The sequence below is a fragment of the Candidatus Nanosynbacter sp. TM7-053 genome (genome assembly GCF_022828375.1).
Classification (GTDB): domain Bacteria; phylum Patescibacteriota; class Saccharimonadia; order Saccharimonadales; family Saccharimonadaceae; genus Nanosynbacter.
The window spans coordinates 1-111,063 of the sequence record NZ_JAJQJX010000001.1 but is presented as its reverse complement, the minus strand read 5'-3'; the positions used below and the strand labels follow the sequence as shown (position 1 = coordinate 111,063).

Sequence of the window (111,063 nt, the reverse complement as noted above, 5' to 3'; positions counted from 1 at the left end):
ACACTAATCTGCTTCTCGCAAAGCCTGATCCGTCGCCGTGACTAATTCTCTTACGATTTCATCATAGCTTTCATATACACGGAATCCTGCCGCGTACGGATGACCACCGCCACCGAAATATCCAGCCACAGTATCGGCAATTGGTAAATTACCTCGTAGGCGTGCAGTTAATTTGCCGTCAGGGTAAGTTTTAATAACGCAACTAAGCGCCACGCCTTCAACCAGCCTCAACTCATCACCAATCAACGCTCCAGGGTTATAGGCGTCGCTGTAGGCTTGGATTTCTTCGAATGGCACGTGCACCAGCGCCAATTGTCCGTCTAATAAATATTCGATTCGCTCGATCAATTTTCCCTTGTACGCCAAAATTTCTGGCGATTTTTTCATAAATTCACGTCGTCGCTCTTCAATTTCCGCATTGGATGCGCCCAGCTCTGTAAGTTCTCCTGCCGTATGAAAAGTCTGAGCCGTAGTGTTTTGCGTAGTAAGCCCCAGGCTATCGCTCATAATAGCTATCAATAAATCTTCAGCCGCCTGAGGATTTATCTTCCAGTCGGAGTGCTTGAACAGTTTATATAGTAATTCCCCGGTCGCCACGACGGTTTCTGATAACATAGTATGATCAAAGCTAAGTGTCGATTCGGCTGTGTGATGATCGATAACCAGAGTCGGGTGCGTTTCCAGAAAATGTCGCGCTCCAGGAGTTTCCAATACCTTACTTAGCAGCACGTCCGCGCTTGTATCGACAATTATCGCGGCGTCGGCTTGAAATGGAAAGTCGTTCTGCACTCGATCCCAACCGCGAATATAATGAAGATATTTCGGTATATCTACTGGACAATATAAAGTGACAGTCTTCTCTAGGTCACTTAAGACTTCTTCCAGCGCCAAGCTTGAACCCAGGCTATCGCCGTCGGGATTTTCGGCTTGAATAATAACTATATTGTTTGCGGATTGAATAAATTGTTTAGCTGTGTCTAGCATATTATTTATTATAACAAATGATTTTTACTCTAATATAATATATATTGTTTTTAATTACATAAGTGGTATAATATGTGATGGACTATTAAAAATACTGCGCAATCGAAAAAAACATAAACATTTTTATAAATTATTATTGACAAAATATAAAGATTGTGCTAGTATGAGGACATAAAGCCTGAAGATAGGGCTGGAAAAGAGGAGTTTTTATGAACAAATTTAAGAAAATCGGCATTGCTATCTCTTTGGGATTTGCTATGCTCGGTGGAATCTGGTTGGCATCACCTTCACAGGCTGCCGGCTGTAACAGTTTTAACGTTGTATACTGTGGTACACATTCTATGTCAGAATTGCAAACAGCATACAGCCGTACAGAAATTAAAGAACTATACAAAGAGTGGTACGTTACCGAGACTATGGTTCAAGGTGGCTCCAACATGCGCGAAGGTGTAGTTGACGCAAATGGCAACATTACAGTTGATGGTCGTGTTGTAGCTACAAACGCTATAACCGTACAGTCTAAAGCTGGTACTCGTCAGCCTCAGCCACAACGTAGCTACAAGACCTCAAACGGATATACTTACTACCAATACACAACTGGTCAGAGCTTCGTTGACGGACCTAAGAGCTACAATATTTACGCATGGTTTGACAATAACGGCTCATTTATCACTGGTGTGATTAAAGACTGTGGTAACCCAGTTTGGGGTAACCCAACAACACCTCCAGCAAAGCCTGCTCTAACATGTGACGCTTTGCAAGTAACTGAAATTTCTCGTAACACCTTCAAGTTCAGCGTTAAGGCAACTGCCAAGGGTGGCGCATCTATCACCAGCTACACATACAACTTCGGTGATAACAACATCAAGACAACTAACTCATCAGAAATTCAATACACTTACGCAAAAGAAGGCAACTATACAGTTACTATTACTGTAAACGGTAAAGAAACTGGTGAAGTTAAGAGGCAAAACTCTAACTGTCAAAAAACTGTTACGGTTAAGCCGGAACCAAAGATGATCGTTTGTGTAATTGAAGAAGGTGGCAAGAAGTACACTAAGGAGATTAAGAAGGAAGAGTTTAACGAAAAGATTCACAAGACCAACTTGGACGAATGTAAGGAAACTCCTGCTAAGATCACAGTTTGTGTAATTGAAGAAGGTGGCAAGAAGTACACTAAGGAGATTAAGAAGGAAGAGTTTAACGAAAAGATTCACAAGACCAACTTGGACGAATGTAAGGAAACTCCTACACCAAACACTCCTTCAACATCAACACCTAGCCCAGAATTGCCAAAGACTGGTGCAAGTGACGCGATCATGTCAGCACTAGGCCTAGGTGGACTAACTACAGCTACTATCGCTTACATCGCTAGCCGCCGCCAAATGTAATAGGCTAAACTAGCAACGAAATACCCGCCGAGATGGCGGGTATTTTTTATTGGTGATGAAGCTGGTGAGTCTATAACTGTTTTCGACCCTCTAGTGCGTGAGTTAGTGTAATTTGGTCTGCATATTCAAGGTCAACACCGACTGGAATGCCCCTAGCCAAGCGTGTGATAGTCGTATTCAACCCAGCTTCTTGGATGTAGCGCTGCAAGAATAGCGCGGTCGACTCGCCCTCAACTGAAGCGTTCGTGGCGATAATAATCTCTTGAACGTCGTCTGTTTTTATACGTTCAATTAGTTCTGGGATATGCAATTGCTCCGGTCCAATATTGTCGATTGGTGAGATAACGCCGCCCAGCACGTGGTATGTACCCAGGAACTGCCCTGTTCTTTCTATGGCAACAATGTCTAGCGGCTCCTCGACTACACAAACTACTCTTTTATTCCTGTTCAAATCTGCGTATAAAGGCGACACGTCGTCATCTGAGTCGATCAACGCAAATGTCTTCGGGCAGGTTTTTACGCGGTCGTGCAATCGGTCTAATGAATGCGCTAATTGCTTTGCGGATTTGGGGTTGCGGCGTAAAACCGCGTAGGCATATCTTTCAGCCGTACGCGGTCCAACTCCGGGTAAATTACCAAAATCATCAATTAAAGCAGTCAGAGCTTTTGGTAAAATGTCGATTGACATGACTTTAGAATGGCAAGTTGCCCAAGCCGCCCATCAATGGCTTCATAGTTTCAGCAGCGACCTCCTGAGCCTTTGTCATACCGTCGCGAACTGCGATTTCAATCCAGTGTTCCAACTCTTCGATATTCTCTAGGTCAACCATTTCTGGGTCAATCTTTACAGACTTAATCTTTAATTCGCCAGTGATTTGTACGATCACAGCGCCATCGCCAGCCTCAACTTCGATGATTTCTTTACCTAATTGTTTCTGTGCTTTGCGTAATTGTTGCAGCATTTTCACCTGATCAAACGCCATATTCCTCCTTATTTAACACTTATAATTATACCCTATTTGCGGTCGGATGTGTAGACGTAGAAGCGATCGCCGTCTTTATGGTCATTGACAATTACTGACGACAGGTGCCCAGAGTAAGTCTGCGGAATTTGAGACTTTACGCTGTGGCTAACGTATAAAGTCTGTCCGACATTTGCTGGCGCTGTGTGGATAATTGATATTCGGTGATAATTGTGCTTTTTAAGCGCTTCGTAAATCGGTGATTCTTCTTTACTGACCAATAACGAGAATGAATCGGTCGGCGCGGTATTTTTACGTAGTAGAGATAAATCTTTATTAAAGCGTGAAGCTGCCTCTGGGAAATAACGATAACCGTCAATATAGCGGACGCTGCCACCCACCACCATAACGATGATTAGCATTGATATAAGAACCAGCCCTGTGCCGCGAGCGTATGGATTGCGCGGGAAAAGCCCGTACCACATGTTCATTAGAGATTCCAATCCGACCGCCAAGAGTATAAATAACGGGATAATAATTATCGGAGTGAGGCTTGGCTGGAAGATGAGTAGCGCCAATGCTAAGATTAGCCACGACCAAATCATAAACGAGCGGGCGCTGGAGATTTTTTGGAAGCTGCGGAATAGTCCTAGCCCGATTAACACCATTGCGTTGATGTCCATAATTGGCGTGATTTGGTTTCCTACGACTGATGGGAAAATGCGGATGTATGTGTAATATAAAGTCCTGAGGTTTGCGACGATGTCAAAACTTAGGCTGTTGATGCCGATGAGGTTGTAAAATAGCGCGTGGGATTTATAGCAAAGAAAATTAATCCCGCAAACCATTACGAATAAAATTGAAAATGGAACAATCCAAGATTTTCGGTGTTTTCGAGAGATGAGGAAATAGCGTGGATGCGGATGTAGAAAGGCGATGATCAGAAGTCCCAGATTGATATACCAAAAATACGGAGTGAAAAGGCTGAGCGCCGTGGTGATGGCTAAGCTGATTCGCCAAATGGAGGCGTTCTGGGCTTTCTGGAGAATCAATGTAGCAAAAAGTAAAGTTAGCGCGGTGTAAAAGATGTATAAAATGCCAACAGTTGCGCTTTGTCCGATGAATAAAAATTGACCGGTCGTTGCCATGATTAATAGCGATAGAATTGTTGTGGACGGCTTAAACCAGCGCTTTAAGAGGAAGAAGATAGCGACAGAGCTGGCGATTGAAAGGATTACGGCGGGCGCTTTAATTGTTAATAAACTGACGCCGAATAGCTTGAAGAGTAGCAATTGAAGAAGGTGAAATGGAAGATTTGTAACGGCGATTCCCTCGATGCTAAAATTCAAGTGATTTGTCGTATTGACCATGTCGATTTCTGCTTGCGACAAACCTCCCGGCACGTGCAACGCGGAAATTATAATAGCTCCTATGTATAGCAGCGCCAGCAACGTATAGCCGAAAACGTAGCGCCATCGGTAAAGGAATATATCGGTAACTTTTTGCTTTTTCATTGGTATGATTATAACACAATTCTATTCATGCTTGCGATCCAGACTCATAAAGCGTAGGCGCTCTGGGTGGAAATATAGCTGGACTTTACCAACTGGGCCATTACGGTGCTTAGCGATGATGAGGTCAGTAATATTCTGAACTTCCGGGTTGTCGGGTTCGTAATATCCAGGGCGATAAATAAAGCTCACGATATCGGCGTCCTGCTCAATGGAACCGGATTCGCGCAGGTCGGCTAGTTGTGGAATTGGCGGCGTACGCGATTCAACAGAACGGCTTAACTGGCTCAGGGCAATTAGCGGCACATTCAATTCGCGAGCAATAAGCTTCAGTCCGCGTGAAATTTCCGACACCTCCTGAACACGGTTCCCGTTGTGGTTTCCGTTGGCCTGCATAAGCTGCAAATAGTCGACGATGATTAATCCTAATGGATTCTCATGAGCAATTCGACGCGCTTTAGTACGCATTTCCAAAACTGATAATCCTGGCGTGTCATCGATATAAATTGGCGCCTCAGCCATTTCTCCCATAGCCTCAGACAACTTCGCAAAATCTTCATCACTCAGATTTCCGGTGCGAATATTCCAGCTATCAACTCCCGACGCGTCCGCTAACATACGGTCGACCAGCTGCTCCTTGCTCATCTCTAGGCTGAAAAATAGGACGGGATTTTTCTCAATCGTTGCCACGTTATAAGCCAGATTCGTCACCAGCGTCGTCTTACCCATGGCTGGACGAGCTGCCAGAATGATCAAATCTGATTTTTGTAAGCCAGCGGTCATGTTGTCCAGATCTCGATAGCCAGTGCGAACTCCTCTGAGAGAACCTTTATTCTTACTGAGCTCTTCAATTCGATCAAAACTATCCGTCAGAATACTTTCCAGGCTGACCAAATCTTGCTTGGTTGATTGGTCTGACACGCTGAAAAGTTCAGCTTCGGCCTTCTCTAATAACTCCTGCGTGGTCGTCGATTCGTCATAGCCAAGTTCCGAAATATCGCCACTCGCTTTTATTAGACGCCTGCGAACCGCTGCCTGCGCAATCATCTCCGCGTAAGCCGATGCGTGCGCCGCCGTTGGGACGTAATTTGTTAGCTCTGTCAGATATGCCGAGCCGCCAACCAATTCCAGCTCGTCCTTTCGCTTCAATTCGTCGGTTAAGGTCAGAAGGTCGACGGGCTTATGTTTTTCAAATAGCCGCATCATTCCAGCAAAAATCAATCCGTGATTCTTGTCGTAAAAATCGCTAGGGTGAGTAATTTCTGCGGCGTCCGCCAAAACTTCCTCGTCAATTAAAACCGCCCCAAGCAAACTCTTTTCCGCGTCCAAATTTTGTGGCGGAATCTTCCCTTTTATTTCTTCGCTTTTATCTGCCATTAAATATCCTCCAGCTTAACTTCTTCGCCGCCACCCATTAACTCTGCAATTTCCGCCAATTTTTCGTCCTCTGGCGGTTTCTTCTCTCCGATTATATCAATTTCCAAATCCATCGCGGTTTCTTCTGAGATAATTTCCGAGATCAATGGTTTGTTTTTCGCGTCGTCCAGCTTTTTCTTATAAAACGCGGAACCTGCGTAAATTGTCAATTTTTCACCGTCAAACGACCACTGGCTTTTCTGCAATAATGACGCCAGCCCGAGGGATTTTTCTTTCGCTCTTTCAATGACTTTTTCCCAATTTAGCTCTAGCGGCGCGTCGGTTTTCTTTGGTTTTGCGTCTGGTTTTTTTGCTGGCTCGGCGGGTTTTTCTTCTTTTTCAATCGGCTTTTCGGTCGGTTTGGTCGGTTCTGCTGACTTAATTGGCGTTGGTTTTTTGGCGGGTTTTTGGGTCGCGGCTTGAGCTATATTTTTCTTTGGCGCGACTGGCTTTTCTGTCGGCTGAGAATTGCTATTCATAAATATCGTCAATAATTTCAAGTCTGGGTGCGGGTGTCGATCAACCTCGATCAATTGCTGAACCAGCCCAATAAGGTTTGGATTTTTCCGCAATCTATTGCGAGCAATCGACAATAATTGATGCGATACAACAATTGAATTTGCGCCGCCATTTTCTAATTCCTGGAAGATATTTAAGACTTTCTCGTTGTCGTCGGATGGATATGAATCCAACAGATTACCGAGCATTGTCGCGTCACTCAGCCCCAAATATTCGGTAACCATATTCGCCGTCAGTGGCTGGTCTGATGTTGCTAAAATCGACAATTGGTCAAGCGTACTAATGCCGTCACGGAATCCGCCGCGGGAACGTTCAGCAATTAACCTGGCAGCGTCCTCTTCAATTGCAAATCCCTCTTTTTTCGCTATATTCATTAACTGGCGCGTCATAATTTCCGTCGGAATTGGGCGGAAGAAAAATTGCTGGACACGGCTAAGAATGGTGTCTGGAAGTTTGTCGGCGTCAGTTGTAGCTAAGATAAACACCACGTGCTCTGGCGGTTCTTCCAGGGTTTTTAATAGCGCGTTAAATGCCGATTTTGACAGCATATGAACTTCGTCAATGATATAAACTTTTTTCGGCGCAGAAACAGGTGCAACTTGGGCTTTTTCTCTTAAAGCACGAATGTCGTCAACGCCGTTATTGCTGGCTGCGTCAATTTCAATAATATCCAAGTTTGAAGAATCGTCATCATATGGCAAGTGGTTAATTTCGTGCGCCAAAATTCGCGCCACCGATGTTTTTCCTACGCCACGCGGTCCAGTCAACAAGTACGCATGAGCAATTTTTCCCTGCTCTAACGCTCGACGTAAAATACCAGTCACGTGATCTTGACCTAAAACTTCATCCAAACTACGACTGCGATATTTACGATATAGCGCCTGACTCATCCCCTCATGCTCCTCATGAGATAATTATAGCAGAAAACGGCATTTTTTATGGATAGCGCAGATCGATTTTGTGTTTTGTTTCGGCGACATAAAAACAGTAGTAGCTATTAGGGTCTGACACGGTTGGATCTTCAAGTATCTCGTCGTTTTCTTTTATCTCAATATATTCATCGTTACTATACGGTTTGATGAGCTTAGTAAACTCAAACGCATATTCACCAGAAATATTCTTTAACTCTTGACTTTGATCTATTGGGTCGGCATAGTCGGTCATAACTAGTATAAGAAAATATCCATCCTTACCGCCGAATAGATGAAAAGTCGTATCTGGACTAAGCGGTATCAGTGGTGCGAATTGTCGAACATAACCTAATTTTTTCAGAGTTGGAAATGCTTCAAAAACTACAGACGGAAATACAAAATTTGAGTAATTGTTCATATCTATAGGTGATAATTTATTCGCCAAATTTATTTTTACCGTATTCGATAAATTGATCGATCGGCTTAGCGTATTCAGCGGCCCAGCCGTCATCTTCTTTCTTCCTCTTTGCGTTGGCTAGGATTGTTCCTGTATATTCTTGTAACGACATACCGAGGCCGTCCGCACCCTCTTCTCCATTATCGCGCAGCCGTACGCACAACATACCAAAAATTGCCAATGCTATATCATTGGCACGTGTTAAAATCTTAACATTATCAAGATTTTCATCGGCAAGCTGCTTGACTGTTTTAATAAGTTCCCAATCAGATTGGGTGTACGACTCAAAATCTTTTTCTGTCCATTCTGACATAGTGAATCCTCTAGGTAAGTGAGTAGTTTTATATCATACTCAGGATAAGACATTTTTCAGGTCATGTCCAGGACGATGGGTCTAGTGGCCGGGGCCGGTGGTGTACTGGCCGCGGTGGGTGCCGTTGTTGTTGGATCCGTTGCCGGGTCCGTAGTGGTCGTGGTTGTCGCTCTCGAGGAACGAGTAGTGCGTCGCACCGTCGGCGAGACCACCACCGACGCCCATACCGCCGCTGCGGTCGCCATCTCCGATGAGGGTGTGTCCTTCCTTCGGACCGCTACCGAACGACATGGTGATGGGGTTGCCCTCAGAGTCGCAGCCGCCCATCGGCTCGCTCCACCAGTTCTTTCCCATGATAACTCCTTCTGGAGTCGGGCAGAGAAAATAAATCCTCCGCAAAACGGTGCGTCGATTTGACGCAAGCTAACACACGTTGTGAAAGCTAATATATATATCAATAATAGAGTAAAATTTCAAGCTATTTCATCAAAAATATATTGTAAAAATAAGATTCTAAAATAACGTTAATTGCTCTGTTGGTAAATCCAGCTCAATTTCTCCGTCAATTTTTTGCGCCCGATATCCAATAAGCTTTTTGATGTTGTAAGCCAGCAGCTGACCGTCGTAATCAGTGATGACAATTGAACCGATGGCGCTGCGTACGTGTCCGACCAATTGACTATAATCCTTCATTAAAACGACACGAGACAAATCGACGCCAGCGGTTTGAAAATAATCTTCACAAGGAATTATTTCGGATTTCGGAAACGACACGCCAATTTTCTGCTCAATTTCAAGTAATTTTTGTCGCAATTCTCTCTCGCCGGCTGCACGGTCAAAAGGTAGTTTTATCAATTCCATCTTTTTATGAACTGGCAGAGTTTCAGCTATTCCGTCCAGCTTAGAAATTTTCGCCTCGTATTGTCTGGCGATCAATGCCGAAGAAAATGTTTCTAATTTTATAGCTAATCGCGCTCCTTGCTCCAACAATCTTCGAATTCCACGCTCTTCTTGCGAGATTCCAACTTTTATGACGTTCGGCGCGAAGTATGCCAAGTAAACAAAGTGCGGATTTTGATTGATTTTTTCTTGTTGGACGGAAACCGAACTGGCGTTATAAAATGCTGGATTAAAGCCAGTTTTGTCGCGGCATTTTAGGCAATTTTCATACTTTTCATCAACCGTGGCGTGGTCTGGGCAGATTTGACTACAGCGATTCTCAAAATCCACCCAACCCGTGCAGTATTTGACAGAAAAATCAAACTCAAGAGACAAATTTTGCTCGAATAATTCATGACGCTCAATTTTACCGTCAACTTGACATTCGACGAATGGCTTATTGTCAGTATTAAAACTGGCGTAACTGAGCAGAAATTCGCTCGATAGCATAATATTTACAATGCAGCTTCGACAGCAGCCCAAGTTGCGTCAGGATTGTCTTCAGGGATGATGATTGTAACTTGGTCGCCGACGTTAATTCGGAAGTAAGTTACGCTAGCAAGCAAAATACGATATTCGCGACCAGAAGCCTCGACGTAGTAAATTCCGTCGTGCTGGACGAGCGTTCCGATAACTTGCTTTCGTGGTACAGGGCCGATTTGCTTATAAATAAAGCTGCCATCTTCAGCGATTGTCAATTTCATCAAGTCGCCCTCAACCAACTTCGACTTTGAAGCGTAGTTGGCTGGGATTGGGTAATTTTTGCCGTCTGGACTAAGCATCATCTGTCCGTCAAATACGCCTTCGATAATTTTTCCTGTCACATCATCTGACGAATTTTTTGGCGTGACAACTTGTCCATCGTCGCCAATAATACTAATCAATAATTCTTTTGCGGCAGCTAAATTGGTTTCCGCCTCTTGAATAAGTGTCCTCAGACGCTTAATTTGCTTTTCTGGTAATTCAGACATGGTTCTCGCAATTCCTTTGTCTATTTTTTATAATACTTAACTAATATATAGCATATCCTTACATTTATATCAAGTCGCCCTATCTATTTTTATCCAATTTTCCACAGCGCTATAAGATATGGACGAAAAAGTGTTGCAAATTTTACTCTTGAAATTGACGTGTAGTTCGTGATATTAAGATTGGCTACATAAAAATCACCGCCCATAGTGGACGGTGATTAAACGAAACAAATTGGCATTGTATAACAAATTATGAAAGCTCGACAGTAGCGCCAGCGTCTTCTAAAGTTTTCTTTGCAGCTTCAGCTTCGTCTTTAGAAACTTTTTCCTTGACTGGTGCTGGAGCGCCGTCAACGATAGCTTTTGCTTCACCTAGACCTAGGCCAGTGATTTCCTTAACAGCCTTGATGACTGCAACCTTCTGAGAACCAGCGTCTTTCAAAGTAACTGTGAACTCAGTTTTTTCGTCAGCAGCAGCGGCGTCACCACCAGTAGCTGGACCAGCAACAGCGACAGCTGCAGCAGCTGGCTCGATGCCGTATTCTTCTTTAAGATGATTTTTCAATTCGTTAACTTCTAGAACTGTCAATTTTACAAGTTCTTCAGCCAATTTCTTAATATCAGCCATTGATATTCTCCTTTATTATTATATTGTTGCGATGAATGCAACGTTACTAGTGTTGATTGCTAAACTTAAGCAGTAGCTTTGGCTTCGATGCCGTCCAAAAGTCCGTGCAAATTGCCGCCAAGCGCGTTGACCGTGTCGTGTACTGGTGATAGCAATTGTGATACCACTTGAGCAACGAGCTGGTCTTTGCTTGGTAGGCCTGCCAATGCTTTAACGTCAGCTTCGCTAATTGCCAAGCCTTCGCCTGAGAATCCACCTGCAAGTTGTAGTGCTGGATGTGTTTTTGCAAACGTATCCAATACCTTTGCTGGCATAACTTCATCTTCGCTACTTACGGCGTAAACCAATTGACCAACCAATAAGCTGGTGTCGGTTTCTTTGTAGGTATCGATTTCCTGAAGAGCTACGCGTACCAATCGGTTTTTAACGACCTTGATGGTAACGCCCGCTTCACGAGCTGCCTTGCGTAGTTCTTGTAGGTCGGCAACGGTAAGGGTTTGATATCGAGCAAAAGCTGTACCCTTAGCGTCTTTTAATAGCTCTGTCAGTTCAGCAACCAAAGTTTGTTTTTTATCGCGTGAAATTGCCATAAAAATCCTTTCTTTGATTGAGTTAATTTGTTATGTGCCAATTTGTTAACGTGCGGTAATGGAGAATCAAAAAACGTCTTTGATTCTCGCACTACCAAAGACGTCAAATAAAACTGTTAGTTTCATCCCTCGGTGGCATTTTTACACTTGTTTTACGTCAAGTCGCCACTGTCTTTGGTAATGTTCCAGACTATTGTAGCAGAAATGACAACGAAAAACAAGAGTTATGGCAATTATTTTCCAGCCGATTATTTTACAATAATAACGTAATAAAATCAATAGGCGTCTATATCTAATCAAAGAGAAAGCCCGCTCCGTGGTGGAGCGGGCGGGCGAACCTCCTCTCTGTATCTTTCTGTATCTGAGTTCTCTGTCGAGGGGTGCTAGTCGATTAAACTAACACCCCTCGACGAGAAGGACTAGTCCTTCGAGCGCGCTGCCTGGCGGCGACGCGCCCAAAGAGCGAGACCCCCGAGGGCCGCTAGCGCGACCGCGCCGGCGATCGCGCTCCCGGTAGCACCAGTGACCGCCAGCTTCTTGTGCTGGGGTGCTGGTGTGGGGATAGCCGAGGGCGTAGGCTCCTTATACCGTTCAATAACGGGAGTGGGGAGCGGTACAGGCCTACGAGTAGGCGTTGTGCTCGGACTCGGAGTCGGAGTCACCGACGGGGTCGTGCTCGGCGTGGGTGCCGACGGGGTCGGGCTCGGTGCCGGGCTTGGTGCCGACGGACTCGGTTCAGGAGTCGTCGATGGGCTCGGACTCGGAGTCGGTTCCGGTGTCACACTAGGTGTCGACGGTGTCGGCTCCGGGGTCGGAGTCGCGGTTGGAGTCGGACTCGGTGCCGGGGTCGGGGTCACAGAGGGAGTGGGTGTAGGCTGAGGAGCAGGCGTCGTGCCGTCTCCGTCGGTCCCTCCATCAGCCTTGATCTCGACCGTCTTCTCATAGCGGACGCCATTGACGGTAGCCACATTCGTGACCGCCTTTGCGCCATCAGGGTTCACCGGATCGGGGGTGTAGGTCACACAGACCTTCGATCCCTCGGGAGCCATCATCTTGATGGTCTCGTTGTTAACCTGAGTAGCCGTGACCTTGATAACGGTCTTCGGGTTCCACGTCTCATCCGTAGAGCACGAGACAACATTCGAGAGACGGGTGCTCTCGTCGTGAATTGTGTACTCAGTGCCAGGCGTGGTGACCCAGCTGATCATCCAAGAGACGGTGTTGTCAGGATTGACCCATCCCGCCTTGAAGTTGTCGATACTTGCGTAGGGGTAATGCACAGGACCGCAGTCCCTATCGCATGTACCATCGCCGTTGCTATCACCGAACGTGACTGTCGACGTCTTGCCCTCCAGGATAAACTCTGCGGTGGTCTTACCGACCGCACTTTCCTGAATTCGGGCTGCCGACCACCAATGTCCTGTGACATTTGTCTTGTTGACCATGGTGTCGGGCACCGTGTCAACGGTGCAGGTGAGGGCGGTATTATCAACCGTGCAGTCACCAATCCGTTCTCCTCCGTCGAGGACAAACGGGAAATTGGTGGCCCATTTGAGATCTACGTTAGCATGGACAGAGAAACTCTGTCCGATCTCAAGTTTTTCCGTCGCCCACGTACCGTCCACGCGGACGGAAGACGTGACGTGAGTGCCGGAAGAGGTTACCCGGGTGATTTCGGCGGTCATCTGGTGACCGGTAGTGGCGGTAGACGCCACTTCGATACCAGACGAGGACTGTGCCTCGTTGGTGGCGTACGATGCTCCTCCGAAGAGGAGCATTCCGATAATGCCGACAAGAATTGCCAGCATTGAGACTCTCAGTGGAGTCTTGGTGTGACGGCTCATCGCGCCATCCTTTCTCTCGTGAAAACTTTAGATAGCAGATGTTAAGGTTCTTATCCAGCGCTAGGCTGGAAATCAGAAGCTCTGAACATCAGCCATCTAGGTGGACTTTACTATTTTATCATAAAAAATGAAAAATGCAATAGTAACGCAAAAATCCCGCCAGAATCGACGGGATTTAATTGCCTGAAATATAAAGATTACAGAGAGTTCTCTACTTTAATGCCAGGGCCCATAGTTGTGGCAATTGCAACGCTCTTAACGTAAACGCCCTTTAAGCTGGATGGCTTCTGGGAGTTCAAACTGGTTAAGAATGCGCGTGCGTTTTCTGACAATTTTTCAGCGCCGAATGACACCTTACCGATTGACAAGTGAACAATGGCTTGCTTATCAACGCGGTATTCAACTTTTCCGGCTTTTGCTTCAGAAACGGCTTTAGCGACGTCGGTAGCAACGGTGCCAGACTTTGGATTTGGCATCAAACCGCGCGGGCCAAGCAAACGTGCGTATTTACCAAGCTTTGGCATGTACTGTGGAGTTGCGACCAAAATGTCGAAGTTCAATTCTTCCTTGTCTAATTGGCTTAGGAATTCTTCATCACCGATGATATCGGCGCCAGCTTTTTTAGCGGCAGCGTGTTCTGATTCTGGTGCGAAAACAGCAACGCGAACATCCTTACCTGTACCGTGTGGCAATGCTACGGTTGAGCGAATGTTTTGGTCGGCTTGGCGTGGGTCAACACCTAGGCGGATGTGGATTTCAACGCTAGCGTCGAACTTGACTGGGCTGGTTTCAGTAGCCAATTTCAAAGCCTCGTCTAAGCTGTACAATTTGTTCTTTTCAACGTTTTTTGCAGCGTCTTGATATTTTTTACCGCGGCGCTCCAAGCGTGGACGAGTAACTGGCTTTGGACCTTTCTTTACGTGAGCTTCGGCGTCGTCTGATTGTGGAGTAGTGTCGCCAGCTTCCTTGCGAGCTTCCTTCTCTGCTTTTTCAGCAGCTTCGTCAAGAGCTTTTTGGCTACGTTTGCCAGACTTAGCGACAGTAGCTTCGCGCTCAGCAACAACGTCTTTGTCTTTGTTGTCGTGAGATTTGCTTGCGTCTGTAGCTTCTGCAATTGCTGCTTCGATTTCAGCGATTGTGTTTTTCTCACTGACTTCTAATTTTAGTTCTGCTGCTTTTTCTAGCAACTCGGCTTTCTTTGCCATAAAAATCCTTTCTGTGGTACGAACGGCAATTTGTCATCTTAACAAATCAGCCTCCCAACATTGATTGATAATGTTGAAATTATACCATATTTTCAGAGATTGAGGCAAATGTTTGATAAAATAGTAATTATGGATATAACAATTACAAACATACAAGCAAGGCAAATTTTAGATTCGCGTGGAAATCCGACGGTTGAAGCGGACGTGACTTTGAGTGACGGTTCGTTCGGTCGTGCGGCTGTTCCCTCTGGCGCAAGCACTGGCTCTTTCGAGGCTGTTGAGCTTCGGGACGGCGAGCTGGCGTTTGGCGGTAAAGGCGTGCTTCGTGCTGTCGAAAATGTCAATGGTGAGATTGCGCAGACTTTGAAAGGTTCTAATCCGTTCGACCAGGCCGCAATTGATGAAAAAATGAAGAGTCTGGACGGTACGCCAAATAAGGCGCGTTTGGGTGCGAATGCTATTTTGGCGGTGTCGCTGGCTGTGGCGAAAGCTGCTGCTAAGTCGCGTGGCGTGGAGTTGTATCAATACGTCAATAGCTTGGCTGGAAATCCTGCAATGTGCCTGCCGATGCCGATGATCAACGTGATGAACGGCGGTCAGCATGCGTTGGGTGCGACTGATTTTCAGGAATATATGATTATCCCAACTAGTGCGGCAACTTTTGCGGACGCGGTTCGAATGAGCGCGGAAGTTTTTCACGCGTTGGCAAAAATCCTGAAAGACGAAGGATATCCTACGACGGTTGGCGATGAGGGTGGCTATGCACCTCATGTCAGGAATGGTAATATGGAGCCTATTTTGTTGCTATCTCGCGCCATCGAGCAGGCTGGCTATAAATTAGGCGTGGACTTTGGTTTTGCGCTGGATGTTGCGGCGAGCGAGCTTTATAAGGACGGCAAATATAACTTGGCGACTGAACACCGAATTCTATCAGCTGACGAAATGATTCGCACGTATAAAGCCCTGTTGGAACGCGTTCCTGTTCTCTCGATTGAGGATGGATTGAACGAAGAAGCTTGGGAAGATTGGGAGAAAATGACAGCTGATTTGGGCAATTTTGCGCAATTGGTTGGCGACGATCTTTTGGTGACGAATGTCGAGCGATTGAAGCGCGGAATCGAAGAAAAGGCTGGCAATGCGATCTTAATCAAGCCGAACCAAATTGGTACATTGACTGAGACGATTCAGGCTGTTTTGATGGCGAAGAACGCTGGCTGGAATACAGTGATGAGCCACCGATCTGGCGAGACAGAGGACGTAACGATTTCTCATTTGGCGGTTGGTCTGGGTGCTGGTCAAATTAAGACTGGCTCGATGTCGCGTTCAGAGCGAATTGCTAAGTATAACGAGCTACTAAGAATTGCGGAAAAGCGCCCAGATTTGGAAATTGCGCATCCGTTTGTGAAGTAACTCGCGCAAAAAGACTTCCCCGTAGTTCAGAGGAAGTCTTTTTTATTTGGCAATTTTTCGAGGGTTATCTTCTTAAAAACTCAATTTCCCCGCCCTCGTTGATTCGGACAATTTGCGATGGTTGAGCGTCGGCGGTTTCTCCAGAATCGACATAAATCGGCACTAATTCGTGGAAGTAATTTATTGCTTCAGTGACGTTTTTTGCTGGTTCTTCTCCTGACGGATTTGCACTAGGCGCGACCAAAAGACCGACGGTTCGAATTAACTCTGCCAACGGAGATTCTGGCACGACTCTGAATGCCAATGTTCCGCCGTTCCTTGGAAGATGTGGCAGAAAATTAGGACTCACTTTGGTGGTGATTGTTGTTGGTCTATTTTTGGAGATTTCTTGATATTTGTGTTTGATCGACGGCGTGAGATTAGGGATGTCGTCAATATTTGCAACCAAAATAATGACCGGATTATTCAAGGGGCGCCGCTTGACTTCGTATAATTTCTCGACGGCTTTTTCTGAATTGGCAGCGGCTAATATTCCATAAATCGTGTCAGTTTTAGCAATTATCAATTGCTCGTTCTGGAGCGCGGAGATTACACTGTCATCTAAAATATTCTTCACAATCATTTATTACATCTTCCCATAAAATAACCCCGAGAAGTCCGGGGCTATTTGTTAAAAGTTCTGTAGATTAGTCGACGACTTCAACACCCATTGAGCGTGCTGATCCGGCGATAACTTTCATTGCGCCTTCGATGTCGATTGCGTTCAATTGGTCTTTTTTTGCCTCAGCGATTTCTTGCAATTGTGCGCGAGTAATCTTACCGACCTTGTCTGAGTGTGGCTTGCCACTACCCTTTTGGATTCCAGCTTTCTCACGAATCATATCGTCAACTGGCTGACCAAGTGAGTTCCAAGTAAATGTTCGGTCTTCGTAAACTTGAATGTGAACAATTACGTCCTTACCCATCATGTCTTTTGTAGCGTCATTGAATGGATTAATGAAATCCATCATGTTTAGTCCCCACTGACCAAGCGTTGATCCCACTGGAGGACCTGCTGTTGCTCGACCGGCTGGAATACGTAATTTCAAATTACCAATAATTTTCTTTGCCATAGTTCTTCCTTATAGTTTGTAGTGCGTAACTCGAATATTATATCGAAAAATGCTTAAAATTGCAAGCTAAACTTTTTTAACCTGCAGGGCGTCCAGTTCGACTGGAGTGTCGCGACCAAACATACTGACCATAACCTTCAAAGTTCCCTTAGATGCGTCAATTTCGCTCACGGCGCCATCAAAGCCCTTGAACGGACCGTCGATAATTGAAACGACTTCGCCTTCTGAGAAGTCAATCTGATGCTTAGGCTCTTCAACGCCCATTCGCTTCTTAATCTTCGCAATTTCTTTTTCAGAAACTGGAGTTGGCGTAGTGTCGGCGCCCACAAATCCTGTAACGCCTGGCGTGTTGCGGATGATGTACCAAGTTTCGTCGGTCAATTTCATCTCAACCAAGACATAGCCTTGGAAGATCTTAGCTTCAACAATTTTACGCTTACCGTTGCGAATTTGGATCTGCTTTTCCTTTGGCACGATAACGTCAAAAATCTTATCAGCCATATCGACGCCGTTGATTCGTTGGCGGATTGATTCGGCAACTTTTTCTTCGTAGCCAGAATAGGTGTGAATTGCATACCATTGCTTACTGTCGTCATATCGTTTTGAACTCATAATCTCTCCTTTACTTCAAAATTTGGTTAAAGCCCCAGTTAAATGCGGCGTCAAGTAATAAAATCAGAACGACAAACACAAAGGTGAAGATAAGCACCGCCGCTGTCATTGCCCAAGTTGCTGAGCGGGTTGGCCAGCGAACTAGCTTCAGCTCTTCCCAGGCGCCCTTAAAATATCCAATCAATCCACCTTTTTCGCCAGATTTTTTAGACGCTTTTGTGGTGATTTTGGTTGGTTTATTGATTTTTTTCGCTACAGCTTTTTCTTTTTTTTGCGCGTCGTCAGTAGCCTTGATTCGACGAACCGTAGTTTTGCTGCTTGCCTTGCCTTTCTGTGCCATATTTTCTCCCAATTTAAAAAGTCTGTTTTTCACAGACTGTCAATAGTCATTGTAATTCATCCGAGTCAAAAAAACAAGTTGACCGAATATTATTTGTCATTATTTTTGAACTCTTTCAGCTTGAATCCGAACGTAGATCCGTGGTTTAATCGGCTTTCTACCTCAATTTTACAGCCCAATTTCTTCGCCAACTTAGCGGAAACATATAGACCTAATCCCGTGCCTTTCGTCTCGCGAGTTCTATAATCTTCTGCGCGGTAAAACTTGTCGAAAATTTTTGCTATGTCGGCTTTGCTAATGCCAATTCCCGTGTCAATAACCTTGAAGGTAATTTCGCCAGATTTATTTTTCTTGATGGATAAAGTTATGGAGCCTTTTTGTGTATATCGAATGGCGTTGGTAATGAAGTTTTGGAGAATTTCCTCCAGATATAGACGAGAAACCTTAACCACGCCAAGTCGCCCGCCGATATCCAAATTGAAAGCCAAACCTTTTTCGCTCGCCTGAGGTGAATATTCGGAATTTATCTGAGCCGCCAACTCTGTCACGTCAATTATTTCTGTTTCATCGGCTACTCCTCGCTCTGCGCGCGACAGTGTGCTGAGGTCGTTGATCATTCGCGCTAAGAATAAAATTTGCTTATGGGATTCGTCGATGGCTTCGGGAATTTTGCTAGTCATTTTACGCTCGACCAGCAATTTGGCGTTGCTCAACGAGCCTTCAGCAATAGCAATTGGCGTGCGTAATTCGTGACTAACTACGCTAATAAATTCATCGCGCTCCTCTTCGAGGCTCTTCGTCTTCGTGATGTCGCGCAAGATAAGCACATATCCGTCCGGCGTCATTTTATCGCCACCCTGAACTGGCGCAAGCGTAACTTCCAGGCGAATATAATCGCCATCTTCGATTTTCATCAGAATGTCGTCGCGTTGGCGAATTGCGGAAGACTTGGCGAGTTCCTTAAAAATGTCAATCGGCTTTTTATCTGTCGTTTCAAGGTTCAGTACTTGACTGATATGTTCGCCGTTAATTCCGCTGTTCGTGTCAATCAAATTAAGTGCCGCAGAATTGTATGTATTGATAATTCCATGCTCGTCCGTACTGAGGATTGCGTCGGTTATATTATTGATAAGTGTGATCATTCTTTGGTGTTCGCTGAGGCTTTTTTTATCATTTTTACAATCAGATTTATCGCTAATTTCCGATAATATTTTATGTAAAACAATAGCTATAACACCTAAAACAACGCTCAGAGTGATCAATAGAAAAATTAGCGCCCACATAGCTAAAGTATAACATAAGCATATGCGTTTCTATATGTATGGCGAATATTTTTTCAATTCATTTCGGTGCATTTTATAATGCGGGTCAAATTTGGCAACTTCGTCCCAGAATTTCGTCGAGTGATTCATGTGCCTGGTGTGGCACAATTCGTGAATAATTACGTAATCAATCAGCTCAAATGGCAAGTTCATCATCCCGATATTCAAGCTAATCGTCCCAGATGAAGAGCAGCTTCCCCAGCGACTTGACGAGTGTGTGATTTTACTCCGAGCAAAAGAAAAGCCGTGTTCTTTCGCTAAAAACGACAATCGTCTTGGTAAATATGACTTGGCTTCTTTTCTGAGCGCGACCAGAATTTTACTGCGGATAAGTTGTTGGTTCGCGGCCGATTCGACGGATTCCGCCTTGTTGATTTCTGCCAATATCTGCGTTCCGACGATTTTCACGCTTGAAGGTTTCGTGGTCGTTTGTATCAATAAATGATGACTTTTGCCAATTTGCTGATTTTTCGTGTAAGAAAGCTTTTCTCTGTACTGAGAAACTAATTCGCGGATTTGCTTTCGGGAGGTTTTAATCAATGCCTTTGCGGCTAACAGCGGCGCATATGGCGGCATTGTGATTTGTATTCGTCCATCTGGCGCAATTTTCAAACTTACAGTCTTCGCCAGGCTGCGTTTTTTAACGACAATTTCTCCGAATTCTTCGTCGGTAATAATTGCCATAACTAACCTATGTTAATGCGATTGCCGGCAATTGGGCGACGTGGAGCTTCTGGGCGACTGGCGCCGATTTGCTTAAGAACGGTGCGAGCTTGGCTACTTAAGGTGTGCCGACCACTGATCACGATGTAAGACTCGCTACTGTGTGGTGCTGAAAACTGCTTCAATCGTCGTTCGAAAGATTCGTCATTTCCGCCATAAGTCTTTATCCAGCGATGCTTGGCTGTGGCTGGATCGGTTTGCACCCAAACAAATAGGACTTTATATCCGTATTCTCGGGCAAGGCGATTGATACGCATACGATTCGTGCGCTGATCAGTCGATCCGTCCAAAATGACAGTTTGCTTAGTCTTCAAAAATTCTTCCAAAAGCGACAATGTTGCGTCAGAAATGGTTTTTGTATTGTCTGTAAAAACTTCAAATTGTCGAGAACTTACCACTGGAGAATTGAAAATCTTCGCAAATTCTACAGCGAATTGCGTCTTCCCTGAACCTGGCGCACCAACCATGGCGATAATATGCGGAAGTGAAGGTGATAAAGGTTTCATATTGAGAAATTATAGCAGATTTTTGACTAATAAAAAAGATTCTCTTTCAAGCGAGAATCTTGGCAGGAGTGGAGGGACTCGAACCCCCGACACCTGGTTTTGGAGACCAGTGCTCTAGCCACCTGAGCTACACTCCTATAGCAACCATTTTATCACGAATTAGCTTTGTCGCAAATGTTAAAATTGTGAAAAATAAAAAACTCGTGAAAAAGATACCAAAATCCCTTGAAAAAACATAAGCGTAGTTCTACAATTAACTCAGAGATGAAAATTTTAATGCTTGGGTGGGAACTTCCTCCGCACAATAGTGGCGGACTTGGCGTTGCTTGCTATCAGATGTCGAAGGCGCTTGCTTCGGAGGGCGTTGATATTGACTTTATTATCCCCTACACCGCCAAGCATCCCGGAATTGACTATATGAATATCTATTCAGCTACTCCTTTGCCGCCGAATTATCACGATTTGGGTGCGTATAATAACGGTTCAGAGGAAGATCGCGAAAACGCTAAGGATGAATATGGTCTTTCGCCGATGCGTGCTGTACAAAGGCGTTATGGCAAATATGTTCGGAAGTTTGTGAAAAATCATCAGCCCGACGCGATTCACGCGCATGATTGGTTGACGATGGAAGCTGGAATAATTGCTAAAGAAATGACGGGCGCGCCGCTAATTGTGCATGTTCACGCGACGGAATTTGACCGTTCTGGCGAGCAGTCCGGTAATCCTCTGGTTCACGAAATTGAGCAACAAGGCTTGTTGATGGCTGATCGGATAATCGCCGTTAGTGAAATCACGAAGGAGATAATTGTTAAGAATTATCACATTCCACCAGAGAAAATTGAGGTGGTTTATAACGCGATTGATTTGGCTGATTTGCCGCCGCATGAGTATGACGCCAGCACTTACAGATATTTGGAGGAGCTGAAAAAGGATGGCTATACGGTTGTTGGCGCGTTGACACGGCTCACGGTTCAGAAGGGTTTGACGTATTTTGTGCGAGCTGCAGCGAAGGCGCTTGAAAAATATGAGAAGATTGTTTTTGTTTTATCTGGAAATGGTGAGCAAAGAGATGAATTGATTGAACTAGCGGCAGATTTAGGGATTAGTGATAAGATGATTTTTACGGGATTTGTGCGCGGAAAACAGTGGCGAGACAGCTACTATTTGATTGATGTCTTTGTGATGAGCTCGGTTTCTGAGCCATTTGGCTTGACCGCCTTGGAGGCGGCACATCATGACACGGCGTTACTTATTAGTCGTCAATCTGGCGTTGGTGAGGTTTTGAATAATATTATGCGGTTTGACTATTGGGATGTGAACAAATTGGCGGATGAAATTGTTAATATCGCTGAATCGCCTGCCCTACAGAAATCTTTGAAGAAAAACGTTAAGAATGAATACGCGAAAATTTCTTGGCAGGACGCCGCTAGAAAATGTCTGAAACTGTACAAAGGAGCGCTGGTATGAATAAAAATAAAGGAATAGTTTTATATCTACACGTACACCAACCATGGCGAATACGCGAATATAGTATATTTGACGTGGCTTGGAAGCATAATTATTTCTCTGGCGGTCAAAATCCAGACCAGGACAATCAAAAAATATTCCAAAAAGTTGCAGAAAAGTCGTATTTGCCGATGAATGCTTTGCTTGAAAAAATATTGAAAAAATATCCTAATTTTAAGATTTCACTGAGTTTTAGTGGAACGTTTTTAGAGCAAGCCGAAAGGTTTAATCCTGAAGTTTTGGAGAGCTTTAAGCGCTTGGTAAAGACTGGTCAAGTAGAAATATTATCAAGTCCGTATCATCACAGTCTGGCGTTTTTCTATTCGCGTAAAGAGTTCGAGCGTCAAGTTGAGCTTCACCGCTGGAAGATTCGCGAGATTTTTGGCGCGGAAACGCGAGTTTTGGCAAATACAGAATTGGCGTATAGTGATGACTTGGCGAAATGGGCTGAACAGGACGGCTTTAAGGGCGTGCTAGCTGAAGGTTGGGATCCGATTCTAAATTGGCGCAGTCCGAATTATGTATATCGCCCGAGAGGCACGAAGAAAATTGGATTACTGCTTAAGAATTATCGATTGAGCGATGATTTGGCGTTTAGGTTTAGCGATCGAAAATGGAATGAATGGCCGCTGACTGCGGATAAGTTTAATACGTGGGTGGAAGATTCTGTCCGTTACGCGCCGCTGCTTAACTTGTTTATGGACTATGAGACTTTCGGCGAACATCAATGGGCGGAATCTGGGATTTTCGGCTTCTTTGAGAACTTTGTTGATAAATGGCTGAGTGTTGATGGCAATACTTTCTATACCGTTAGCGAAGCACTAGACGCGAATGCGCCTGCCGGTGAAATAAGTATGCCGTCGCCTGTAACGTGGGCGGACGCCGAGCGAGATTTGACTGCTTGGAGCGGAAACAGCCTGCAGAAAGAAGCTCTGCGATATGTCTATAAGCTTGAAGATGAGGTTTTGGATAGTAAAGACGAAGGTCTAATTAGCGATTGGCGAAAATTGCAAACCTCAGACCACTTCTATTACATGGGAACGAAGAATTTTACCGACGGTGATGTCCACGCCTATTTCAGCCCGTATGATTCGCCATACGACGCTTTTCTTTACTATATGAATACTATTCGTGATATGAAATCTCGATTGAGGAAATAGTCAGACATTCTTGCCAAATAAAAACTCCCTCTTAATGCGAGGGAGTTTCTGTATAATCCTGTTAAATTAGCTTTTACGAGCTTTAACTTCGTTACGACCAAGGTTCTTCTTAGTCTCGGTGTAAGTAGCGTGTTGCTTTGCAATTGGGTCGTACTTACGTAGTGTCAATTTACCCTGACCTTTTGTAGTGCGGTTCTGGGTGTTAACGGTAGTATAGTAAGTTCGGTGGTTGCTCAAGTTACTCACCAAACCAATCAGCTTTCGTTTCGTATTCTTCTTTGCCATCTCTTTACTCGTTAGATTTTATAAAACGTCTTGGTTAATTATAGCATGGGTGAAGTGAAAATGCTAGTACCATATCAGATTTTGCTAATTTTTATGCCTACTTCGCCAATCAATAAGGCGCGTCGGACTCTAATCTTTCTTTTCCAAGTATAAATATTTATTCAGCCATTCGTCTGTCGGCTCAAGGTGTCTGTCGTCAATCTTTTTGAGCGGCATATTTTTTGCCATATCATCTGAAAGCTCCAATATTACGTCCTTGAGTTCAATATTATCTTTGTAATAATCCGGTATATTTTTATAGCCAACCCTCGCTCCAACAATATTTCCAGTTATTGCTGCTGTCGAGTCCGAATCCCCGTCGTGATTTGCCGCCGCAATGATCGCCTCCTCAAAATCGTCGTGGTACTTGATCGAGCAATAAATAGCAATTGCAACCGACTCTTCAGCGACCCAACCCTCTCCGAGTTGATAAAGGGCTTCTTGATCTTCAACGTCAGATTTGGCTAAGCGAACGGCGTTATTAAACAGTTTGGTTAGCTCAGCTTTTTCGCTATCACAACCAATCTCAAAAGGATCTTGATCTCCGTAAACTTTCTCGGTAGTCCAGTCGTTCATTTTCTGGATTGCGATTTGCACGGCTTCTTCTATCGATTTTCCGTCCAGTGCGTAATAAATTATATATCCCAGCGCATACGCAGAAAGAATTGCCAGAGGATGTCCGTGAGTCAGCGCGCAAGATTTGGCGGAAATTTCACCAACAACGTCTTCTTCGCAATACAGGGCAATCGGCGCAATTCGCATAACTCCACCGCAGCCTTTACTGCCATTGAGACCGCCTTCTAACGTTCCCATCTCCCCTGAGGAAAGTGAACCAAGGCATGTCATTCCTGGACTTCGCACGGCGTTTAACTCTGGAATATTTTTTATCCAAGCTACTGGCGTGTGCTCGACCTGTCCAGCTTTTTGTTGCGTATCAAGCCAATCCAAATATGCCAAATATATCGCCTCCGACGGAAGCGGCGCTATGCCACGCGTTTGAAGTCGCGTAGCTCGCCATAAAAGTCCGCAAGCTGTAAATAGCGTCATCTGCGTATCGTCTGAAATCACACCAATCCCATCTGTAAATCGAGTCGTTGACCTCGGTACTATGTCACGCTCAAACTCTATTTGATAGCCGAGCGCATCGCCAATTGCCCCGCCCAGCATTGACCCGCGTACTTTATCAATTCTCTGCTCTATCGATTGTTTCATCATAACACCCTCCTAACTTTGTTAAGATTATATCATTAGCTCAGTTTTTAGCGGTCGTTTTATAGTATAATTACGGTAAGGATATTTATAACAAACCGTGGAGGAAATCTTATGAATGATAACGTCGAAAAGATCGACTTGAACCGCGTAGACTGGAAAAGCAGTCGCGAATTCTTTGAGTCGTTGAGTAAAGCGCTGGATAAGCTGGAAGATAAGGATGAGTCGTACGACTTCACTTGGGTTGGTAAACGAAAGTCCATTATTGAGGCTGGCGCGCCAATTAATAAAATTCTCCGCCCAGACTTGGAAGCTTCCAAAGATTTTGACAATACAAAGAACATGCTAATCGTTGGAGATAACCTTGACGCGCTGAAACTTCTCCAAGAATCCTACCTCGGTAAAATAAAAATGATTTACATCGATCCTCCGTATAACACTGGTCATGACTTTGTGTATCACGACAACTTTACGGTTAAAAAAGCTGACTTTGAGGACGATTCTACGGATTCTGATGGCAATGTAATTGTTTCCGAAGACAAGTACGCAGAAAATTCAAAGGCAAACGGCAGATTCCATTCAGACTGGCTGTCGATGATGTACCCGAGACTTAAGCTGGCGAGAAGTCTTTTGTGTGACGACGGAATAATCTTTATGTCTATTGACGATAATGAACTCAATAATTTATATAAGCTCGGAGAATTAGTGTTTGGTGAAGATAATTTTGGCGGAACCGCTCCTAGAAAAACACGTGGCTCAGCTACAACCAAAGGAGATAGTGAGATGCAGAAGATAAATGACTATCTGGTTATATTTTTCAAAAACAAGGGTTGTGGTAAATTTACGCAAAAGATTATTGGACAAAAGAAATATCCGCATTCTGACGAGAGGGGGCAATACTATATAGTTCCTTTGCAGGATAATGGACCTCACGGAACACGTGAAGCTCGACCTAACTTATGGTATCCAATTTATCTATTAAAAGATGGCGGCATTACTTATGATGAGCCGCTAGAATATACGGAGAAAATCTTGCCGGCGAAACACCAAAATAAGGAAGGCTGTTGGATGTGGAGTAAAAAGAAATTTGATACCGATAAAAAAGACATATTAATCAAGAATGGAAAAGCCTGGATCAAACACTATTACGTTGAAGAAGAAGATCAAAACAAATATCAAAAAGATAAACTATGGCTCGAAGACTACCAAAATTCGAAGGGTACAATTTTAGTAAACTCACTTTTTCCTGAAGCGAAGAATATCTTCAGTAATCCAAAGCCAATTGAGCTTGTAAAATTTTGCGCAAATAGATCGGCGAACGATAATTCAATCGTCTTAGACTTCTTCTCCGGCTCCGGAACTACTGGTCATGCTGTCATGGATTTAAATGCTGAAGACGGTGGAAAGCGTCAGTACATTTGTGTGCAGCTTGATGAAAAAACTGATGAAAAGTCAGAAGCCAGAAAAGCTGGATACGACACCATTGACCAGATTACTGCTGAGCGTCTGCGTCGTGCTGGGGAGAAAATTAAGTCTGAGCATCCAGAAGCGGACATTGACACTGGATTCCGTGTATTCCGCGTTGACGGCAGTAATAATAATGAAAACATTCGTAAGCCACTGGGTGAAATTGATCAGAGTGACATGTTTGACATGATTGATAATGTTAAAAAAGACCGCACGCCGCTGGACTTATTATTCGGCGTAATTTATACCTCTGCCCTGCCGTTTGACCTTAAACTTGAAACGCGTAAAATTGGTGAGAATACGGTTTATATGTATGGCTACTTGGATGAAAATACGGGTCTTATTGCCTGCTTTGATGATGAAGTTCCAGAAGAAACTGTTAAGGAAATTGCCAAATTAAATCCTCTGACGGCGGCGTTTAAGGATTCGTCATTTAAGGATTCTGCTGAAAAAATTAACCTGTCTGAGCACTTCCGTATTATTAGCCCTGACACGAGAGTTAAGGTAATCTAATGAAGCTAAGATTCAAGCACCAAAAATTCCAAGAAGATGCCGTTAAGGCGACCTGTGATATTTTTACCGGGCAAATAAAATCCGAGCATCGATTCCTGGCGGATCAGGGTGACAGCATAAGCTTTATTGACATGTATGGCTTTGGTAATGAGGACATTTCCCTACAAGACGCACAGCTGATTAAGAACCTACATGAAGTTCAGGGGCTGCAGAATATTCCCCGTAATGCAAAAATCGAGCGCCTTAATAACAGACCAGTATTTACCATTGAGATGGAAACTGGTACTGGTAAAACTTATACGTACATTAAAACGATGTATGAATTGAATAAACAATACGGCTGGAGCAAGTTTATTGTTGTGGTGCCGAGTATTGCGATTCGCGAGGGTGTTTATAAGACTTTTCAGACAACTGCGGATCATTTTGCTGAAGATTATGGTAAGAAGATTCGTTTCTTTGTTTACAATTCCTCCAAGCTGAGCGAGCTGGAGCAATTTTCTGGCGATCCAAATATTAACGTCATGATTATTAACACGCAGGCTTTTAATGCCCGTGGAGCCGACGCTAAGCGTATTACGATGAAGCTTGATAGTTTTCGGTCTCGTCGTCCGATTGACGTGATTGCCGCCACAAAACCAATTGTGATTATTGACGAGCCGCAAAGCGTTATTGGTACAAGTAAAAAAGCGAACATCACCCGCTCTTCCATCTCCAATTTTAATCCGTTGTTTTTCTTAAACTATTCCGCGACCCATCGTGAAGATTTTAATAAAGTTTACCGTCTGGACGCCGTCGATGCTTACCAAAAGCAGCTCGTGAAGAAAATTACAGTTAAGGGTATTACAGTTAAGGGCGGCACTGCGACTAACGGGTATATTTATATCCAAAAAATTAATACTTATCCGAATAAAAAACCAACCGTTACGGCTATATTTGAGTTTGATTCAAAAACGGGTACTGGAATACGCCGTAAAACGAAGACTCTTAGCTGGGGCGATGATATCTACAAGCATTCAGGCGAATTGGAGGCGTATCATGATGGATATTTAATTACGGAAATAAACGCCAGAGAGGGCGACAGGTATGTAGACTTTAAGAATGGGCTTCGTATTTATGAGGGTGAAGTCATTGGCGAAACTAATGCTGAGGATTTGCGTCGCATTCAAATACGTGAAACTATTATGTCTCATCTGGAGACCGAGCAAAAGCTCTTCAAGAGAGGAATTAAAGTCCTTTCTCTATTCTTCATCGATGAGGTTGCCAAGTATAAATATTATGATGAAAATGGCGAACATAAAGGTTCCTACGCGAAGATATTCGAAGAGGAATTCACAAAAGCTATAGATATTTACCTGAACCAGCAGCTTCAATTCGAAGAAAATGCAGATTTTCGTAAATACTTAGAAAAATTTACCCCGTCTGAAATACATTCCGGCTACTTCTCTATCGATAAGAAGGGACACGCCATCAACAGTAAAGAGGGGCGCGAGGGTAACGGCTCTGATGATGTTTCGGCGTACGATCTTATTATGAAGAACAAGGAGCAGCTGCTGGACTTGAAAGAGCCGGTGCGATTCATCTTTTCTCACTCTGCCCTGCGCGAAGGATGGGACAATCCAAACGTCTTCCAGATTTGTACACTTCGTGATTCTGATGCCGAAATTAAGAAACGTCAGGAAATTGGTCGTGGACTTCGATTGTGCGTGGACCAAAACGGTATTCGTCAAGATGCGGAGATTCTCGGTGAAAATCTCGTCCATGATACGAACGTACTTACTGTCATTGCGAATGAAAGTTATGAGAGTTTTGCGAATAGTCTTCAGTCTGAGTTTAATGAAATTATTGCAAGGCGTCCAAAGGATGCGTCTGCCTCACTATTTAATGGAAAGATAATACAGGATGCTAGTGGCGAAAAGACCATTACACTCGACGACTCTGCTGCTGCGGATATATACATGGGACTGGTTAATACTGGACTTGTTGACAAGGTTTCAAAGCAGTTGACGGATGCATATCATTCATTAAATGATGAACAGAAGGTTCAAAAAGTTCGCGAAGCCGTTGGCGAGCTGTACGCTCCGTTTGCAGAGAACATTAATAACATCCTATCTTCTGTTTACGATTCAAAGCGCGGGCGGCTTGTGACTAATAATCGCAATAGCGAGAAACTTGAACTTGATAAAGAAAAGTTCGCCTCTAAGAAATTTAAGGAGCTGTGGGACAGTATTAATGAAAAGACTTATTATACCGTGGAGTTTGACGATGATGAGCTTATAGAGAGGTGCGTGGATTCTCTTAATAGGAATATGCGCGTGACAAAGACAGAGGTTATTATTACCGAAGGTCTATTAAAGACTGCCGGTAAAGATAAATTAGAGATGTATAAAAATAAAATCGGTATGCCAATCGCTGTTTCTGAAATTGCGAATAGTACGGTTAAGTATGATATTGTCTCCGAGCTTTCTAAGTCTCATGACGACGGCGGTACGAGTCTCACGCGTAAGACCATAGCAAATATTTTATCTAGAATTGAACCCATTGTATTTAGTTTATTTAAAATAAATCCCGAGGAATTTATTCACAATGCGATTCAGCTTATAAACGACCAAAAAGCCTCGACAGTAGTTAAACATATTGAATATGACAAACTAAACGAGAAATGGGACAGTGGAGAAATTTTCATCAATGAAAGTATTACCGGTGAATATGGCTACAACCTCATAGATACTCCCGATCATCATCTATATGACAAATTGCGCTACGATTCTGAAGTTGAAAAGAACTTTGCGAGGGAACTTGAAAAGAGCGATGCAGTAGAAGTTTACGTGAAACTTCCAAAGAGATTCTACATAAATACTCCAATGGGCAATTACAATCCAGACTGGGCAATTGCGTTTAAGGACGAAGCTGGAGTAAAGCACATTTACTTTGTGGCGGAAACTAAGGGCGTGAGCGAAGGACAACTTGATGTCGGTGTGAAAGGTATTGAAAAAGCTAAGATTGAGTGCGCCAGAAAGCACTTCGAAAAGATTAGCAATGGCGACCGTATTTATGGAGTTTGTAACTCATACGAAAAGTTGCTGGAGTTAGTAAGCTACTAAGACTTTGTAATCCTTCCGTGGCTTGAGCTATATGATATAAAAAAGATCCGCATCTCTGCGAATCCGTATTTCATATGGAGCCACGATCGGGGCTTGAACCCGAGACCTCATCCTTACCATGGATGCGCTCTACCAACTGAGCTATCGCGGCGTAACAGGCTTAATTTTAGCATATTAAGCCATGTTTAATCAACCGGGCTATTTTTTACGAGTGGACTTTTTGGCTGGCGTGCCGGCTTCTTTTGGTAGTTTTGGCGTGACAAACGCTTCTATTATTCCCCACGCTATGCTATTGACTAGAAAAGTAACGAACAATATTCCTGACGCTGATGCCGCCAGGTGTGCTGATGAGGCGTTAAATAATGTCAATAATCCCGCCGCAGCTAGCCCAATTATAGCCAGCATAATATAAGCGTATTGTAATTTCAATCGTTGGTTTTTTTCGCTATTCCATAATGTCAGAATAGATTTTGTAAATTCAAACATACCCATATAATAGCACATATGCTTATAAAAGTCAATATTACTACTTTACGCTATCAAAAAGTCGCCCCAAAAGGCGACGATGATTCAAACTTGGTGCTGGAAGTAGGACTCGAACCTACGAAGCCTTACGGCGGGAGATTTACAGTCTCCTGTGATTGCCACTACACGATTCCAGCGTGATGTGGAGCCGCTTCTCGGGCTCGAACCGAGGACCTACGGTTTACAAAACCGTTGCTCTAGCCAACTGAGCTAAAGCGGCAACTGAATTTATTTTATCAATTTTTTCTCTCTGTGACAAGAGTTTACATAACTATTTTTCGTGGTTGATGTATTTTGCGCTGCTGGCGTGGGCGTGGCGCGTCGGCTTTCTTTGATGACGTCGTCGGAGTTAGCATTTTTGTAGCTTTCTTACGTAATTCTTCAGCCAACTCAGTCTGTCCGGCATTGTCATATGCTTCCGCTAAAATCTTCAACGTCTGAGGAATCGGCTCTAGCTCGACAGCTTTTTCCAGCGCATTGATAACTTTCTTCGTATTTCCTATCTTTTCCTGAACCTTAGCGTAGGCGATGTAGCGTGCCGCCAAATCATCTTCCATCTCTAGTGCTTGCTCGAATGCTAGCGATGCCTTTTCGTAATTCTCTGTTTCGTAGTAAATTAAGCCGACGTTATGAAGGCTGGAAGCGCTCGGCTCCAAACTCTGAGCAATCTCAAAACACTCGATAGCGTCTTTGTATGCGCGCTGCTTAGCGTATAAAATCCCCAAACGGTTGTACGCCGTGGCGTTTTTCTCGTCGACTCGCAAAATTGTCAATAAAGCCTTTTCCGCTCGCAAATATTTATTTTCGCGAATTGATTCCTGGGCAATTTCCCATAACTGATCAAGTTTATTAGTAATCTTAGTTGGCAGATCGCCAGTTTCTTTAATTGACGGATGATAAAAAATCGCCCAAATCATTAAAATCAGAATGAGGAGTAATCCAAACATATCTATACTATTATATCACAAGTTGCGTCAGCGCCAGCCTGACGTTGGCGTTGGATTTTAATGCACTTGCAACAGAGGTGGTTTTTTCAAGTTGCTCTTCAAGCGACGAATTCATCCCGTGAGATAAAGCCTGAAAACGAATCATATTCACTATAATATCCGTTAGTAATATCGCTTTTTGGCGGTCAGAAAAGTATTTGACGAGATTCTTAAACGCGTCGTATTCCCGATTTGTGGCTAAAATTTGCTTTGCGTCAGTGGCTAATTGCCGATATTCGGCGAATTTTTCTGGATTTTCCGCCAACTCTTTAATCAACAATGGTCGCCCAGCCGCGAGGAAAAGAATTTGCTGACTGGAGGCGGGGTCTAAATTGTACTTTTCAAGCAGTTTTTTATCTTGGGCGGATGTCGTTTTATGAAGCGTTAACGTCTGACAACGAGATCTAACAGTATCGAGCATCAACTTCGGGTTTTTCGCGACAAGGATAAAATTGGTGTTTTTATTCGGTTCTTCCAGCGCTTTCAGGAATGCATTTTGCGACGGCTCGGTCATTGAATCGGCTTCATCAATGATAATAACTCGACGATTTATGGCGTAAGTTCGGAGCATAGAGATGAGCTCGCGGATTTGATCAACAGATATGGTTTGCTTTTCTGAAAGCGGTTTCAGATGGAAAACGTCGCTATTTTTTACTAACATTTGAGCTACGCCCGGTCCGTCAAGTCCGTAATCCGCAATTACCAAAAGCGCGTGAGGCAATTGCGATGAAATCTGGCTGATTTTTTGAGCGTCTCGAGCGGATATAATCACTTCAGACATCTATAAATCCTCTGGGAAGAATTTCTTGAATTCGTCAGGAACTGCGGCTTCAAAAACTTTTTTCTCGCCAGACGGCAAAATTATCTCTAATTTTTGAGCATGCAGCATCATACGACAATCTAAAGATTTTCCGTAAACTCGATCGCCAAGAATCGGCGCATTCAAATGAGCCAAATGGACGCGCAATTGATGAGTTCGACCAGTGGTCGGCTTCAATTCCACGAGCGACTGAGTATCATTTTCCGCCAAAACATGGTAAGTCGTCTGAGCTGGTTTACCGTTCGGATCTATACGAAAAGTGCTCGGTGCTGAAGGATTGCGACCAATTGGCAGATCAATTTTTGCGGCATTCAACTTTGGCTTGCCGTCGGTTATCGCTATGTAGGTTTTCTTGGCGGTTCGCTCGGCAAATTGCCTCTGTAGATGCGCAGCAGATTCTGGGTTTTTGGCTATAATCAACAGCCCTGAAGTGTCGCGGTCAAGCCTATGAACAATTCCCGGACGATCCGTGTCCGTCGCAAACGAAGTCTTCGGGCGAATTATTTCCGCAACCGTTGGCTCATCAGAAAGTCCGCCCTTCGCGTGCGTCAATAGCCCACTTGGTTTATTGACGACAATCACATCATCGTCCTCATATAAAATCGGCAAATCAACGTCCGCCTGCTCTTTTTCTGGCAAATTAAGCGCAATCTCATCAGTTTCATCAACCTCAAATTTTGGCGTCGTCACAACCTTATTATTGACCGAAACGTATCCAGCTTTTATATATTTTTGCCAAAGACTTCGAGAAATTGTCGTGTCGAATTTGGTCGATAAATAAATATCCAAGCGCACTTTGGTTGGCGAAATTTTGAACATCATGACATATTTTCCCTGGAACGGCGTTTCGATAAATTCTGGGTCTAGTGGATTCGGCAAAATCTCGGCATTATCTGGTTTTTCCATCCATAGATCGTCAATAGATTCTTCGTCAATAATCGAGCCGTAAAGCAGCACAAAATGCTGCTTATTCAAAATAAATTCCGCAAAAACGTGCGACTCGTCCGTTTGAATTTCCAGCCGACGCAGCGCCTTGACGGGCGTATTGTCGTCCGCTAATTTGTACAATCTGGCTATTTTCAGCACTGTCCGAGGCAATATTTTCACGCGATTTGCTCCCTATTTTCGAAGCCCTATAGCTTTTTGAACACGGTACAAGGTTTCATTAGCGACGACATTCATATCTTTTTCACTGGAAGCCAGCTTCTCTTCAATTGCTTGCTCATCAACCGCCGCAAGCCGATTCTGGAAATTCTCCAAAAATTCCGCAACTTCGTCAGCCACGATTCGCTTGAAATCGCCATAACGATCCATTCCGAAGTACTCGTTGGCGGTCTGCTCCAGAGTAACTTCCCTGCCAGCGTCTTGGCGAACTAAAGTTAAAATCTCTAGCAAATTAGAAATTCCTGGCTGATTTTCCTTGTCGTATTGAACCTTGCCAATTGAATCTGTTGTTGCGCTCATTATTTTCTTATGTGCCGATTTTGGATCGTCAGAAAGGAAAATAATTCCCTTGCCGCTCTCGTCAGATTTGCTCATTTTCTTCGCTGGATTCACGAGATCTTTAATCCTCAATCCTTGGTCTTTTCCGAAGAATTGATGTTGCTGAATTACGGGTTTCGGCACGATAAATAGATCGCCAAACTTACGATTCATTCGCTCGGCAATATCACGCGTGAACTCCAAATGTTGGGTCTGGTCGTCACCAACTGGCACGTAAGTCGCGCCGTAAAGTAGAATGTCGGCAGCCATCAGGACGGGATAGTTAAATAGTCCGACAGAAGCGTCGCCTTTACTTCCCTTGTCCTTAAACTGTGTCATTCGACTCATCTCGCCAAATCCAGTGAAGCAATCCAGAATCCACGCCAGTTCACTGTGCGCCGAAATACGACTTTGGCGGTAAAGATGAATGGAAGGGTTGTCCAGCGGCAATCCAGCGGCGGTATAAACTCGCGCGTTGTTCAGGATGCTGTCATATAACTTGCTGTGGTTAATTGGCGTCGTAAAACTGTGAAGGTCTGGGATGAATAGATTGATATCGTATTCGTCCGAGCGGCGCTTCGCCATGTTGATAATCGGCAAAATAGCCCCAAAGTAATTACCTATGTGGATGTTGTTGTTGGCGCGCACGCCAGTGAGAATGACAGGTTTTGATGGTTTCATTAGATATATTATAACATTATTCGATCGTTAAGTAATGGGACGATAGTTGTGTTGCTTTATAATCTTTAAAGATTTTTCATATGTAGACGCTATATCATTTTCTATCTTTCGTACGGCTGATACATCACTTTGGGATGTTGCTATGCCATCAAAGTTACTTGCTAAATCATCCCAGTCAATTGTTGGATAGTCGACTTTATCACAGTTAGTTAATCGCGCCATTGCAAAACATAACGAGCTAAGAGACTCCGCCACCTCATATTTATCTGGCGAATTTCGGTAAAGGTCTACTATTTCGCGAGCAATGATAGCCTGTTGAATGTAGTCGTTGTCGACTTTCATGAGTTTACCAAATAATCCCTCAACATCGCGAGCCCGTCAACTTTCTCAATTATCGTCAGATATTCCTGCCATTCTTCGTCGTTCAGTTCTGCCAAACTGCGACCAGGAAAGCTCGGATGCCCATAAATATATAACAATTCCGTCCAGCCATGGAGATTATTGCCACGTGGCTCGTCAACGATAAATCCCTCTTCGTTGGCTACGAAAATGTGGTCTTTTTCGCCGTCAAAATAGCCAACCGCAAAAGAAAAAATAGCTCGACGATCAGCCTCGCCCTTCATTAACTTAATAATGCCGGGATAACTAAAGCTGTTCAGTAGCAATTTAACAAACGGCCCCGGAAAACCTTTCAGCGCCGGAATGAAGAAACCGCGGTCATCAACGACTAGGCGCTTGTCCGGGAAGGCTTTCTTGGCTTGAGATAATTTACTTTTTGCAATCGTTTGAATGTCAAGCCCTCGTCCTTCGTCAAAATCATAATCGAGTTGCCTTAAATCAACACCAAGCGGCTGAAAGAGTTCTTGAAGGCTGGTAAATTTGCTGTGATTGGAAGTGATAAAATAAATTGGGCTATTCTCTTGTTTCATATTGATAAGTATACGCTAACTAACGTTATTTTGCAGATTTCTAATGCTTGTGTCGTACGGAATATGAATGAGGAGATTAGCTGCCATTTTTCCACTGCCTGGCACGTTGCAATAACTTATCGACATAAGCTGCTTTAAGTTTTTTATACGCTGACCTGTCGTAATTTGCTTGCTTGGCATATTGATATTTTATCTTTGAATATTGATCAACTTCGTCATTGTGAGACCTTAGATAATCTCTGATAATTAAGAAGTTATCGTGCGTTTCAGTATTCGCGACCGCGAGGTGAATATGAATATCGCCCTCGCCAGTTTCTTCTTGTCGGGACGCCAGGAAGATATACCCTTGACGGGAACTTGGATTTAATGAAGGAAAATATCCAATTGCTACCAATTTGTCCCGCAGCTCGTTCATGTGTTCGCTATCTTTAGCAGAAATAAGGATATCTAGGATATTTTTACCATCCAAACCAAGTACCGCGGTACTGCCGACATGATGAATTTGCGAACTATCCGCAAGTACTAGCGCTAATTTATTTTTCACGCGCGTAAAGACAGCCGATATGTCTTTTTTGGATCTTTTAATTTCAACCGACATAAGATCTCCTAAATTTAATCAAGTATCTGTTTTTAGATACAGATTTCTAATGCTTGTGTCGTACGGAATTTTCCATAATTTGCCGTCGATATCCAGGTTTTTCAGAAAATTGCGCATTTGTTGCTTAATGTTTTTTACGTCGGCACTGTCTTCGGTTAAAACTTCCAGTTCAATAAATAATCCCAATCCAGCAACTTCGTCGATGCAGATTGTATATTCCTCGGTCTTTGACTCAAGGCGGATTTTATCAACCGTAACGACTTTTTGCCAGCCTAATGCCGTGAGCATTTGGCGCGCCGCATTTCCGTCATCAACTGTAAATTCATATTCATCAGACGCTAGCTTTGCCTGCCCCTCGACCTTCAGTGTCATCAAGCTTTGTTGCAGCTCACCAGTTTCCGGATTAAGAACATCGCGCACCCGCATAATTTTCGAGCCAGGAACAATAGGCGCATCAACTTGCTCGGGCAATAAAAATACTGTATCAATTTGACGTTTACTTGAGATGGGCGCGATAAATTGGCTTTTTAGTATGGTGATGAGATTATCGCGAGTAATATCAGATGCTAATTTGAATTTGGATTCTACTTCAATCATAAACTTTCTCGTTTGGACTTTGCTGTAAGACGACTCGTTTTTGGTGAATATTCTTCCGCCAAATACTCTTTTATAATTTCCGACAGCTTCTTCGCATATTTGTCGGTTATTTCGTGCCGCTGAGTTGCCATTGACATATGAGTGATATTGTTATGATCTTTTGATAATTTCTTCAGGTTTCTCTCGACAATCAGTGGATCAAGCTTTCCGGACAAAATAGCAATCGGAAGAGTGAGCTTAGTGATATCATTCATTGTCGTCTGATTGATAATCGCGGTATTCAGGGCGATTAAAAACGACTCGGCGGTAACTTCATCGGCCTTAAATCCAGCGTCAGGCCAAATATTGTGCCGATCAGCGAATTGCAAAAAGCGTTTCGAACTGCGCGGATGACTATTGAAAAACTCATAAAGCGCACGCAAAATCTTCTCTGGATGATGATTTTTTTCGTCAACCCTCGGATAATATATCGGCGGACTACACAAAATCAGCGACTTGCTCAACTTCGGATATTGCTTGGCGAGCTCTACGGCAGCCAGCGACCCCATAGAATGACCGATGACGATATCGACGTGATTTATGAATTCCCTACGCAAAGTGGCGACGATGCTTGCGGCTTGGTCGTGGGCGTTGTAGGACTTCCAATCAGGCTTGGGTGAATTGCCAAATCCCAGCATATCAATTGCTATAACTCGCGCATCCTTCGGCAAATACAGCTCCAGCGGCGTCCATGTTTTCCAGGATGTGCCTAATCCGTGAATAAGTAGAATCGTCGCTTTTGGTTTTTCTGGACGAGAAAAATAATGCACGTTCAATGCGTATGGAATCCGCAACCAGCGATGGATAATCTTGTCCAACATATTTTTAGTATACTATGAAAATACTCCGCCTGCATGTGAAACGGAGTATTTTGTGATAGCCTTTTCTGTACTAACGCTTAGAGAATTGTTCGCGCTTACGAGCAGAACGAAGACCGTACTTCTTGCGCTCTTTCTCGCGTGGGTCACGTTTCAATAGCTCAGCCTTCTTCAGAACTGGACGCAGGTCAGCGTGAGCAGCTGTCAAAGCTTTTGCGATGCCAAGCTTGATAGCGTCAACTTGACCAGCTAAGCCGCCACCCTTAACTAGGATAGTAACGTCGAATTCTTTTTGCTTGCTGACAATTGCAAGTGGATCGGTTACTTCTGCTAGTAAGGTTTTGTTGCCGTCCAGGTACTCAGCAGCAGGCTTGCCATTGATTGTAATGGCGCCTTTGCCAGGAAGTATGCGAACGCTTGCTGAAGCACTTTTGCGTCGTCCTAGGCCGTAGAAATAAGTATCAGCAGCCATATTACTTTACCTCAACTTTCTCTGGTGTTTGTGCTGTGTGAGCGTGGTCGCTGCCAGCAAAAATGCGTAGGCGCTTTAGGCGCTCTGCTTGCAATTTGTTCTTTGGCAACATACCTTTAACAGCTTCTTCAATAATTCGCTCTGGGTGGCGTTCGCGCATTTCTTTGAATTGCGTTTCCTTAATTCCACCCGGGAAACCACTGTGGCGATAGTAATACTTATCAGTTTCCTTGTATCCAGTAACAACTGTCTGCGCAGCATTGATAACAACTACGTAGTCGCCACCGTCAACATGAGGAGTGTAAGTTGGCTTGTATTTACCAGTCAAATGCTTAGCAATTTCTGTAGCCAGACGTCCAAGTGGTAATTCGCTAGCGTCAAACAATACCCAACGGCGAGAAACTTCAGATGGTTTTTGTGAATAAGTTTTCATCTTATTTTCCCTCCTTTGGCATTGGTTTAATATCGTCAACAAACTCGATGATTGCCATTTGAGCGCCGTCACCAACTCGCAAGCGTGTTCGCTCAACGCGAACGTGTCCGCTAGTTCGGCCACTCAATTGTGGTGCGATTTCATCAACTAGTTTGTAAGCAGCGGCGCGTGTGCTTAATGCTGCGATCACCTGACGTCGGCTTGCTAGGTCGCCCTTTTTAGCCTTGGTGATGATTTTTTCAATGTGACGCTTTAGTTCCTTAGCCTTTGGCAAGGTGGTCTCGATTTTTCCGTACTCAACCAAACTGGTAGCCAGACCTTTGAGTAGGGCTCGTCGCTGATCACGCTCGCGGCCGAACTTGCGCCCTTGATATCCGTGTCTATGCATAGTTAAAACTCCAACTCCGCCATCTTGTCACGTACTTCGTCTAGTGCCTTTGAACCGAAACCTTTCAATTCTCGCAAATCTTGCTCAGTCAAAGTTACCAAATCGCGAATAGTGCGGATTTCATTGTTAATTAGCGCGTTCGTCGTGCGGGCGCTTAAGTTTAATTCTTCAATTGGCATTGCTAGCTCTGACTCTTCGTCTTCCTTAGCTGCGCCAAGTGCTGGTGCGCCAGTTACCATCGTGTTGCCGGCCAAAGCTGTGTATTGGTTGACAAGAATCGCTGCTGCTTCTTCGAACGCCTCACGAGGTGTGATTGTGCCGTTAGTTTCAACAGTGATTGCCAATTTGTCCAAGTTTGTCTCCTGACCAACACGAGTTGAGTCGACTTTGTAGCGAACGCGCAACACTGGTGAGTACATTGCATCAATAGCAATCATGTCGCTGTGCAAACGCTTTTCGCTTGACTCTTCAATTGTCTGATAACCGCAACCTGCCTCAACTACCAAATCCATAACCAAATGCTTGTTTGGGTCGTCGATTGTAGCAATTACTTGCTCTGGGTTGACAACTTCAACATCAGCATTAGTTTTAATGTCAGCGGCAGTTACTTCGCCAGCGCCAGTTTTCTCAATGCGTAGCTCAACTGGATCGTCGGTAAATACGCGTAGGTGAACGTTTTTCAAGTTCAACATAATGTCGACAACATCTTCTTTGATGCCTTCAACAGTAGTAAACTCGTGAGTTGCGCCTTCAATCCTGAAAGCCACAACCGCGCCACCGCGAACGCTTGACAATAGAACGCGTCGCAATGAGTTACCAAGAGTATTACCGTAGCCTGGGTGAAGTGGCTCGATTAGAAAAGTAGCACTGGTTTCTGAAATGTCATCAACGCTCGCGAGTGCTGGATTGTAAATTGCTTTTGCCATAATTCTTCCCTAACCCTTCTTTTATCGTGAGTAATACTCAACAATTAATTGCTCGTTGATGTCAGCTTCTGCTTCCTCGCGCTTTGGCAAACCAGTTACTTCAATCTTCAGCTTCTTGCTATCAGCTTTTAGCCAACTTAGTGGGCCTTGGACTGAATTGTTGATTACATCGTCAATTCGTGTAAAGTACTCTGACTTGGTACTCTTTGGGCGAACCGTGATGACATCGCCAGCTTTAACGCGAATTGATGGAATATCGACGCGTCGGCCGTTCAATTCAAAATGTCCGTGGCTAACTAGTTGACGAGCTGCGCGACGTGATACAGCAAATCCAGAACGATAAACAACGTTATCCAAACGGCGCTCTAATAGCTTCAACAGGTTTTCGCCGGCCAAACCTTCTTGAGCGCGTGTTGCTTCGTTCATCAAGCGAGCAAATTGCTTCTCAACTAGACCATACAAACGACGAACTTTCTGCTTTTCACGAAGCTGTGTAGCGTATAGGCTTGGCTTATTCTGACGACCATGTGCGTGTTGACCTGGAATACCAGATTTTTTCGCCAAAATTTTATGTGCTTTTGGATGAAGCGCATAACCTTCGCGGCGGCTTTGCTTGACAATTGGTGAATTATCTCGTGCCATAATTATGCCCTCCGTGCCTTTCGTGGACGAACACCGCCGTGAGGCACACCAGTTACGTCCTTAATGCTTTCTACTGATATGTCGAATGCGCTGACCGCACGAATAGCGGCGTCACGACCCAAACCGACACCTTTCACGAAAACGTCAACAGATTTCAAGCCATATTGAGTTTTCGCAGCTTCAGCAGCTTTTTCAGCAGCAACCTGTGAAGCGTAGGCTGTACCTTTTTTGCTTCCACGGAAACCACATGCACCAGCTGATGAAGCGGTTAGCACGTTACCCTTCTTGTCGGAAAAAGTAACGATAGTATTGTTAAATGTTGCCTGAATGTGCAGCTGACCAGCTGGGACTGATCGGCGCTGCTTCTTCTTGGTAGATTTTGCGTCTGCCATTTCTTAGTCCTTTCTTTAGGTCTTACTTGCTGCTTTTGGTTGTGTACCGCCCACGGCGATGGCGCGACCCTTGCGAGTTCGTGCATTCGTACGAGTCCGCTGTCCGCGTGTTGGCAGTCCTGCTTTGTGGCGAAGACCGCGATAGGCGTTGATATCCTTCAAGCGCTTAATATTATTTGCCACCAAGCGCTGGAGATCACCTTCAACGGTGTATTCGCTGTCAATAATTTCGCGAATCTTGTTTTCTTCAGCCTCGGTGAGATCTTTCACCCGAGTGGTCGGCTCAATTTTAGCCGCCGCAAGGATGCTCGAAGCGTGCTTTGGCCCAATACCGTAAATATAGGTGAGCGCAATTTGCACCTGCTTCTCTGTTGGGATAACTACCCCAGCAATTCGAGCCATGCTTAACCCTGCCTTTGCTTATTCTTAGGTTTTTTCTTGTTGATGATATATAGTCGGCCTTTGCGGCGAACGAACTTATCATCGGGACTGATTTTTTTCACACCTGCACGAACTTTCATAAAGTGCTTAAATCTCCCTTCCCGAGTAAACCCGAGATTACCGTTAATATTTAACTACCGACCTTGAGGTCGATCGTCACGTAGGCGGAAGCTGATTCGTCCCTTTGTAAGATCGTAAGGGGTCATCTCAACCTCAACCTTATCACCAGGCACCAGACGGATATAATGCTTGCGCATTCGTCCTGAAATGTGCGCGATGATACTATGGCCATTCTCCAGTTCCACCTTAAATTGAGTATTAGGCAGTGCTTCCACTACCTTTCCTACCATTTTGATGACTTCCTTTTGACTCGCCATAAGTTACAGTTGTCAATTATACAGTACTAAATACAGTTTGACAAGGGGTTTTCGCTGTAAATTTGCGTGCTATAATTGAGTCATCAAATTTAACATAAGGATTTTTATGGCAAGCAAGAAAAAACCAGCAAACTTTAAGGTTACAAAATCGAAAAATAAGACAATGACCGCGGTGCTAATCGGTCTGGCGACGGCTTTGATAGTGATAGTTATTGGCGTAATTTTATTACACGCCAACCAAACTTCCGACAAGACGTCTCAAACAGCGGAAAAGGTTGACAATGGATCTGTGAGCTTAGGATCTCTAGGCTTCCGTATTGAAGGAGATAAATTAGTTATTCGTAACGATTCAGTCACACAAGAGATTCGCTATTTTCTGAAGACAGAAACTAAAAAATCAGGCTGCAAGGATAACAACAGCGTAACTGTGGTAATTGCCCATTCCCAAGATGAGAAACAGTTGTTGCTGGGCTATGGTTGCGGCAATTCTGCGGCGCGAATGTTTGCAGTTAAGCAAGATGGCGGGTGGAAAGCGATTTCCCCAACCAATGAATTTAACCTATTTGAAATTCCGAGTTGTAAGATGGTTGATGAAAATAACATTAGTAATGAAATTGCGCCAGTCTGCCAAAATGAGAAAAAAGTTGGCGACAATTTATCTTACGATTACAAAATACGATAATCCATTCATAAAAAGAATTCCCCGCTTTTCGGCGGGGATTTTTTAATGTCAATTATTTTTTCTTAAACAAACGACGCTTCTTACTCTTCTTTTTGTCACTATCAAGCAGCTCGTCTGGATCAAAGTCGTCATACGTAACCATCAGCGCACGAGAGTTGACTTGTCGCAGAGTCTCAAGGGCAACTGATACGATAATCAAGATTCCAGTACCGCCGATTGACAAACGCAAACCTTGCAAGCCTGTTAAATTGTACGTGAGATATTCCGCGACGAATGGCAAAATAGCCACGATTCCTAGGACAATTGAGCCGAACAAAATCAAGCGATTGACAGTTCTCATAAGATACTTTTCAGTCTGAGCACCCGGACGCACGCCTTCAATAAATCCGCCTTGCTTCTGCAAATTTTCGGCAATTTCGTTAGCGTTAAAGACGATTCCAGTGTAGAAATATGTAAAGGCAATAACTAAGATAAAATACAACGTTGGGTAAATAAACGCTTCAGCGGTGCTTCCTGTAAACGAGCCCGCGTTTGGAGCTTGGAACCAAGTGATCAATTTGTTGGCGGTCGGTAGAAGATTAGCGTTGCCAGACGCTTTCATAACTTGACCAGCGAATTGCGGCAAGCTTAGAAACGCAACCGCGAAGATGACCGGAATAACTCCCGCAGCGATCAATTTAACCGGCAAAATGCTTTTTACATCGCCGTAATTACTGTTTCCATGAACGCGCTTTGCGTAGTTAATTGTAATGACGCGCTGAGCTTCGTTGATTTTAACTAGGAAGTAAAGGACGATAAGTCCGGCGATTGACATGATTAATATCGTCCAGAACATAACTGGATTTACAGGGAGAGTGAACCAGTTGAAGACGTTTAAGCTGCCGGATGAGGTGTTGAACAATGATGAGATTAATGACGCGAGCATTTGTGGCAATTGGCTAATGATACCAGCGAAGATTACAATAGAAATACCGTTGCCGATTCCTTGCTCAGTAATCAATTCGCCAAGCCACATCAGAAGAACAGAGCCTGCCGTCATTGAAGTGATTGAAACGATCCATTCCATCATCGTCGGGTCAGCTAATGTCGTGCTGCCGCCTTGAAGAACTGTTTGCCTTAAGATGAAGATGAAAGCGATCGACTGGACAATAGCAAGTGGCACAGTAATAACACGCGTCCATTGCTGAATTTTTCGACGTCCAGATTCGCCGTCTTTGTGTAGCTCCTCAAGCCTTGGAATGGCTTTGGTCAGAAGCTGAATGATAATACTAGCGGTAATAAATGGGCTAAGTCCGACCAACACCAGAGAGAAGCTCGACAACGCGCCACCGGATAGCAAGTTCAAAATTCCACCGAGGTCAGATTGCCCAAGCACCGACGAAATCGCGTTACGCAGTTGTGTTGGTTCCGCCAACGGCACTGGAATGTGCGCTAATAATCGATAAACAACGATTATTCCCACGACAATAAATAGTCGTTTTTGCATATCTTTATTTTTCAGCGAGCGAAAAATTATTCTCCAATTCATGTTTTAGCCCCTCATAGTCACTAACAATTCTTAACTCTGTTAATTATACATTACCTGAGCGGATATTTCCATACTAAAAACATAAAAGCGTATGCGTTATAATTGAGTCAATAACATAACGTAAATGAGGTATTATATGCAACAGCAGCCTGAAATCCCATCAACTCCACCAATTACGCCACCGCCAAACCCAGAATTTCCCCAAAATTATCCACCAAAGAAAAGTAAATTGTGGCTATGGGTTACACTGGCAGTCGTGGGAGTACTGGTGACAATCGGAATAGTGGCGGCAATTGTTCTTGCGTCAAATAAAACCACTCCTTCAAAAGACACGAATATTTCGCGCAAAGAGGCGACCAAGCCTAAGGACGAGAAGAAAAGCGAAGACAAAAAGCAGAACTTAGCTAAATCAGATTCAAAATGTTTGACGTCTGCTGATTTTCGAAAAGCTGGCTATGGCTATATGAAAGACGGCTCTTTTATGCTTAATAACGGTAAATATAATTTTAAAAACGTTTTCTTCAATGCGGATTCGACGCAATATACATACGAAGGAATTGCCGTTGACGAACTAGCTAAACTGGGGTCGCTATATAAATCAAATAGTCAAAAGGAATTTTCAATTGAGCTAGTCGGTCAAACATACGAGAGCTCAAAGACAAGTGCTGGCACAAAATTAGCCATGGAGCGCGCCGATAAAGTCAAGCAAGGCTTAGTTTCGCAAGGTTTTCCTGAGAATAAGATTATTATCTCCGAGCCAAAAATCGCCAGTCATGACAATAGTGACAACACAGCCGACAGAAACGTGACTATTTATCTAGTCGTACCACAAGAATGTAGCGAAAAATAGTCCAGAATATCAAAGCAAAAGAAAATCCCCTTCTCTTTCGAAGGGGATTTATTATTACCGAGAAAAATTATTTCTCTTCAGCTTCTTTCGCGCTTTGGCGTAGAGGTGTAGCTACTTTCTCGAATGAGCCACCAGCTTTTTCGATAGCAGCAACAACTGATGCTGAGGCGGCTTGTACTTTCAAGTCAACCTTAGCCTTCAATTCACCACGAGCAATAACCTTAACCGTGTGGAAAGGAGTTGCAATATAGCCTTCAGTAAACAACAAAGCATTGTCAACGGTCTTGCCGTCAAATGCGTTCAAATGATCCATGTACACAACTTGTGCTGGAGTTCGCAAGCTCTTGAATCCGCGAGCCTTTGGCACAGCTTGAGCTAGTGGACGCTGACCACCCTGGAACATTACGCGAAGCTTCTTACCTGTTCGGGCGTTCTGACCTTTAGTACCGCGACCGGCAGTTTTACCTTGACCAGCAGCAATACCGCGACCAACGCGCTTTTTATTCTTGTTTGCTGAGACTTGGAGATCATTGTACTTCATTATTTAGCCTCCTTTTTAGCAGCCTTTTTTACAGGCTGAGCGCTTAGCCATTGATCGCGTGGAACTAATGACTTTAGAGCTTCGATAGTCGCGTAAGCAATGTTAACCTTGTTAGTTGAGCCAAGAGATTTGGTCAATAGGTTACGAACACCTGTTACGCCGATAATCTGACGAACTACACCACCAGCGATAATACCAGTACCAGGAGCGGCTGGCTTGATCAATACGCGTGCGCCAGAGAATTTAACTTCGCTGTCGTGCGGGATTGTTTCGCCGTTTAATGGCAATGTAATCAAGTGCTTTTTAGCGACTGACGTAGCCTTAGCAACTGCAGCTTGAACGTCTGCGCCCTTGGCAACACCGACACCAACTTTATCTTTGCGGTTACCAACAACCACCAAAGCCTTAAATCGGAAGCGGCGACCACCTTTAACCACGCGAGAAACGCGGTCAATGTTGATTACCAATTCTTCAAACTCTTTTGGTGCGTCATCGCGCACATTTCGCCGGTCATCGCGGCGACCACCACGTGGATTTCGAGGTCGACGACCTTCTGCACGTGGGGTAGTATTTGCAGCTTGCTCTGCCATACTAAAACTCCAATCCTTCTTGGCGCGCAGCATCAGCCAAAGCCTTTAGGCGGCCAGCGTATTGACGACCATTTCGATCAAACACCACTGCGCTAATCTTAATTTTCTTTGCTTTCTTAGCGATTTCAGTACCGATAGCAGCACTTTTTTCAGTCATCGTGCCAGTCGCTTTTGTGCCAACTGTAGTTGCTGCAGCCAATGTTTTACCAGCCACATCGTCAATCAATTGCGCGCTAACGTGCAAATTGCTAATAGTAACTGTCAAGCGTGGGTGCTCTGCCGTGCCTGAAACCTTAGCGCGAACGCGGTTTTTGCGAAGAGCGCGGTTGAGTAGCTTCTTATTTTCAGCCATGATTACTTACCTGTCTTTCCTGCTTTACGCAAAATCTGCTCGTCGACATACTTGATGCCCTTGCCCTTGTACGGTTCAGGCTTCTTCAAGGCGCGGATTTCCGCTGCAACTTGGCCGACTTGTTGTTTATTGATACCGCTAACAACGATAATCATTTTTTCGTTGGTAACAGTTACGCCTTCTGGGGCTTTGTATTTGACTGGATGTGAAAATCCAAGTGCCATTTCTAGCTCGTTGTTGCTTGAGCTAACACGGAAACCGACACCGTTAACCTCTAGGCGTTTTTCATAACCTTTGGTTACACCGATTACCATGTTGTTAATTAGCGCGCGCATCAGGCCATGCTGACTACGGGCTACTTTGGACTCGTCCTTAGGATGTACCGTGACTTGTCCATCTTCGACTTTCACCTCAACTGCTGGTGTGATGAATTGCTTCAATTCACCCTTTGGTCCTTTAACGACCACATCACCAGAGTCAACCGTGATTGTCACACCGGCCGGAATAATCACCGGCAGTTTTCCGATTCGACTCAGACTCATTACTCACCTTTCGTGTGATTTGATATTAACTTCAGTATTTTAACACAGACTAGGGGTAAAATGCAAGGTATAATCTCAGCGACCTCAGCGACGTAAAAAAGACCCAAATCAGAGATTTAGATAACACTCGTCAGTCCAGAATCACAGTATAATATTAACACAAATATCTCTACCTATGTTTCGCTAATTGCACCTGAGTTCCAGCTACCATGTCCCCAAGATGTCGTCGGTCATAGCGCATAGTACCCATTAAGAACATTATAACTAGGAGGATGCAAGATATAATCGACAATACAATGCTTATTACATCAAATCTAGTATATACTCCATGGATGACAGCCATGTGACCAATTTGCCAAGGAAGAAATTTGATACCATTACGAACGAGACTTCGGCTGAAACTTCTATGAGTGAAATAAACTTTTAAGCCAGCGACGCGTTTACCAACACTACTTCCCTTAAAATCAAGATAAGCGAATAATGTAACAATAACCAAGACAGACGTGAATGTAGTAATGAGCTGACTTTGTAGCTCGGAAAAAACTGGAACGCCGCCAAACACTACGAAGTAGTAAGTTATTGATGCACCAAAAAGACATATAAGATAGGCACTAATAACTAACCAATCAATACATAATTCTTTTGTACGAGTGGCGAACGAGATAAAGTTGTTGTCTTGCATGACCACATTATAGCAAGGGCAACTCAAGTATACAAAAAAGCGCTCGGATATTTCTCTGAGCGCTTCTCTTTTTACTCAATTCACTTCGGTCGACTTCTACTATATTTCGATTCATTTCTATTCCACACTCGCCAGCAGCCCTCAAAATATCATCTTCTGGAATGACTAATTTATCAAACTCTCGCAATGCCTCGTCATATGTATTTTTCGCTTCTGGGCTATATAATTCGGCGTCCATAAAACAAGTGTCGCCATATGTTTTTGCAGACAGTATGATATCGCTCAGAATAAAGAACTTATTGTCTTGAATACGCTTCAAAACGTACTGAGCTAATAAATGTTCATAAATATGAGCGATTAGCCCGTCATTATCGGCTGTTTTGTATATGGATGAAATTATCACTGCTTGGTTCGATAATATTATAATACCGTCAAATTAGCAATTTTTCGATATTTATGATAATTGATATAATCATACTCAATGACAGCAACTATACTTTTCGCCAGCAAAAACCCAGGCAAATACGCAGAATTCGTTACCGCGTTTCATAAATTCTCTCCGCAAACGTCAATTATTTCGTTGGCAGATTTGGACTATCAAATTCCAGACTGCATAGAAACGGGTACAACATTTGAACAAAACGCCCTATTGAAGGCGCGACACGCAAGGAATCATTTGCATGGAAATGATAAAAACCTGATAATTATCGCTGATGATTCTGGCATGGAAATTGAAGCCCTAAATGGCGAGCCTGGCGTATTTACAAGACGCTGGAATGGTCACGAGATGAGCGATCAAGAGATCGTAGATTATTGCCTAAATAAGCTTGAAGATAAAACAAACAGGCGAGCGCAATACACAACGTGTTTTGTGATAAATTTTCCCAATGGTCATGAGAAAGTGATTTTTGGAGAAAATTCTGGCGTTATCTTAACTGAGCCACGCGAGGAATCTCGGCTCAAAGGCATGCCGTTTCGGGAATTATTTTTCGTACCTGAGCTTAATATGATGTTTCACGAAGTGCGCGAACTGCCGAAATTAAAGCGCAATGGATATTCACTCGGGCATGAAGTTGCGGTCGAAAAATGCGCTAATGCGATACAGGAAAATTTATTTGACTCTGTATAGCAGCTTTCAACTCCGCGCTCTCACTTGCCCATGGAATGTGTTGTGCGAGTTCATCAACTGTTAAAAATTTAGCATACCGTATCGGTATATTTGTATGGATGCGCAGCTTACAGAATAACTTACTATAGCTCATGTGTATAAACTGAGAGGACTAGCGGTGGTCGATTTGATATATCTTTGAAAGATTGCCAATTAGAGTAGAATCCAACCTTTCTTGCTTGATTTCATGAATATCGAAATAGTTAAAGTTTGAAACTTCATCTGTTTTATGAGGTGCCGTTAATAGAGTAACTTTGTAGGCAATAATCAAAACGGGGTCATCGAACTTTGTATTCCAAGTTGGAATGATCAAGGGATTTTCTGCAGCGACTTCGATATCTGCCTCTAGTTCTTCCAGAAACTCTCGCTTCAACGCTTCTGTAATATCCTCACCATGTTCCAGCCCACCGCCAGGAAGGTCCCATGAGTCACTTCTCTCTTGAACGAACAGCAGTCTACCCGATTCATCACGCACTAATCCCTTTACTGCTACTCGATATGCCGACTTTATGTCTTTTAGTACTCCAACTCCCATATGATAAAAGTTTATCATAAAAAATAAACGCCCTGCAATGAGGACGTTTATTTGACTTGTGCGAGGCTTAATAAACCTTCAACAACAATTCGCCACCAAGTTTAGCCTTAGCTGCTTCGGCGCCAGTCATGACACCTTTCGATGTTGAGATAAGTACCAAACCGCGGCCGCTCTTTACCTTTGGAATCTCGCTAGCGCCGACGTAAACGCGACGACCAGGTTTTGAGATGCGGGTAATTTCGTTGATGGTGCTGTTAGTTCCTTTTTCATTGATAGTAACTACCAACACGCCGCGAGGCTTAGCATCTTCCAGCTTGACGTCTGCCAAGTAGCCGTTTTTGACTAATTGTTCAGCGATGACTTTCTTCATCTTGCTGGACGGAACGCGAACTTCCGTTTTGCCAACCAATTTCGCATTGCGGATGCGAGTCAGAAGGTCGGCGATTGGGTCTGTAGTTTGCATAGACATATTCTAATCTCCTTTCCTTCTTACCAACTACTCTTTGTTATGCCTGGGATTTCACCCTTGGCTGCTTTTTCGCGGAAATTGATACGACTCAAGCCGAACTGACGCATGTAGCCGCGTGGGCGACCAGAGATGCTATCACGGTTCTTGTGCCTGGTTGGACTAGAATTGCGAGGCAATTTCTGCAAACCATCGAGGTCGCCAAGTTCTTTCAACTCAGCACGCTTGGCTGCAAACTTGGCAATCATCTTCATACGCTTCTTATCACGAGCGACCATTGATTTCTTAGCCATTACTTGACGCCTCCTTTCTTCTCAAACGGCATGCCGAATTTTTCTAGCAATGCCTTAGAAGCTTCCTTGTTGCCGTTCTTGATAACAAATGTAATCTGCAAACCGTGCAAAACCTGAGTTTCCTCGAATGTCAATTCTGGGAAAATCGATTGCTCGGTGATGCCTAGATTGTAGTTGCCACCTTTATCAAACTTCAAGCCAACGCCGTGGAAGTCACGAACACGAGGCAAAGCAACGTTAATCAAACGATCCATGAACTCGTACATACGAGCGCCGCGCAAAGTTACGCTAACACCAATTGGCGCGCCCATACCTTTACGAATGCTAAATGTCGCGATTGATTTTTTGGCTCGTCGAGCCACTGGTGCTTGACCGGTGATTTTCTCGACAGTGTTTTTAACAATTTCGAAATGACGCTTGTCATCTTTCTTTTTGCCGGTACCAACACTCACGACGATCTTTTCCAAAGCTGGCACTTCATGCACGTTCTTTAGATTCAATTCGGCTTGTAGTTCCTTAAGGTAAGTTCCTTGATACAAGGCTTTCAAGCGAGGAGCTGGCACGACAGTTTTCTTTTCTGCCATTATTTAATCTCCTTATTTTTTGCTTGGCGAGCAACACGAGTTTTGCCGCCGTCAGCATTCTTTACTAAACCAACCCGACTGGTTTTGCCTGATTTCTCATCAACAACCAGAGCGACTTTACTGATATCCATTGGTACGTGAATATCTTTTTTGCCGCCTTTTGGATTGTACTGGCTTGGCTTAACGTGGCGATGTCCAACGCCAACACCTTCGACCAAAACAGTTTGATCTTTGGTGTTAACTTTTAGAACTTTACCAGTTGTGCCTTTATTTTTACCAGCAATAATTTTTACGGTATCGTCTTTATGAATTCGAGCCATTAGAGTACCTCCGGAGCTAAGCTGACGATCTTCATGTAGCCCATATCGCGAAGTTCGCGTGGAACTGGACCGAAGACACGAGTAGCTTTTGGCTGCTTGTCATCGTTGATAATCACTACGGCATTGTCGTCAAAACAGATTGTTGAGCCGTCTTTGCGATGAATTTGATCACGAGTACGAACAACTACAGCCTTAACAACAGATTTTTTCTTAACGTTACCGGTTGGGCTAGCGTCTTTTACCGAGCAGACGATTACGTCGCCAACGCGAGCGTAACGGCGTCGTGTACCGCCAAGAACGCGGATACACAAAACTTCCCTAGCACCTGAGTTGTCGGCTACCTTAAGGCGAGATTCTTGTTGGATCATTTGTCGTCCTCCTTAGCCTCTTCCTTAGTTTCGCCAGAAACTTCGTCCTTTAGTTTGATAGAACCGCGAGACTTTTCAATCACCTTAACTAGAGCGAAGCTCTTAGTCTTGGAAATTGGGCGAGTCTCTTCGATCTGCACCTTGTCGCCTTCACCTGCTTCGTTGGTTTCATCGTGAGCAGTGTATTTGCGAGTCACGGTGTACTGCTTGCCGTATAGCGGATGCGTTTCGCGGCTAGCGACCGTCACAGTGATGGTCTTGTCGCGCTTGGCACTCGTTACGACGCCAATCAATGTTCGTCGGGCCATTACTTGCTCTCCTTTGTATTATTAATTTGTGTCAGCAGGCGTGCAATTTCCTTTCGGAGTGAACGCAACGCTTTTGGATTAACTAACTCGCCAGCAGCGTGAGAACGTTTTGCCTGAAGTAGGTCGTTTCGCTTTTCAGCCAATTCCTTCTTCAAGTCGTCAATTGTCTTAACAACTGCTGCTTTAACAGTTTTCTTTGTTTCAGCCATTTATGCGTCCTCCCGCTTGATGAACTTACATTTGACTGGCAATTTGTGGCTAGCCAGACGCATTGCCTCGCGAGCAACTTCCTCTGAAACACCCTGCATCTCAAACAGAACAGTACCAGCCTTTACCTTAGCAACGAAGAACTCTGGGTTACCTTTACCGCCACCCATCTTCAAGCCAAGTGGCTTTCGGGTAACTGGAGTGTGAGGGAAGATTCGAATCCAAATCTTACCGCCACGCTTGATGTAACGAGTCATCGCCTGACGAGCAGACTCGATTTGGCGGGAGTTGATGCGCTCATTTGATTGTGATTGCAATGCAAAGTCGCCGAACGCTATGTAATTGCCACGAGTTGCTTGACCGCGGTTTTTTCCAATACGCACTTTGCGGTGCTTAGTTTTCTTTGGTAACAGCATTTAGCGACTCCTTTCTCCCTTATAAATCCACACTTTCACGCCAATGATACCAGCTGGTGTCTGAGCGCGAGCACAGTGGAAGTCAATATCAGCGCGCAAGGTGTGTAGAGGCACTGAGCCCTCGATTACCTTTTCGCGACGTGCCATTTCAGCGCCGTTCAAACGACCAGCCACCTCAATACGAATACCTTTAGCGCCAGCATTCATGGTGTTTTGTGCGGTCATTTTAGTTGCACGGCGGAAGTTGATTCGGCGCTCCAATTGGCGAGCGATATTCTCAGCTACCAATTTGGCTGCCAATTCTGGACGACGAACTTCTTCGATGTTAATACGAACTGGCTGGCCAGTAATCTTCTCAACTTGCTTTTTCAATTCGTTCACGCCAGCACCACCGCGACCGATAACAACACCAGCTTTTGCCGTGTGAATTGTAATCGTGATCAAGTTGGCGCTACGCTCAATCTCAATGCGATTGATAGTTGGGCGTGAGGCAAATTTCTTTTCAATCAACTCGCGGATTTCATGATCCTGACGAATCGCCTCTGCAAACTCTTTCTTATTGGCCGTAAACCAACGAGAGCTCCAGTTCTTATTGACCTGTAGGCGGAAGTTGATTGGATTCACTTTTTGACCCATTTACTTCTCCTCCTTTTTTGCTGCCGGTTTAGCGGCTTTTTTAGCTGCAGGCTTAGCAGTTTTTGCTTCTGCCTTAGCTTCGGCCTTTTTTGCAGGCGCTTTCTTTGGCTTTTCCGTGCCAGTTACTTCAACCAAAATATTTGAAGTCTTTTTCTGGAATGGCAAAGCGCGGCCACGTGATGCAGGCTTGAAGCGGCGCAAACGTGTACCCGTAGTAACACTCAAAGTAGTAATTACTAAGCTTTTAGCATCCAAGCCGTGGTTATTGATAGCGTTTGCCTTAGCACTTTCGATAGCCTTCTTAACTGGGCTAGCAGCGCGCTTTGGAACGTGCTCTAAGATAACTAGCGCATCAGCTACAGTACGACCTCGCACCAAGGCTGCGACTAGACTAACCTTACGTGGCGCCTGATCAACACCTTTTGCGTAAGCGCGAACAGTATAAGTTGTATCAGCCATGATTACTTCTTATCCTTTCCGCCGTGCTTACGGAACTTACGAGTTGGACTAAACTCACCGAGTTTGTGACCAACCATGTTTTCGGTAATCAGCACTGGTACGTGCACTCTACCGTTGTGAACAGCAATCGTTCGACCAACCATCTCTGGTGTGATAGTCGAAGCGCGCGCCCACGTTTTGATAACGGTTCGATCGTCAAGGCTAAGAGCAGCAATTTTCTTTGCTAGCTTTACATCGACGAATGGACCTTTCTTCAATGAACGACTCATCGTGATTTACCTCTTCCTCTTCGCGTCGTGACGCGTGCGTACGATTAATTTATTCGAGCCTTTACGGCGACGAGTTCGATAACCTAATGTCAATTGACCCCAAGGAGTACGTGGTGCTTTACCAGTACCGTGGCGACCACCGTCACCACCACCATGTGGGTGGTCTGCGGCGTTCATAACGACACCACGAACGGTTGGGCGAATACCCTTGCGACGTTTGCGACCAGCTGAACCGATCTTAACATTTTGGTGCTGGACGTTACCGACTACACCGATAGCAGCGGTAGCTTCCAAACGAACTTTGCGAACTTCGCCAGATGGCAATTTAATAGTTGCGTAGTCGCCTTCTTTCGCCATCAACTGAGCTTTAGCACCAGCAGCGCGCACCATTTGTGCACCCTTTCCAGCGGTCAACTCAATGGCGTAAATCATCGTACCTACAGGAATAACTGACAATGGCAAACGGTTTGAAGCTTCAATTGGAGCTTCTTCGCCAGTTCGGATAGTTTTACCCTTAACCATTGATGTGTCAGCTAAGATGTAGTGGTACAAATTGTACTGATCCTTAACTCGAGCAATGCGAGCTGAGCGGTTTGGATCGTATTCGATTTCTTCAATCGTCAAGGTCAAGCCTGCTGGCAAATTATGGTTCACCAAGCGGTAGTGACGACGAACGCCGCCTCCGCGATGACGAACAGTAATTCGACCTTGGTTGTTGCGACCGGCATTTTGCTTTTTAGCTTTAATCAGACTTTTAAGAGGTTTTCTTGTTGTAATGTCTGACAAATCCTGACTCGTCATGCCGCGACGAGCAGGAGTGGTTGGATTGTAAGCTTTCACTGGCATTACTTGGTCTCCTCCATCTGCTGCTCTACTGCGTCAAACACATCGAGCTTATCGCCTTCTTTCAGTGTAACGTAAGCCTTCTTCCAATCCTTGCGCGTTGTTGTGCCAGGATAGCGATTCTTGCCTCGTGAGAAGCGTACAGCCTTGCCGTCTTGTACTAAGGTTTTAACCTTAACTACAGTAACGCCAAATTGCGCTTCTACAGCTGATTTGATTTCGTTCTTATTCAAGTTAAGTGGAACGCGTAGCACATATACACCATTGGCGCTCTGTGCGTAAGCCTTTTCACTAACGCGTGGGATAATAATCGTCTGTTTCATATTACGCTTCCTCCTTGCCCAACCATGCAGTAATTACAGGTAGAGCTTTCGGTGTTATAACGATTGTATCCGCATTCAGAATGTGATAAACGCTTAGATAATTAGCGCGAACCACCAAAACGTTCTGAATATTGTTTGTAGCACGCATAAGTTCTGGCGTCTTCTCATCTACAACGATTAGAACACGGCGCTCGAACTTGTTGTCAGCTAGGAATGTTGCGACTTCCTTGGTCTTGCCAGCAGTCTTAACATCTTTAACGACAATTTTCTTAGCTTCGTTAGCTACGGTCAAAGCTTGGCGAACTGCCACTTTCTTAGCAGTCTTTGACAATTTTTTAGTGTAGTTTTCGTTGCCGCGTGGGCCAAATACTACACCACCGCCGCGCCAGATTGGGTTACGGCTTGAGCCGAAACGTGCTCGACCAGTTCCCTTTTGCTTCCATGGTTTTTTACCACCACCAGAAACTTCGCCGCGCTGCTTGGTTGTAGCGCTAGCTAGGCGTGCGTTTGCCAAGTAGCTGTCATATGCCAATTTCAACAATTCGTGATTTGGCACTTCCACAGCAAAAATGTCTTTAGGAAGTTTGGTTGAATCTGCCATTACTTGTTACCTCCTAAAATAATCAGCCCCTTTCGTGGTCCGGGAACAGCGCCCTTAACCCCGATTAGATGGGTCTCTGGATCAACATATGCCACTTCCAAGTTCTTGACAGTAACACGTTCGTGACCCATGTGACCAGCCATCGTCTTACCCTTGAAAACTTTTTGTGGATACATCGAGCCAATTGAACCTGGCTTACGAGTATTACCTTTACCACCGTGCGTCTTACGATGACGCTTAAAGTTGTGGCGTTTAATGGTTCCAGCGAAACCTTTACCTTTGCTGGTTCCGGTTGCATCGACAAAATCGCCGACTTCAAACGCGGAAACATTAATTTCACTGCCAACTTTCAGATCCTCTGGAATCTGGTCGACACGGAATTCCCGAATATGTTTCGGGGTCACTTGGGCTGGCTTAACGTGTCCAGCCACGGCCTTGCTCAGGTTCTTACCCTCTCCAAAAGCTACCTGTACCGCATTGTAACCGTCGGTTTCGACAGTCTTCACCTGAGTAACGGTGACAGGGCCGGCTTGGATCAGCGTTACCGGAATGGCTTTGCCGTCTTCAGCCAAGAGCTGGGTCATACCAAGTTTGGTACCGAGAAGTGTTTTCACTTTTCCTCACTCCCACTTAAATACTCCTGATGACGTGCGGTTTCTGGATTCTGGGAGAATGTTAAATGTAAACATCCGCTCATAACCAGACCTGCTCATTCATCAAGGAGAGCAGTTGATATTACGCGTAATAGAAATTACCTGTAAATTGTAGCACAATTAAGCCTAAAAAGTCAACCCATGACCACATGTTCTGTTTTATCTACAGTTCCGCATATGCTATAATCATATTCGAAAAGAAATTTTATTAATTAGGGGGCAATCATGAACGATTCTCAAATCGAAAATACTAACGAAGAACTGAATAATTTACGCACTATCAGAGACGAGGCTATTAATGCACTAGCGCCAAATATAGATAGAATGGAAGGCGTTGATGGAGAAAGAAAAATTCGTATATACATGTCAGCTGCAAGAATAACCAACAGCAGTAAGATGTTCCGCTTAGCTTACGAGGCGGCTAAAAACATCCCAGACGCAGCTACACGAGCCGAGGCGCTAATTGATATTATTCAAGACTCTGGATACGCTATTAGCAAGTTGGGTGGCGGTCGCCCATTCTAGAAGTTTAAGAGCAAACAACTTCAAGCAAATAATATCGTCCTAATTGGGCGGTATTATTTTATAACGAATCCATAGCGATTAAATCATCACGCCAACCGGCGTAAACGAGGTCAGAATTGCCATGAAAATTATCGTAACATACCAAATTTTCCGATTGAATTGGTATTTCTCAATCTTTAAGACTAATAGCAATGCAATAAATAACCCGACAGGAATAGCCTGAACAGCCAAACCGCCAGCTTCAATTGGATTTTTTAGACGAAGCCACAGCGCACTTAATATCACAAAAACCACCAATTTCAAGAAAAATGAGCCGTCATTGTCATAAATGCGTTCGCGCCCTTTGCGACTAAACAGCTCGCTAGACTTCGAGCGATTGCGAGCATAAGTACGAGTTTTTTGTTTTGTCATAAGCTAAATGAAATTATAGCATAAAAATCCGCCCCATTCAAGAGGCGGAAATTTTATATATCGTTAAATTACATACGAATTTCAGCATCAACGCCAGCTGGCAAATTCAAGTTCTGCAAGCTATCAATCGTCTTTGGCGTAGCGTTTGTAATGTCAATCAGGCGCTTGTGAACGCGGCGCTCGTAAGATTCACCACCAGTTTTGTAAACGTGTGGACTCTTTACGACGGTGTAAGTGCTGCGTCGAGTTGGCAAAGGCACTGGACCAGCCACGTTAGCACCTGTGCGAATTGCGGTGTCGATAATTTGTTTTGCTGATTGGTCAATGACTTTGTGGTCATAAGCCTTCAGACGAATACGGATTTTAATTCCTGTATCTTGAGCCATAGCTCCTCCTCTTATGTGCAATCTCGTAACCTCTAATTGCCCTATTTACGGTCAATCGAGTTCTCGAGATAAATTATTATTAACTATGCGATTATATCAGCAATTTTTGGCTTTATCAAGATGAGAAATCATTTCCGCAATAATTCCAGCGGATTTATTCAGCGATTCTTTCTCTCGTTCGGTAAGCGGATAGCCTGCCAAAATCTTCACGCCGTCGCTATTAACTATTGACGGCAATCCAAGCACAACATTATTCAGTCCATATTCACCCTCAGCCAACGAGCAAACGGGATAAACCGTATGTGTCGATTTTCGGAGTGCCGAAACAATTTTAGACACGACAAACCCAATCGCAAAATACGTCGATTTCTTTGTTTCAATCACCCGATACGCTCGGTCGCGAACCTCCTGCTCAATTCCATCAATCATTTCCTCTGTAAATCCAGGATATTCCTTAATTGGCACTTCACCAATTTGCGCCGTCTCAATTGTCGAAAACGACGAATCGCCATGCTCACCCAAAATATAAGCGTCAACCGCTTTACTATCGACATTGAACGCATCCGCCAAGTACGACTTCATTCGCGAAGTATCAAGCGTCGTACCCGTCCCAAACACGCGATTTTTCGGTAAACCAGATTCCTTAAGCGCCACGTAAGTCAAAACATCAACCGGATTACTGACGATCACCAAATACGGCTTCGCGCCATTCGCCATAATATTTTTCACAATATCACGCATAATTTTTGCATTAACGTCAATCAGCTCCAACCGAGTCTGTCCAGGAAGTTGCGGCGCACCCGCGGTAATCACAACGATGTCATCGTCATTGATATCAGAATAATTTCCCGTATGAACCACGACATTTCTGTCAATTCCCATCGCGTCATTGATGTCAGCCGCCTGACCCCAAGCCAAATCCTCATTACGGTCAATCAACACAATTTCTTCAATAACACTACGCAACGCGCACGCATAAGCCGCCGTCGCACCGACCATTCCGCCTCCGCCAATAATTAGCAATTTCTGTTTATTCACCAAAATCTCCTTTTTCTGTTTTATATTAGATGTCTTTATTCTGCCATAAACATTACCGCTTTGTCAATTAACTTTACTTTACGGCAAAAAATATGTATAATATTGGCAATTTATTAACTTTTACATATTATCAACGGGAGGATATATGGAAAAAAGAATGTTTGCAGAAAAAGCGCCACACGACAAAATAAAGCGAGCAATTGCAGTGTTAGCTTTACTGCCGTCATGCTTCTTAGCCGGGTGCGCAGGCGAGAAAGGAGTTGATGCTGGAAGCTCAAGTTCAGCCCCATACGGCAGCTCTGAGACTACTACATCTCAGCCAGAAAATGACAGTAATAAAAATTTGTCGGAGGAAAAGAAGGAAAGAGATGGTGTCATAGATTTAAGCAAGAATTCGATTTACTATTCAGAGAATGGCGTTCGAGAAGGGTTTACGGCCTTTTGCGGATATAGCCAATATAACGTCCCCGGGATGTACGATTGCTCTGTTTATTTTTGCGATGGCAATGACTTAGTTAGATTTGGATTTAACAATATTGACTTCATTGAAGCAACTCAAGGAGGAAAAAGAGAACCTAGTGTTTCAAACCTCCTAGACAAGACAGATGAGCTATACACACAATATAGCTACCCCTCAACTGAAATTACAAAGGATCTAGACAAATGTAGAGAAAAAAGTGATAGTGTAGGACAATTCACTAAACCCGTGTCTCATTTTATCGATGAAAATGAGCAGTATATATGCCTTCCTCAATTTATGACCACAAGAGACGGCAGGAAAATGGGTATGAAGGTTACAAAGACTACATCCGTCAACGAGGAAGATAATAACGGCCCGCGCTATCCTCTATATGAGCTTGATCTTTCTGAAAAATGTTTTGACACAAGATTCCTTGATTAGATATATAGTACAGTGGCAATCAAAAAATCCCCCGAAAGTTCGGGGGATTTAATTAGGCTTGTGTTATCAAGATTATTTGTTAATCTTTGTAACAACACCAGCACCAACTGTACGGCCACCTTCGCGGATAGCAAAGTTCAAACCTTGCTCCATAGCGATTGGCGCAAGCAACTTAACCTTGAAGGTTACAGTGTCGCCTGGCATAACCATTTCTTTGTCAGCTGGCAATTCAACTTCACCAGTAACGTCAGTTGTGCGGAAGTAGAATTGTGGCTTGTAGCCCTTTGAGAATGGAGTGTGGCGACCGCCTTCTTCCTTCTTCAATATGTAAACTTCAGCTTCAAACTCAGTATGTGGAGTAATTGTGCCTGGCTTTGCCAAAACTTGACCGCGCTCAATGTCGCTGCGCTCAATACCACGTAGCAAGACACCTGCGTTGTCACCTGCTTGACCTTGGTCAAGAGATTTCTTGAAGGCCTCAATACCAGTTACAACTGACTTCTGAGTTGGCTTCAAACCAACGATTTCAACTTCGTCGTTCAATTTAACAACACCCTGCTCGATACGACCAGTTGCTACTGTACCACGACCCTTAATTGAGAAGACGTCCTCAATTGGCATAATGAACGGTTTGTCCATGTCGCGTGCTGGCTCTGGAATGTAGCTGTCCATTGCGTCAACCAATTCCATAATAGCGTCTTCGTATTTCTCGTCACCTTCAAGAGCCTTAAGAGCAGAACCCTTGATGATTGGAGCGTCTTTGTCGAAGCCGTTCTTTTCAAGAAGTTCGCGAACTTCTTCTTCGATCAGCTCAACCATTTCTTCGTCAGCCATGTCCATCTTGTTCAAGAAGACAACGATCTTTGGCACACCAACCTGCTTTGCAAGCAAAACGTGCTCACGAGTCTGAGGCATTGGGCCGTCAGTTGCAGCGATAACCAATACCGCACCGTCAACCTGAGCAGCACCGGTGATCATGTTCTTGACGTAGTCAGCGTGTCCTGGCATGTCAACGTGTGCATAGTGACGATTCTTTGATTCATACTCTTGGTGTGAAGACGCGATAGTAATACCACGTTGCTTCTCTTCTGGTGCGTTGTCGATCTGGTCGTACGCAACAGGTTTATTAACTGCGCTTGGTAGGCGCTTTGCCAACACTGCAGTAATCGCAGCAGTCAGCGTAGTCTTACCGTGGTCAACGTGGCCCATTGTACCAACGTTAACGTGCGGTTTGCTTCGGTCAAATGCATCTGCCATTTGTAGAAGTTCTCCTTAATTTAATTATTATTTTTCACGCGGGTACAGTCCATAAAAAAGACCTCACGGCGTATGAGTTTAATTATAACGATTTTCCAATCAGTTGTAAATAGCCTATTTCTTACTATAATACTTCGCCAGGAACGAATCGCGGAACTCGTAAAAAGTCCCATCCTCCAAGCTGACACGAATATCATCAACCAACTTAACGATAAATCGCTCATTGTGGATTGACAGCAATGTCCCCGCTAACGACTCGCGAGCGTGCAAAAGATGACAGAGATAAGCCGCCGTGTAATTCTTGCAAGTATAGCAATCGCAATTATCCATAATCGGTGCAAACATCTCACGGTATTTTCGACCGCGCACATTGACCCGACCAAACGGCGTATACGCGGCGCCATTCCTAGCCACTCGCGTCGGACTCACACAGTCAAAAGTGTCAATTCCCTGCTCAATCGCCGCAAAAATATCATCAGGCTCGGAAATTCCCAGTAAATGACGTGGTTTATTTTCAGGCAGAATTTGATTGACCCACTGAATAGTTTGCGCCATAGTTTCCTTTTCCAGCGCGCCACCGATTCCATAGCCATCAAAATCCATCGCGCCCAAAAACTCGGCAGTTTGCTTTCGCAAATCCTCGTAATTCGCGCCTTGCAAAACGCCGAATAAAGCTTGATATGGCTTATCTGGACGAGCCGTCCTTAGGCGCTTGACTTCCGCCAAACTTCGCTCCGCCCAGGCATGCGTCCTGGCCAGCGCCTCAACTTGATATTCATACGGATCAATCAAAGACGTCAATTCATCAAACGCAAAAGTAATGTCAGCGCCAATTCCAGCCTGAATTTGCATGGACAATTCTGGCGTGAATTTATGATAAGAGCCGTCCAGATGCGACTTAAACATTACGCCGTTTTCGTTCACCCAAGCATGCCTTGACGACTTTTTAGCAATTGCAATTTCTTCGTCAACATCAGTACTCATAGCTAAAACTTTCTTAAAACCAGAACCTAAACTTAGCACCTGAAAACCGCCGCTATCCGTAAACGTCGGACCATCCCAGTGCATAAATTTACCAAGATATCCAGCCTTTTCAATCAACTCATGCCCCGGCTGCAGATATAAATGATAAGCGTTCGCCAACACCGCCTGCGCGCCAACATCCTTCACCATCTCAGGAATCATCGCTTTAACATTAGCCTTAGTTCCAACAACAATAAACGCCGGCGTTTTAATATCACCGTGTGGCGTGTGAATAATTCCCGTTCGCGCCAACGTGTCGTTAAATCGTGAAGTTATTTCAAAAGAAAAAGGTTTTTCCTGCATAATCTGTTTGATTATATCACGAAATAGTCGACGGATCGTTTCGCGACAAGCTAATCACATCACTACATCGTACCAAGTAATATTTATTCTCTTCCGTGTTATTAACTATTAGCACAGGCTCGCCACGACTAAGCGGCAATTCCGACAGGCTTAATATTCGACCGTCAATATCCGGCCTATCGTTAATTTCTGGATTCCAGATCGCCAAATTATCCGCCCGCAGCGCAAATTCTTCAACATATTCACGGCTATTCACTTCTTCTAGCGGAACATCATTCCACGAAACCGCATTCAGCAAATCGCCAGGTAAACACCGGCACGCCGAAACTACACATTCGCCCTTAAACTCCCGCACTCTGCTAATATCCTGGATTACATTACGAGCGGCGCATTCATACTGACTCAATACATCAAGCTGCTCATTAAGAGGCAATTTATAGAAACACTTATCATTAACTACTTCACTTGCAAAATTTGCAATTTTATGAAGTTCATTTACCGCCATTTTAAGCTCTTCAGCTTCACTATCAAATCCTTCCAAGCGAATAATCTTATCTCTGTCGGGCATCACGTAAATCTTCTTCGGAAAGCCTCCAGATTCATCATCTATCGTCACTTCAAGCGCCGCGTAAAATTTATCATGATAGCCAACAAAACACACCCCATCAATACACGCCCCAGAAATATCCATAAATTCATACTGTAATTCATTATTTTTCGTAGCGTCAGGAGCCAACGCAAAACCGGTAAAACCAACGGTGCTAATGTCATAAAGTCTTGTCGCAGAAAACTCAGACAACTGGTCATTTAATGTTTGGGTATATTCTCTTGACACTTCGTCAAACTCCGACTTGTCAACATAAGAAAGATCCGTCGCCAGCTGCCAAGCAGTCTCCTGAAAATCATCATTAAAAACCGTTTCAAATAAATCAATAGAGGCTCCAATCTCCTCTTTATCAATTGGCGCCATATCAAGCACATCTTTCATATCTACACAAAAAGTCGTAAATCGATTTTTAATATCAAACATTTCCAATACAGGACGATCATCACGCCACGTAAAACTCGGTAGCCATCCAGATAAAACCGCAGAATTAGCGTCTTCTACATTATTTTCTCTGCCGTCAATTTTAACCTTATAAGCCTGGCATTTCACTTGAATTCCGTCATCATACGGAATCTCATTCAAAACGTCATTTATCTCATCTATCAAAAGCTGCCTCGACTCCACATCTTGAATGTCGCCAATACCAGCAGCTTCTTCAATTTTGTCAGCATAGTGGCGCAATTTACGCACACATCGAGGAATACTGCTATCATCTGGCAATAACTCTATTGACACAATCGCCTGCTTGTCAAGCGGGAAATAATAGTCATTCTGCGAAGTTCGCACACACAAAGCAGCCATTTCTTTGGTGTAAATCGCAAACGGCGCTGGAATCTCAGAGTCAATTTCCATAGGAGATATCAAATCCGCCACGCCCTCAACTGACTGCAGACGATACGAATCATCCTCTTCGGATTGACTATATCCAACAACTCTAACCCTCTCGCCCTCAATATCGCCAGCGTGCGCAGCTTGTTCTATCTCGGCGATTGCAATCTCGTCGTTTTCTTCACCAAGCAATAAATTCGCGCCAGCAATTCGCCTCCAGTCCTCATCGGAGAACAGTTCAGGAGAATTAGACTCCGTATTAGGCTTTGAACGCTCCATATTGCTATATATTATACAACTTTAATCGATATTTACAAGCATAGCCCCTTCCGTATGCTGTATACTAGAAACATGAGCAATAAAACCCTCGTTGATTTGGACCAGTGGCTAGCCCCGCACAAATCCACAATTCAGGCGCGTGAGAAGTATATTTCCTCGAAACTGAAAAAGGTTTTAAGCGGCAAGACTCCAGCCGAATTCGCGATGGGTTTTTTGCATTTCGGACTTCATAAAACGGATACGGACTGGACGTTTAGAGAATGGGCGCCGAACGCCACTCGGATATTCTTGGTTGGCGATTTTTCAGATTGGAAAGAGAGCGAAGAATTCGCCTTAAATCGCGATAAAAATGGCGAATGGAGCATAAATATTCCTGAAAAATCGCTTCGTCACGGACAAAAATATAAATTGCGCATCTATTGGTCTGGCGGCGACGGCTGGCGACTGCCTTCATATGCAAATTACGTCGTTCAGGACGAAAATTCTGTCGATTTTTCCGCAGTTGTGTGGTCGCCAAAAACTCCTTACAATTGGCAAAACAACACTCCGCCCAAGCCAAAAGTTCCCCTAATTTACGAAGCGCATATTGGTATGAGTAGCCAGGAAGAAAAAGTTGCCAGTTTCAGTGAATTTACCACAGAGGTTTTGCCGCGAATTAAAGAATCTGGCTATAACACCATTCAGCTTATGGCAATCGCCGAGCATCCATATTACGGCAGTTTCGGTTATCACGTCAGCAACTTTTTCGCGGTTTCGTCAAGATTTGGCACGCCCGACGATTTTAAGAAATTGGTCGACGTGGCGCATGGAATAGGACTGCGCGTCATCATTGACCTTGTTCACGCTCACGCCGCCAAAAACGAAGTCGAAGGTCTGGGCAATTTCGCTGGCGATCCGACACAATATTTCAAGCCAACAAATCATCCAGAATGGGATTCGCGATTATTCGATTACGGCAAGCCAGAAGTTTTGCATTTTTTGGCAAGTAATTGTCGCTGGTGGCTGGACGAATATCACATTGACGGATTTAGGTTTGATGGCGTAACTAGTATGATTTACCACGACCACGGACTCGGAAAAAGTTTCACTAGCTATGACGATTATTTCCGCGATAATGTCGACAAAGACGCACTTGCTTATTTACGGCTGGCAAATGAAGTAATTCACGCCATTCGCCCCGACGCCACGACAATTGCAGAGGAAATGAGCGGTTTTCCTGGACTTGGCGCATCGATAAAGGACGGCGGGCTGGGATTTGATTATCGATTACAGATGGGCGCGCCAGATTTATGGATAAAAACTCTGAAAGAGAAAAATGATGAAGATTGGGATTTGGGGCAATTAGCTTACACTTTGAGCTCGCATCGCCCAGAGGAAAAAGTCATCAATTACGCCGAAAGTCACGATCAAGCGCTTGTCGGTGATAAAACGCTGATTTTCCGATTGATTGATAAAAATATGTATTGGCATATGGATAAAATTGATCCAGACCTTAAGACTGAACGCGGAATAGCCCTGCATAAACTAATTCGTCTGATGACCGCTGGGCTGCACGGCGGCGGTTATTTGAATTTTATGGGCAATGAATTCGGGCATCCGGAATGGATTGATTTTCCGCGTGAAGGCAATAATTGGTCATTTAAGCATGCTCGTCGGCAATGGAATTTGCGCGACAACGGCTTCTTAAAATATCAATGGCTGGGAGATTTTGACGCAGCGCTGATGAAGATTATTAGGCAAATTGATAATCCTAATGTTCACCATTTGACGGTTCGCCAATCTGATCACACGGCAAGTTTTATGCACGGCGACTTTTTATTTGTTATCAATTTTTCGCCCGACAAATCCCACTCAGATTACGCAGTACCCGCAGAAGCTGGCTCTTATAAGTTGACGTTAAGTAGCGACGACAAGAACTTCGGCGGACAGGAGCGAATAGACCATAATTCCCGATTTTTTACTTCCCCAGCTGATAATAGCCACAATCTTAAAGTTTACTTGCCAGCCAGAACGGGCATTATTTTACAGAAAGTTGACTAAACTCCTCCCAATGTTGACTTTTTTGCACAAGTGTGGTATAAATGATGTAAGCTTCTGTTAAACTCCATTTTAGCAGAAGTAGTACCAGCAACAACGAAAGGTTGGTCACCGAAATGGAAACCAACAGACTGTTTGAAGTCAAGTCGTGCGGAATTGCGGCTCGCATCATCGCCTACGCGTTGCTCTTCGTTCCGATCGGATACCTTGCGGTATCCGTGAGCTTCATCGCGATCGCGGTCGGGCAATTTGACTATCACTTCATCGTGATGAGTCAGAGCGAAGTTCGAATCCCCTTCTGGATTCTGTCGCTATTATCCGCCACGTTTTGTGTGTATGCGGCCAAGGTGACTTGGGCCTTTTTCACCGAATTCAGGGACCTGAAGACAAATTATGTCTTCAGGCGCGCACTGAAAAAGGAAATGAAGTTGGGCAAGACGCCCGACTTCGACGACTACTTGGGGTCTTTGGGCGAAGAGCCCAAACCCCGAAAGAACATCCTCCAGTGCGTTGGAGACCTTCTTCCTTGGTGAAAAAGCTGGGCTAACGCCCGTCAAGAAATGAAGTAGTTCGCCTGAGGCTTAGGCCTAGGCTTGAGCTCTCTTGGCGGGCTATTTCTATTGGCATAAAATTTGTTACACTAGATATTGTGAAGAAAAAAGTACCAAAATTCATTGAGCAATCATTAGCCCGAGTCGCTAACCTTTACAGCTTTGAGCCAGAGCATCATCTGGAGAAAATTGATGAAAGTTTGACGCCGAATATGCGAGCTTTGCGCCTGGCTATGACGATTGCCGAGCAACTTCTGAGCATGGGCGTGGTGGCGCGCGATGTGGTTCGTATGGCGCAAGGAATTACGCGGACGTATTGCCGCAGACCCGTTCACGTGGACGTGAGTTACACTTTGGTGACAATTTCTCAAGACCGCGGAGTTAGCCACGAACCTTTGACGATGGCGCGAGTTATCGTTCCTGACGACCCTAATTATCAATTAATCCAAGCATTGCAATTATTAGCCCTCGACATTCGTCGCAAACAGCTTTCCCTGGAAGAAGCCGAGGAACGATTGCAACAAATACTCAAAAAACCCACCGAACATTCCCGGCTAGTCGTTTACGCGGCGGGCGGATTAGTGAGCGCGGGTTCCGTTATTCTGTACGGTGGCAGTTTGCTCATGGCATCGATAGCGTTTCTGCTCGGATTCCTAGCGACTGGACTGCTAAGGTGGCTGGGGCGTATTGGCGCGCCGTTGTTTTATTCGCAAGCCCTCGTGGCGATTTTCGTAACATTGGTGGCGGCGGGCGCAGCTTGGTGTAGTAATTATCTGGGATTGAGCGTTAACGCAACATTATTGGTTATCAGTGGAATTGTCTTATTAGTCGCGGGACTGATGTTTGTTGGCGCATTTCAGGACGCAATCGATGAATATTACATGACTGCCAACGCCAGATTACTAAAAGTCGTAATGGCGACGGGCGGCGTAATTGCCGGCGTGATGGTCGGATTATACATTGCGACAAAATTTGGCATAACATTCCCAGCAACACCAGATCGATTGACATTGGCGGACGGACACACGCAATATTTGGGCGCTGGAATTATCGCGGCGGCGTTCGTTCTGAGAAATCATTCTCGATTTTTAGGAATGGTTATCTCTGGATTAATCGCAATTTTCGGCTGGTGGATTTCAAGATTAGCCATGAGTTTTGGCTTTGATATCGTAACAGCGAGTGGCATCGCAGCGGCGGCAATTGGGCTGGTCGCAGTTATGACTTCCAGATTATGGAAATTCCCTTCCCTGGCGATCATCGCAGCGGGAATTGTGCCGCTAGTCCCAGGCTTGTCGCTTTACAATGGATTGATGGGCGTAGTCTTATATCCACCGAACAGTGTCAACTTCTTGCCAGCCCTGGCTATCTTAGCGCGAGCAATCCTCATCGGCGTAGCAGTGGCGATTGGTGCGTCATTCGGCAACATCGTAGGCCGCCCAATTCGCCGACAATTCATTAATTTATTCCGTCGCAACACACAGATATCATGAAAAATAGCCCAAAATTCATTGGATTGTCAGACTCGCGATTATTTCATATGCGCGGAGTGGCGTACAAATCTTACAATCTGGCTCGCGAAGTCTTCAATATGGAAGAAGACACGGCGCGCGGCTTATTTTTAATGGGACTGGTGCACGACTTTGCCTACGCTTTTGTTGAAAATCAGACAGATCATGAACATGAAGGCGGCAGGATATTGGAATTATCCGGCTTTGATTGGGCTGAGGCTGTATTTGATCACGGAAACCCAGACATAGAAAACTGGACGGATGAGCTACTAATCTTGAATATAGCAGATATGACGACAAGTCCAGATGGCAAGCCGATAACTACAAACCAACGACTGGAAGATATTGAAAACAGATATGGCACAGATAGCATTCAGGCGACAAAAGCGCGGAAATTAGCCAAACGAATCAAAGAAGAACTCGCCAAACGAAACCTAACAATTCCAAACTTATAGACCCGAAAGTTATCCAAACAAAAATCCCCGGATTCGCTCCGAGGATTTTTTATGAAGTAGAGATTATTTATTACGCTTTTCGATAATCTCTTGCGCGACGTTTGGTGGAACTTCCTCGTATTGAGCCAATTCCATCGTTGAAGCGGCGCGACCCTGAGACATTGAGCGAATGTCCGATGTGTAGCCGAACATATTTGCTAATGGCACAAACGCCTTAATCAACTTAGCGCCACCCATCAAGTCTTCCATAGCGTCGATACGTCCGCGACGTGAGTTAAGGTCGCCGATGATGTCACCCATGAAGTCTTCTGGTGTAGTAACTTCAACCTTCATAACTGGCTCAAGCAAGATTGGGTTAGCTTGCTTAATACCTTCACGAGCAGCTATCGAACCTGCCAATGAGAACGCCAATTCTGAGGAGTCGACATCGTGGTATGAACCATCGTAAAGTGTAGCCTTAACGTCAACAACTGGATAGCCAGCAATAACACCGCCTTCCAATGTTTCGCGAATACCCTTCATTACGGCTGGGCGATATTCCTGAGGAACCACACCACCCTTAATTTCATCAACGAATTCAAAGCCCTTACCAGTCTCATTCGGCTCAAATCGAACCCAAACGTCACCATATTGACCGCGACCACCAGACTGCTTGGCATGCTTACCTTGAACTTCAGAACGACCCTTGATGCTTTCGCGGAAGGCAACCTGAGGCTCACCAATGTTGGCTTCAACCTTAAATTCACGCTTCATACGATCAATAAGAATATCCAGGTGCAATTCGCCCATTCCTGACATAATTGTCTGACCTGTTTCTTCGTCTGTGTGAATTCGGAAAGTTGGGTCTTCTTCAGCCAAGCGCTGCAACGCCAACGCCATTTTTTCCTGGTCAGCCTTTGATTTTGGCTCAACCGCGATTGATACAGGTGGCTCTGGGAATTCAATTGACTCAAGAGCAATTGGATGAGCTACGTCAGACAACGTGTTACCAGTTGCAGTAGATTTCAGACCAACCACAGCGGCGATGTCACCAGCTTCAACCTTGCTAATTTCTTCACGCTTGTCAGCAAACATACGAACAATTCGTCCAATTCGCTCTTTTTCACCAGTTGTCGTGTTAAGTACGTAGCTTCCTGAGTTCAGAACACCAGAATAGACACGAACGAAGATCAATTTACCAACAAATGGGTCGGCAGCAATCTTAAACGCCAAAGCAGACAAAGGCTCTTTATCTGATGGCTTGCGGCTAACTTCGTCGCCAGTCTTTGGATTTTTACCCCAAATTTCATCAACGTCTAGAGGGCTTGGCAAGAAGTCAACCATCAAGTCAAGCAACTTCTCAACGATCACGCCGCGACCGTCACCACCAGTAACTAGGTAAAAGTCACCAGCCAAAACGCGCTTGCGTAGAGCCATTTTTAGCTCATCAACGGTAATAGCGTCCTCGCCCTGCTCCAAGAACTTCATAGTAAGTTCGTCGTCAGCTTCAACAGCGTTTTCAACCAACAGAGAACGTGCGTTCTTAGCTTTTTCAAGCATATCAGCTGGAATATCACCAACCTTCAACTCGTGGTCTGTGTAGTCGTCGTAGGTGTAAGCCTTCATGTCAATCAAGTCGACAACACCGTGGATAGTCTTTTCAAAACCAATTGGCAAGTGAACTGGGAAAGCCTGCTTACTCAAGCGGTTGTGAATTGACTCTAGAGACTTATAGAAGTCACCACCAGTCTGGTTGATCTTGTTAACGAAACAAATACGTGGTACGCCGTACTTATTAGCCTGGCGCCAAACAGTTTCAGACTGAGCCTCAACGCCCATCTTACCGTCAAAGACTGTAACCGCACCGTCAAGCACGCGCAAACTACGCTCAACCTCAGCGGTAAAGTCAATATGCCCTGGGGTGTCGATAATGTTAATCTTGTGATCTTTCCAGAAACAAGTCACAGCAGCTGACGTAATAGTAATACCACGTTCTTTCTCCTGTGCCATCCAGTCGGTAGTAGCACCGTCACCTTCACCACGAACCACACCAATCTTATGTGTCAAGCCAGTGCGGTACAAAATACCCTCAGTTGTCGTCGTTTTACCGGCGTCAATATGGGCAATAATACCAATATTTCTAAAATTCTTTAGCGGAACATGCGTCTCTGCCATAAATTTTCCTTTATATTACGTTAATTTGCCGAGATTTTTGGTCAATTTTTTGGCACCAAAAAACTACTCTTGCGTTTTATTATATCAGTTATCTATGTTTTTGACTAGCTCTGAGCCGGAGGATTTTTAGACTCGTTGTCGCTCTGATCTGGCACTGCAGGCGGATAGTTAGCTGGAGGCTGTTGCATAGGCGGCTGCGCGTACGCTGGTGGATATTGACCAGGCTGCTGCGGATAGTAATTTTGTTGCGGATATTGTTGTTGCGGCGGAATTGGTTGTTGATATGGCTGCTGTGGATATTGAGGCTGCTGCGGGAATTGTCCAGCGACAGGATATGGATAAGCATTCATCTTACGTCGATTACTGACAGAAACTGCAATTGCGATAATTGACACTGTCAAGAATAATGCCCCCGTTGAGAGAATCACCACAACCACGATTATAACCGTGGTGTTATTTTCTGATTCGCTCGCTCCAGCTTCTGCGCTAGATACCTCGTTTTCCGTAGAGTCGTCTGGAGTATTGGATGAAACTTCGATCATCTTCGCCACCAAATAATTGTCGGGGTATTTTTTATCCAATTGCTCAAATTTAGCTTTTGCCTGAGAATATTTACCTTGAGAAAAACTCTCCAAGCCATCTTTCCAGAGCTTAGTCAATTCGCCGTTCGCCGATAACGCAACATTATTTTTCTTCGCCATAGTTTTCAGATCAGCGATATCACGGAATATTCCCTCTCCAAAGCAAGAATTGTTGTGCTCGCTCCTATCCGCACAGGATGAACCGCCGTAAGTGTTCAGTCCAATCTGCTTGCCATCCTCATCGAACGCTGGACCACCACTGTTACCCGCCGCAATTTGCGCACTCATTGAAAACAGCTTATGACCACCCGCGTCACTGCCCGAACCAGAAACATCTCCCTGAGTAACGGTTGGCACAGTCTTACTCTTCTTCGTATTTACGCCGTCGTCGACAATCGCTGGATAACCAATCGCTGTCACCCGATCGCCTCTAGAAACCTTAGAGCTATCACCCAATTCCACCGCTGGAAATCGCCCTTCGACCTTCAGAATCGCCACGTCACTTTTGTCGCTATTCAGATCCATGCCATGACCCTTCAAATCAACTTCCGCGTCAATTTTCTTGGCTGAAATGTTAGTCTTCGTCTTTTTCCACTTAAGATTGCCCGAACCGTCATCTTCGCGCGCAATAGGTTCGCTTGAGGTCTGAATGACATAGTCATATCGATCGTTTTGCGAACGTATATTATCGGCAGGAACTTGGTTGATAAGACCGAGAATTGCCGCTTGCGCACTCTGATCGCCGCCATCAGCCTTATTTGCCAAATCACGAAGCGTCTCTCGAGTCACGTAGCCCGCATCTACCACAAACTTTATATATTTATTCATGTTCTCTTGAGTATTGATACCCATGATCATACTTTGGTTCGAAACTTCAGTCACATGTCCATTTGTAGCAATGTAGCCATCATCAGAAACAATCGATCCACTACCAATTCCGCCCGTACATAAGCCATTCAGCTGCATACTCGCACCATTCTGTGCCGTATAAATCATATCAGCACAACGATATGTTCCCACGCGGACAGTAGCAATTTGATTCCTTGCCACCACTTTAATAACGGAATCTTCGTCTAGTTCATCCAAAGTATTTGTAGTGTCTTTATCTTCTGAGAAATTTTCCGCCTTAGTTTCGGTCTTAGCTATCGTAGCGGAAGCCACTTGCGCCTCACTATTGCCATCAGCCCTAACCAAGTAGCTACTGTCTGGATTCTGGAAAGTTACCTTAGCAACCAGCGCCTCCAGCTGGTCAATATATGGCTGCGTGTACGAATTCTTGCTCAATGCAAAAATCGTCATCCAGTACGGTCTGCCGTTCTGAATTGTCAAATAAGTTATTTTTTCGCCAGTTTTCTGCCACTTGCCGTCAATAGTGCTTCCGTAATCAACGATCATCTTCTTAAACTTACGTCCAGAAATCGTCGCATCGCTGGTGTGATATTTTAAGTTCGGATTATCCTTTTTCTGCTTGTTGATATCGCCCTGAAGCATTAAGTCCAAATCTGAATATTTCTTCGTGTCCTTGTATTCCTCGGGCATCGTTGAGCGATCAAAATAAGCTTTTTTGCGCGAAGTTACGATTGAGAAGTCCGGCATAATCTTCCTAAATGAAAACTTCTCTTCTTCCTCCTTCGGCTTTTCTGAACCTTTTCTGAAATACAATCGCAAAATCGCATAAGCACGACTCTCTTTCAGCTCGTCATCAGCATACGTGGTGGCGCTATACTGTTTCTCATTAGAGTCTTTATTTAAGACGTGACCTTCGCCAGTAAAAATACTCTTGTCGTATCGAATTGAATAGCCATATTTGGAAACGACTTTTTGCAAGTTCTTAGCATCTTCTTCGGCAAAAATCTTCTGGATCTTCTTTTTTGCGGTTTTACTAACTCCGGAAGAGCGGTTATTATTAACGACAATCAGCCCAACTATAACGGAGATCAAGAAAACCACACCCAGAACGATGGCTACAATTTTTAATTTCTTCATTGACTTCTGATTCATACTGCTCCAATCCTAACGATAATTTACAAATTGCAAAGGTGTGTCATAATCACTTTCTCGCAATAAACTAATAACTTTCTGCAGTTCATCCTTCGACGCAGAAGTAACACGAACGAGGTCGCCCTGAATTTGCGGCTTAGCTTTCGGCGCATTAGCACGAATATCAGCGGCAATTTGCTTCGCCGTCGGCTGATCGAGGCCTTGCTTGAACGGAATCTCCCAAGTCGTTTTCAGGTTCGAAACAACTTTCTCTTTTGATAAATCCAGAACTTTACTTGATTGACCGCGCCCCGCCAATTTCTTGCGCACAATGTCCAACACAGCGTCAACTTGCCAATCATTGTCGCCGGTAATTTTCAGACCCTTTTTATCATCCAGCCAATCAATTGCCGCGCTCGTCCCCTTAAAATCATAACGCCCTTGAATTTCTTTTTCAGCCTGCATGAAAACATTATTCATCTCAGCCTTGTCAATTTCTGACACAATATCAAACGAAAAACTCGCCATCTTCCCTCCTAATTTTTTCTATTATACCAAAAAATCGCCCCGTTTAGAGCGATTTTCTGATTTTGCTTTCAGGCAATGATTAGCCGCGAGCAAAGTGCGCAAAGGCGCGGTTAGCTTCAGCCATCTTGTGGGTGTCTTCCTTCTTCTTGAAGGCAGCACCAGCTTCATTGTAAGCGTCAACAATTTCCAACGCCAATCGCTGTGAATATGGCATTCCGTTGCGAGCGCGAGCTGCTTGGACTAGCCAGCTAAACGCATAGTGCAATTGTCGATGTCCCTGAACTGGGAATGGAATCTGATAGTTAGCACCACCAACGCGGCGAGATTTAACCTCAAAGCTTGGGCTAACGTTCTTCAATGCTTTTTCAAACACTGCCAATGGATCTTCAGAATCCAATTTCTTAGCAGCAGTTTCTAGGGCTGCGTAAACAGCACGCTCAGCCGCCAATTTCTTACCGTCTAGCATTGACTTGTTGATCAAGCGCTGAACTAGTACGCTTTGGTATCGGCGATCAGGCTTAAGTTCACGCTGCAATTTCTTGGTAACTTTACGAGGCATGATTATTTATCCCCTTTCTTTGTACCGTACTTAGAGCGACCCTTCTTACGGTTGTTAACACCCTGAAGGTCAAGCGCACCACGTACGATGTGATAGCGCACACCTGGAAGGTCAGGCACACGACCACCGCGGATCAAGACCACAGCGTGCTCCTGCAAGTTGTGACCTTCACCACCGATGTACGCCCAAACTTCATAGCCGTTGTTCAATTTAACACGAGCAACTTTACGCAAAGCTGAGTTTGGTTTCTTTGGCGTCTTAGTCGTCACACGCACACAAACACCACGCTTAAGAGGTGCATTCTGGTCATAATAACGCGTTTTTAGGGCGTTATGAATACGACCTAGTGCTGGCGACTTGGACTTTTTCTTAGCCGTTTGGCGCGGTTTGCGCACCAATTGGTTGATTGTTGGCATCCAATTTCTCCTTGGTTGATTTACTAATTATGGCAATTCGCCTTACGGTTTGGATTCAGCAACTCCTCTCCGTGTCTATACCTTTTCCGCCGAGATTGCGATCTGTACACATTCAAAACACCGCGCACTCCGAAAAGAGGAAACTCTGAGAGGAATTATAACACACTTGACGTCAAATATCTACCCAGAATATAAGGATTTTGTCTACAAAAATACAGAATAACTACGCAGCTTCAGACTCAGAATATCGCTCCGCCTCAGTCCACCATCCGATATTATCCTGCGACGCATGCACGCCGCCTTCAGACATCAGTCTAACAACTCGAAGTTCGCTCTCCGCCAATCGCAACGCTAAACGATCGTTAAATACGCTTGGACTGACTTTGCTTTCTGTGCCGTTTAAGACAGTTAAAACAGTATCTCCGTCAATTGCTGGGTTTTTTCTATTCTTAGCCTCGATAATCGTATTTCCGATATCATGACGATTAATAGCCCACGGATAATAAAACAGTCCAGCCGTTCGATGAATCGCAATCTTAGCCAACTCCTTTGCGCCATTAATTTTTCTTAAATAAGCAACCCATTCGGGATTATTTTCCAATATATCCGCGTACCCGTCACCGCCGTGCATCATAAAATTGGCAGCAAACTGTAAAAAATTATTCTCTTTATCAAGACCAGCCGTCTCCCATAAGTCCATCCGCTCCAGATGAACTTCTTCCGGTGCGGTATGCACCATAGCCGACACAACGTGAGCTCCAAGCGACGCCCCCAGAACGCGACTAACTGAATCAAAATCCAGACCAACATAATCCAATCCTTGAGCAATAGCGTCCCACTGTTTTATGGCGCCAGGCTTAAAATCCCCCGACAAAAGTGCTTGCTTAATATACCCAGGCATCTTCGGTAAACCAGGTTCAACACCTGGGTTATCTACATATATTACCACACCGCCCCCTATAGCTGCGGTGGCTTTTGCTCGCTCCTGAGACAATGGATTATGGAGCGTACCATCAGACCACTGAGGCAAGATTATCGTAGCTTTCCCATTAACATCTCCTTGACGAGCATCGGCTATATAAACGCCCAGACCGTTATCTGTTATTCGCTCGCAAGCAACATCGTCCCAAGCATTTGGCTTTGACACTTGACTCCAATCCTTTTCAGACATAGTCTTGGTTATAAATAATTCGCTCACAATCGAATCTCCATTTCTTAACAATCAAGCTGAACATTTCACCTTCATTTAGTGTACTCGTATTATACAACCTTTCTTGTAAATAATCAATAGAAAACCGCCCCGGAATTGAGGCGGTTCCTGTAGTTACGAAGCCTACTTATTAAGCAGCGACTTCTTCTTCGACGAATTCGTCCTCGCTCGGTGTTTCGAGTTCTTCGCCTCCTTCGACAGCGCCAGTTCCTACCGGAATCTTGCGGCCGATGATGACGTTTTCCTTCAAACCGTGCAAGTGGTCGGCTCGACCAGATACAGCAGCGTTAATCAAGACGCGAGTAGTGTCCTGGAAGGATGCAGCTGATAGCCATGAGTCGCTCCAGATTGACACCTTTGTGATACCGAGTAGCAATTGTGTGTAGCTAATCAATTTCTTACCTTCAGCAGCCAATTGCTTATTCGCATTGACCACAGCGGCCTTAGAAACGATGTCGCCAGTCACAAATTCGCTATCACCAGCATCTTCGATTTGCACGCGACTAAACATTTGGCGAACAATAATCTCCAAGTGCTTGTCAGCCACGTCCTGACCCTGAGCGGCGTAAATTCGCAGAACTTCGTTGATGATGTAGCGCTGAGTTGCCTCAACACCCTTAAGTCGCATCAAATCGTGCAAGTTCAATGATCCAGCTGTCAATCGATCACCAGCTTCAACGACATCGTTCGCCTTAACGACCAACTGCATATTGCCTGGGATTTCATAGCGAGTTGGCGAAGCAGCCTCTGCCGCGATCACCAAAGTATCCTCAGCCGACTCAATCACACCGTCAAATGGCGCGATCAAAGGACGAGTGTCGCTCTCGCCAGTCGCCAAGACATCGCCAGCCTTGACGCTTGAGCCAGCCTTAACTACAACAGTTCGACCCTCCAATGGCAATCGCTCAACCTTGCCAGATTCTGGTGTAATTTGAACGATGTACTTCTTGCCATCTTCCCAAACGTCGACCAAACCAGCAACTTCCGTAATGAATGCTTGACCCTTTGGTGTGCGCGCTTCAAACAATTCTTCAACACGAGGAAGACCTTGGGTAATGTCACCACCAGCAACACCAGAGTTGTGGAAGGTACGAAGCGTCAACTGAGTACCCGGCTCACCAACTGACTGAGCGGCGATAACACCGACTGGCTGGTGATTGCCAACCAATTTACCAGTCGACATATCAATACCGTAACTTCGCTGTGGAATACCGTTAAGGTTATTTGTTGATAATACGGACTGAATCTTAACGCTTTCAATGCTTTCGTCGTCATCAATTGAATCTGCGATTTCACGCGTGATCAATTCGTTCTTATTGACGTGACCTGGAATCGTTTCAGCAGCATAACGACCAGCCAAACGGTTCGAGAAGTCAATCATCGTCTCTTCAGTTTCTGATCGGTAAATTGCATAACCTTCATCGTCGCCATCAGTATCTTCAACGGTAAATACGTCTTGTGCAACGTCAACCAAACGACGAGTCAAGTAACCTGAGTCGGCAGTCTTAAGAGCCGTGTCAATAAGACCCTTACGTGCACCACGAGTTGCGATAAAGGCTTCAAGGCTAGACAAACCGCCGGTGTAAGAGCTGCGAATTGGAAGCTCAATCTCATGGTTGGTTGCGTCCATCTGAACACCAATCATCGCGCTCGCCAACTTCACGTTGGAGATATCACCACGAGCACCAGAGTTGACCATCATAGAAATACTGGTGTCCATATGCGCCAATTGGTCTTTCAAGAACGCCGTAATCTTATTGTCGACGTTTCGCCATGCGCTAACCGTCAAGTTATATCGCTCTTCCTCAGTAATCAAACCTTGGTCGAATTGCTCAGAAATCAAAGCCGCCTTAGCGTCACCTTCAGCCACAAACTGAGGGATTTCCTCAAAGTGAACATAGTCGGTCATACCAGTCGACACAGCCGCAACCGTAGCAAAGCGGAAAGCCTGACCCTTCATGCGGTCTGCAATCTTAGCGGTTTCTTCGGCGCCATACTTGTTAAAGATTTGCGCCAACACCTTCTTGAGCTGCTTCTTGGTCTGGACATTATTATCATATGGGAAATCTTCAGGCAGAATCTCATTGAAGAAGACGCGACCCAAAGTTGTTTCACGCATTTTACCTTTCGCAAAGATACGAATTGGGGTTTGCAAGTGAATTACGCCATTGTCGTAAGCCATTTCTGCTTCGTAAACAGAACTGTAAGTTTTAACCTTGTCGGTCTGAGCTTGCGGCTTGTCATAAGTCAAGTAATAGTTGCCAAGCACGATGTCCTGCGAGATGTGCAACACTGGCGCACCATCGGCAGGCTTCAACAAGTTGGCAGTTGCGCTCATCAATTCACGAGCTTCAGCCTGAGCCTCTTTTGATAGCGGCAAGTGAACAGCCATCTGGTCACCATCGAAGTCGGCGTTAAATCCGGCACAAACTAGCGGGTGCAACTGAATAGCTTTTCCCTCAACCAAAACTGGCTGGAAGGCTTGAATTGACAAACGGTGCAAGCTTGGTGCGCGGTTAAGTAACACGTACTTGCCTTCAATTGCTGAATCAAGCGCATCCCAAACTACTGCTTCACCAGCTTCGATTAGACGTGAAGCCGAACGAATATTGTGCGCAAATTCGTTCTTAATTAACCAGCTAATCACGAACGGCTTGAACAATTCCAGCGCCATTTGTTTTGGCAAACCACATTGGTTAATCTTCAATTTTGGACCAACCACGATAACCGAGCGACCAGAATAGTCAACGCGCTTACCAAGAAGGTTCTGGCGGAAGCGACCTTGCTTACCCTTTAGCATATCACTCAAGCTCTTCAAGCTGCGGCGACCACCAGTCGAGCTGACTGCGCGACCGCGAGATGCTGAATTGTCAATCAAAGCGTCAACAGCTTCCTGAAGCATGCGCTTTTCATTGCGCTGAATAACTTCTGGCGCGTTAAGCTCAATCAACTTCTTCAAGCGGTTGTTTCGGTTGATAATTCGGCGGTACAAATCGTTCAAGTCAGATGTCGCAAATCGGCCACCAGACAGCGCCACCATTGGACGAAGATCCGGAGGAATAACTGGCAGAACGGTCATGCATAGGCTTGACGGCTTAATGCCAGCAGATTCCATACTTTCGAGCATCTTCAAGCGCTTTAGCAACTTCTTCTGCCGCTGACCTTTTGCAGTTTCAGCTTCCTCTGTCAATTCAGCAATAAGCTTTGGCAACTCAATCTTGTCCAAAAGTTCCTTGACCGCGCTAGCACCCATGCCAACTTCGATCAATTCGTCATATTCTTCTGGCAAGTTGCGATATTCGCTCTCTGAGATCAAAGCGCCGAAATTCAAGCTCTCCAATTGAGACTTCTTACCAACGTAAGATTCTTCCAATTCCTCGACTTCACGGCTCTGCTCTTTAGCTAGTTGCTTAACGTCAGCGCCATCTTCTTCAGCCATTTTTTCGTAACGGATTTTGATAGCCTTACGAGCCAAATCAGTTTCCGCTTCCAAATCTGCCAAATATTGATCACGAGTTGCTTCGTCAACGTTCAGGATAACGTAAGTTGCAAAGTAGACGATTTTCTCAATATTGCGAACCGTCATGCCGAGCAACTGGCTCATTGCGCTTGGAGTGCCGCGCATAAACCAAATATGCGCTACAGGCACTGCCAATTGAATGTGGCCCATTCGCTCACGACGAACGATTGACTTAGTGACCAATTCACCATTCTTATCGACAGCAGCTTCGCGTGATCGAACACCCTTAAGCTTTGAGTCGTGTGGATTAATATCCTTAACTGGACCAAAGATTCGCTCACAGAACAATCCGTCGCGTTCTGGCTTTTGTGTGCGATAGTTAATTGTTTCTGGCTTCAAAACTTCGCCGTAGCTCCATTTCAGAATGTCTTCTGGGCTAGCTACCGCCAAACGAACCGCGTCAAAATCGCTGATGCCCGTTGCGTTAAATGCAGAATTTGCCATCTTACGCGTCCTCCTTTATTTCTTCTACTTCATCAATATCTTGCACGCTCATGCCATCGTCAATTTCACCGATGTCATCTGATTCGTCCAAGTATGTTTCTTCTTCCTCGCCATCAGCGGCAACGGTTTTGTCTTCTGGGCCACTTGAAGCGATAACATGCTCAGCGTCAACTGTTGCCTCGTCATCAACCAAGTCAACTCGAAGACCCAAACCTTGAAGCTCCTTAACCAACACGTTGAAGGACTCTGGAAGTTTTGGACCGACAATCGGCTCATCCTTAATGATTGACTCGTAAGCCTTTGCGCGACCGTAAACGTCGTCGGACTTAATTGTCAACATTTCCTGCAAGGTTGCAGCAGCACCGTAAGCTTCCAATGCCCAAACCTCCATTTCACCGAAGCGCTGACCACCGTTTTGTGCTTTACCACCAAGCGGCTGCTGAGTAACCATCGTGTATGGACCAGTTGAACGGGCGTGAATCTTGTCAGAAACCATGTGGTGCAACTTAATCATGTGCATCACACCAACTGTTGTTCGCTCCTCAAACGGTTCACCGGTACGACCGTCAAACAATTGACTCTTACCGTCACGCGCCAAACCAGCTTTTTCTAGCTCATCAGAAATCTTCTCACTTGGAACACCGTTAAATGACGGAGTTGCTACGCGGTAGCCCAATGCTCGTGCTGCCATACCAAGGTGAGTTTCAAAAATCTGACCAAGGTTCATGCGGCTTGGCACACCAAGTGGGTTCAAAACTACGTCAACCGGCGTACCGTCCTCTAGGAATGGCATATCTTCAACAGGAAGAACTTTCGCTACAACACCCTTGTTGCCGAATCGTCCAGCCATCTTGTCACCAACGCCAATCTTTCGCAATTGTGCAACGAAGATCTGAATTTGCATCAAAACGCCAGCCTTCAACTCGTGACCATTTTCCCGACTAAAGATTTTAACGCCAACAACTTTACCGCCGCCTGCATTATTCATTCGCTGTGACGTATCGCGAACGTCCTTAGCTTTTTCACCGAAGATGGCGCGAAGCAAACGCTCCTCAGAGCTCAATTCCTGCTCACCCTTTGGTGTAATCTTACCAACCAAGACATCGCCAGCCTTAACCTCTGAACCAATTTGAACAATTCCGTTCTCGTCCAAATGACGCAAACTTTCCTCAGAAACATTTGGAATATCGCGTGTCACAATCTCTGGACCAAGCTTCGTCTCGCGAACCTCAACGGTGTAATCCTTAATGTTAATGCTTGTCAATCGATCGTCTTCAACCAAACGACGGCTCATAATAATCGCGTCTTCCATGTTGTAGCCACCCCATGGCATGAAGGCAACCAGAAGGTTTTTACCTAGAGCAATTTCACCGCCAGCAATTGAGGCGCCTTCAATCAGAATGTCACCCTTCTTAACCTTGTCGCCACGCTCAACGCGGACTTTTTGGTTGTAGCAACGATCGTCATTGTTCTTCACGAAGTGCTTCAAAGTATAAATCTTTACGCCATCAGCATATTTAACGTGAACTTCGTCGGCATCAGCGCGAACGACTTCGCCGTCGGCGCTAGCCTGAATCAAGTGACCACTATTCTCAGCCACAGCCTTCTCAATTCCAGTACCAACAGTTGCGGATTCTGGACACAATAGAGGAACCGCCTGGCGTTGCATGTTTGAACCAGTCAAAGCACGGTCAACGCGAGTCTTCTCAATAAACGGAACCAACGCTGCAGTCGAACCTAGAATCTGACGGTGAGCTGCGTCCATGAATGTAACTTGGCTAGCATCAACTTGTGATGGCTGCATATTACTGCGGGCGTTGACACGCTCGTCGCGGAAAGTTCCGTCTTCGTTAAGAGCTTCACCGGCATCAGCGATAACCTCGCCAATTTCCTGTGAAGCATCCAAATAAACAAGTTCGTCAGTCACTTTGCCGTCTTTCACGCGAAGATATGGAGTCTCAATAAATCCATATTCATTAACACGTGCGTAAGCCGCCAAGTTCAGCACCAAACCAATATTCGCACCTTCTGGCGTTTCCACTGAACAGATACGACCATAGTGAGTTGGGTGGGCGTCGCGAACCTCAAATCCAGCGCGCTCACGAGTCAAACCGCCAGGACCAGTTGAGCTCAAGCGTCGCTTGTGGCTCAATTCTGACAATGGGTTAACTTCGTCAAGCAGCTGCGACAACTGGCTTGAAGTAAAGAATTCACGAACAGCCGCAACAATTGGACGAGCGTTAATCAATTGGCTTGGGCTAACGCTTTCCAAATCAGCCACACTCATGCGATCCATCGCGTTACGCTGCATTCGAAGCATACCAACGCGGAATTGTCGAGCAATCAATTCGCCAACCAAGCGAACTCGGCGGTTACTCAATGCGTCAATGTCATCAGCTGGCTCTTGCGTATTGTTCAAGCGAATAACTTCACGCAAAATCGCCACCAAATCGCTCATCTGCAATGTACGATTTTCAGCCGTATTAGCAACATCCAGACCCAAGCGTTGGTTCAATTTATAACGACCAACCCGCGAATAATCGAACCGCTTGAAGTCAAAGAACATTCGCTCAATCATCTGACGAGCATTATCAACTGTCGCCAAATCGCCTGGACGCAATCGACGATAAACCTCAATCAACGCCTCGTTTGCACCACGAGAAGTATCCTTGTCCAAAGTTTCGTCAATGTATTTTACGTCACCAGTATCAATATCAGCGAACAATTCCTTAATTTCGCTAGTCTTTGGATAGCCCAAAGCGCGCAACAAAGTCGTTGCTGGCATCTTGCGGCGGCGGTCAATTTTTACGTAAATTGCGCCGTTAGAAGCCGTCTCAAATTCCATCCAAGCTCCACGTCCTGGAATGATTTTTGCACCGTAGTAATTACGTCCCGCTATTGTTTCAGCAGTGAAGAAAACACCAGCAGAGCGAATCAACTGGCTAACAACCACGCGCTCCGTACCGTTGATAATGAACGTACCGCGCTCGGTCATCCATGGATATTCACCGAGATAAATTTCCTGCTCTTCAACTACGCCAGTTGTTTTGTTTGTCAATTCAACTGTTGCGTGCAGCGGAGCTTCAAATGTCAAGTTGTTTTCTTTGGCAAATTGGTCAGTATTTTTTGGCTCGCCAAAATAGTATTTACCGAACTTTAATGACAACTTCTGACCAGTGTAGTCGTCAATTGGGTTAATTTCTGAAAATATCTCACTCAAACCTTCTTCGACGAACCAGCGCCAAGAATCTTTTTGGTGAGCGATTAAGTTTGGTAGCGGCAGGGCATTATCACCAGAGGTGAAATAGACGCGCTCGCTACTTGTGGTTGGTTTTTTTGCCACAGGCGTAAACACTCCTCGCTTTAATTAGTGGTTAATAGACGGCCGTGAAGATCTCTAATTCATAGCCCAAAATCACGATTTGCCTACTCGCAATTTTCACCCGCCATGAATACACTACTTCTATAACTACTCATTATGACGAAAAACGTCAATAAAATCAAGGGGTTTTACTAGTGTTTTTCAATATTATCAATCAACATATTATGAACTTCGTCAATTGTCCCGTCCGCCGAAACTACCGGAATTCCGTATACTTTGGCAATCTCCAAATATCCATCGTCGACTTTTTTCTGAAAATCTTGCCCGCGCGACTCAAAAGTGTCGGGATTTTTCAGCTCGCCACGCATAGAAATTCGCTCTTCCCGCTTATCACGGCTCAAGATTAAAATAACCATAACGTCTGGCTTCAAGTATTTTTCATCGGTGAATAATTCTGTCAATCGCAGAATCTCCGACTCGTCGTAACCTTCGCCTCGCCCCTGATAAACCAGCGTTGAAATATAATTCCTTGCACTCAAAACAATTTCCCCACGCTCCAACGCTGGCTGAATTTTTTCCCGCCACAATTCACGCCGAGCTGCAGAAAATAGCGCCACATTCACCGCCGCAGAGCGAGCCAGATCACCATTCTTAATCACTTTTCGAAGCTCATTTGCTATCGGAGTTGATTTTTCCGGATCGTCACTTCCCGGCTCTTCAATCACGCAAACCGTTCGCCCGATTGATCGGAAATATTCCGCCAACTTAGCGACCTGCGTCGACTTTCCTGTCCCGTCATTACCTTCGATAACTATATATTTTCCCGCGTCGCTCATCATCACCTCGTAATTACAATGTGCGGCTTCTGTAGAAATACCAGCCATTTTTTCGTTTTTCCATCAATTTTTATCAAGTGAGTATGCTGATGTATCATCGACTTGGTTTTGCTGCCTTGGGCTCGAGCGTAAATTGAATAGCCACTAGATTCAAACCTAGCAACCTGATTAATATAGTCAATTTTTTCCTCATCGCTCAAATTCGCCAATGAATCCACGTGCCGTTTCGGTATAATCATCAAATGATCATCCACGCCGCAGCCATCCCAAAAATCATAGCCAAATCGATTTTTAATGATTAGGCAATGCTGCGTTTCTTCTACGACTTGACTAGTATGCTGTTCTACCAATTGACAGAAGTCGCAACTTTCAGATCTATTACTTTTCTTATGATTCTTATATTCTTTTTCTTTTGTCCGCCAACGGAAAATTGAACCAGTCATCATTATAAAACCCCCTCGCTTAGACCCGAAATTTCCATCGGTTTATGTCGACGATCCTTAAACGCCCGCGGCAACATCATTTCTGGACGCCAAGTTTTTATCAATTCATCCAAATCGTCAGTGTGCTGATATTTGCCACTCATTCCGCCGCGTCCACTAGCATATCCGCCGTCAACCTGACCAGTGTGATGAAAAATCAATTGCCCAATTCTCTCACCGACAGGCAAAACCACACTTTCATGCTTATTCAAATTGTAAATCTCAAGCGTAATCCGATTGATATATCCCGGATCAACCCAGCCGGCATCAAAACACACCGCCACGCCGTTTCGCCCCCAAGAGCTACGACTTTTCACCTCAGCCGCGCCGCCATGCGTCCGGATTCCAACAAATTCGTGCGTGTGTGCCAAAATTCGCTCACCAGGCTTCAGTACGATTATCGGATGATTCGGCGGAATATTCTTAAATTCCCGAAAACCGTGCCGCTCGCACCATTCGGAGTGCGGAATCGCCTTAAGCGGACCCTTGAAATATCGATTGACATCGGACTCGTCAAACGGATTATAAACTCGCGAAATATCATCATATTCCTGTTTATAAAAATTAAAGCCTAGCGTAAAATCTAAGCTGGCTTCCGATACGTTTTTTGGGTTGAACGGCGTACAGACAATTGTCCCGTCTTCAATCGCCGCTAATATGTCTTTATTTGAATACACGCTCACTAAACACCTCCCATTGCGTGATTTTTCTACCAATTCTTATTATGGCAAGTTTACGCATTCCTATCAAGCTTTCGGTAAATTTTACAGCATGTTAAACTGAAATTATGGAAAAAGCCATTATTGTAGCTTACGATAAAAACCGCGCCATCGGACAAAATGGTGATATGCCGTGGGGGCGAAGTTTGCCGGCCGACTTGGTGAATTTTAAGCGTTTGACGAGAAATAGCAATGTCATTATGGGCAGAAAAACGTTTGAGTCAATTGGTTCGCGACCGCTTCCAGACAGAGAAAATATTGTCATTTCGTCCAAGCCAACTGGCGTCAAAAAAGTTCTGACGGCTATGAATTTACGAAGCGCCCTGGCTTTATCCCGATATCCGACTTTTATTATTGGCGGCTCACGAGTTTATAAAGACGCGCTAGATATTCCAGAAATTGACACCATTTACGCCACGGAAATTGACGCCGAATTCCCCGATACTGACACTTTTTTCCCAGAGATAGATATGAAAGCGTGGGAGGAAGTAAGTCGCGCACATCATTCGGCAGATAATGAAAATAATTACGATTTTGATTTTGTGACGTATAAAAGAAAATAGCCTTCTTAAATTGACAATATTTGATGTTTGTGGTATGATAAAGCACATGAATAACGAAGCGCGTATACAAATATTAAACCCTGAAGACAACTCAGAATACACTACGGACGCAATACTCAGAGGCGCACGATACCCCAACGGAGCTACCGAACTACTCAAAGAGGATGCCATGCTGTTCGATAAAGCGCCCGGCGATGATGGACGAGTAAAGTATATAGCAGGAAAGATTGCCACCTTATTGTATGACCCGGAAGCTGACAAATATATACTTCCGTCAAAGAAAAATTCCTGTAAAAAGTAAATTATAGCCATTTCAGTCTGCAGACACAATCAACTTACACAGAGATCGGCGCTTTTATTGCTGGATGGCATTCATAATCCTCCAGGCGAATATCGTCAATCGTGAAATCATCAATATTCTTGATGTCTGGATTGAGCCACAGTTTCGGTAGTGGCAGTGGACGGCGCGATAATTGCTCGTCAACTTGCGCACGATGATTATTGTAAATATGTGCGCTATTTAAGGTGTGAATAAACTCGCCGGGTTGCTTGTCGGTAACTTGAGCGACAATCGACAAAAGCAACGCATAGCTGGCAATGTTAAACGGCACCCCAAGGAACATATCCGCCGAGCGCTGGGTCAGCGCCAAATCCAGCTTGTCCTTCTCGCCGTTTTTACCAGGTCTTACGTTAAATTGAAACATCGTATGGCACGGAGGTAGCCCGCCGGCTTGAACGATATCATCAATTTCCGCCACATTCCACGCGCTCACGATATTCCGACGCGACTCTGGATTCGTCTTTATTATGTCAATGGCGTTCTGAATCTGGTCAATAGTTCCACTCTTCCCGTCAGGCCATTTTCGCCATTGGACACCATAAACAGGACCCAAATTTCCCCATTCTTTAGCAAACGCGTGATCCGTCGCAATCTTATCAATAAATTCCTTCATTCCAGCGCGCCACTCGTCGCCGTTAATTTCTGGTATTTTCTGACCAGTTTTTTCTAGATAATTTTTATATGGCCACTCATCCCAGATATGAATGCCGTTTTGCGCCAAATATTCAATATTGCCCGTACCCTTAAGAAACCACAAAAGCTCATGAGCGACACTATTAAAATACAACTTCTTCGTGGTCATAGCCGGAAATCCGTCTGCCAAATTATATCGCGTCTGAATACCAAAAACTTCTGTCGTCCCCGTTCCCGTACGATCACCTTTTTGCACACCGTTATCACGAACGTATTTCAATGCATCTAAATATTGCCTCATAAGCCCTCCTTGCTTACTTCAAATTATGACAAGATTAACGCGCAAACACAAGTAAAACTAGCCGTAGTTTTGATAACGTTAAGCTATGTTTAGAAAAATTTCAACTAAGAGATATTAATTATGCTTCAATTTGCACTACATAAGTTGTATACTGATCAGTATGTACGTGCGAACTGCGGCAAGAGAATACATATCCCCAAAAAGTCCAGAAGGACGAGATAATGTCGCCATGAATTATCTGCAGCTGCCGGTGTACGAGCTTGACGACAATGGCATGCAAATTCACGATGTTGTTTGGGGAGACTGTGAAATTGGTAATAGACAGCCGTATGACTCACTCCTGATGGAGTTAGCTCGCTCGCCACTATTCCGACGGCTTCAGGCAGTCGAGCAGTTAACGTTGCCACCACACTTTGCAACTTTACCGAATACGACATATTTTTCCCGGTGGCAGCATATCTGGGGGAGTTTGGTATTTGTTCGCAAGATGACGGAGGGCGATGACCGATTCGATGACCGGCAAAGAACCATTCTGGAACTGAGGACATTATTTTCTGATGTCGGACAGACTGCTTTTTCACACTTGGGAGACTGGATATTTCAGGGTGTTCAAGGAGGCGAGAATCTACATGATCAGGATTTGCGAGAACTACTAGAAGTATTTGGCATTGATAAGCTACTGGAAAAATATGGATTGACGCTCGATGAGACGGTATTCCCAGAGATTAACGACTGGGTAGAGTGCCCATCGCCTGATTTGTGTGTTGACCGAGTTGATTATGGTCTACGCGAAATTCTGCGCTGGTCTGGCAAGGCTGTTAATATCTATCCATATGAACATAGCCTGCAAAATCCACAGTCACTTTTTAGAATTAACGATCAACATATGCTGGAGGTGACGAATGAAGATTTTGCACGGCGATTTGCAGCTGGGTATAGTATTTTACCGACCGAGCACTGGAATCAACCTGTTCATCGTCTACAGCTAGAATTACTACAAACAGCGGTAAAGCGAGCCTTGTTAGAAAGTTATTTTAGCGACGGCATTGATCTAAGATATCCGGTACATCCGCGCGATCGGATATATGGTATTGATTCGGACTTCCGGTTTGCTCTGTCTATGGTTGGTGACGGTGGCGCACTATCTCGGACGATGCAGACTATCGCTTCCGATCAGCGCCAGGCATATATCACAGCCAGAAAGCTTGACTTAAGCTCTTTGCTGTCCAATGTTGGCTCATCATTCCCTGACTTCCCCGATCCGCTGAAATCATATTGCCACCCCTCAGAAGAGTTTGGTCTCGTTTCTCCACACGTAGAAGTCACCAGAGACGATGAAGCGAGACAAGGAGTTTCTCGGGAAATGGGTCGTATTTCAGTCGGACTACCGACGCTAAAGCCGCGGTCAATTGATCCTACTGTTTTGATAGATGGGCAGACTATACGACTGAGTGAGATTGATCCAAGCTTTAAAAACTATTTGACAAGACAAACTGAAGTGATGCGGCGCGGCTATCGGGCGGAGCTGATGGTTAATAAAAAATTTGGTGGAAAGATACTTGAACTATATCAGCGCGTTAATGACGGCTGGCCAGACGCTATCCAGCAGCCACGTAATCCAGATAACTTGCGAGAAATTGTGGAGCAAGCTGGATTATATGGTGCCGGTAATCGGTTTGACAACATTTATGAAATATAGCTTTGAGACGTGCCGTCTACTCTAATAGTCCGCAGAGAATTACCTATACTATTATCCATTATTTAAGGGCCGCCACTATTAAAAAGGCACCAACAAATCTACGACAATTTAGTCAAGACTTTGTCGATTAGACCGTACTTTACAGCTTCATCCGGCGTCATCCAATAATCACGCTCCATGTCGGACTTGACCTTAGTCAACTTCTGACCGGTGTTTTTCGCCATAATCTTCGCTAGCATTTCCTTAACTTCCAAAGTTTCCTTCATGTCAATTTCCATGTCGGTCACTTTTCCGTGCGTTCCAGAAGACGGCTGATGAATCATCACCTTAGCGTGCGGCAAGCAAAACCTCTTGCCCTTAGCACCAGAGCTGAGCAAAAACGCGCCCATGCTTGCCTGCAAACCAATTCCATACGTCGCCACATCAGGCTTAATAAAATTCATCGTGTCGTAAATTGCCATACCGTCATAAACGCTGCCGCCTGGACTATTGATATATAGCGATATATCAGCTTGCGGGTCAACGTATGCCAAATGCAATAATTGCGCCACTACGCTGTTCGCGGTATGTTCGTTAACGTCTTCGCCAAGGAAAATAATTCTCTCATTCAACAATCTCGAATAGATATCAAAAGCACGCTCGCCGTCAGCCGATTTTTCAACGACAGTTGGAATGAGATATGATTTTGGCATATTCACCCTATTTCTTCGTGTTTAATTCGACCAATTTAGCAACGGTCTTATCTGTAATCATTCGGTTGGCAATGTCGCGGTGAACGTTTGGATTGTCAAATTGCTCTAGCATTTTCTTATCTTTACCGTATTGTTGCTTAAAGAAATTAATCTGTTCTTGAATCTCGTCGCGAGAAGCGTCAATCTTCAATTCCTTCGACAATTCCGCCAATACCAGACCAGCCTTAACGCGCTTTTCAGCCGCTGGACGAGCTTCTTTCTTCACCCACTCCTCTTTATCCTTGAAGCCCTGAGCCTTCAAATAGCTGTCCAAACTCAGTCCGCTATACATCAAATTCTGAGTCAAATCACGCTCGATTGATTGCAATTGATCCTCAACCAAAAGTTCTGGCAGCGCGGCTTTACTTTTTTCCGTCAATTCACCAACCAACGCGTCCTTAAATTTCTCGTCAGCTTCACGCTCTTTTTGTGCAGTAAGTTCACGTTTGATGTCCGCCTTTACTTCTTTCATCTCTGTAAATGGACCACATTTTGCAGCAAATTCATCGTTTAGTTCTGGCAATTTCAATTCATTAACCTTGTGAAGTTTCACGGTAAACACAACGTCTTGACCCGCCAAATTCTCAGCGTGATAATCCTCTGGGAACTTCAACTTCAAATCGAACTCTTCACCAGCCTTATGACCAATCACTCCTTCTTCAAATCCAGGAATGAATTGACCTTCGCCAAGCTTCAAGCCATATTCCTTAGCCGAACCGCCGTCAAACGCCACGCCGTCTTTCTTTCCCGTAAAGTCAATCACAGCCTCGTCGCCGAGCTTAGCGGCACGCTTGACCTCTGATTTTTCGGAATAGTTTTTACGGATTCGCTCAATAACCTCGTCGACATCTTTATCCTCGACCTTGGCTACTTCTTTTTTTGCTGTCAATTTTTTGTAATCGCCCAATTTTACTGGCGGAATAACTTCAACTTCAGCCGTAAATTCCAACTCAGAACCAGGAACAAACTTCTTCACCTCAACGCTTGGTCGATCTAAAGCTTGCAATTTTTCCTGCAAAAACGCCTCAGCTACTGCCTTTGACAAAGCATTCTCCAGAACCTGCTCCTGAAGCACATTCGGATCAATGTGCTTAGCGGCTATGCTTGCGGGAACTTTTCCTTTGCGGAAACCTGGAACTTTGATGTCGCGCGCCAACTTTGTCAAGGAAACCTGCTCTGCGTCAGCCAATTCACTAGCACCCAAAGAAATCGTCAATTGAACTTTAGTATCTGATAGTTTTTTTACAGTAGTCTTCATAAAGACTAATTATAACAGATATCAGACTATACCTCAAACAGAGCGTCTTCATCGCCATCGTATCGACGATCTTTGACAATTGTCACGATTCGTTCAGCGCCAACTTTCTGCTCATCAGACTCCACCAAATTTCGAACCGTGTATGCGCCGCTAGCAATTTCATCCTCACCCACGAACACCGCAAACGGAATTTGCTTTTTTAGCGCCGCTTTTATCTGCTTGTCAATCTTTCTACCAGTGATATCCAACTCCGCTCGCACGCCTTCGCTGCGCAATTTTCGCGCCAAATCGTCCGCGCCAGCCATAGATTCCTTTGACACCGGAATTATGTATACATCTGTTTTAGACGCTAATTTAGGCAACAAGCCGTGCACCTCCAAAAATTGTTCCATCGTTGTTGCACCCATACCAACGCCGACCGTAGCAATCGGTTCAACGCCAAATAGCCCAACTAATCCGTCATATCGTCCGCCACCGAACAACGCTCGGTTATTCTCTGGTGAATTGTCAAAAAGCTCAAAAACCATGCCCGTGTAATAGTCCAATCCGCGCATCAAAGTAACATCAAACACTGCATTCGTAATGCCTTTTTGACTAAGCAATTTCATCACTTCGCGAAGTTGCTTGACGCTTTCATCTTCCATCAATTCGCTCGGCAAATCATCAACCGACTTCATACTGATCATTTTTGCTAGCTTTGGCAGACCTTCCGACGCTTGATTGCCAAAAATCTCAATCGCCTGACGCTTAAATTCTTCGGCAGGAATCTTATTTTTCCTATCAAGCAACTTCATCATCATCGTCGAACCAACAATATCAAGCTTCAAAAATTGGCTCATCAAACGATTGATCAATTGGCGATTATTAACCCTGACCGTAAACATTTCTTGCTTGGCACCAAAATTCATCACGCTAGCGTGGCTCAGATCAATAATCTCCGCGTCCGCCGCCGCGCCGTCCACGCCAAACAAATCCGCGTTCAATTGCCAAAACTCACGCTCACGCCCACGTTGCGGTCGTTCATAGCGCATAAAATTAGCAATTGAATACAGCCGCGCAGGCATCGCCAATTCCTGCCGCTTAGCCGCCACCATTCGAGAAATCGACGGCGTCATCTCAGGGCGAATTGCCACCATTCGACCGCCACGATCTTCAAAAGCGTATGTTTGCTCGCCCGCCAATTCTTGACCCGACTTCGCCAAATAAATATCTAGCGGCTCTAGTAGCGGCGCGCCATATTCTTCATAGCCAAAACTCTCAACGGTCTTGTGCCAAACATTAAAAATGTAATTCTGCAGACGCTTTTCCTCTGGAAAATAGTCTCGCGAACCTTTGTAACTTTGTGTAGATAAACTGCTCATGTTAGCTCCATTATGTCATTATTTCTTATTTATAGCAATCAAAAACGCCGAGGCAGAACTCGGCGCGTACAATCAAAAATCAGAGTCCTACCTCGGCAACACGTGTGAATGATGGAATTTAGGTAAAATCATAAGTCCATTATAGTAAATTTTATGCTTTTTGTAAATACCTGTTGACAGCAAACCCAATAATTGATATATATATTAGCTTTTGCAGTCGCAGAGGCTGGCGTTTCGCCCAAAGCCATTGGGCTTGAGATGCCCCACTTTGCGGAGAATTACTATTCTCTGCCCGACTCCAGAAGGAGTTGTCATGGGAAAGAACAACAACGGTCGCTTCGAGACCCAGTCTGAGGCGGACGTCGACGGACCCGCTTATGTCGGAGTGGACTCCAGTGGCATTCACAGGGCTACCAACACCCCTGTCGCCTCGGAGCTCATCATTGACGGCGGTTCTGGAAGCTCCCATGTTCACATGGGGCTCGACGACAACGGGGATATCCTGTTCATTGCCGGGCGCCAGAACTAGCGAGCACCTCTAAAGGTGCAGCCCCGTTGGTTATATAACCAACGGGGCAATTTCACTCTTCAGGAATATAAACCAGACCATCTTCATTAGCGGAAGCTGTCGCCCAACTACTCATAATTTCATCATAATGAGCTTCGAATACTTTCTTATTCTTTATTTTAGCCCCTCCCCAGCTAGCATGAATAAGAGGCTCCCATTTCGCGGACGGATGAGAGATAATATAGTTAACTATCTCCAGAGCTTCTTCAGGGGTTTTGCAAGCATTCCAATACTTCATTATGTCTTCTTCGAGTTTTTCAAAATTTTTCACTTGAGAGCCTTTCTTTTCAAGATATGATTACATTCGGCGGGATTTTTATTGCTGTTATTTTAGCAAAAAGCATAGATAAGCTCTAGCTTTCAGGTCTGGATACGCCATATACCTATTCATCTTCCCTGAAAATACTCTATCATATCTACATGAAGATGTGGCCGACTCATGATATGACATATAAATTATTAACCTAATGGTGCATTATGATATTACCGAAAACGACCGCCCACTGTATGAGGCATGGGACTTAGCAACAGAGGTGGAAGTGATGAGTTTGGTCGAGATAGAGAAATCTGGTAAGTTGGATGAGATGATTAGGCTGAGCAAAGGGCTCGACTGAATGTAGACGATTGAAAGCTAGCGGCGTTAGATTGTTGCGCAACACTGCAAACTAACTTATTATTTTATTTATGAACGCTATCATCTGTCACATTGCCGAATCTATTCGCGCCAATGATTTGCCAGCTTACCAGCGTGAGCGCTACCCCACTGTCCAAGAGGGAGAGGTTGTTCGATTTGTTGATGAGGATTTTCATGACGTTGATTTCGACCAGTTTGTCATGGGCTTTTTCGTGTTTCAGAATTGTAATCTGGACGACGCAAAGCACATCTACGGGCAACCAATTTATTTTACCAATTCGTCGGTTCGGAATGTGGATTTTCGTGGCGTAAAAGCTATTATTGAAGCGGAGGACTGTGACTTCCGCGGCATCAAATATGATGAGGAAACACAATTTGTCTATGGCAGCGGGAAATTGGCGGCACGATCGCGTTTCATAAATTGCAAATTAGATAATAAGACTCGTGATTTTTTGAGCCAACAAGGCGTAGAAATCAACTAATTGTTTTCCGCCAGCACATTTTGCTGCAGCCAACAATACATCGCCACGGTAGCCGCCGCACCGACGTTTATGGAGCGAGTCGAGCCAAACTGCTCAATCGCCACAATCTGATCCGCAGCGTTCGCTAATTCCGCAGAAATCCCAGGCCCTTCTTGTCCAAATACCAAAACCGCACGCTTCGGTAAACTCGTCTGCGACATATTAACACTTCCTGGGATATTATCAATAGCAATAATTTCCCTGCCCTCATCACGCATTTTTTCAACAAACTCTTCCGTCGTCGCCAAATATGTAATGTGAAGATATTTATCCGTCATCATCGCACCGCGCTTATTCCATTGCCTGCGCCCAATCACATAAATCTGCCGCACACCAAACGCATTAGCACTCCTGACAATTGTCCCCATATTAAAATCTCGCTCGGTATTTTCCAGCGCAATCACCAAACCGTGATCTTCAGAATCCAACTCATTTATAATCTCCGATTCGCTCCGACCCTTAAACTTATCAATGACGTTTCTTTTATCTTCCATCTCTGTTATTTTATCAAAGTTCCTGAACAAATAACAAAAGTTGAGAGCCTTCTATTGACTTTTTTACACAAGTGTGATATAAGTGAAAGTAGCTTTCGTTGATGAGTTGAGTAAATCCTTGTCCGAAAGCGTACTTTGACAGGCAATCGAATACAAGGTGAGGTTTTATTTCTTTTTTGAATGCCAAGAGAAATAAGATCTCGTCTTGTATTGTTAAGAGAACAATACTTCGCTGCACACCCGCAGAGATGAGAACACCAGAAAGGTAAAGGCAATGAAAGACCTTCGAGATTTTACAGGAGACTTGGACGATCTTGAGACCGAGCTTAAGTCTCTCTACCGCATTGCGGGAGAGGAGGCGCGAATGACTCTCAACGGGGCTCGTCGTTGGGATAACCAAGTGGAACGCTTGGACAACATCCTGGACGTCCTTCGGCAGGATGCCGAGATGCTCTCCGAGGACGACTCGTCTGAGTCCTAGAGTTTGACACCTCTAGGGACACCAGCGATTCGATAGATCTACATGGCAGGCAGTTGTTCTTTTGCGATTGCCTGTCATGTAGACTCTGAATTTAAGCTAACAAAAATCACCCAATCTCAGGGTGATTTTCTTATGGTGAAAAATCTCAGTTCTTGGTGCGGATGAAAGGACTTGAACCTTCACGTACTTGCGTACACTAGCACCTGAAGCTAGCGCGTCTACCAATTCCGCCACATCCGCATGGGCTACGCGTCAATTATAGCCCAATTCTCACCCAGTATCAAGCTTGATTACGAAGCTTACACCACGCGTTTAATTCCGCTGCCAACTCCTTCGGTTGAGCCTCCGCTTTAATTCCTGGGTTAAAAATTCCAGCTGGATCAAAGATTTTTTTCACCTTTGCGTATAATTGCTTTTCATCATCTGGCAGATTTTTATAGATAAAGTTAGCCTTCAGCCTTCCGTCACCACCAAAGCCCGCAAAAGAACCTTCGTACTTATTAACAATTTGAGAAATTTCTGCCAACAATTGAAGAATCTTCTGGCGTTCACTCACCTTTTTACTGTCAAACGTCGGATGCAAAGAAATATAATCGCTTGAAAAGTCAACAAAAACTGGCAAATCCACGCCGTACTTAGACTCCAGCGACTTCAACTCGCTAAGAAAACTGTCAATCTTTTCTGGCGCCATTAAAATCCCTGAGAAAACGCGTGGCGTAATCATATGCGGCTCGCTTGGAGTTTCCGCCAAAGCCAAAACAGAATGCAAACTGAACAAATCCTGCTCTTCTAAATGTAGAGTTTTTATGTCAATCGCTTCTGATGATTCCAATTTTCTAGTCAATTTCTTCGCGGCTTTATTACGTGCTCTGTCAGAGAAGTCATCAAAGATAGCCAAGACTACCGCACCCTTAAAGCATTCTTTCGGCGCCCACTCAACCACTTTACCGACGACCGCAGCCTGACGAAAGAATCGCCCGTCGATTATTTCCACTGCCGAAGCCTTATTTTTCATCGCTAATTCCACGGCTGATTGCGCGTCTGACAACTTTTTATATGATGCGGCAACAACTGAATATTCCGGACGAATAAATTGCGCCTTCATAATAACTTCGCAAATCACACCCAGACTTCCCTGACTACCAATAAACAGCGGCGTCAAGTCAAACGACCCGTCTTTTTGCTTCACCTGAGAAATCCCGCTATAGCCAACTGTATCCGGCAAAGCTGGGTCCATTTGCGAAATCAGCTCGGCGTTATCTGAGATTAAATTATCAATCTCTCGATAAATCTCGCCCTCAAACGTCGATAATCCTTTTTTCTTGCTCAATTCGCGTCGAGATATGCGACCAGTCTGGATCACGTCACCATTACTTAGGACAATTTCAAGTTGCTGAACGGCATCAGCAAAACGACCATGCGCGCCAGATAATATTCCAGACGGAGCTGTGTTAATTGCGCCACCAACCGTGCCTTCTTCCGCCACATACGAGGTTCGCGGCAAGCCCAAGCCTTTATGTGTAGACAAAGTTGCGTTGATCGCCGAAAGAGAAATTCCCGCTTGAGCATGAATCAGTTGCTGGCGAGGATCAATACCAACCACACGATTCATATACGTTTTTTCGTCAATCGCAATGCCTTTATTCGTCGCTGCGCCAGTTTCATCATTGCCACAACCACGAACAAATACAGGTAAAACATGACCTTTCTCTGCCAATTGAGAACAAAATCGCATCACTTTCCTGATGTCGTTCATATTAGCCGCACGAACAATCATTTCTGGTCGGCGCGCCAAAAGTCCGTTATCAACTTCAACTTGACTCAATGCAAAATCCTGCGACGCGACTTCGCCACTAAGATGTTCATTCAAATATTTCGCAACTTTATTCATCAATCCTCCTTAGTATGCTACTTCAATTTTAACATAAGCGAGGACAGTTGATAAGTAGAATTTGTTTTGATATAATCGGGTTATGCGGATGTGGTGGAATTGGTAGACACGCATGCCTTAGGAGCATGTGCCTCACGGCGTGAAGGTTCAAGTCCTTTCATCCGCACCAAGAACTGAATTTTTTCACCATAAAGAAAATCACCCATGATCAGGGTGATTTTTAATGTCATAAGTTCAGAGTCTACATGACAGGCAATCGTAAAAGAACAATCACCTGCCATGCAGAGTAGAGAATCGCTAGGATTGCAGGTAATCACTGGAAATCTTCATGATATGGAGAAGGGTGTCATAGATTGTGACCTGAAGATCAGCCACTGAATTTGCCTCTTCTTCGTTTTCCATGGGGATGCTCCCCAATACCTCCTTAATGATTGCGAATGATAGTCTGGCTGATAGAGCCTCGTCGAAGACACCTTCTACGGTGTCTTTTGCGTCAAGCCCATCGGAATCAACCCCTTCTTTGTCACACTCCCCAAGGAAGTAGTAGTATACGAGATTTCCTAGACTCTCCGTATGATCCTGTACTGATTCAATAGAACTTCTGAAGCAGCGCTCCTTGACGGGATCTTCAAAACGGAAATCATTGAGGATATCATCGAGGACAGTGCGACGAATGTCCTTCCAAAATAGCCTGAGCAATTTGGTTGACATATTAAGGTGGAATACGTAGGTCTCGAATCGCGTGGACATGGTTTTCACCTTTCTTCTGGTGTTCTCATCTCTGCGGGTGTGCAGCGAAGTGTTGTTCTCTTAACAACACAAGATGAGATCTTAGTTCTCTTGGCATTCAGAAAAGAAATAAAAACTCATCTTGTGTTCGATTGCCTGTCAAAGTTCACTTTCGGACAAGGATTTACTCAACTCATCAACGAAAGCTACTTTCACTTATATCACACTTGTGTAAAAAAGTCAATATTATTAGGGTCTAGATTGTTTAACAAACCTCTCTGGCGTATCAATTAAGCCATCTCTGTTAATGTCTTCACCCTTCTCTGATAAATAATCTTTTATGGCGTCGATCAGTTTCGCCTCCGCTGAACTTATTTTTGCTGCAACCACTGCGCTAACTCCTTCCATACTACAGCTATCATGTCGGTCTTTTCATCGTCACTCATCTCAGCTATCGTCTTGTTTGCGCCATCAACTTTGAAATATTTATCGTAGTCACGACCATTCTCGCCGCGTGGTTCGCTGAGTAATTCGCCATACACTTTGTACGCAAACGTCTTGATTTCTAGTCCATCTAGATACGTAACCGTACGCTGAGTGTATGCCCCTCTGTCATCTTTAAGCAATTTTATTATGTTTTCTATGCCGATAGTATCAAGTGCGTACTTCGTATAAACCCCTGGAAAACCTTTGAGGCTTTTGATGAACAGTCCAGAATCCATAACAACCAGTGGGCTCTTTAGTAGTTCGTAGTATTTTTGAGCTTTATCAATGGATACTTCTTCTTGGCTATCTGATTGAATTTCCGGTACATCAGGTAGCTCCCTGTCGGGAGCTGTGAGTGTTAGACCCGCCCCCAATAATGCCTGGTTTGCTCCAGCTAATTTATATTTGTTGGTTGTGGCGTAGGTTATATTCATAAAGCCCCTCCTTTATTGAATTATTCTTTTCTTTGCCATACAGCTCTTGCATAAAAAACATTCTTCATTACCACTAGTACAGGAATTAGTATTGGAACAGACCATGATCGTATCAGCAACGAGGGATGATAGACTCATATTTGGATATTCCGACCCCTCAGGAAGCACCTTTTCTGCGCCTATTATCACCGTTCGTATGGTCTCCTTGTTTACTCAACTTGTCAACAAAAGCTACCTTCATTTATACCACACTTGTGTAAAAAAGTCAATAGGATATGCTCGGCGTAACTTGTCAGGACTTGAAACCTGAACTATAATTAGCTCACATCACGAGTTCGTTAAATAAAACGACAGATGTAATTACGGGAAATTAGCTCAGTTGGCTAGAGTGCACGATTCACATTCGTGAGGTCACAGGTTCGAGCCCTGTATTTCCCACCATTTTTGACAATTGCTATTATTTTTGATACAATCTACAGAGGTCAATACGTTGCTTTCATCTAACGAAAGTGTAATGCTGTAAATATAAAACACCCTAGTTGCATCGATAAAGCGCAACTTTTTTGTTGCCAAAAAATTATCTAAACAAAGGAGAAATTATGCCTCGCACCAAACGAGAAGGAATATTTTACGGCGTCATTATGGCGTTCACTATGTCAATCTTCATGAATCTATTCAACACTTTCTCACACGCTGGAATATCTATAGAGTCCCTGAAAAAGGCTCTACTTTTACAGCCAGTGATTTTCGCGATTGTTATGATAGTCGAAGGCGTTGCAATATCAAAAATCGCCCAAAAAGCAGCAAAGCGCCTCGTTCATGAAAAAGATAGCCCAAAATCCCACGCCTTGGCTAGGTCGCTATGTATGGTAACTGGAATGTCTATAACTATGAGCTTAATTGGACTTGCTATGACAGGAACGCAATTATTCGACTTCCCTGTTAGATTCGCTTCATCTTGGCCAGTAAATTTTTGCGTAGCGTTTTGGTGGCAATTTCTGGCGGCGGGACCAATTGCTCGAGCATCCTTAAAAATGTTGCGAACATACAAGCCAGAGCGTGTCATGCTTGAAAGTGAATAAATTGTCACCTCTATTACTTCGTGATATAATTACCTTAAAGGAAGGTCTGTGCTAATATCAGACCATATTTTTATGAAGGACGCTAGCAAGATTCGAAACATTGCCATTATTGCCCACGTTGACCACGGCAAAACGACCATGGTTGACGGGCTATTAAAGCAGTCGCGAACATTCCGCGACAACCAAGCCGAGATGAGCCAGGAATTGATTATGGATTCCGGCGATCAAGAGCACGAGCGCGGTATCACCATCACCGCCAAACAAACGTCGATTTTTTACGGTGACTACAAAATAAACATCATTGATACGCCAGGGCACGCCGATTTCTCTGGCGAAGTTGAGCGAACCTTGAATATGGCGGACGGCGTTCTGCTAATCGTGGACGCACAGGAAGGTCCGATGCCTCAGACCAAATTCGTATTAGCGAAGGCGCTTGAGCTGGGACTGAAGCCTGTCGTGATTATCAATAAGATTGACAAGCCAGCCAGACGAATTGCCGAAGTTGAAGATGAGTTGAGCGGTCTGTTTTTGGAGCTAGCGACCGACGATTCTCAATTGCAATATCCAATTTATTACGCAATCGGACGCGACGAAAAATCATGGAAAGAAATTCCTGCAAATACCAACGAAGACGCGGATTTGACGCCAATTTTTGACGCAATTATTAATGATATTCCAGCGCCAGATGTGACAGAAAACGGTGCGTTTCAATTGCTCGTTACTAGCTTACAGTACGACACATTCCAGGGAAAATATGCGATTGGGCGAATTGCTCGCGGATCTGTTAAGCGTGGCTTGCAAGTCAGTTTGATGAAAAATGGCGAAGTCGCAGGTTCTGCACGAATTGAGAAAGTTTTTGGCTATCGCGGCTTGAATCGCGAGGAACTTGACGAAGCTTTTGCAGGCGACATTGTGGCGCTGGTTGGCGTAGCTGACGCGCATATTGGCGATACGATTGCCGACAAAGAGCAGCCTGAAGCGCTGCCAACAATTGACATTGAAGCGCCGACCTTGAGCATGTACCTCGGACCGAACACCAGCCCAATGAAAGGTCGCGAGGGCGACTTTACGACATCCAGGCAAATTGGCGACCGATTGAAGCGAGAGCTTGAAACCAACGTGGCGCTACGCGTTGAGGAAAACGGAATTGGCTTTACGATTTCTGGGCGCGGCGAATTGCACTTAAGTGTTTTGATTGAAACCATGCGACGTGAAGGCTTTGAGTTTGAGGTTGGACGACCGCAAGTCGTTACAATTACCGAGGACGGCGTCGAAAAAGAACCGATTGAAGAATTGCAAATTGAGGTTGGGAGCGAATTTATCGGCGCGATTAGCCAAGAGCTTGGCGCACGACACGCCGAAATGAAATCTCAGGAAACGACCACCGCTGGCGCTGCTCGTTTAACTTACATTTTGCCGACGAGGGCGCTGATTGGTCTGCGCAACATTTTATTGACCGCCACCAGAGGTACGGTGATTATGAATTCCCTGCCTCACGGATATCAACCGCTTGGCGGAAAACTGCCAAAAACCCGCAATGGAGTTTTGATCGCGTTTGAGGCTGGCACGACAACACCTTACGCCCTGCAAGCAGCCGAGGCGCGCGGTGAATTATTGGTCGGACCAGGAACGGAAGTTTACGCCGGGATGATTGTCGGGATTTACAATCGCCAAGAAGACATCGAAATCAACGTTTGTAAAGCCAAGCATTTGACTAACATGCGTTCCAAGTCGTCGGATGGAACTGTGCAATTGACGCCATTTACGCAATTTAGCTTGGAGCAATGTATCGACTTTATCGAAGATGATGAGCTTTTGGAGGTCACGCCAAAATCATTACGACTTCGCAAGCGATATCTGGACGCAAACGAACGAAAACGCGCCGCGAAACAATAGTCGTGTAAACCACAAAATAACCGCCCCGTAATGAGGCGGCTATTTTTCATGTAAGCATCGGTTAATTGATAAGAGTTTCTTTGACTCGACGAGACTTCAAGAAATACAATATACATGCTATGTCCGTTAAGACTGCCAATAGGGTAATTCCCCCAAACCACGTAACAACAAATCCCGCATCCTTAACCTCCGAGTTGGTAGCAATACCAACAACAATCATGTATACTACATACGCAACCGTTCCAACCACGATATTAGCAATAGCCATCTGTTTACCAATCTTTTTACGCATTAAAATTAGAACTGCGGCAGATGTCGCCATTACACCCGAAATAATATGCCAAATAATGCCAATAACTTCCCATACCCCAATTGGATTGGCAAATGACGAAAATAATGAATATATATCAGATGCCGCCTGCAGGGCAAATAAAATAACAAAAGTCCTCAGCCAATCCTTAATTCCAACATAGGATCCTTCTGATGGCTTAAATTGCTGATCGCCCGACTGTTGCGAATATGATGGTTGCTGCTGGTCTTGATTTTGCATATTATTTCTCCTTTTATATAAATCTAAACAGGTAATTCTATCTTATCACAGATTCATCTACTTAACCAAAGCCGCTTTAATACGCTACAAAGCAACTGTCGCGTCAGTCGTAAAAAATAACCGCCCCGTAATGGAGCGGTTTATTTTTATACATCTTTATTCCATACACTATTCCGCGAAGATCCGAAATAACCCTATTCAACCAAGGTTACTTTAACTCGCTTCGACAATGCAAAATAAAGTATGCTTATCAAAGCCACCACTGCATAAGAGATGCCTATGGATATTTGGGTTATTAATATGCTATCAGGATTAGAGACAGCAAGATATTCAGTGCCAGCATACGTCGTAGAGTTTAGATTATTTACAGCAGCTTCGGCTGACTTAGGAATAATACTAATCCAAAATAAAGCCCCATTTAAGCTATTAACAACAGCAGCCACCATAGCTAATACGCGACCAGCGCTTTTGCGTAAACTAATCAATACTATAGTAGTAATACTTACCCCGATAGACGCTAAAGCGCTAACAAGTAGAAGAATGCCTACAACAGACATAAATTCAATACCCATAGCATAGGCGACCAGTGAAACCAGAGCTCCGAGAGCATTGGATCCAATCAATAGTACAAAATACATTAGCCAACCGCTAATACCTGGCTGTATTACCTGAACGGCAACTGTGTTTTGTGGAACTTGGACGTATTGATAGCTGTTTGGATCAGGCTGTGACGCATATTGCGGCTGCTGAGGTTCTTGTTTTGGCATATTAACTTCTCCTTTTAAGAATATTGATATGCCAATTATACCACATCCTTAATTTCCTCTGGTAAAAATCCTTTGTCATGCTTAAAACCAGCTTGCCACTTGTAGTCCTTGTTATAGCCCAAATCTTTCATCAATTTGGTCGGAGCGTTTCTGAGATGCAACGGCACGGGAGAATTCGGATATTTACGCGCCAATTCAAAAGCGCCGTGCATTAAATCGGTAATTTCACGCGACTTCTGACTACGAGCCAACGCAATAGCGCAATGGAATAAATTATACTTCGCCTCCGGAAGGCCGACGCGCTCGACAGCCTCAAACGTCGCAATTGCCAAGCTCAGCGCACCATTACCCGCCAGCCCGATATCTTCCGATGCAAAAATCACCATTCGCCGAGCAATAAACTTCGGATCCTCGCCCGCGTCAATCATTCGCGCCAAATAATACGTCGCAGCCGTCACGTCACTACCTCTTAGCGACTTGATAAAAGCGGAAATCACGTCGTAATGCGAATCACCTTTTTTATCATAGCCTGGAAGTCGCTTCTGAGCTGCCGCCTTCACCACTTCCGGCGTTACTTTTTCATTAAAACTCAGCACCAATTCCAAATTTCCCAGTGCTACCCTTGCGTCTCCATCTGATAACTCCGCCAAATAATCCAGTGCCTTGGGTGAAACTTGCTTGGACTTTTTCAGGACTTTCAGCGCTCTTTTTAATACAGATATGATTTCGTCTTTTGTCAATCGCTGAAGAACCAAAACCCGTGAACGCGACAGTAGCGGCGTAATGACTTCAAAGCTCGGATTCTCGGTCGTTGCACCGATTAACGTAATTAGTCCACTCTCAACGTGCGGCAAAAACGCGTCTTGTTGTGCTTTATTGAAGCGATGAATTTCGTCAACGAATAGAATTGTTCTAAGTCCTAAATTCCAATTTTGACGGGCGTGTTCAATTACCTGTTCAACGTCCTTTTTTCCGCTTATAACTGCCGATAATTCAATAAACTCCGCCTTCACCTCACGCGCAATAATCCGCGCCAATGTCGTCTTCCCAGTCCCCGGCGGACCCCACAATATCAAACTGACCGGCTCGCCATTCTTAACGATTCGCCTCAACAACTCGCCCTCACCAAGCAAATGACTCTGTCCTATCACCTCGTCCAACGTCTGCGGTCTCAACCGCTCAGCCAGCGGCTGCCTACTATCACTCATACTTCCATTATATCGCGAAATCCATAAAGACAAAAAGTCGTCCGCCGTTACACTTTCCTCGCACAAAATGCTACAATAGATCTATATAAATAGGAGGAAAAATGGGAGCATTTGTAGTAATAATCTTAGTATCTATCGGGCTTTATGTGCTTGGTGGCATTAAAATCGTCAATCAATATCAGCGCGGCGTGGTTTTAACACTTGGCCGATTCACCGGCGTTCGTGAACCAGGATTAAGAGTCGTCATTCCAGGATTGCAGACAATGATGTTGGTCGATATTCGTTCAACTCCAATTGACGTTCCAAAACAAGAAGTCATCACCAAAGACAACGTCACGGTCGGCGTTGATGCGGTAGTTTATTTCCGAGTTATCAACGCGCCAAAAGCCGTGTTAGAAACCACGAACTATATTTACGCGACTAGCCAATTTGCCCAAGCAGCACTGCGCGACGTCACTGGTAACGTTGACATGGACGATTTGCTCGCCAAGCGCGAAGAGATTTCTCAGCAGATCAAGGAAATTGTTGATGCCGAAACTGACAAATGGGGTATCGATGTCGAAAACGTTAAGATTCAGAACATCGAGCTTCCTGGCGATATGAAACGTGCTATGGCCAAACAAGCCGAAGCAGAACGCGAGCGCCGCGCCAACATCATCAATGCTGACGGTGAAAAAGCTGCAGCCGAAACATTAGCCCAAGCCGCAGAAATCCTAGCAAAAACTCAAGGCGCTATCAATCTACGAACATTGAACACCTTAGAGCGAATCTCTACAGAGCCAAGTCAAAAGACGATGATGTTATTCCCTATCGAACTCATCGACGCAATCCGTGGCGGCAAAAAATAGAACTTACCAAGATTTCTTTCTATAATCACTTTTGCCGTGATTTTTCTCATAATCTTCATTATGTCTATTTTGTTGGTTACGCTCAACACGCTTCTTCTGAGCCTTATTAGCATTATCTTCAAGCTTCTTCATTTTCTGTTCAGTGTCCTTCAAATCCTTAGTAGAGCTGTCTTTCTCGTCAGTTTGTGTTATCTTGTCATCGTTCCTGCGCTGCTTTGCGGAACTTGACTTGACCTTAATTCGTTTTTCAATGTTACGTACGTCCCGGCTATTGTCACCAGAATTATCACTTCCTTGCTGATTGTCGTTTTCTTTGTCATCAGAATCGTTGCTATTATCACTTTCTGTCATCTTATTATGAAACCTGACGCTACAGCTATCTTCACCGTCGTAAAGAACTGCCTTAGCATCGTCATACTTCAAAATTGCGGCATCGTATTTTTTCTCTGATAGCAGTCTATCAGCTTGCTGCTCAATACTCAATGCTAAATTAATACGCACATCACACTCTTTCGCCTCAGGTACAGACTCTAAAGCTTGGCGAAATTTTCCTTCGGATTGATCATATTTTCCAGATTTGAAATAAGCATTGCCTTGATTAAAATAAACTTTGTACGGCTCCATCCAATTCGCCCAAGTCAGCGGCTGCAACCATGAGATCGCACTATCATTCTGAGATTGACCGTAATTCATATGCGCAACGCCAGACAGTATGGGAAGACTTAGCATTTTTATTGTAATCAACATCACTACACCAACCGGTAATGACGAAAATAGTAATAATTTCTTACGCTTGCGTAATCGTATACCCTCAAAATCTAATTTTGCTAAATCAAAAGGTCTTCTACTCATAACTTACTCCGTTTTTGTTGACGCCTTAAATTCTGAAACGTATGATAAATAGCTCCTGCGTCAAAGCATATCAATAGCAAGATTAGTGGCATAAACATCCACGAAATATCATCATACGAAGACGCTTCCTTATTTTGACGAACGATTGAGCCTATATCAATGGCCTTCGTTACTTCTTCTATCTCGCCCGGTTTAGTACGATGGATATATTTAATTCCCGCTTGATCAGCGATATTTTTTAAGTTAGCTTCGTCTATTTTTGACAAAGCATCGGGCGCTGGATAATTGCCCGTACTAAGATCCTTGATAAATTCTTGACTATCCGATTGGTATTTTGTACCCCAAAAGGGACCGTGCATTTTACCGCCAGAGCTCGTGCCATAGCCAAGGACTGCGCCGCCTTTGATATATTTTTTTATAGGACTAAATGATTTGGGCTTCTCTTCCTCTGTTTGCTCGCCATCGCCTAGATAGAATAACACTAGTCCCCGACCAGGAGACACCTTACTAACGCGAGATAATTCTTTCTCTGTTATCTCTAATGGCATATCGATCGAACTGCCCTTGCCATAAAATTCATATTGCGGCTGTATAGTGTCGACTGTTGAAGCTAGTGTTGAAGTGTCTGAGGTTAAAGGTAGCGCTACATATGCGCTAGTGTCAAAAATCACCACACTAAACCGAGCCCCCACCAGCTTGGCGGCAATGTCTTTTACATCTTTTCTAATTCCCTCTAATCGCTCTTTATTCCCATCATAATCCATCGCCTTGACACTATACGTAGCGTCAATTATAAAAAATACGTCTAGCGATGCATTGCCAGTATGCTTCGACACGCCAGGAATAGATGGACGCAAGAAAGCCAGCAATATTAGGATAATTATCGCCAAGCGACGCGTCCAACTTTTACGAGCAGTCTTGTTTATTACAATAAGCCAAACACAGAATATGACTATTGGTAAAAATATAATCGCCAAAATCCACCACGATAAAAGCGGCTGTAAAATCATACGCGCAATCTCCATGAAATTATCATTAAAGCAATAAAGCTAATTAGCAAAATAGCTAAAAATATTACTGTCTGATCACTGTAAACTATCTGTGGAGTTCCCTTAAATCGCGTTGCCTCCTGCTCTGTAACTTTATTGATGATAGATGATACAGCGCCAATATCAGTCATTTTATAATAATCGCCATTCGTCAGCAACATCGACTCCTTGAACTCTTTGACTTTTTCCGATGTAGATCCATATTTGCCACCTGTTGAATAATCTGCCGGATTAATACCGTAAACGCGAATGTCTTTATCTTTGGCATATTCAGCCGCCTCCTTTAGTGTAACTACTGGCCTTCCCGCCAGGTAATTATCAGTTCCAAATATTATCGACCGCGAACGTTTATGATCTAGCTTGTCAAAACGATTAACACAACCAGCCAGTCCATCCCCAATTAGCGACGAGCCATCCCCCTCATATACGCCACTTATCAAATCATATATGCGCTTTGTTTTCTCGGAGTTATACTTGCCACTAAAAGAATACTTAAATGCTTCAGCAGCAGATTCAAGCTGTTTTGTTACAAAATCATAATCGTCCGTCAGAGGAAAAACAACAACCGGCGAGCTATCAAACAACACCAGACCAATTCTCTCACCTTTAAATCCTTTAGAAAGCTCTGCGTAGACTCTCAAGATCTCAGAGTCAGCTTCATACATAGATCCAGAAACATCTAGACACAGCATAATATCACGATTGCGCGACTCCGGCTCAATCACCGTCTTTGTTGTCGGTCTCCCCGCCAAGATAATAATCATAACAACAGACATGGCGACTATCAATAAAGCTACCGATATCAGATGTTTGTATCGCCTAAAGTATTTTTGATATTCAGGCAATCGGATTAATCTATAAGAATTAGCTACTGGCAAAGAAGTTCCCGCAATTTTAGGTTGGCGTTTCTTATTACGCAATCGCGAGACAGCACCCGCAATCACCAACACCAATATCAGTAATAACGACAACCGCCAAGCTACTAGTTCCATTCAGCCACCACCTTTCTGGATAGCTCTAATGCTTCATGGACATTTCCGCGCTCAACAGCAGCAAACTCTGGCATATAAAATTGTTCAATAGCCTTAGTCAATTCACTGTATCGCGTCTTTTTCAAATCGTTCAGCGTCAACGTATCAACTCGATGCCCGCGTGTCTCAAATACAAACATTCGCAAAAGATAGCTCAATTTCTGATGAACCTGACGCGCAGACAATTCCTTTGTCGTGTACTTCTGTTCCACTTCATCGATCAGCGTCTGATATTTCGCTTTGAGATTAGTCAAATCTGGCGGAATATATGGCCTAGGCTTTAATGTTGCCAATGTCTGCTGTTTTCTGCGCCTCGTACTGAAAAACACAAAAAAATACCACACCACCAATAAGACAAGCAAGATCAATCCAATTACCAGCCAAATCGGCTGATAATCCACCCATTCACGCAATTCTAATTTATTTGACATGCCGTTGTCTCTCCAATATCTTAAATAATTCACTAACCACATTACGATCACCAGAAACATAGCCACTAACTATCCCTAATCTATCAAGCGTTTTTGTATGCGATAGTCTAAGCTGATTTCGATAGTTATTAAATTCCTGTAGAATCTGCCCCTGCTTACGGATAAAATACGGTAAACTAGCCAGCCCATCAATATCGTACGATTCATGATTACAATTTAGGCCTGAATAGTCACCGATAGTCACCCAAACAATCTCATGTTGCGCTCGCAGTCGCCGCAAAACCTGTTGGCATTCTTCTGTAATCTCACTTTCATCAGTAATAATAACTAGCATCATTTTACGTCGCAGATGCTGTGATATATATTCCAATTGATTAGCAATTCGGCTCGGCGCAGAGTCCAAATTTGTCGATTTGTGAATTTGCTGCAATAATTGCTCAACATGTGAGTTGCCGCCTTTAAAAGACAAGTGATAATTGCTTCGAGAATCTCCCGCCACCAAACCTACCAAATCGCCATGCTTAAGCGCGATATAGCTTAAAATCCCAGCAATCATCACGCTAACATCACGCTTACTATCGCCATCCTCGCTAGTTGCCGCCATACTTCGACCAGTATCAACCACTAACAAAATATTATGCTTACGCACCGCTACATATCGCCTAATTCTAGTGCTACCGCTACGCGCCGTTGCCCGCCAATCAATATCCTTGATATCATCACCTGGCAGGTATTCACGTAGGTCATCAAAGTCCAAACTACGCCCCTTAAAAACAGAACCGTATTGCCCCTCTAAAAGACCTCTCACTTTCTCATGAGCGTGCAGAGTCATCTTAGCTTTGACTTTGACAAGTAGACTTGGCATATTATGGAGCAGTTACGGCGTTAAAAATTGCATCAATAATGGCTTCAGCATGGATTTGGTCAGCCACAGCCTCAAAATTCAAAATAATACGATGTCGCAATACACTGTATCGCAGCTGTTTGACGTCTTCTGGAATTACATAATCGCGACCGCTCATTAGCGCCAATGCCTTAGCAACTTGCAAAAACGCAATACTAGCACGTGGACTTCCGCCATATTGAACATAGCGTGCCATATCAGGTGAAATGACAGACCCCGGATTGCGAGTAGCCGACACGATCTGCACAATATATGACTTGACCGAATCGTCGATATATACTTTTTTCACCAACTTCTGCAAGGTTTCAATGGCAGACAATTCCACTTGCGGCAAATCACTAGCATCCAAATCCGCCCCCAATTTGCCAGACTCAATGCGTTTAAGAATCTCCAATTCCTCCCCAGAGTCTGGATACCACAAAATTTCCTTTAATAGGAATCTGTCCAATTGTGCCTCTGGCAATTCATAAGTACCTTCTTGTTCGATCGGGTTTTGAGTAGCTAAAACCATAAACGGTCGCGGTAAATCATAACGCTCACCGCCAATGCTGGTCTGTTTCTCCTGCATCGCTTCCAGCATAGCACTTTGAGTTTTCGCACTCGAGCGGTTAATCTCATCCAGCAACACGAAATTAGCATGAACCGGCCCGAGCTCAGTTCGGAATTGCCCCTTATTATAATCGTAAATCTGAGTTCCGATAATATCACTAGGCAACAAATCTGGTGTGCACTGGATACGCTTAAACGATCCATGGACACTCGCAGCCAACGTCTGTACCGCCGTAGTTTTTGCGAGCCCCGGTACACTCTCTAGTAAGATGTGACCTCCAGTAATCACACTAACTATAAGCGCCGTGCGAAGATTTTCCTGCCCAACCACTCGAGAAGAAAACGCCTCAGAAATCGTTTTAATAATCGCCTGCGCGCTACTCAGTTCATCACTAGATAAAACACTAGAACTTGGTCGAAAATCAGTTGGCGTGACACCTGTCGGCTGCACCATTGGCTGAGGCGGTATTGGCATAGCAACTGGCTGAGGCGGCTGTTGTAATAATGGGTTAACGTTATTTGGATCCATATAGTCCTTTCTTTATGTCCAATATTGTGAAATATTCGTTACCAATAATCTACATTCTTCTGGAGTGTAGCTATCTTTTTGTTCAAAATAATGTTCAGCAGGAAACATATGGGTCATTACGTCAAGCGCGACACTTTTGTCTGTTTGTATATGATAATAATCGGCGGCCAAGCTGTCTACGTTGCCACCTAAGCCATAAATGGCTTTATATCGTACACTCTTAAGGTACTCAAGTGCCATCGCAATTTCCAGACGATCTTCTACAATGTCTCCTGTCAATAATAATACCCGACCATTCAGCGAGTCTTTTGAAAACTGACCGTATTGGTCGAGCACACGATTAAGATCTGAAAATGCCTGACGTTTTGCATCCTCTAATACTCCGTGAGATTCCATTTCAATTCCATCGCGCTGAACTTTTTCTAAATCAGGACTCCACGTAAATATTCCTGCTGGGTCAATAAGTCCCATAGGTCTCGGGTCACCCGGAATAGTTATCCGACGACTAAGTAAAGGAAACACCCAAGCATTAATTTCGCTGGCCAAGCCAATACACGCCGTCAAAGATTCTTCCCTCAATGCAATCACCACAGCTCCTTGACCCTTTAACTCCATTAAACGATCAGCCAATATCTTACCCAATTCAATACGATTCACGTAATACATATTGCTTATGATTATACACTAAAAATAATAAAAACACTCGAAACTTAAACTTCAAGTGTTTGCCAATTTAACAAATCATGATGGTGCGGATGGGGAGAGTCGAACTCCCATCTCAACCTTGGGAAGGTCACATAATAGCCGCTATACGACACCCGCGCTCGATAAAATTATAACACCCTTGCCAGATGGCGACAACTTTAGTACAATTAAATAGCAAGTTTGTGGCTCTTTAGCTCAGTTGGTAGAGCAGAGGCCTGAAGAGCCTTGTGTCCCCAGTTCAAGTCTGGGAGGAGCCACCAAATATTGCATTTCATTCACGACTTTGTTACAATAAATCGTGAACAACATGCGGGTATAGCTCAGTTGTTAGAGCGCTTCCTTGCCATGGAAGAGGCCAGGAGTTAGAGTCTCCTTACCCGCACCATGAAAGACTTTTCAAGCTCTGAAAGGTCTTTTTTGTTTGTAGCTAATCTGTAAAGTACGCTGATTTCAGGAGTGTAAACATTTTCGTTTTCGTCAACCCAGAATCCAGCAGGAATTAGCAATTGTTTACACTGTAGTAGCTTATCTTTTGGTAACTGCAAAAAATGTCGCCACATTTGCTCGGCCCTCTCCAGGGTAAACTCCATGAATCGAGCCTTGTCTTGTTCGTTTATGTCTTCCAGAGACTCAATCCTATCTTCTAATTCAACAAGCTTATTCTTGTGTATCGCTATCTTTTTCATAATGTCGTCTTTTATAGGAGAATTTGAGGCGCAATAGCAGCCTCGACCAATTCATCGACCTGCTTCTCTAAGGTCTGTATGTCTCTCCGCATTTGCGCCTTTTCTAGCGAAGCACTCTTTCTACGCTCCTGCCATATTCTATCAAGCGATGATATAAGCAGCTTCTTGCCGTCGTTCGTCATGTCCTGTTGATAGAATGTGGCGTTTTTTAATTTGCATACTGTAGCTCCTTTAATAAAATTCTATTCACCAAGACATAGCAACGCAAGGATATGTAGTTGCTC

130 protein-coding genes, 10 tRNA genes and 1 other annotated feature are annotated in these 111,063 nt (G+C 44.5%); of the genes, 29 read left to right on the top strand and 111 right to left on the bottom strand.

The window, feature by feature from the left end:
• Positions 1 to 3 precede the first annotated feature (3 nt).
• On the bottom strand, positions 4 to 984 hold the full coding sequence (locus LRM50_RS00700) for a DHH family phosphoesterase (RefSeq protein ID WP_243809450.1): 981 nt from the start codon (positions 982 to 984) through the stop codon (positions 4 to 6).
• Between the two features lie 209 nt (positions 985 to 1,193).
• Here LRM50_RS00700 and LRM50_RS00695 point away from each other — a divergent pair, with 209 nt between their 5' ends.
• Positions 1,194 to 2,375, top strand: a complete 1,182-nt coding sequence (locus LRM50_RS00695; RefSeq protein WP_243809449.1) for a PKD domain-containing protein — start codon at positions 1,194 to 1,196, stop codon at positions 2,373 to 2,375.
• A 70-nt stretch (positions 2,376 to 2,445) separates the two neighbouring features.
• On the opposite strand, the gene recR is transcribed toward LRM50_RS00695, so the two are convergent.
• From recR to rplA, 14 genes are all read right to left on the bottom strand, one after another.
• Complete coding sequence (gene recR, locus LRM50_RS00690; protein ID WP_243809448.1) at positions 2,446 to 3,063, bottom strand: recombination mediator RecR; 618 nt, start codon at positions 3,061 to 3,063, stop codon at positions 2,446 to 2,448.
• Positions 3,064 to 3,067: 4 nt separating this feature from the next.
• The gene (locus tag LRM50_RS00685) at positions 3,068 to 3,358 is read right to left on the bottom strand and encodes a YbaB/EbfC family nucleoid-associated protein (protein ID WP_129635271.1); all 291 of its coding nucleotides are present in this window, start codon (positions 3,356 to 3,358) and stop codon (positions 3,068 to 3,070) included.
• A gap of 32 nt (positions 3,359 to 3,390) precedes the next feature.
• Entirely contained in the window at positions 3,391 to 4,851 is a 1,461-nt protein-coding gene (locus LRM50_RS00680; protein ID WP_243809445.1) for a glycosyltransferase family 39 protein, read from the bottom strand.
• Positions 4,852 to 4,872: 21 nt separating this feature from the next.
• Positions 4,873 to 6,225 (bottom strand): replicative DNA helicase, encoded by a 1,353-nt coding sequence (gene dnaB / locus LRM50_RS00675; protein WP_243809443.1) that lies wholly within the window; start codon positions 6,223 to 6,225, stop codon positions 4,873 to 4,875.
• Positions 6,225 to 7,673: a DNA polymerase III subunit gamma/tau gene (gene dnaX / locus LRM50_RS00670; protein WP_243809440.1), complete on the bottom strand. Its 1,449-nt coding sequence runs from the start codon at positions 7,671 to 7,673 to the stop codon at positions 6,225 to 6,227. The genes dnaB and dnaX overlap by 1 nt, the downstream gene beginning before the upstream one ends.
• A 46-nt stretch (positions 7,674 to 7,719) precedes the next feature.
• Entirely contained in the window at positions 7,720 to 8,112 is a 393-nt protein-coding gene (locus LRM50_RS00665) for a hypothetical protein (protein ID WP_243809434.1), read from the bottom strand.
• Positions 8,113 to 8,128: 16 nt separating this feature from the next.
• Positions 8,129 to 8,464, bottom strand: a complete 336-nt coding sequence (locus tag LRM50_RS00660) for a hypothetical protein (protein ID WP_243809433.1) — start codon at positions 8,462 to 8,464, stop codon at positions 8,129 to 8,131.
• 81 nt (positions 8,465 to 8,545) lie between these two features.
• Positions 8,546 to 8,818, bottom strand: coding sequence for a hypothetical protein (locus LRM50_RS00655; RefSeq protein ID WP_243809432.1), 273 nt, complete (start codon positions 8,816 to 8,818; stop codon positions 8,546 to 8,548).
• Positions 8,819 to 8,977: 159 nt separating this feature from the next.
• Complete coding sequence (locus LRM50_RS00650) at positions 8,978 to 9,853, bottom strand: DUF2797 domain-containing protein (protein WP_243809428.1); 876 nt, start codon at positions 9,851 to 9,853, stop codon at positions 8,978 to 8,980.
• Positions 9,854 to 9,858: 5 nt separating this feature from the next.
• Positions 9,859 to 10,374 carry a hypothetical protein gene (locus LRM50_RS00645; RefSeq protein WP_129637171.1) on the bottom strand — a complete coding sequence of 172 codons (516 nt, stop codon included), beginning with the start codon at positions 10,372 to 10,374 and terminating at the stop codon, positions 9,859 to 9,861.
• A 250-nt stretch (positions 10,375 to 10,624) separates the two neighbouring features.
• On the bottom strand, positions 10,625 to 11,002 hold the full coding sequence (rplL, locus tag LRM50_RS00640; protein ID WP_243809426.1) for a 50S ribosomal protein L7/L12: 378 nt from the start codon (positions 11,000 to 11,002) through the stop codon (positions 10,625 to 10,627).
• Between the two features lie 65 nt (positions 11,003 to 11,067).
• Positions 11,068 to 11,592 (bottom strand): 50S ribosomal protein L10, encoded by a 525-nt coding sequence (gene rplJ, locus LRM50_RS00635; protein ID WP_243777592.1) that lies wholly within the window; start codon positions 11,590 to 11,592, stop codon positions 11,068 to 11,070.
• A gap of 59 nt (positions 11,593 to 11,651) precedes the next feature.
• Positions 11,652 to 11,788: a sequence feature (ribosomal protein L10 leader region), on the bottom strand.
• 223 nt (positions 11,789 to 12,011) lie between these two features.
• Positions 12,012 to 13,400 carry a hypothetical protein gene (locus LRM50_RS00630; protein WP_243777591.1) on the bottom strand — a complete coding sequence of 463 codons (1,389 nt, stop codon included), beginning with the start codon at positions 13,398 to 13,400 and terminating at the stop codon, positions 12,012 to 12,014.
• 233 nt (positions 13,401 to 13,633) lie between these two features.
• A complete protein-coding gene (gene rplA / locus LRM50_RS00625) occupies positions 13,634 to 14,320 on the bottom strand; it encodes a 50S ribosomal protein L1 (protein WP_129632827.1) in 687 nt (228 codons plus the stop codon).
• Between the two features lie 450 nt (positions 14,321 to 14,770).
• On the opposite strand from rplA, the gene eno reads away from it, so the two are divergent.
• Positions 14,771 to 16,051, top strand: a complete 1,281-nt coding sequence (gene eno, locus LRM50_RS00620) for a phosphopyruvate hydratase (protein WP_243809424.1) — start codon at positions 14,771 to 14,773, stop codon at positions 16,049 to 16,051.
• Between the two features lie 64 nt (positions 16,052 to 16,115).
• Here the strand turns inward: eno and LRM50_RS00615 are convergent, their stop codons facing one another.
• The 8 genes from LRM50_RS00615 to LRM50_RS00580 all read right to left on the bottom strand — a co-directional run bounded on the left by LRM50_RS00615 (position 16,116) and on the right by LRM50_RS00580 (position 20,803).
• Complete coding sequence (locus tag LRM50_RS00615; protein WP_243809422.1) at positions 16,116 to 16,673, bottom strand: L-threonylcarbamoyladenylate synthase; 558 nt, start codon at positions 16,671 to 16,673, stop codon at positions 16,116 to 16,118.
• Between the two features lie 64 nt (positions 16,674 to 16,737).
• Positions 16,738 to 17,163 (bottom strand): 50S ribosomal protein L11, encoded by a 426-nt coding sequence (gene rplK, locus LRM50_RS00610; protein WP_129632624.1) that lies wholly within the window; start codon positions 17,161 to 17,163, stop codon positions 16,738 to 16,740.
• A 66-nt stretch (positions 17,164 to 17,229) separates the two neighbouring features.
• The gene (gene nusG / locus LRM50_RS00605; protein WP_129632621.1) at positions 17,230 to 17,775 is read right to left on the bottom strand and encodes a transcription termination/antitermination protein NusG; all 546 of its coding nucleotides are present in this window, start codon (positions 17,773 to 17,775) and stop codon (positions 17,230 to 17,232) included.
• Positions 17,776 to 17,785: 10 nt separating this feature from the next.
• Complete coding sequence (gene secE / locus LRM50_RS00600; protein WP_243809417.1) at positions 17,786 to 18,115, bottom strand: preprotein translocase subunit SecE; 330 nt, start codon at positions 18,113 to 18,115, stop codon at positions 17,786 to 17,788.
• An 89-nt stretch (positions 18,116 to 18,204) separates the two neighbouring features.
• Positions 18,205 to 19,398, bottom strand: a complete 1,194-nt coding sequence (locus tag LRM50_RS00595) for an ATP-binding protein (RefSeq protein ID WP_243809414.1) — start codon at positions 19,396 to 19,398, stop codon at positions 18,205 to 18,207.
• 30 nt (positions 19,399 to 19,428) lie between these two features.
• Entirely contained in the window at positions 19,429 to 20,121 is a 693-nt protein-coding gene (locus LRM50_RS00590) for a YgjP-like metallopeptidase domain-containing protein (protein WP_243809412.1), read from the bottom strand.
• A 2-nt stretch (positions 20,122 to 20,123) separates the two neighbouring features.
• Positions 20,124 to 20,666: a P-loop nucleotide/nucleoside kinase family protein gene (locus LRM50_RS00585; protein WP_129634972.1), complete on the bottom strand. Its 543-nt coding sequence runs from the start codon at positions 20,664 to 20,666 to the stop codon at positions 20,124 to 20,126.
• Between the two features lie 60 nt (positions 20,667 to 20,726).
• Positions 20,727 to 20,803 (bottom strand) — tRNA-Trp (locus LRM50_RS00580).
• Positions 20,804 to 20,930: 127 nt separating this feature from the next.
• On the opposite strand from LRM50_RS00580, the gene LRM50_RS00575 reads away from it, so the two are divergent.
• Positions 20,931 to 22,133, top strand: coding sequence for a glycosyltransferase family 4 protein (locus LRM50_RS00575; protein WP_243809410.1), 1,203 nt, complete (start codon positions 20,931 to 20,933; stop codon positions 22,131 to 22,133).
• Positions 22,130 to 23,332 carry a glycoside hydrolase family 57 protein gene (locus LRM50_RS00570; protein WP_243809408.1) on the top strand — a complete coding sequence of 401 codons (1,203 nt, stop codon included), beginning with the start codon at positions 22,130 to 22,132 and terminating at the stop codon, positions 23,330 to 23,332. Before LRM50_RS00575 ends, LRM50_RS00570 begins: the two co-directional genes overlap by 4 nt.
• A gap of 66 nt (positions 23,333 to 23,398) precedes the next feature.
• Here the strand turns inward: LRM50_RS00570 and rpmG are convergent, their stop codons facing one another.
• Positions 23,399 to 23,617 carry a 50S ribosomal protein L33 gene (gene rpmG / locus LRM50_RS00565; protein WP_129632843.1) on the bottom strand — a complete coding sequence of 73 codons (219 nt, stop codon included), beginning with the start codon at positions 23,615 to 23,617 and terminating at the stop codon, positions 23,399 to 23,401.
• 129 nt (positions 23,618 to 23,746) lie between these two features.
• Entirely contained in the window at positions 23,747 to 24,871 is a 1,125-nt protein-coding gene (locus tag LRM50_RS00560) for an ADP-ribosylglycohydrolase family protein (RefSeq protein WP_243809406.1), read from the bottom strand.
• A 108-nt stretch (positions 24,872 to 24,979) separates the two neighbouring features.
• Here LRM50_RS00560 and LRM50_RS00555 point away from each other — a divergent pair, with 108 nt between their 5' ends.
• Together LRM50_RS00555 and LRM50_RS00550 are read left to right on the top strand one after the other, a co-directional pair.
• Positions 24,980 to 26,845 (top strand): site-specific DNA-methyltransferase, encoded by a 1,866-nt coding sequence (locus tag LRM50_RS00555; protein WP_243809404.1) that lies wholly within the window; start codon positions 24,980 to 24,982, stop codon positions 26,843 to 26,845.
• Entirely contained in the window at positions 26,845 to 29,946 is a 3,102-nt protein-coding gene (locus LRM50_RS00550) for a type III restriction-modification system endonuclease (RefSeq protein ID WP_243809402.1), read from the top strand. Before LRM50_RS00555 ends, LRM50_RS00550 begins: the two co-directional genes overlap by 1 nt.
• Before the next feature lie 75 nt (positions 29,947 to 30,021).
• Here the strand turns inward: LRM50_RS00550 and LRM50_RS00545 are convergent.
• From LRM50_RS00545 to infA, 22 genes are all read right to left on the bottom strand, one after another.
• Positions 30,022 to 30,097 (bottom strand) — tRNA-Thr (locus LRM50_RS00545).
• Positions 30,098 to 30,144: 47 nt separating this feature from the next.
• Positions 30,145 to 30,432, bottom strand: a complete 288-nt coding sequence (locus LRM50_RS00540; protein ID WP_243809400.1) for a hypothetical protein — start codon at positions 30,430 to 30,432, stop codon at positions 30,145 to 30,147.
• 91 nt (positions 30,433 to 30,523) lie between these two features.
• Positions 30,524 to 30,608, bottom strand: a tRNA-Tyr gene (locus tag LRM50_RS00535).
• Positions 30,609 to 30,614: 6 nt separating this feature from the next.
• Positions 30,615 to 30,691: transfer RNA gene (locus tag LRM50_RS00530), tRNA-Thr, on the bottom strand.
• Positions 30,692 to 30,734: 43 nt separating this feature from the next.
• Positions 30,735 to 31,418 carry a tetratricopeptide repeat protein gene (locus LRM50_RS00525; RefSeq protein WP_129745405.1) on the bottom strand — a complete coding sequence of 228 codons (684 nt, stop codon included), beginning with the start codon at positions 31,416 to 31,418 and terminating at the stop codon, positions 30,735 to 30,737.
• Positions 31,419 to 31,428: 10 nt separating this feature from the next.
• Complete coding sequence (locus LRM50_RS00520; protein ID WP_243809398.1) at positions 31,429 to 32,238, bottom strand: AAA family ATPase; 810 nt, start codon at positions 32,236 to 32,238, stop codon at positions 31,429 to 31,431.
• Positions 32,239 to 33,384 carry an RluA family pseudouridine synthase gene (locus LRM50_RS00515; RefSeq protein WP_243809394.1) on the bottom strand — a complete coding sequence of 382 codons (1,146 nt, stop codon included), beginning with the start codon at positions 33,382 to 33,384 and terminating at the stop codon, positions 32,239 to 32,241. It abuts the gene before it with no gap.
• Positions 33,385 to 33,396: 12 nt separating this feature from the next.
• A complete protein-coding gene (gene trpS, locus LRM50_RS00510; RefSeq protein ID WP_243809393.1) occupies positions 33,397 to 34,440 on the bottom strand; it encodes a tryptophan--tRNA ligase in 1,044 nt (347 codons plus the stop codon).
• 27 nt (positions 34,441 to 34,467) lie between these two features.
• On the bottom strand, positions 34,468 to 34,782 hold the full coding sequence (locus LRM50_RS00505; protein WP_243809390.1) for a hypothetical protein: 315 nt from the start codon (positions 34,780 to 34,782) through the stop codon (positions 34,468 to 34,470).
• Positions 34,779 to 35,369: a non-canonical purine NTP pyrophosphatase gene (locus LRM50_RS00500; protein ID WP_243809387.1), complete on the bottom strand. Its 591-nt coding sequence runs from the start codon at positions 35,367 to 35,369 to the stop codon at positions 34,779 to 34,781. The genes LRM50_RS00505 and LRM50_RS00500 overlap by 4 nt, the downstream gene beginning before the upstream one ends.
• Positions 35,370 to 35,445: 76 nt before the next feature.
• Positions 35,446 to 35,967 carry a GrpB family protein gene (locus LRM50_RS00495; RefSeq protein WP_243809386.1) on the bottom strand — a complete coding sequence of 174 codons (522 nt, stop codon included), beginning with the start codon at positions 35,965 to 35,967 and terminating at the stop codon, positions 35,446 to 35,448.
• An 18-nt stretch (positions 35,968 to 35,985) separates the two neighbouring features.
• Positions 35,986 to 36,564: a class IV adenylate cyclase gene (gene cyaB, locus LRM50_RS00490; RefSeq protein WP_243809385.1), complete on the bottom strand. Its 579-nt coding sequence runs from the start codon at positions 36,562 to 36,564 to the stop codon at positions 35,986 to 35,988.
• Entirely contained in the window at positions 36,561 to 37,424 is an 864-nt protein-coding gene (locus LRM50_RS00485) for an alpha/beta fold hydrolase (RefSeq protein WP_243809383.1), read from the bottom strand. The genes cyaB and LRM50_RS00485 overlap by 4 nt, the downstream gene beginning before the upstream one ends.
• Positions 37,425 to 37,494: 70 nt before the next feature.
• Positions 37,495 to 37,893: a 30S ribosomal protein S9 gene (rpsI, locus tag LRM50_RS00480; protein ID WP_243809382.1), complete on the bottom strand. Its 399-nt coding sequence runs from the start codon at positions 37,891 to 37,893 to the stop codon at positions 37,495 to 37,497.
• Position 37,894: 1 nt separating this feature from the next.
• Positions 37,895 to 38,326 (bottom strand): 50S ribosomal protein L13, encoded by a 432-nt coding sequence (gene rplM / locus LRM50_RS00475; RefSeq protein WP_243809378.1) that lies wholly within the window; start codon positions 38,324 to 38,326, stop codon positions 37,895 to 37,897.
• 1 nt (position 38,327) lies between these two features.
• A complete protein-coding gene (gene rplQ / locus LRM50_RS00470) occupies positions 38,328 to 38,714 on the bottom strand; it encodes a 50S ribosomal protein L17 (protein ID WP_129636875.1) in 387 nt (128 codons plus the stop codon).
• Positions 38,715 to 38,716: 2 nt separating this feature from the next.
• Positions 38,717 to 39,640 (bottom strand): DNA-directed RNA polymerase subunit alpha, encoded by a 924-nt coding sequence (locus tag LRM50_RS00465; RefSeq protein WP_129632893.1) that lies wholly within the window; start codon positions 39,638 to 39,640, stop codon positions 38,717 to 38,719.
• Between the two features lie 21 nt (positions 39,641 to 39,661).
• Entirely contained in the window at positions 39,662 to 40,282 is a 621-nt protein-coding gene (gene rpsD, locus LRM50_RS00460) for a 30S ribosomal protein S4 (RefSeq protein WP_232736548.1), read from the bottom strand.
• A 2-nt stretch (positions 40,283 to 40,284) separates the two neighbouring features.
• Positions 40,285 to 40,674 (bottom strand): 30S ribosomal protein S11, encoded by a 390-nt coding sequence (gene rpsK, locus LRM50_RS00455; RefSeq protein ID WP_129632899.1) that lies wholly within the window; start codon positions 40,672 to 40,674, stop codon positions 40,285 to 40,287.
• 15 nt (positions 40,675 to 40,689) lie between these two features.
• Positions 40,690 to 41,076, bottom strand: coding sequence for a 30S ribosomal protein S13 (rpsM, locus tag LRM50_RS00450; protein WP_129632902.1), 387 nt, complete (start codon positions 41,074 to 41,076; stop codon positions 40,690 to 40,692).
• Positions 41,077 to 41,078: 2 nt separating this feature from the next.
• Positions 41,079 to 41,195, bottom strand: coding sequence for a 50S ribosomal protein L36 (rpmJ, locus tag LRM50_RS00445; RefSeq protein ID WP_129637195.1), 117 nt, complete (start codon positions 41,193 to 41,195; stop codon positions 41,079 to 41,081).
• A gap of 54 nt (positions 41,196 to 41,249) precedes the next feature.
• Positions 41,250 to 41,492 carry a translation initiation factor IF-1 gene (gene infA / locus LRM50_RS00440; protein WP_129635133.1) on the bottom strand — a complete coding sequence of 81 codons (243 nt, stop codon included), beginning with the start codon at positions 41,490 to 41,492 and terminating at the stop codon, positions 41,250 to 41,252.
• 106 nt (positions 41,493 to 41,598) lie between these two features.
• Here infA and LRM50_RS00435 point away from each other — a divergent pair, with 106 nt between their 5' ends.
• Positions 41,599 to 42,174 carry a hypothetical protein gene (locus LRM50_RS00435; protein WP_243809374.1) on the top strand — a complete coding sequence of 192 codons (576 nt, stop codon included), beginning with the start codon at positions 41,599 to 41,601 and terminating at the stop codon, positions 42,172 to 42,174.
• 52 nt (positions 42,175 to 42,226) lie between these two features.
• On the opposite strand, the gene secY is transcribed toward LRM50_RS00435, so the two are convergent.
• A complete protein-coding gene (gene secY, locus LRM50_RS00430) occupies positions 42,227 to 43,702 on the bottom strand; it encodes a preprotein translocase subunit SecY (protein ID WP_243809373.1) in 1,476 nt (491 codons plus the stop codon).
• 136 nt (positions 43,703 to 43,838) lie between these two features.
• Here secY and LRM50_RS00425 point away from each other — a divergent pair, with 136 nt between their 5' ends.
• The gene (locus tag LRM50_RS00425) at positions 43,839 to 44,552 is read left to right on the top strand and encodes an OmpA family protein (RefSeq protein ID WP_243809370.1); all 714 of its coding nucleotides are present in this window, start codon (positions 43,839 to 43,841) and stop codon (positions 44,550 to 44,552) included.
• 67 nt (positions 44,553 to 44,619) lie between these two features.
• Here the strand turns inward: LRM50_RS00425 and rplO are convergent, their stop codons facing one another.
• From rplO to LRM50_RS00395, 6 genes are all read right to left on the bottom strand, one after another.
• Positions 44,620 to 45,093 carry a 50S ribosomal protein L15 gene (gene rplO, locus LRM50_RS00420; RefSeq protein ID WP_129632917.1) on the bottom strand — a complete coding sequence of 158 codons (474 nt, stop codon included), beginning with the start codon at positions 45,091 to 45,093 and terminating at the stop codon, positions 44,620 to 44,622.
• The gene (gene rpsE / locus LRM50_RS00415) at positions 45,093 to 45,683 is read right to left on the bottom strand and encodes a 30S ribosomal protein S5 (RefSeq protein ID WP_243809369.1); all 591 of its coding nucleotides are present in this window, start codon (positions 45,681 to 45,683) and stop codon (positions 45,093 to 45,095) included. Before rpsE ends, rplO begins: the two co-directional genes overlap by 1 nt.
• Before the next feature lies 1 nt (position 45,684).
• Positions 45,685 to 46,035, bottom strand: a complete 351-nt coding sequence (rplR, locus tag LRM50_RS00410; RefSeq protein ID WP_243809363.1) for a 50S ribosomal protein L18 — start codon at positions 46,033 to 46,035, stop codon at positions 45,685 to 45,687.
• Positions 46,036 to 46,037: 2 nt separating this feature from the next.
• Complete coding sequence (rplF, locus tag LRM50_RS00405) at positions 46,038 to 46,571, bottom strand: 50S ribosomal protein L6 (protein WP_129632941.1); 534 nt, start codon at positions 46,569 to 46,571, stop codon at positions 46,038 to 46,040.
• 175 nt (positions 46,572 to 46,746) lie between these two features.
• Positions 46,747 to 47,259 (bottom strand): RDD family protein, encoded by a 513-nt coding sequence (locus tag LRM50_RS00400; RefSeq protein ID WP_243809360.1) that lies wholly within the window; start codon positions 47,257 to 47,259, stop codon positions 46,747 to 46,749.
• A gap of 7 nt (positions 47,260 to 47,266) precedes the next feature.
• The gene (locus tag LRM50_RS00395) at positions 47,267 to 47,662 is read right to left on the bottom strand and encodes a hypothetical protein (protein WP_243809358.1); all 396 of its coding nucleotides are present in this window, start codon (positions 47,660 to 47,662) and stop codon (positions 47,267 to 47,269) included.
• A 78-nt stretch (positions 47,663 to 47,740) separates the two neighbouring features.
• Between LRM50_RS00395 and LRM50_RS00390 the strand changes: the two genes are divergently transcribed.
• Positions 47,741 to 48,388 (top strand): non-canonical purine NTP pyrophosphatase, encoded by a 648-nt coding sequence (locus LRM50_RS00390; RefSeq protein WP_243809357.1) that lies wholly within the window; start codon positions 47,741 to 47,743, stop codon positions 48,386 to 48,388.
• A 151-nt stretch (positions 48,389 to 48,539) separates the two neighbouring features.
• Here LRM50_RS00390 and LRM50_RS00385 read toward each other — a convergent pair whose 3' ends face one another.
• From LRM50_RS00385 to rplC, 16 genes are all read right to left on the bottom strand, one after another.
• The gene (locus tag LRM50_RS00385; RefSeq protein ID WP_243809355.1) at positions 48,540 to 48,962 is read right to left on the bottom strand and encodes an NUDIX hydrolase; all 423 of its coding nucleotides are present in this window, start codon (positions 48,960 to 48,962) and stop codon (positions 48,540 to 48,542) included.
• A 67-nt stretch (positions 48,963 to 49,029) separates the two neighbouring features.
• The gene (gene rpsH, locus LRM50_RS00380; protein WP_129630940.1) at positions 49,030 to 49,431 is read right to left on the bottom strand and encodes a 30S ribosomal protein S8; all 402 of its coding nucleotides are present in this window, start codon (positions 49,429 to 49,431) and stop codon (positions 49,030 to 49,032) included.
• A gap of 20 nt (positions 49,432 to 49,451) precedes the next feature.
• Positions 49,452 to 49,721, bottom strand: a complete 270-nt coding sequence (rpsN, locus tag LRM50_RS00375) for a 30S ribosomal protein S14 (protein ID WP_129630942.1) — start codon at positions 49,719 to 49,721, stop codon at positions 49,452 to 49,454.
• Entirely contained in the window at positions 49,721 to 50,305 is a 585-nt protein-coding gene (gene rplE / locus LRM50_RS00370) for a 50S ribosomal protein L5 (protein WP_243809347.1), read from the bottom strand. Before rplE ends, rpsN begins: the two co-directional genes overlap by 1 nt.
• Positions 50,305 to 50,625: a 50S ribosomal protein L24 gene (gene rplX, locus LRM50_RS00365; protein ID WP_039327403.1), complete on the bottom strand. Its 321-nt coding sequence runs from the start codon at positions 50,623 to 50,625 to the stop codon at positions 50,305 to 50,307. Before rplX ends, rplE begins: the two co-directional genes overlap by 1 nt.
• Positions 50,625 to 50,993 (bottom strand): 50S ribosomal protein L14, encoded by a 369-nt coding sequence (rplN, locus tag LRM50_RS00360; protein ID WP_129630950.1) that lies wholly within the window; start codon positions 50,991 to 50,993, stop codon positions 50,625 to 50,627. The genes rplX and rplN overlap by 1 nt, the downstream gene beginning before the upstream one ends.
• Positions 50,990 to 51,301: a 30S ribosomal protein S17 gene (gene rpsQ, locus LRM50_RS00355; RefSeq protein ID WP_445083103.1), complete on the bottom strand. Its 312-nt coding sequence runs from the start codon at positions 51,299 to 51,301 to the stop codon at positions 50,990 to 50,992. Before rpsQ ends, rplN begins: the two co-directional genes overlap by 4 nt.
• Complete coding sequence (gene rpmC, locus LRM50_RS00350; RefSeq protein WP_243809339.1) at positions 51,301 to 51,510, bottom strand: 50S ribosomal protein L29; 210 nt, start codon at positions 51,508 to 51,510, stop codon at positions 51,301 to 51,303. Before rpmC ends, rpsQ begins: the two co-directional genes overlap by 1 nt.
• Positions 51,511 to 51,924: a 50S ribosomal protein L16 gene (gene rplP / locus LRM50_RS00345; protein WP_129635102.1), complete on the bottom strand. Its 414-nt coding sequence runs from the start codon at positions 51,922 to 51,924 to the stop codon at positions 51,511 to 51,513.
• On the bottom strand, positions 51,925 to 52,560 hold the full coding sequence (rpsC, locus tag LRM50_RS00340; RefSeq protein ID WP_243809337.1) for a 30S ribosomal protein S3: 636 nt from the start codon (positions 52,558 to 52,560) through the stop codon (positions 51,925 to 51,927).
• Entirely contained in the window at positions 52,561 to 53,019 is a 459-nt protein-coding gene (rplV, locus tag LRM50_RS00335) for a 50S ribosomal protein L22 (protein WP_146423288.1), read from the bottom strand.
• A 2-nt stretch (positions 53,020 to 53,021) separates the two neighbouring features.
• A complete protein-coding gene (rpsS, locus tag LRM50_RS00330) occupies positions 53,022 to 53,288 on the bottom strand; it encodes a 30S ribosomal protein S19 (protein ID WP_129630968.1) in 267 nt (88 codons plus the stop codon).
• Between the two features lie 6 nt (positions 53,289 to 53,294).
• Entirely contained in the window at positions 53,295 to 54,134 is an 840-nt protein-coding gene (gene rplB, locus LRM50_RS00325) for a 50S ribosomal protein L2 (protein WP_243809334.1), read from the bottom strand.
• Complete coding sequence (locus tag LRM50_RS00320; RefSeq protein WP_129630974.1) at positions 54,134 to 54,454, bottom strand: 50S ribosomal protein L23; 321 nt, start codon at positions 54,452 to 54,454, stop codon at positions 54,134 to 54,136. The genes rplB and LRM50_RS00320 overlap by 1 nt, the downstream gene beginning before the upstream one ends.
• A gap of 1 nt (position 54,455) precedes the next feature.
• The gene (gene rplD / locus LRM50_RS00315) at positions 54,456 to 55,055 is read right to left on the bottom strand and encodes a 50S ribosomal protein L4 (protein WP_243809324.1); all 600 of its coding nucleotides are present in this window, start codon (positions 55,053 to 55,055) and stop codon (positions 54,456 to 54,458) included.
• Positions 55,055 to 55,669, bottom strand: coding sequence for a 50S ribosomal protein L3 (gene rplC / locus LRM50_RS00310; RefSeq protein WP_243809322.1), 615 nt, complete (start codon positions 55,667 to 55,669; stop codon positions 55,055 to 55,057). Before rplC ends, rplD begins: the two co-directional genes overlap by 1 nt.
• A 264-nt stretch (positions 55,670 to 55,933) precedes the next feature.
• On the opposite strand from rplC, the gene LRM50_RS00305 reads away from it, so the two are divergent.
• Positions 55,934 to 56,233, top strand: coding sequence for a hypothetical protein (locus LRM50_RS00305; RefSeq protein WP_129635110.1), 300 nt, complete (start codon positions 55,934 to 55,936; stop codon positions 56,231 to 56,233).
• Between the two features lie 78 nt (positions 56,234 to 56,311).
• On the opposite strand, the gene LRM50_RS00300 is transcribed toward LRM50_RS00305, so the two are convergent.
• From LRM50_RS00300 to LRM50_RS00290, 3 genes are all read right to left on the bottom strand, one after another.
• Positions 56,312 to 56,644, bottom strand: coding sequence for a hypothetical protein (locus LRM50_RS00300; protein ID WP_243809320.1), 333 nt, complete (start codon positions 56,642 to 56,644; stop codon positions 56,312 to 56,314).
• Between the two features lie 68 nt (positions 56,645 to 56,712).
• Positions 56,713 to 57,030: a 30S ribosomal protein S10 gene (rpsJ, locus tag LRM50_RS00295; protein WP_129630989.1), complete on the bottom strand. Its 318-nt coding sequence runs from the start codon at positions 57,028 to 57,030 to the stop codon at positions 56,713 to 56,715.
• Between the two features lie 96 nt (positions 57,031 to 57,126).
• On the bottom strand, positions 57,127 to 58,068 hold the full coding sequence (locus LRM50_RS00290) for an L-lactate dehydrogenase (RefSeq protein WP_243809319.1): 942 nt from the start codon (positions 58,066 to 58,068) through the stop codon (positions 57,127 to 57,129).
• Between the two features lie 145 nt (positions 58,069 to 58,213).
• Between LRM50_RS00290 and LRM50_RS00285 the strand changes: the two genes are divergently transcribed.
• Positions 58,214 to 58,969 carry a hypothetical protein gene (locus LRM50_RS00285; protein ID WP_243809316.1) on the top strand — a complete coding sequence of 252 codons (756 nt, stop codon included), beginning with the start codon at positions 58,214 to 58,216 and terminating at the stop codon, positions 58,967 to 58,969.
• A gap of 72 nt (positions 58,970 to 59,041) precedes the next feature.
• On the opposite strand, the gene tuf is transcribed toward LRM50_RS00285, so the two are convergent.
• The 3 genes from tuf to LRM50_RS00270 all read right to left on the bottom strand — a co-directional run bounded on the left by tuf (position 59,042) and on the right by LRM50_RS00270 (position 63,266).
• The gene (tuf, locus tag LRM50_RS00280) at positions 59,042 to 60,226 is read right to left on the bottom strand and encodes an elongation factor Tu (protein ID WP_129630995.1); all 1,185 of its coding nucleotides are present in this window, start codon (positions 60,224 to 60,226) and stop codon (positions 59,042 to 59,044) included.
• 114 nt (positions 60,227 to 60,340) lie between these two features.
• The gene (gene tgt / locus LRM50_RS00275; RefSeq protein WP_243809314.1) at positions 60,341 to 61,552 is read right to left on the bottom strand and encodes a tRNA guanosine(34) transglycosylase Tgt; all 1,212 of its coding nucleotides are present in this window, start codon (positions 61,550 to 61,552) and stop codon (positions 60,341 to 60,343) included.
• Positions 61,553 to 61,568: 16 nt separating this feature from the next.
• Positions 61,569 to 63,266 carry a hypothetical protein gene (locus tag LRM50_RS00270; RefSeq protein WP_243809304.1) on the bottom strand — a complete coding sequence of 566 codons (1,698 nt, stop codon included), beginning with the start codon at positions 63,264 to 63,266 and terminating at the stop codon, positions 61,569 to 61,571.
• Between the two features lie 72 nt (positions 63,267 to 63,338).
• Here LRM50_RS00270 and LRM50_RS00265 point away from each other — a divergent pair, with 72 nt between their 5' ends.
• The 4 genes from LRM50_RS00265 to LRM50_RS00250 all read left to right on the top strand — a co-directional run bounded on the left by LRM50_RS00265 (position 63,339) and on the right by LRM50_RS00250 (position 67,817).
• On the top strand, positions 63,339 to 65,306 hold the full coding sequence (locus tag LRM50_RS00265; RefSeq protein WP_243809303.1) for an alpha-amylase family glycosyl hydrolase: 1,968 nt from the start codon (positions 63,339 to 63,341) through the stop codon (positions 65,304 to 65,306).
• A 113-nt stretch (positions 65,307 to 65,419) separates the two neighbouring features.
• The gene (locus LRM50_RS00260; RefSeq protein WP_243809299.1) at positions 65,420 to 65,836 is read left to right on the top strand and encodes a hypothetical protein; all 417 of its coding nucleotides are present in this window, start codon (positions 65,420 to 65,422) and stop codon (positions 65,834 to 65,836) included.
• A gap of 116 nt (positions 65,837 to 65,952) precedes the next feature.
• Positions 65,953 to 67,344, top strand: a complete 1,392-nt coding sequence (locus LRM50_RS00255; protein ID WP_243809297.1) for a threonine/serine exporter family protein — start codon at positions 65,953 to 65,955, stop codon at positions 67,342 to 67,344.
• Positions 67,341 to 67,817 carry an HD domain-containing protein gene (locus tag LRM50_RS00250; RefSeq protein ID WP_146555221.1) on the top strand — a complete coding sequence of 159 codons (477 nt, stop codon included), beginning with the start codon at positions 67,341 to 67,343 and terminating at the stop codon, positions 67,815 to 67,817. Before LRM50_RS00255 ends, LRM50_RS00250 begins: the two co-directional genes overlap by 4 nt.
• A gap of 63 nt (positions 67,818 to 67,880) precedes the next feature.
• On the opposite strand, the gene fusA is transcribed toward LRM50_RS00250, so the two are convergent.
• The 11 genes from fusA to LRM50_RS04045 form a co-directional block, all read right to left on the bottom strand.
• The gene (fusA, locus tag LRM50_RS00245) at positions 67,881 to 69,971 is read right to left on the bottom strand and encodes an elongation factor G (protein ID WP_243809295.1); all 2,091 of its coding nucleotides are present in this window, start codon (positions 69,969 to 69,971) and stop codon (positions 67,881 to 67,883) included.
• Between the two features lie 104 nt (positions 69,972 to 70,075).
• Positions 70,076 to 72,553, bottom strand: coding sequence for a S1 family peptidase (locus tag LRM50_RS00240; protein ID WP_243809293.1), 2,478 nt, complete (start codon positions 72,551 to 72,553; stop codon positions 70,076 to 70,078).
• 12 nt (positions 72,554 to 72,565) lie between these two features.
• Positions 72,566 to 73,060, bottom strand: coding sequence for a YajQ family cyclic di-GMP-binding protein (locus LRM50_RS00235; RefSeq protein ID WP_129631019.1), 495 nt, complete (start codon positions 73,058 to 73,060; stop codon positions 72,566 to 72,568).
• 79 nt (positions 73,061 to 73,139) lie between these two features.
• Positions 73,140 to 73,619, bottom strand: coding sequence for a 30S ribosomal protein S7 (gene rpsG / locus LRM50_RS00230; RefSeq protein WP_243809291.1), 480 nt, complete (start codon positions 73,617 to 73,619; stop codon positions 73,140 to 73,142).
• A 2-nt stretch (positions 73,620 to 73,621) separates the two neighbouring features.
• Positions 73,622 to 74,035 (bottom strand): 30S ribosomal protein S12, encoded by a 414-nt coding sequence (gene rpsL / locus LRM50_RS00225; RefSeq protein WP_129631024.1) that lies wholly within the window; start codon positions 74,033 to 74,035, stop codon positions 73,622 to 73,624.
• Positions 74,036 to 74,258: 223 nt separating this feature from the next.
• The gene (locus LRM50_RS00220) at positions 74,259 to 75,206 is read right to left on the bottom strand and encodes a hypothetical protein (protein ID WP_243809284.1); all 948 of its coding nucleotides are present in this window, start codon (positions 75,204 to 75,206) and stop codon (positions 74,259 to 74,261) included.
• A 169-nt stretch (positions 75,207 to 75,375) separates the two neighbouring features.
• Positions 75,376 to 79,209 carry a DNA-directed RNA polymerase subunit beta' gene (gene rpoC, locus LRM50_RS00215; RefSeq protein WP_243809281.1) on the bottom strand — a complete coding sequence of 1,278 codons (3,834 nt, stop codon included), beginning with the start codon at positions 79,207 to 79,209 and terminating at the stop codon, positions 75,376 to 75,378.
• Position 79,210: 1 nt separating this feature from the next.
• Positions 79,211 to 82,552: a DNA-directed RNA polymerase subunit beta gene (rpoB, locus tag LRM50_RS00210; protein WP_243809279.1), complete on the bottom strand. Its 3,342-nt coding sequence runs from the start codon at positions 82,550 to 82,552 to the stop codon at positions 79,211 to 79,213.
• A gap of 170 nt (positions 82,553 to 82,722) precedes the next feature.
• Complete coding sequence (tmk, locus tag LRM50_RS00205) at positions 82,723 to 83,415, bottom strand: dTMP kinase (protein ID WP_243809277.1); 693 nt, start codon at positions 83,413 to 83,415, stop codon at positions 82,723 to 82,725.
• On the bottom strand, positions 83,370 to 83,813 hold the full coding sequence (locus LRM50_RS00200) for an HIT family protein (protein ID WP_243809275.1): 444 nt from the start codon (positions 83,811 to 83,813) through the stop codon (positions 83,370 to 83,372). The genes tmk and LRM50_RS00200 overlap by 46 nt, the downstream gene beginning before the upstream one ends.
• A complete protein-coding gene (locus tag LRM50_RS04045) occupies positions 83,813 to 84,532 on the bottom strand; it encodes a dCTP deaminase (RefSeq protein WP_243809267.1) in 720 nt (239 codons plus the stop codon). Before LRM50_RS04045 ends, LRM50_RS00200 begins: the two co-directional genes overlap by 1 nt.
• Before the next feature lie 104 nt (positions 84,533 to 84,636).
• Between LRM50_RS04045 and LRM50_RS00190 the strand changes: the two genes are divergently transcribed.
• Together LRM50_RS00190 and LRM50_RS00185 are read left to right on the top strand one after the other, a co-directional pair.
• Positions 84,637 to 85,131, top strand: a complete 495-nt coding sequence (locus LRM50_RS00190) for a dihydrofolate reductase (protein ID WP_129744327.1) — start codon at positions 84,637 to 84,639, stop codon at positions 85,129 to 85,131.
• A gap of 46 nt (positions 85,132 to 85,177) precedes the next feature.
• A complete protein-coding gene (locus LRM50_RS00185) occupies positions 85,178 to 85,432 on the top strand; it encodes a hypothetical protein (RefSeq protein ID WP_243809265.1) in 255 nt (84 codons plus the stop codon).
• A gap of 34 nt (positions 85,433 to 85,466) precedes the next feature.
• On the opposite strand, the gene LRM50_RS00180 is transcribed toward LRM50_RS00185, so the two are convergent.
• Positions 85,467 to 86,405: a thymidylate synthase gene (locus LRM50_RS00180; protein WP_243809263.1), complete on the bottom strand. Its 939-nt coding sequence runs from the start codon at positions 86,403 to 86,405 to the stop codon at positions 85,467 to 85,469.
• Between the two features lie 160 nt (positions 86,406 to 86,565).
• Between LRM50_RS00180 and LRM50_RS00175 the strand changes: the two genes are divergently transcribed.
• Positions 86,566 to 88,104 (top strand): hypothetical protein, encoded by a 1,539-nt coding sequence (locus LRM50_RS00175; RefSeq protein ID WP_243809261.1) that lies wholly within the window; start codon positions 86,566 to 86,568, stop codon positions 88,102 to 88,104.
• 98 nt (positions 88,105 to 88,202) lie between these two features.
• Here LRM50_RS00175 and LRM50_RS00170 read toward each other — a convergent pair whose 3' ends face one another.
• The 3 genes from LRM50_RS00170 to hisS are packed head-to-tail and all read right to left on the bottom strand — an operon-like array spanning position 88,203 to position 91,454.
• A complete protein-coding gene (locus tag LRM50_RS00170) occupies positions 88,203 to 88,796 on the bottom strand; it encodes an ATP-dependent Clp protease proteolytic subunit (protein WP_129631050.1) in 594 nt (197 codons plus the stop codon).
• A 7-nt stretch (positions 88,797 to 88,803) separates the two neighbouring features.
• The gene (gene tig, locus LRM50_RS00165; protein WP_243809259.1) at positions 88,804 to 90,093 is read right to left on the bottom strand and encodes a trigger factor; all 1,290 of its coding nucleotides are present in this window, start codon (positions 90,091 to 90,093) and stop codon (positions 88,804 to 88,806) included.
• A 26-nt stretch (positions 90,094 to 90,119) separates the two neighbouring features.
• A complete protein-coding gene (hisS, locus tag LRM50_RS00160) occupies positions 90,120 to 91,454 on the bottom strand; it encodes a histidine--tRNA ligase (protein WP_146555214.1) in 1,335 nt (444 codons plus the stop codon).
• Between the two features lie 313 nt (positions 91,455 to 91,767).
• Here hisS and LRM50_RS00155 point away from each other — a divergent pair, with 313 nt between their 5' ends.
• On the top strand, positions 91,768 to 91,983 hold the full coding sequence (locus tag LRM50_RS00155; protein ID WP_129744882.1) for a hypothetical protein: 216 nt from the start codon (positions 91,768 to 91,770) through the stop codon (positions 91,981 to 91,983).
• Positions 91,984 to 92,035: 52 nt separating this feature from the next.
• Here the strand turns inward: LRM50_RS00155 and LRM50_RS00150 are convergent, their stop codons facing one another.
• Positions 92,036 to 92,260 carry a hypothetical protein gene (locus tag LRM50_RS00150; RefSeq protein WP_243809258.1) on the bottom strand — a complete coding sequence of 75 codons (225 nt, stop codon included), beginning with the start codon at positions 92,258 to 92,260 and terminating at the stop codon, positions 92,036 to 92,038.
• Between the two features lie 229 nt (positions 92,261 to 92,489).
• Here LRM50_RS00150 and LRM50_RS00145 point away from each other — a divergent pair, with 229 nt between their 5' ends.
• On the top strand, positions 92,490 to 92,636 hold the full coding sequence (locus LRM50_RS00145; RefSeq protein WP_243809256.1) for a hypothetical protein: 147 nt from the start codon (positions 92,490 to 92,492) through the stop codon (positions 92,634 to 92,636).
• A gap of 70 nt (positions 92,637 to 92,706) precedes the next feature.
• Positions 92,707 to 93,138 (top strand): hypothetical protein, encoded by a 432-nt coding sequence (locus LRM50_RS00140; RefSeq protein ID WP_243809254.1) that lies wholly within the window; start codon positions 92,707 to 92,709, stop codon positions 93,136 to 93,138.
• Here LRM50_RS00140 and LRM50_RS00135 read toward each other — a convergent pair.
• A complete protein-coding gene (locus LRM50_RS00135; protein WP_243778119.1) occupies positions 93,135 to 93,671 on the bottom strand; it encodes a TrmH family RNA methyltransferase in 537 nt (178 codons plus the stop codon). The genes LRM50_RS00140 and LRM50_RS00135 overlap by 4 nt on opposite strands.
• A 274-nt stretch (positions 93,672 to 93,945) precedes the next feature.
• Here LRM50_RS00135 and LRM50_RS00130 point away from each other — a divergent pair, with 274 nt between their 5' ends.
• Positions 93,946 to 94,152, top strand: coding sequence for a hypothetical protein (locus LRM50_RS00130; protein ID WP_243778118.1), 207 nt, complete (start codon positions 93,946 to 93,948; stop codon positions 94,150 to 94,152).
• Positions 94,153 to 94,305: 153 nt separating this feature from the next.
• On the opposite strand, the gene LRM50_RS00125 is transcribed toward LRM50_RS00130, so the two are convergent.
• Together LRM50_RS00125 and LRM50_RS00120 are read right to left on the bottom strand one after the other, a co-directional pair.
• Positions 94,306 to 94,392, bottom strand: a tRNA-Leu gene (locus LRM50_RS00125).
• Between the two features lie 40 nt (positions 94,393 to 94,432).
• Positions 94,433 to 96,043, bottom strand: coding sequence for an FAD-binding oxidoreductase (locus LRM50_RS00120; RefSeq protein WP_243809252.1), 1,611 nt, complete (start codon positions 96,041 to 96,043; stop codon positions 94,433 to 94,435).
• Between the two features lie 84 nt (positions 96,044 to 96,127).
• Here LRM50_RS00120 and LRM50_RS00115 point away from each other — a divergent pair.
• Positions 96,128 to 96,212, top strand: a tRNA-Leu gene (locus LRM50_RS00115).
• A gap of 128 nt (positions 96,213 to 96,340) precedes the next feature.
• Here LRM50_RS00115 and LRM50_RS00110 read toward each other — a convergent pair.
• From LRM50_RS00110 to LRM50_RS00100, 3 genes are all read right to left on the bottom strand, one after another.
• On the bottom strand, positions 96,341 to 96,793 hold the full coding sequence (locus tag LRM50_RS00110; protein WP_243809251.1) for a hypothetical protein: 453 nt from the start codon (positions 96,791 to 96,793) through the stop codon (positions 96,341 to 96,343).
• A gap of 228 nt (positions 96,794 to 97,021) precedes the next feature.
• Positions 97,022 to 97,162 (bottom strand): hypothetical protein, encoded by a 141-nt coding sequence (locus LRM50_RS00105; protein ID WP_243809246.1) that lies wholly within the window; start codon positions 97,160 to 97,162, stop codon positions 97,022 to 97,024.
• Positions 97,144 to 97,692: a non-canonical purine NTP pyrophosphatase gene (locus LRM50_RS00100; RefSeq protein ID WP_243809243.1), complete on the bottom strand. Its 549-nt coding sequence runs from the start codon at positions 97,690 to 97,692 to the stop codon at positions 97,144 to 97,146. The genes LRM50_RS00105 and LRM50_RS00100 overlap by 19 nt, the downstream gene beginning before the upstream one ends.
• Positions 97,693 to 98,056: 364 nt before the next feature.
• On the opposite strand from LRM50_RS00100, the gene LRM50_RS00095 reads away from it, so the two are divergent.
• From LRM50_RS00095 to typA, 3 genes are all read left to right on the top strand, one after another.
• A tRNA-Val gene (locus LRM50_RS00095) sits at positions 98,057 to 98,133 on the top strand.
• A 158-nt stretch (positions 98,134 to 98,291) separates the two neighbouring features.
• On the top strand, positions 98,292 to 98,774 hold the full coding sequence (locus LRM50_RS00090) for a DUF2798 domain-containing protein (RefSeq protein WP_243809241.1): 483 nt from the start codon (positions 98,292 to 98,294) through the stop codon (positions 98,772 to 98,774).
• Positions 98,775 to 98,846: 72 nt separating this feature from the next.
• Entirely contained in the window at positions 98,847 to 100,670 is a 1,824-nt protein-coding gene (gene typA / locus LRM50_RS00085) for a translational GTPase TypA (protein WP_248286795.1), read from the top strand.
• A 61-nt stretch (positions 100,671 to 100,731) separates the two neighbouring features.
• Here typA and LRM50_RS00080 read toward each other — a convergent pair whose 3' ends face one another.
• From LRM50_RS00080 to LRM50_RS00070, 3 genes are all read right to left on the bottom strand, one after another.
• On the bottom strand, positions 100,732 to 101,220 hold the full coding sequence (locus LRM50_RS00080) for a hypothetical protein (RefSeq protein WP_243809233.1): 489 nt from the start codon (positions 101,218 to 101,220) through the stop codon (positions 100,732 to 100,734).
• Between the two features lie 194 nt (positions 101,221 to 101,414).
• The gene (locus LRM50_RS00075) at positions 101,415 to 101,987 is read right to left on the bottom strand and encodes a hypothetical protein (protein ID WP_243809230.1); all 573 of its coding nucleotides are present in this window, start codon (positions 101,985 to 101,987) and stop codon (positions 101,415 to 101,417) included.
• 35 nt (positions 101,988 to 102,022) lie between these two features.
• A complete protein-coding gene (locus LRM50_RS00070) occupies positions 102,023 to 103,195 on the bottom strand; it encodes a replication-associated recombination protein A (RefSeq protein WP_243809228.1) in 1,173 nt (390 codons plus the stop codon).
• 101 nt (positions 103,196 to 103,296) lie between these two features.
• On the opposite strand from LRM50_RS00070, the gene LRM50_RS00065 reads away from it, so the two are divergent.
• Positions 103,297 to 104,043 (top strand): slipin family protein, encoded by a 747-nt coding sequence (locus tag LRM50_RS00065; RefSeq protein WP_129743970.1) that lies wholly within the window; start codon positions 103,297 to 103,299, stop codon positions 104,041 to 104,043.
• A gap of 3 nt (positions 104,044 to 104,046) precedes the next feature.
• Here the strand turns inward: LRM50_RS00065 and LRM50_RS00060 are convergent, their stop codons facing one another.
• The 8 genes from LRM50_RS00060 to LRM50_RS00025 form a co-directional block, all read right to left on the bottom strand.
• Positions 104,047 to 104,895 carry a tetratricopeptide repeat protein gene (locus LRM50_RS00060; protein WP_243809227.1) on the bottom strand — a complete coding sequence of 283 codons (849 nt, stop codon included), beginning with the start codon at positions 104,893 to 104,895 and terminating at the stop codon, positions 104,047 to 104,049.
• Positions 104,892 to 105,920, bottom strand: a complete 1,029-nt coding sequence (locus LRM50_RS00055) for a vWA domain-containing protein (RefSeq protein WP_243809224.1) — start codon at positions 105,918 to 105,920, stop codon at positions 104,892 to 104,894. Before LRM50_RS00055 ends, LRM50_RS00060 begins: the two co-directional genes overlap by 4 nt.
• Complete coding sequence (locus tag LRM50_RS00050; RefSeq protein WP_243809223.1) at positions 105,902 to 106,936, bottom strand: vWA domain-containing protein; 1,035 nt, start codon at positions 106,934 to 106,936, stop codon at positions 105,902 to 105,904. Before LRM50_RS00050 ends, LRM50_RS00055 begins: the two co-directional genes overlap by 19 nt.
• Positions 106,927 to 107,406 (bottom strand): hypothetical protein, encoded by a 480-nt coding sequence (locus LRM50_RS00045; RefSeq protein WP_146424092.1) that lies wholly within the window; start codon positions 107,404 to 107,406, stop codon positions 106,927 to 106,929. The genes LRM50_RS00050 and LRM50_RS00045 overlap by 10 nt, the downstream gene beginning before the upstream one ends.
• Entirely contained in the window at positions 107,396 to 108,271 is an 876-nt protein-coding gene (locus LRM50_RS00040; protein WP_243809213.1) for a DUF58 domain-containing protein, read from the bottom strand. The genes LRM50_RS00045 and LRM50_RS00040 overlap by 11 nt, the downstream gene beginning before the upstream one ends.
• A 1-nt stretch (position 108,272) precedes the next feature.
• Positions 108,273 to 109,313, bottom strand: a complete 1,041-nt coding sequence (locus LRM50_RS00035) for an AAA family ATPase (protein ID WP_146555343.1) — start codon at positions 109,311 to 109,313, stop codon at positions 108,273 to 108,275.
• Between the two features lie 87 nt (positions 109,314 to 109,400).
• Positions 109,401 to 110,054, bottom strand: coding sequence for a hypothetical protein (locus LRM50_RS00030; protein ID WP_243809208.1), 654 nt, complete (start codon positions 110,052 to 110,054; stop codon positions 109,401 to 109,403).
• A gap of 81 nt (positions 110,055 to 110,135) precedes the next feature.
• Positions 110,136 to 110,210: transfer RNA gene (locus LRM50_RS00025), tRNA-Gly, on the bottom strand.
• Positions 110,211 to 110,277: 67 nt separating this feature from the next.
• Between LRM50_RS00025 and LRM50_RS00020 the strand changes: the two genes are divergently transcribed.
• Both LRM50_RS00020 and LRM50_RS00015 read left to right on the top strand, forming a co-directional pair.
• A tRNA-Phe gene (locus tag LRM50_RS00020) sits at positions 110,278 to 110,353 on the top strand.
• 49 nt (positions 110,354 to 110,402) lie between these two features.
• Positions 110,403 to 110,478: transfer RNA gene (locus LRM50_RS00015), tRNA-Gly, on the top strand.
• Here LRM50_RS00015 and LRM50_RS00010 read toward each other — a convergent pair.
• Both LRM50_RS00010 and LRM50_RS00005 read right to left on the bottom strand, forming a co-directional pair.
• Positions 110,456 to 110,779, bottom strand: a complete 324-nt coding sequence (locus LRM50_RS00010; RefSeq protein WP_243809206.1) for a hypothetical protein — start codon at positions 110,777 to 110,779, stop codon at positions 110,456 to 110,458. The genes LRM50_RS00015 and LRM50_RS00010 overlap by 23 nt on opposite strands.
• An 11-nt stretch (positions 110,780 to 110,790) precedes the next feature.
• Entirely contained in the window at positions 110,791 to 110,961 is a 171-nt protein-coding gene (locus LRM50_RS00005; protein WP_243809197.1) for a hypothetical protein, read from the bottom strand.
• Between the last annotated feature and the right edge of the window lie 102 nt (positions 110,962 to 111,063).

Coding starts and splice junctions, on each gene's coding strand:
- LRM50_RS00700 (WP_243809450.1), bottom strand. CDS start 984: ATGCTAGACACAGCTAAACAATTTATTCAATCCGCAAACAATATAGTT.
- LRM50_RS00695 (WP_243809449.1), top strand. CDS start 1,194: ATGAACAAATTTAAGAAAATCGGCATTGCTATCTCTTTGGGATTTGCT.
- recR (WP_243809448.1), bottom strand. CDS start 3,063: ATGTCAATCGACATTTTACCAAAAGCTCTGACTGCTTTAATTGATGAT.
- LRM50_RS00685 (WP_129635271.1), bottom strand. CDS start 3,358: ATGGCGTTTGATCAGGTGAAAATGCTGCAACAATTACGCAAAGCACAG.
- LRM50_RS00680 (WP_243809445.1), bottom strand. CDS start 4,851: ATGAAAAAGCAAAAAGTTACCGATATATTCCTTTACCGATGGCGCTAC.
- dnaB (WP_243809443.1), bottom strand. CDS start 6,225: ATGGCAGATAAAAGCGAAGAAATAAAAGGGAAGATTCCGCCACAAAAT.
- dnaX (WP_243809440.1), bottom strand. CDS start 7,673: ATGAGTCAGGCGCTATATCGTAAATATCGCAGTCGTAGTTTGGATGAA.
- LRM50_RS00665 (WP_243809434.1), bottom strand. CDS start 8,112: ATGAACAATTACTCAAATTTTGTATTTCCGTCTGTAGTTTTTGAAGCA.
- LRM50_RS00660 (WP_243809433.1), bottom strand. CDS start 8,464: ATGTCAGAATGGACAGAAAAAGATTTTGAGTCGTACACCCAATCTGAT.
- LRM50_RS00655 (WP_243809432.1), bottom strand. CDS start 8,818: ATGGGAAAGAACTGGTGGAGCGAGCCGATGGGCGGCTGCGACTCTGAG.
- LRM50_RS00650 (WP_243809428.1), bottom strand. CDS start 9,853: ATGCTATCGAGCGAATTTCTGCTCAGTTACGCCAGTTTTAATACTGAC.
- LRM50_RS00645 (WP_129637171.1), bottom strand. CDS start 10,374: ATGTCTGAATTACCAGAAAAGCAAATTAAGCGTCTGAGGACACTTATT.
- rplL (WP_243809426.1), bottom strand. CDS start 11,002: ATGGCTGATATTAAGAAATTGGCTGAAGAACTTGTAAAATTGACAGTT.
- rplJ (WP_243777592.1), bottom strand. CDS start 11,592: ATGGCAATTTCACGCGATAAAAAACAAACTTTGGTTGCTGAACTGACA.
- LRM50_RS00630 (WP_243777591.1), bottom strand. CDS start 13,400: ATGCTGGCAATTCTTGTCGGCATTATCGGAATGCTCCTCTTCGGAGGA.
- eno (WP_243809424.1), top strand. CDS start 14,771: ATGGATATAACAATTACAAACATACAAGCAAGGCAAATTTTAGATTCG.
- LRM50_RS00615 (WP_243809422.1), bottom strand. CDS start 16,673: ATGATTGTGAAGAATATTTTAGATGACAGTGTAATCTCCGCGCTCCAG.
- rplK (WP_129632624.1), bottom strand. CDS start 17,163: ATGGCAAAGAAAATTATTGGTAATTTGAAATTACGTATTCCAGCCGGT.
- nusG (WP_129632621.1), bottom strand. CDS start 17,775: ATGAGTTCAAAACGATATGACGACAGTAAGCAATGGTATGCAATTCAC.
- secE (WP_243809417.1), bottom strand. CDS start 18,115: ATGGCACAGAAAGGCAAGGCAAGCAGCAAAACTACGGTTCGTCGAATC.
- LRM50_RS00595 (WP_243809414.1), bottom strand. CDS start 19,398: ATGTGGGCGCTAATTTTTCTATTGATCACTCTGAGCGTTGTTTTAGGT.
- LRM50_RS00590 (WP_243809412.1), bottom strand. CDS start 20,121: ATGGCAATTATTACCGACGAAGAATTCGGAGAAATTGTCGTTAAAAAA.
- LRM50_RS00585 (WP_129634972.1), bottom strand. CDS start 20,666: ATGAAACCTTTATCACCTTCACTTCCGCATATTATCGCCATGGTTGGT.
- LRM50_RS00575 (WP_243809410.1), top strand. CDS start 20,931: ATGAAAATTTTAATGCTTGGGTGGGAACTTCCTCCGCACAATAGTGGC.
- LRM50_RS00570 (WP_243809408.1), top strand. CDS start 22,130: ATGAATAAAAATAAAGGAATAGTTTTATATCTACACGTACACCAACCA.
- rpmG (WP_129632843.1), bottom strand. CDS start 23,617: ATGGCAAAGAAGAATACGAAACGAAAGCTGATTGGTTTGGTGAGTAAC.
- LRM50_RS00560 (WP_243809406.1), bottom strand. CDS start 24,871: ATGATGAAACAATCGATAGAGCAGAGAATTGATAAAGTACGCGGGTCA.
- LRM50_RS00555 (WP_243809404.1), top strand. CDS start 24,980: ATGAATGATAACGTCGAAAAGATCGACTTGAACCGCGTAGACTGGAAA.
- LRM50_RS00550 (WP_243809402.1), top strand. CDS start 26,845: ATGAAGCTAAGATTCAAGCACCAAAAATTCCAAGAAGATGCCGTTAAG.
- LRM50_RS00540 (WP_243809400.1), bottom strand. CDS start 30,432: ATGTTTGAATTTACAAAATCTATTCTGACATTATGGAATAGCGAAAAA.
- LRM50_RS00525 (WP_129745405.1), bottom strand. CDS start 31,418: ATGTTTGGATTACTCCTCATTCTGATTTTAATGATTTGGGCGATTTTT.
- LRM50_RS00520 (WP_243809398.1), bottom strand. CDS start 32,238: ATGTCTGAAGTGATTATATCCGCTCGAGACGCTCAAAAAATCAGCCAG.
- trpS (WP_243809393.1), bottom strand. CDS start 34,440: ATGAAACCATCAAAACCTGTCATTCTCACTGGCGTGCGCGCCAACAAC.
- LRM50_RS00505 (WP_243809390.1), bottom strand. CDS start 34,782: ATGAAAGTCGACAACGACTACATTCAACAGGCTATCATTGCTCGCGAA.
- LRM50_RS00500 (WP_243809387.1), bottom strand. CDS start 35,369: ATGAAACAAGAGAATAGCCCAATTTATTTTATCACTTCCAATCACAGC.
- LRM50_RS00495 (WP_243809386.1), bottom strand. CDS start 35,967: ATGTCGGTTGAAATTAAAAGATCCAAAAAAGACATATCGGCTGTCTTT.
- cyaB (WP_243809385.1), bottom strand. CDS start 36,564: ATGATTGAAGTAGAATCCAAATTCAAATTAGCATCTGATATTACTCGC.
- LRM50_RS00485 (WP_243809383.1), bottom strand. CDS start 37,424: ATGTTGGACAAGATTATCCATCGCTGGTTGCGGATTCCATACGCATTG.
- rpsI (WP_243809382.1), bottom strand. CDS start 37,893: ATGGCTGCTGATACTTATTTCTACGGCCTAGGACGACGCAAAAGTGCT.
- rplM (WP_243809378.1), bottom strand. CDS start 38,326: ATGAAAACTTATTCACAAAAACCATCTGAAGTTTCTCGCCGTTGGGTA.
- rplQ (WP_129636875.1), bottom strand. CDS start 38,714: ATGCATAGACACGGATATCAAGGGCGCAAGTTCGGCCGCGAGCGTGAT.
- LRM50_RS00465 (WP_129632893.1), bottom strand. CDS start 39,640: ATGGCAAAAGCAATTTACAATCCAGCACTCGCGAGCGTTGATGACATT.
- rpsD (WP_232736548.1), bottom strand. CDS start 40,282: ATGGCACGAGATAATTCACCAATTGTCAAGCAAAGCCGCCGCGAAGGT.
- rpsK (WP_129632899.1), bottom strand. CDS start 40,674: ATGGCAGACGCAAAATCTACCAAGAAGAAGCAGCGCCGATCAGTCCCA.
- rpsM (WP_129632902.1), bottom strand. CDS start 41,076: ATGGCTCGAATTGCTGGGGTAGTTATCCCAACAGAGAAGCAGGTGCAA.
- rpmJ (WP_129637195.1), bottom strand. CDS start 41,195: ATGAAAGTTCGTGCAGGTGTGAAAAAAATCAGTCCCGATGATAAGTTC.
- infA (WP_129635133.1), bottom strand. CDS start 41,492: ATGGCGAGTCAAAAGGAAGTCATCAAAATGGTAGGAAAGGTAGTGGAA.
- LRM50_RS00435 (WP_243809374.1), top strand. CDS start 41,599: ATGGCAAGCAAGAAAAAACCAGCAAACTTTAAGGTTACAAAATCGAAA.
- secY (WP_243809373.1), bottom strand. CDS start 43,702: ATGAATTGGAGAATAATTTTTCGCTCGCTGAAAAATAAAGATATGCAA.
- LRM50_RS00425 (WP_243809370.1), top strand. CDS start 43,839: ATGCAACAGCAGCCTGAAATCCCATCAACTCCACCAATTACGCCACCG.
- rplO (WP_129632917.1), bottom strand. CDS start 45,093: ATGAAGTACAATGATCTCCAAGTCTCAGCAAACAAGAATAAAAAGCGC.
- rpsE (WP_243809369.1), bottom strand. CDS start 45,683: ATGGCAGAGCAAGCTGCAAATACTACCCCACGTGCAGAAGGTCGTCGA.
- rplR (WP_243809363.1), bottom strand. CDS start 46,035: ATGGCTGAAAATAAGAAGCTACTCAACCGCGCTCTTCGCAAAAACCGC.
- LRM50_RS00400 (WP_243809360.1), bottom strand. CDS start 47,259: ATGCAAGACAACAACTTTATCTCGTTCGCCACTCGTACAAAAGAATTA.
- LRM50_RS00390 (WP_243809357.1), top strand. CDS start 47,741: ATGACAGCAACTATACTTTTCGCCAGCAAAAACCCAGGCAAATACGCA.
- LRM50_RS00385 (WP_243809355.1), bottom strand. CDS start 48,962: ATGGGAGTTGGAGTACTAAAAGACATAAAGTCGGCATATCGAGTAGCA.
- rpsH (WP_129630940.1), bottom strand. CDS start 49,431: ATGTCTATGCAAACTACAGACCCAATCGCCGACCTTCTGACTCGCATC.
- rpsN (WP_129630942.1), bottom strand. CDS start 49,721: ATGGCTAAGAAATCAATGGTCGCTCGTGATAAGAAGCGTATGAAGATG.
- rplE (WP_243809347.1), bottom strand. CDS start 50,305: ATGGCAGAAAAGAAAACTGTCGTGCCAGCTCCTCGCTTGAAAGCCTTG.
- rplX (WP_039327403.1), bottom strand. CDS start 50,625: ATGGCTCGAATTCATAAAGACGATACCGTAAAAATTATTGCTGGTAAA.
- rplN (WP_129630950.1), bottom strand. CDS start 50,993: ATGATCCAACAAGAATCTCGCCTTAAGGTAGCCGACAACTCAGGTGCT.
- rpsQ (WP_445083103.1), bottom strand. CDS start 51,301: ATGGCCCGACGAACATTGATTGGCGTCGTAACGAGTGCCAAGCGCGAC.
- rpmC (WP_243809339.1), bottom strand. CDS start 51,510: ATGGCTGAAACAAAGAAAACTGTTAAAGCAGCAGTTGTTAAGACAATT.
- rplP (WP_129635102.1), bottom strand. CDS start 51,924: ATGCTGTTACCAAAGAAAACTAAGCACCGCAAAGTGCGTATTGGAAAA.
- rpsC (WP_243809337.1), bottom strand. CDS start 52,560: ATGGGTCAAAAAGTGAATCCAATCAACTTCCGCCTACAGGTCAATAAG.
- rplV (WP_146423288.1), bottom strand. CDS start 53,019: ATGGCTGATACAACTTATACTGTTCGCGCTTACGCAAAAGGTGTTGAT.
- rpsS (WP_129630968.1), bottom strand. CDS start 53,288: ATGAGTCGTTCATTGAAGAAAGGTCCATTCGTCGATGTAAAGCTAGCA.
- rplB (WP_243809334.1), bottom strand. CDS start 54,134: ATGCCAGTGAAAGCTTACAATCCAACCACTCCTGCTCGTCGCGGCATG.
- LRM50_RS00320 (WP_129630974.1), bottom strand. CDS start 54,454: ATGAAACAGACGATTATTATCCCACGCGTTAGTGAAAAGGCTTACGCA.
- rplD (WP_243809324.1), bottom strand. CDS start 55,055: ATGGCAGATTCAACCAAACTTCCTAAAGACATTTTTGCTGTGGAAGTG.
- LRM50_RS00305 (WP_129635110.1), top strand. CDS start 55,934: ATGAACGATTCTCAAATCGAAAATACTAACGAAGAACTGAATAATTTA.
- LRM50_RS00300 (WP_243809320.1), bottom strand. CDS start 56,644: ATGACAAAACAAAAAACTCGTACTTATGCTCGCAATCGCTCGAAGTCT.
- rpsJ (WP_129630989.1), bottom strand. CDS start 57,030: ATGGCTCAAGATACAGGAATTAAAATCCGTATTCGTCTGAAGGCTTAT.
- LRM50_RS00285 (WP_243809316.1), top strand. CDS start 58,214: ATGGAAAAAAGAATGTTTGCAGAAAAAGCGCCACACGACAAAATAAAG.
- tuf (WP_129630995.1), bottom strand. CDS start 60,226: ATGGCAGATGCATTTGACCGAAGCAAACCGCACGTTAACGTTGGTACA.
- tgt (WP_243809314.1), bottom strand. CDS start 61,552: ATGCAGGAAAAACCTTTTTCTTTTGAAATAACTTCACGATTTAACGAC.
- LRM50_RS00270 (WP_243809304.1), bottom strand. CDS start 63,266: ATGGAGCGTTCAAAGCCTAATACGGAGTCTAATTCTCCTGAACTGTTC.
- LRM50_RS00265 (WP_243809303.1), top strand. CDS start 63,339: ATGAGCAATAAAACCCTCGTTGATTTGGACCAGTGGCTAGCCCCGCAC.
- LRM50_RS00260 (WP_243809299.1), top strand. CDS start 65,420: ATGGAAACCAACAGACTGTTTGAAGTCAAGTCGTGCGGAATTGCGGCT.
- LRM50_RS00250 (WP_146555221.1), top strand. CDS start 67,341: ATGAAAAATAGCCCAAAATTCATTGGATTGTCAGACTCGCGATTATTT.
- fusA (WP_243809295.1), bottom strand. CDS start 69,971: ATGGCAGAGACGCATGTTCCGCTAAAGAATTTTAGAAATATTGGTATT.
- LRM50_RS00240 (WP_243809293.1), bottom strand. CDS start 72,553: ATGAATCAGAAGTCAATGAAGAAATTAAAAATTGTAGCCATCGTTCTG.
- LRM50_RS00235 (WP_129631019.1), bottom strand. CDS start 73,060: ATGGCGAGTTTTTCGTTTGATATTGTGTCAGAAATTGACAAGGCTGAG.
- rpsG (WP_243809291.1), bottom strand. CDS start 73,619: ATGCCTCGTAAAGTTACCAAGAAATTGCAGCGTGAACTTAAGCCTGAT.
- rpsL (WP_129631024.1), bottom strand. CDS start 74,035: ATGCCAACAATCAACCAATTGGTGCGCAAACCGCGCCAAACGGCTAAG.
- LRM50_RS00220 (WP_243809284.1), bottom strand. CDS start 75,206: ATGTCTGAAAAGGATTGGAGTCAAGTGTCAAAGCCAAATGCTTGGGAC.
- rpoC (WP_243809281.1), bottom strand. CDS start 79,209: ATGGCAAATTCTGCATTTAACGCAACGGGCATCAGCGATTTTGACGCG.
- tmk (WP_243809277.1), bottom strand. CDS start 83,415: ATGGCTGGTATTTCTACAGAAGCCGCACATTGTAATTACGAGGTGATG.
- LRM50_RS00200 (WP_243809275.1), bottom strand. CDS start 83,813: ATGATGACTGGTTCAATTTTCCGTTGGCGGACAAAAGAAAAAGAATAT.
- LRM50_RS00190 (WP_129744327.1), top strand. CDS start 84,637: ATGGAAAAAGCCATTATTGTAGCTTACGATAAAAACCGCGCCATCGGA.
- LRM50_RS00185 (WP_243809265.1), top strand. CDS start 85,178: ATGAATAACGAAGCGCGTATACAAATATTAAACCCTGAAGACAACTCA.
- LRM50_RS00180 (WP_243809263.1), bottom strand. CDS start 86,405: ATGAGGCAATATTTAGATGCATTGAAATACGTTCGTGATAACGGTGTG.
- LRM50_RS00175 (WP_243809261.1), top strand. CDS start 86,566: ATGTACGTGCGAACTGCGGCAAGAGAATACATATCCCCAAAAAGTCCA.
- LRM50_RS00170 (WP_129631050.1), bottom strand. CDS start 88,796: ATGCCAAAATCATATCTCATTCCAACTGTCGTTGAAAAATCGGCTGAC.
- tig (WP_243809259.1), bottom strand. CDS start 90,093: ATGAAGACTACTGTAAAAAAACTATCAGATACTAAAGTTCAATTGACG.
- hisS (WP_146555214.1), bottom strand. CDS start 91,454: ATGAGCAGTTTATCTACACAAAGTTACAAAGGTTCGCGAGACTATTTT.
- LRM50_RS00155 (WP_129744882.1), top strand. CDS start 91,768: ATGGGAAAGAACAACAACGGTCGCTTCGAGACCCAGTCTGAGGCGGAC.
- LRM50_RS00150 (WP_243809258.1), bottom strand. CDS start 92,260: ATGAAGTATTGGAATGCTTGCAAAACCCCTGAAGAAGCTCTGGAGATA.
- LRM50_RS00145 (WP_243809256.1), top strand. CDS start 92,490: ATGGTGCATTATGATATTACCGAAAACGACCGCCCACTGTATGAGGCA.
- LRM50_RS00140 (WP_243809254.1), top strand. CDS start 92,707: ATGAACGCTATCATCTGTCACATTGCCGAATCTATTCGCGCCAATGAT.
- LRM50_RS00135 (WP_243778119.1), bottom strand. CDS start 93,671: ATGGAAGATAAAAGAAACGTCATTGATAAGTTTAAGGGTCGGAGCGAA.
- LRM50_RS00130 (WP_243778118.1), top strand. CDS start 93,946: ATGAAAGACCTTCGAGATTTTACAGGAGACTTGGACGATCTTGAGACC.
- LRM50_RS00120 (WP_243809252.1), bottom strand. CDS start 96,043: ATGAATAAAGTTGCGAAATATTTGAATGAACATCTTAGTGGCGAAGTC.
- LRM50_RS00110 (WP_243809251.1), bottom strand. CDS start 96,793: ATGTCCACGCGATTCGAGACCTACGTATTCCACCTTAATATGTCAACC.
- LRM50_RS00100 (WP_243809243.1), bottom strand. CDS start 97,692: ATGAATATAACCTACGCCACAACCAACAAATATAAATTAGCTGGAGCA.
- LRM50_RS00090 (WP_243809241.1), top strand. CDS start 98,292: ATGCCTCGCACCAAACGAGAAGGAATATTTTACGGCGTCATTATGGCG.
- typA (WP_248286795.1), top strand. CDS start 98,847: ATGAAGGACGCTAGCAAGATTCGAAACATTGCCATTATTGCCCACGTT.
- LRM50_RS00080 (WP_243809233.1), bottom strand. CDS start 101,220: ATGCAAAATCAAGACCAGCAGCAACCATCATATTCGCAACAGTCGGGC.
- LRM50_RS00075 (WP_243809230.1), bottom strand. CDS start 101,987: ATGCCAAAACAAGAACCTCAGCAGCCGCAATATGCGTCACAGCCTGAT.
- LRM50_RS00070 (WP_243809228.1), bottom strand. CDS start 103,195: ATGAGTGATAGTAGGCAGCCGCTGGCTGAGCGGTTGAGACCGCAGACG.
- LRM50_RS00065 (WP_129743970.1), top strand. CDS start 103,297: ATGGGAGCATTTGTAGTAATAATCTTAGTATCTATCGGGCTTTATGTG.
- LRM50_RS00060 (WP_243809227.1), bottom strand. CDS start 104,895: ATGAGTAGAAGACCTTTTGATTTAGCAAAATTAGATTTTGAGGGTATA.
- LRM50_RS00055 (WP_243809224.1), bottom strand. CDS start 105,920: ATGGAGATTGCGCGTATGATTTTACAGCCGCTTTTATCGTGGTGGATT.
- LRM50_RS00050 (WP_243809223.1), bottom strand. CDS start 106,936: ATGGAACTAGTAGCTTGGCGGTTGTCGTTATTACTGATATTGGTGTTG.
- LRM50_RS00045 (WP_146424092.1), bottom strand. CDS start 107,406: ATGTCAAATAAATTAGAATTGCGTGAATGGGTGGATTATCAGCCGATT.
- LRM50_RS00040 (WP_243809213.1), bottom strand. CDS start 108,271: ATGCCAAGTCTACTTGTCAAAGTCAAAGCTAAGATGACTCTGCACGCT.
- LRM50_RS00035 (WP_146555343.1), bottom strand. CDS start 109,313: ATGGTGCAGCCGACAGGTGTCACGCCAACTGATTTTCGACCAAGTTCT.
- LRM50_RS00030 (WP_243809208.1), bottom strand. CDS start 110,054: ATGTATTACGTGAATCGTATTGAATTGGGTAAGATATTGGCTGATCGT.
- LRM50_RS00010 (WP_243809206.1), bottom strand. CDS start 110,779: ATGAAAAAGATAGCGATACACAAGAATAAGCTTGTTGAATTAGAAGAT.
- LRM50_RS00005 (WP_243809197.1), bottom strand. CDS start 110,961: ATGACGAACGACGGCAAGAAGCTGCTTATATCATCGCTTGATAGAATA.